Source organism: Xanthobacter sp. 91 (assembly GCF_000702385.1).
GTDB lineage: Bacteria > Pseudomonadota > Alphaproteobacteria > Rhizobiales > Xanthobacteraceae > Xanthobacter > Xanthobacter aminoxidans.
In genome coordinates this window covers 2303774-2418232 of sequence record NZ_JNIB01000001.1, presented here as the reverse complement: position 1 = coordinate 2418232, position 114459 = coordinate 2303774, and the positions used below count along the sequence as shown (strand labels likewise).

Sequence of the window (114459 nt, the reverse complement as noted above, 5' to 3'; positions counted from 1 at the left end):
AATGTGGGCGGCGAGCAGTCCGGCCACATCATCCTGTCCGATTACTCCACCACCGGCGACGGCCTCGTCGCGGCGCTGCAGGTGCTGGCGGTGGTGGCGCGGCAGGAGAAGCCCGTCTCCGAGGTCTGCCATCGCTTCGATCCGCTGCCGCAGATCCTCAAGAACGTGCGCTACAGCGACGGCGCGCCCTTGGAAAACGAGAAGGTGAAGATCGCCATCGCCGATGCCGAGCGCCGCCTCTCCAACCACGGCCGCCTCATCATCCGCCCCTCGGGCACCGAGCCGGTCATCCGCGTGATGGGCGAGGGCGACGACCGCGATCTCGTCGAGACCGTGGTGGACGAGGTGATCGACGCCCTCCAGCGCGCCGCCGCCTGAGCGGGGCGACGACCGGAACGGCGGCGCCGCCGCCGTTCCGAATTCCTTTGCCGCGCCAGGGCTTAACGCTTCATCAGGGTTAATCCGGCCTTAAGCCTCCCCGTGGCACACATCCGTCCAGAGCATTTCTCGGGCGGGTCGTCATGATGGGTGTGTTTGGTCGGGCCGGGCGTCTTCTTCTGGCCTCTCTCGCGATCGCAGCGCTGGCAGGAACCGCGTTTGCCAGCGCGGCGCACGCCGCCGACAAGGCGGATGCGGAGATGGAGGCCATGATGGCCTCTCTCGGCAAGCCGGGCGACTTCTCCCTCGCCGCCCCGACGGTGAGCGAGGATGCGGCGGCCGGCTGGTATGTCCGCGCCGACGTGGGCTACGTCCCCGCGAGCAGCGCCAGCCTCTCCTATCTCGGCCTGCCCACCGGGCTCGATGTCTCCGGCGCCGGCTGGTCGCTGGGCGGCGGCATCGGCTATCGCTTCCTCCCCTTCCTGCGCGCCGAGGTGAGCCTCGACTATCTCTCCCTGGGATCGGCCAGCCTCTCGCCGTTCGGACCGGGCGTCGGCGCCAGCGCCACGGTGGGGCTCGCCAGCGTCTACTGGGACATCATCACGCTGGCCGGCTTCACGCCGTATCTGAGCGCCGGCGCGGGCTTCGCCATCAACACGCTGGACGCCCCGGCGGGGCTTCAGCCGGCGGGCAATTCCTGGGAGTTCGCCTGGTCGGCCGGGGCCGGCGTGTCCTTCGCGGTGTCGAGCAGCTTCAGCCTCGATCTCGGCTACCGCTATCTCGACCTCGGCAGCCCCGCCTATGCCGGCGGTTTGGCCCTGGGCAATTCCACCGCCCAGCAAGTGCGCTTCGGCCTGCGCTACGCGCTGTAGGGGCGAGACGTCTCAGCGAGAGCTTCGTCATTGACGGGCGAGCCCATCAGACCGTTCGCGGACCGAACAGGCGCGCCCACAATGAGGGCTTCCGCAGGATCGGAGCGCTGAGGGCGCAGAAGGCATTGAACAGATCAAAGATGTCGATCGGCACTTCTTCCAGGGAAACGCGTTTCTCGATTGCGTAGAAGGCGCCCAGATTGAAGGACGTTCCCGGACGCCTAACGACCGGAGCTTCACCCATTTCATCGGCCACAAAGGCCCATTCAAGGTTCAGCTCCATGGCGAGCGCGTCGCCGAACAGCACGCCGAGCCCCTGCAGCAAGTCCTGCCGTTCGAGTGTCGCCTCACCGCTGTCCAGAATGTGCTGGATCAGCCCAAGCTTGCCGTCGACCGTCTCGAACCGGTGCTTGTTCGCATCGGCAAAGAAGGTCGAGAACTCCTCCCGCCAATAGTTGAACATTTTCAGCTCGTCTTCATTGAGCTCTCGAAAGTACGGTTTCGCCATCCCCGCCCCGCTGCGATCCTTGAACGCGCGCCCGCTTGCCAGGCATCGACCACCGAGTTGTAACAGGTCCGGCCCAGGTTGCACGGACCTGCTCCACGCTTTTCCCTTGCCGCGCCGGGCGGCGGCTCCTATGTGCAAGGCGTGCTCGACCGCCCCACCTATCCCGGCACATCGCATCGGGAGCCCGTCTTCAACGTGCCCGGCGCGGTGGCGGTGATGGCGCTTGGGCTGGTGGCGATCCATGCCATCCGCGTGCTGCTGCTCTCGCAGGATGCGGACATCGAGGTTCTCACCTATTTCGCCTTCATCCCGGCCCGCTACACCCTGCCGGACACCATGTTCTACCTGCCGGGCGGCATGGGCCCGAAGCTGTGGACCGTGGTGAGCTACGCGCTGCTCCACGCCAACTGGATGCACCTCATCGTCAATCTCGTCTGGCTGCTCGCCTTCGGCACGCCGGTGGCGCGGCGGTTCGGCTCGATGCGCTTCTGGCTGTTCTGCGCGGTGACGGCGGCGGCGGGCGCGGGGGCGCACTATCTCGCCAACAGCGACGCCATCGCGCCGCTCATCGGCGCCTCGGCGGCCATTTCCGGCACCATGGCGGCGGCGGTGCGGTTCACCTTCGCGCCCGGCGGCGCGCTGTCCAGCTACCGCACCATCTTCGCCGATCACCAGCCGGCCGGCTCGCTGAGGGAAAATTTCAGCGACAAAAGGGTGCTGATCTTCGTGGGCGCGTGGTTCGCCTTCAACCTCCTGTTCGCGTTCGGGGTTTCCCTGCCCGGAACGGAGGATGCGGAGGTGGCGTGGCAGGCCCATATCGGCGGCTTCGTCGCCGGCCTGCTGCTGTTCCCCCTGTTCGATCCGGTTCCGCGCCGGCGGGTGGCCTGAGCGGGATTCATACTGCCAAGGTCGTGGTGGGCGGACCGCGCTGCGCGCTTGCGTCGCACTGCGATGCGAGGGATCATCCCTGTCCGGATCGTTTCCAGAGAAGGCCCCGTCGGCGGAGCGGGCCCCTGGATCCTTAAGTTAGGGAGAATGCGCCAATGTCCGTGACCGTCATTCTGAGCCGCAAGGGCAACGACATCGTCACCCTGTCCCCCGACGCCACCCTCGGCGATGCCGTGGCCAGCCTCGCGCGCAACCGCATCGGCGCCATCGTCGTCACCAATGGGGACATGGGGGTGGAGGGCATCATCTCCGAGCGCGACGTGGTGCGCCTCATCGGCGAGCGCGGCGTGGACGTGCTGGCCGAGCCGCTCGCCGGACTGATGACCAAGGCGGTCGTCACCTGCGCCCCCGACGAGACCGTGCCCCAGATCATGGAACGCATGACCCGCGGCCGCTTCCGCCACGTGCCCGTGGTGTCCGGCGGCAAGGTCGTGGGCATCATCTCCATCGGCGACGTGGTGAAGTATCGCGTGGAGGAAATGGAGCGCGAGAGCGCCCAGCTGCGCGACTACATCATGTCGGCCTGAGGGGTTTGCGGCGCGGAGGCCCCTCCGCGCCGTTCCCCGGACGCATGCAGCGCAGCGGAATGCGAGCCGGGGTCCAGCGCAAGGGACCGCCGAAGGCGCTTCGTGCTCCTGCCACTCTCAGGTTTTGCCCGCTGCGCGGGACTTTTGCGCTGGGCCCCGGATCAGCGCTCCGGCTGCGCCGTCGCTTGTCCGGGGCACAGTTAGGCCGACTCACGCGCCGGGCTGGCGCACCACGCGCAGATAGGGCTTCACGGTGGTCCAGCCCTCGGGGAACTTCTCCTTGGCGGCATCGTCCGAGAGCGAGGGGACGATGATGACGTCGTCGCCGTTCTTCCAGTCCACCGGGGTGGCCACCGAGTGCTTGGCGGTGAGCTGAAGGCTGTCCACCACGCGCAGGATTTCCGCGAAGTTGCGGCCGGTGGAGGCCGGGTAGGTGAGCGACAGCTTCAGCTTCTTGTCCGGGCCGATGATGAACACCGAGCGCACGGTGAGCGTGTCGTTCGCATTGGGGTGGATGAGGTCGTAGAGGTCGGAGACCTTGCGGTCGGAATCGGCGATCAGCGGGAAGTTCAGGGTGGCGCCGGTGGCGTCCTTGATGTCGCCCACCCAGGCCGGGTGATTGTCGATGGCATCCACCGACAGGCCGAGCAGCTTCACGCCGCGCGCGTCGAACTCGGGCTTGAGGTGGGACGCCTGGCCCAGCTCGGTGGTGCAGACCGGGGTGAAGTTCTTGGGGTGGGAGAACAGGATGCCCCAGCTGTCGCCGAGCCATTCATGGAACTTGATGGGGCCTTCGGTGGTCACGGCCTCGAAATCCGGCACCACATCGCCCAGTCGCAGCGTCGCCATGGTCATCTCCAATCAACATCTGAAAACTGTATATGTGAATATTATACCGCAATATCGATGGATTTAAAGCAGATTCACGCGCAGGCGCCCCCCGGCGTCGCCCGCTGCGCCAGTGCGGTCCGCTGCGGCGGGCGCCCAGCGCAACGCAAGCTCCGTCATCCAATCAAAGCGGGCACCGTATGGGGCTGATACGATCACGGCGTGTCGCGATCGAGGGCGGCAATCACGATCCAGAACGCAAGCGCCCGTGCGGCGGTCTGCGACACAAACGGAGGACGCTTCCATGAAACGCATCCTGGCGGCCGCACTTGCCGCATTCCTTCCCATCCAGAACGCCGGGCTCGCCGTGGCCTGCACCGCGGTGAACGTGGTCGCGACCGACAAGACCGTGATCGCCGGGCGCACCATGGAATGGGCGTTCGACATGAAATGGACGCTGGTGAGCATGCCCAAGGGCACGGCCCTGACGCTCACGGCGCCCTCGAACCTCGGCCTGCCCGAGAACAAGGTGAAGACGCTCTATCCGGTCGTCGGGATCAGCGCCGAGATCATCCCCGGCGGCGCCGTGCTGGAGGGACAGAACGCGGCCGGCCTCGGCATGAGCGGCAATTTCCTGCCCGGCTTCACCACCTACCAGACCGTCACCAAGGCGGACACATCCTACGTCTCCATCCTCGGCTTCGGCGCCTGGGCGCTGGGGATGCACGGCACGGTGGCCGAGATGCGGGCCGCTCTGGCGAAGACAAAGGTCTGGTCCGATGCCTCGCTGCCGAGCGGGCCGACCCCGCCCACCATCCACATGGTCTTCACCGACCGCTCGGGCGCCAGCATCATCGTGGAATATGTGGGGGGCGAACTGCAGATCCACGACAATGTGGCGAGCGTCCTCACCAATTCGCCGCCCTATGAGTGGCACCTCCTGAACCTGCGCAACTACCTCAATCTCTCCACCATGGGCGTCAACGAGCGCCGGTTCGGCACGGCCAACGTCACGGCCATCGGCCAGGGCGGCGGCGCCACCGGGCTGCCGGGCGACTTCACCCCGCCCTCGCGCTTCGTGCGCGCGGCCTTCATGCGCCATTCCATGGCCCAGCCGAAGGACGCCGCCGACGCCTCCGCCGCCATCGGCCACATCCTCAACACGGTGGATATTCCGCTGGGCGTCGCGCAGAGCAAGGACGGCGACGCGGTGGTCTCGGACTACACCCAGTGGGTGGCCATCAAGGACCTCACCCACAACAAGCTGATGATCACCGACTACGCCCACCGGACGACGTTCCTGACCCTCGATCTCGACACCATCTTCGCCCAGGACAAGCCGAGCGCGCGGCTGATCACGGACCTGCCGTTCCCGGCAGCGGTGGACGGGACGGCGGCGCTGAAGAACTGAGCCGGCGGGACGGCGCGCCGCGCCTCACACGAGGGCGGTGCGCACCGCCCTCTAAACCAGGGCGCTACGCGCCTCTTGCTCGCCCACCTCGAACACCCTTTTGTAGCGCTCGACCTCGCTGGGCGGGCCCATGGCCTTGGTGGGGTTGTCGGAGAGCTTCACCGCCGGGTGGCCGTTGGCGGCGATCACCTTGCAGACGATGGAGATGGGATCGAGCGCACCGTTGGGCGCCAGCCCCCGGAAATCGTTGGTGAGCAGCGTGCCCCAGCCGAAGCCGAGGCGGATGCGGCCGGCGAAGGTGCGGTGGATGCGCGCCACCTCCTCCGCATCGAGGGCGTCGGAGAAGATGGCGAGCTTCTCCCGCGGGTCCTGCCCGCGGGATTTCCACCACGCGATGGCCTCCTCGCCGCCGGCGATGGGGTCCTTGCTGTCGATGCGGATGCCGGTCCAGTGCGTCACCCAGTCGGGCGCGCGTTCGAGGAAGCCTGAGGTGCCGTAGGTGTCGGGCAGGATGACGCGCAAATTGCCGTCGTAATCGTCCTGCCAGTCGGCGAGCACCTGATAGGGCGCCCAGCGCAGTTCATCGTCGTTGCGGGCCAGCGCCGCATAGACCATGGGCAGCTCGTGGGCGTTGGTGCCTGTCGCCTCCACCTCGTGGCGCAGCGCGATGAGGCAGTTGGAGGTGCCGAGGAAGCCCTCGCCCAGCCCCTCCATCAGCGCCTGCACGCACCAGTCCTGCCACAGATAGCCGTGGCGGCGGCGGGTGCCGAAATCGGCGATGTTGATGCGGCCGAGGGACTTCAGGAACTGCACCTTCTCCCACACCCGTGCCATGGCCCGGGCATAGAGGATCTGCAGCTCGAACTTGCCCATGTCCTTCAGCACGGCGCGCGAGCGCAATTCGTTGATGATGGAGAGGGCGGGGATCTCCCACATGGTGGTTTCCACCCACGGCCCCTCGAAGGTCAGCTCGTACTGCCCGTCCACCTTCTCCAGGTGATAGGCGGGGAAGCGGAAGCCCTCCAGCCAGGCCACATAGTCCGGCGAGAACATCTGCCGCTTGCCGTAGAACATGTTGCCGCGCAGCCAGGTGCTCTCGCCCCGCGTGAGCGAGAGGGAGCGGACATGGTCGAGCTGCTCGCGCAGGGCGCCGATGTCGATGATGTCGGCCAGCCGCACCGAGGTGGAGCGGTTGTGGATTCCGAAGGTGACGCGGGTCGACCGGTGCCGGTTGAAGATCGTCTGGCCCATCAGCAGCTTGTAGAAGTCCGTGTCGAGCACGGACCGCACGATGGGGTCGATCTTCCAGGTGTGGTTGTAGACGCGCGTGGCGATGTCGGTCATGGGCGCCGTGGCCATGTCGTTGCGGTGCGGTGTGACGGGGCAGGCGGATGACCGCGCGGGAGCCCCGACAGGGCGGGATGGTATCTATAGCATGCCAAGCGCGATCGTCGCGGGTCTCTGCGATCCATTCGCAGCAGGATGCGGAATCAGCGCCCGCTCAGCGGCAGCCTTTGCGGGCCTCCCAGGCCTGCACCTCGTTCACATAGCGCTGCTGGTCCGGCGTCAATTTGCCGAACGGGGCGTAGCAACGGGCGCCGAAGGTGGCGATGGCGTCCTTGGTCTTGAAGCAATAGCCCTGCTCCGCATAGACCGCGTTGCGCTGGTACCACAGCGCCTTGCAGGACAGTTCGCTCAGCGCCTGCGCCCTCGCGCCCGAGACGAAACCTGCGCCCGAGACGAAAGCCGTCGCCGCGAGTGCCCCAAGGACAAGCGCCCGGAGCGCCCTCCCCCTACCTCTCGCCATCCCCGCCTCCCCCAATTGCCGCACCCTGTCACCGCCCGAGGCGGGCGGGGCATGCCGTTCGCAGCATTATTGCTCAGGCGGCACGAATGTCATTCCGTTTCTTCCCATAGAAGCGAAAACGGTGCGGGCGTATCCAAGACGAAAGTCCAAGGCCGCGAAATTCCCCGCGAAGTTCCCCCGTGGAGATCCCTGAAGGATCGCGGCCGGCGAGGACGAAGCAACAAGACCAAAGGCATCACGCCAAAGGGAGGACTGCCATGGCCCGCATGCGCGCCGTCGACGCCGCCGTCCGTGTTCTCGAGAAGGAAGGCATCTCCTGCGCCTTCGGTGTCCCGGGCGCGGCCATCAACCCGCTCTATTCCGCCATGAAGGCGCGCGGCTCCATCCGCCACGTGCTCGCCCGGCATGTGGAGGGCGCCTCCCACATGGCCGAGGGCTACACCCGCGCGGTGGCCGGAAACATCGGCGTGTGCATCGGCACCTCCGGCCCCGCCGGCACGGACATGATCACCGGCCTCTATTCGGCCTCGGCGGACTCGATCCCGATCCTGTGCATCACCGGCCAGGCGCCCCGCGCCCGCCTGTACAAGGAAGACTTCCAGGCGGTGGATATCGAATCCATCGCCAAGCCCGTCACCAAGTGGGCCGTCACCGTGCGCGAGCCGGCGCTGGTCCCCATGGTGTTCCAGCAGGCGTTCCACGTCATGCGCTCCGGCCGCCCCGGCCCGGTGCTCATCGACCTGCCCATCGACGTGCAGATGGCGGAGATCGAGTTCGACGAGGAGACCTACGCGCCGCTCCCGGTCTACAAGCCCTCCGCCACGCGGGCGCAGATCGACAAGGCGATGGGGATGATCCTCGACGCCAACAAGCCGCTCATCGTCGCCGGCGGCGGCATCATCAACGCGGATGCCTCCGACCTCCTCGTGGCGTTCGCCGAGCTGACCGGCATCCCGGTCATCCCCACCCTCATGGGCTGGGGCACCATTCCCGACGACCATCCGCTGATGGCCGGCATGTGCGGCCTCCAGACCTCGCACCGCTACGGCAATGCGAACATGCTGGCCTCCGACTTCGTGGTCGGCATCGGCAACCGCTGGGCCAACCGCCACACCGGCTCGGTGGAGGTCTACACCCAGGGCCGCAAGTTCATCCACGTGGACATCGAGCCCACCCAGATCGGCCGCGTGTTCGGCCCCGACTTCGGCATCGTCTCCGACGCCAGGGCGGCGCTGGAGCTGTTCGTGACCGCCGCCAAGGAGCTGAAGGCCGCCGGCAAGCTGCCGGACTGGACGGCCTGGGCCGACGAATGCCTCGCCCGCAAGCAGACCATGCTGCGCAAGAGCCATTTCGACGCCGTGCCGCTGAAGCCGCAGCGGGTCTATGAGGAGATGAACGAGGCGCTGGGCAAGGACGTCACCTACGTCTCCACCATCGGCCTCTCGCAGATCGCCGGCGCGCAGTTCCTGCACGTCTACCATCCGCGCCACTGGATCAATTGCGGACAGGCCGGCCCCCTCGGCTGGACCCTGCCGGCGGCCCTCGGCGTGCGTGCCGCGCGGCCGGACGCCAAGATCGTCGCGCTGTCGGGCGACTACGACTTCCAGTTCCTCATCGAGGAGCTGGCGGTGGGCGCCCAGCACAAGCTGCCCTACCTGCACGTGGTGGTGAACAACTCCTACCTCGGCCTGATCCGTCAGGCGCAGCGCGGCTTCAACATGGACTTCGAGGTGAGCCTCTCCTTCGACAACATCAATTCGGAGGAAATCGGGGCCTACGGCGTGGACCATGTGGCGGTGGCCGAGGGCCTCGGCTGCAAGGCCATCCGCGTGCGCACCCCGAACGAGTTCAAGGATGCCTTCGCCAACGCCCAGAAGCTCATGGACGAGCATCAGGTGCCGGTGGTGCTGGAGTTCATCCTGGAGCGCGTGACCAACATCGCCATGGGCGTCGAGATCAACGCCGTGAACGAGTTCGAGGAAGTCCTCGACGTCCCGCTCAGCGACGTGCGCGCCCTGGAGCCGGCCGAGTAGGGCCGGCGCACCGGCGTCGGCACCGCACAGGACGTCATCCCCCGGCTTGTCCGGAAGTCGGCTGTTGCCGACTTCCGTTCGCAAGGACGGAACCCGGCAACAGCCGGGTTCCGGGGGATCCACCCCTCCCCCGGAAGCCCCTCTCAACAAAACCGTGGATGCCCCGGACAAGCCGGGGCATGACGGTGCCGGGAGGTGCCATCCTGCCCACTCCTCAAAGAACCGGGCTCAGCCCGCGGAGAGACGCATGCCCAAGTTCGCCGCCAATCTCACCATGCTGTGGAACGAGATCGATTTCCTCGACCGCTTCGAGAAGGCCGCCAATGCCGGCTTCACGGGCGTCGAATATCTCTTCCCCTATCCCTATGAGAAGGACGCGCTGGCGGAGAAGCTGGCGAAGTACAATCTCACCCAGGCGCTGCACAATCTGCCGGCCGGCAACTGGGCGGCGGGCGAGCGCGGCATCGCCTGCATCCCCGGCCGCGAGGGGGAGTTTCAGGACAGCGTGGGCAAAGGCATCGAGTATGCGAAGGCCCTGAACACCAAGGCCATCAACTGCCTCGCCGGCCTCACCCCCAAGGACGTGCCGGCCGAGACCGTCCACGAGACCCTGGTCAAGAACCTGAAATTCGCCGCGGCGGAGCTGAAGAAGGCGGGCATCCCGTTCGTCGTCGAGGCCATCAATACCCGCGACATCCCCGGCTTCCACCTCACCAACACCAAGCAGACGCTGGCGGTGCTGGATGAAGTCGGCGCGGACGACATCTTCTTCCAGTACGACATCTATCACATGCAGATCATGGAAGGGGATCTCACCCCGACCATCCGCGCCAACATCGCCCGCATCAAGCACATCCAGCTGGCGGACAATCCCGGCCGCGGCGAGCCGGGCACGGGCGAGATCAACTATCCCTTCCTGTTCAAGGCCATCGACGACACCGGCTACGACGGCTGGATCGGCTGCGAATACAAGCCGAAGACCACCACCGACGAAGGCATCGGCTGGTTCGCCCCCTACAAGGGCTGAGCTGTTTTACCCTCTCCCCTTGCGGGAGAGGGTGGACCGCGGCATCGCCGCGGGACGGGTGAGGGGCCGGCGCCGCCCCCCTCACCCCCGGCCCCTCTCCCGCGAGGGGAGAGGGGAGAAGCCCTCGCCAATACGCAAAAGCACTCTTCAGGAGAAACGCACATGAACGTGGGATTCATCGGCCTTGGCATCATGGGCGCCCCCATGGCCGGCCACCTCATCGACGCCGGGCACACGCTGTTCGTCTATGACGTGGTGAAGGTGCCCGAGGCGCTGACCGCCAAGGGCGCGACCGCCTGCGCCTCCTCCGCCGAGGTGGCGAAGCAGGCCGACATCATCATCACCATGGTGCCGGATACCCCGCACGTGGAAGAGGCGCTGTTCGGCAAGGGCGGCGTCGCCGAAGGCCTCTCGGCCGGCAAGATCGTGGTGGACATGAGCTCCATCTCCCCGGTCGCCACCAAGGGCTTCGCCCAGAAGATCAACGCGCTCGGCTGCGACTATCTCGATGCCCCGGTCTCCGGCGGCGAGGTGGGCGCCAAGGCCGCTTCCCTCACCATCATGGTGGGCGGGCCGGATGGCGCCTTCGACAAGGTGAAGCCCCTGTTCGAGAAGATGGGCAAGAACATCACCCTCGTCGGCGGCAATGGCGACGGCCAGACCACCAAGGTGGCCAACCAGATCATCGTCGCGCTGACCATCGAGGCGGTGGGCGAGGCCCTGCTGTTCGCCTCCAAGGCGGGTGCCAACCCGGCCAAGGTGCGCGAGGCGCTGATGGGCGGCTTCGCCTCGTCCAAGATCCTCGAGATCCACGGCGACCGCATGGTGAAGCGCACCTTCGATCCGGGCTTCCGCATCGAGCTGCACCAGAAGGACCTCAACCTCGCGCTCCAGAGCGCCAAGGCGCTGGGCGTGAGCCTGCCCAACACCGCCACCTGCCAGGAGCTGTTCAACGCCTGCGCCGCCCATGGCGGCTCCAAGTGGGACCACTCCGCCATGGTCAAGGCCCTCGAGCTGATGGCCAACCACAAGGTGGCCCCGGACGCCTGAGGGCGCCGGATCGCACGCATCACAACGACGACACCCTTGGCGGCGCGGACGGTTTCCTCCCCCGCGCCGCCGGCATCCCGGACGGGTCCGCGTGGCTCCTTCGGAAGAGGCGCGCCGACAGCGTTCCCGGCGCGCCTCCGCCGCCTCAAATTGCGCCCCCACCTCCGGCGCCGAACGGGGGGCGAAACGGACGCCTGAGATGCCCGCAACGGTCAGCCCTGCTGCCGTTTATGCGACTTTATGCGTACATCAAAGACGCGCATGATATCGACTACATCGATTGCCGTTCGGCGGACGGGAGGCGAGCCAGGCTCTTGAGTTCACGCATTTTCTTCATGAGAGCCAGAGCCCCCCTCGCCTGAAAATGCTCTAGAAGACACTGAACCGAGCGCGAACGCGCCAGCCGGAGGACGACACATGCCCAACAAGCGCCATCACCCCCTCAAGCGCCAGCGCGCCACCAAGATCGTCGCCACGGTCGGGCCCGCCTCCAACAGCGAGGAGAAGCTGAAGGCGCTGTTCCTCGCTGGCGTGGACGTGTTCCGGCTCAACTTCTCCCACGGCACCCAGGCCGATCACGGCGAGGTGCTGGCCCGCATCCGGCGGCTGGAGAAGGAGATGAACCGGCCCATCGGCGTCATCGCCGACATGCAGGGCCCGAAGCTCCGCATCGGCCGCTTCAAGGACGGCTCCATCGCGCTCAAGGCGGGCGACGTGCTCCACTTCGACGCCGACGTGGACCGCCCCGGCGACGAGACCCGCGTGCCCATTCCCCACCCCGACATCCTTGAGGCCCTCACCGTCGGTTCCACCGTGCTGTGCGACGACGGCAAGGTGCGCCTGAAGGTGGTGAAGAAGGGCGCCGGCTTCCTGGAGGCCCAGGTGGTGGCGGGCACCAAGCTCTCCAACAACAAGGGCTTCAACATCCCCGACGTGGTGCTGCCCCTCTCTCCCCTCACGGAGAAGGACCGCCACGACCTCGAATTCGCCTGCGAGGCGGGGGTGGAGTGGATCGCCCTCTCCTTCGTGCAGCGCCCGGAGGACATCCACGAGGCGCGCGGCCTCATCAAGGACCGCGCCGCCATCATGCTGAAGATGGAGAAGCCCGCCGCGGTGGAGCATCTCACCGAGCTGGTGGAACTCTCCGACGCCATCATGGTGGCGCGCGGCGATCTCGGCGTGGAAATGTCGCTGGCCGAGGTGCCGGCGCTGCAGAAGCGCATGATCGCGGAATCCCGCAAGTACGGCCGCCCGGTGATCGTGGCGACGCAGATGCTGGAATCCATGATCACCGCCCCCGTGCCCACCCGCGCCGAGGTGTCGGACGTGGCCACCGCCGTCTATGAGGGCGCGGACTGCGTGATGCTCTCCGCCGAGACCGCCGCCGGCCAGTTCCCGGTGGAGGCCGTGACCTTCATGGACGACATCATCCGCCATGTGGAGTGCGATCCCGGCTACCGGCAGGTGCTCGACGCCACCCAGTCGGAATGGGGCAAGACCATCGGCGACGCCGTGACCAAGGCCACCTATCAGGCGGCCATCGCGGTGGATGCCTCGGCCTTCGTCGCCTTCACCCTGTCGGGCACCACCGGCCTGCGCGCCGCGCGCGAGCGGCCCGCCATTCCGATCCTCGGCCTCACACCCAAGGTCGAGACCGCGCGGCGCCTCGCCTTGTCCTACGCCGTGCACGCCGTGCACATGAAGGAGGACATCCACTCCTTCGGCGAGATGGTGGACACCGCCGTGCGCACCGCGGTGGAGCACGGCCTCGGCAAGCCGGGCGACCGCCTCGCCATCACCGCCGGCGTGCCCTTCGCCAAGCCGGGCACCACCAACATCATGCGCATCACCACCATCGGCGCCACCAACCCGCCCTCGCGGGACGATTTCGACACCGGGGCGGCGAAGAGCAGCAAGTCCAAGGCCCACGCCTGACGCGTGCAGCATGGACGAGAGCGCACGTTCCGCGCGCGCTCCCGTCGCTGCGAAGCATGAGCCTGACCGGAGCCGACGCTTCGTAATGTGCTGCCTGTTGACGCATGCGGCAGTCTGAAATCGTTTTCTTCGGCCACATGGGGGGTTGGACGTCCTCTGCGGGGCTGGACGAGGGGCGCCCCCTTCGGTCTATGCTGGGCCATCCACAGCCCAACCGGCCGAAAGATGCCCGTCGAGATCGAGCGCAAGTTCCTCGTCACCTCCCACGCATGGCGGGCGGGCGCGCGCGCCACGCCCATCCGCCAGGGCTACCTCTCGCAGGATGGGGCGACGGTGCGCATCCGCATCGCCGACGGCGACGCCTTCATCACCGTGAAGGGCAAGACGCAGGGCCTCGCGCGCGCCGAGTTCGAATATCCCATCCCCGTCGAGGATGCGCGGGTGATGCTGGAGACGCTCTGCGCCCGGCCGCTCATCGAGAAGACCCGCTATTCCGTCCAGCATGCCGGCCGCCTGTGGACCGTGGACGTGTTCGAGGGCGAGAATGACGGCCTCGTCATGGCCGAGGTGGAGCTGGACGGCATCGACCAGCAGGTGGACCTGCCCGACTGGGTGGGCGAGGAAGTCACCTCCGACCCCCGCTACCGCAACTCCTCGCTGGTCAGCGCCCCGCTGGGGTATGGGAAGTAGCGGGCGCGCCTGAGCGCTGCCATCGCACACCACCGCCATCGCCTCCCACGCGCCGTCATGCCCGGGCTTGTCCCGGGCATCCACGTGGTTCGACTGGGAACGCCTTTTGACGCGTGATCCGTCGGCCCGACGTGGATGGCCGGGACAAGCCCGGCCATGACGCTGGCTCAAAGCGCCAAGGCTGGCGCGGCGACATAGAGGAAATCCCCCGCCGCCTCCCCCTCAGCCCCCGCCCTTCCCCGCCAGCAGCGCCTCCACCGCCAGCATGTCGCGCCAGGCGAAGCGCTTGCCGAGTGGCGTGCGCAGCAGGTAGGCCGGGTGGAAGGTGGCGATGGCGCGGATGGTGCGCGTGCCGGTGTCGTAATCCATGAAGCGGCCGCGCAGCCTGGTGATGCCCTCGGTGGTGCCGAGCAGCGCCTGCGCCGAGGGGCCGCCCAGACACACGAGAATATCCGGGTCCGCCAGCTCGATCTGCCGGGCGATGAAGGGCAGGCACACCGCCGTTTCCTGCGGCGTCGGCGTGCGGTTGCCCGGCGGGCGCCAGGGAATGACGTTGGCGATGTAGGCGCTGGTGCGGTCGAGGCCGATGGAGGCCAGCATCAGGTCCAGCAGCTTGCCGGAGCGGCCGACGAAGGGCAGGCCCTGCTGGTCCTCGTCGCGGCCCGGCGCCTCGCCCACGAACATGACCTTCGCGGCCGGATTGCCATCGGCGAACACCAGCCGGCTCGCGGTGCGCTTCAGCGCGCAGCCTTCGAAGCCGTCGAGGATCGCCTTCAGTTCCTCGAGGCTCGCGGCGGCCCGGGCGGCCTCCCGCGCGCCCATCACCGCCTCGTCCGGCGGCTGGGTCACAAGGGTGGGTGTCGCCGGAGCAGCCGGCCGCGCCGGCTGGTTGCGGGAGGGGGCCGGGCGGCTCGGGGCAAAGCCCGCCGGGCCGCCGGACGCCGCGCCGGTGGAGCCGGTCTCGCGCACCGGCGCGGCCGGCGGCCGGGACCGGCTCGGCTCGGCTGCGCTCTCGGCGAAGCGGTCCACCGGCACCTCGCCGATGGCCACGTCCACGCCCGCCTCCCAGTGGAAGGCGAGAATGTCAGCCCAGTCGGCGAAGTCCCTGTCGGCGGTCGCGCTCATGAATTCCTTTTAGCCATTGAAGCGCCCAGCGCGAAGCCCGGCATGCCGCGCCGCACCACACTTTCCAGTGCGGCGGCATTATATTCCCACATACGGAAAGATGTTGCCCTAAACGGCAGTGCGCGGTTGTCTTTGCCGGCGTGTCGTGGAAAAAGTCCAATCAACGGGATTGACGGACGGGAGCAGGCGTATGAGCGCGGCGGAGCTGCCTGAGCGCGAAGGCATGGATTATGATGTGGTGGTGGTCGGCGCCGGCCCTGCGGGCCTTGCCACCGCCATCCGCCTGAAGCAGCAGGCCGCCGAGCGCGGCACCGACATCTCCGTCGTGGTGGTGGAGAAGGGCTCGGAAGTCGGCGCCCACATCCTCTCCGGCGCAGTCATCGACCCCGTGGGCCTCGACGCCCTCGTTCCCGGCTGGCGCGAGGAGGCGGATGCGCCCCTCACCGTGCAGGTCACGGACGACGCCTTCTACCTGCTTGGCCCGGCCGGCGGTGTCCGCCTGCCCAATTTCGCCATGCCGCCGCTGATGAACAATCACGGAAATTTCGTCGGCTCGCTGGGCAATGTCTGCCGCTTCCTCGCCCAGAAGGCCGAGGCGCTGGGGGTGGAGATCTATCCCGGCTTCGCCGCCGACGAGATCCTCTATGACGACAAGGGCGCCGTCACCGGCATCGCCACCGGCGACATGGGTGTGGACAAGAACGGCGTCCCCAAGGGCGAATTCACCCGCGGCATGGAATTGCGCGGCCGCTACACCGTGTTCGCCGAGGGCGCGCGCGGGCACCTGACGAAGCAGATCATCGCCAAATATGACCTGGGCGCGGGCCGCGACGTGCAGAAGTTCGGCATCGGCCTGAAGGAACTCTGGAAGGTGAAGCCGGAGAAGCACAAGCCCGGCCTCGTGCAGCACGCCTTCGGCTGGCCGCTCGACGGCAAGACCGGCGGCGGTGCCTTCCTCTATCACATCGATGACGAGCAGGTGGTGGTGGGCTTCGTGGTCCACCTCAACTACCAGAACCCCTGGCTCTCGCCCTTCGACGAGTTCCAGCGCTTCAAGACCCATCCCACGTTCCGCGACACCTTCGAGGGCGGCAAGCGCATCGCCTACGGCGCCCGCGCCATCACCGAGGGCGGATACCAGAGCGTGCCCAAGCTCTCCTTCCCCGGCGGCGTGCTGGTGGGCTGCGCGGCGGGCTTCGTGAACGTGCCGCGCATCAAGGGCAGCCACAATGCGGTGCTCTCCGGCATGCTCGCCGCCGACCACCTGCTGGACGCCCTCGCCGCCGAGCGCAGCCACGACGAGCTTTCCAGCTACGAGGCGGCGTGGCGCTCCTCGGCCATCGGCGCGGACCTGAAGAAGGTGCGCAACGTGAAGCCGCTGTGGTCCAAGCTCGGCACCTTCGTCGGCATTTCGCTCGGCGCGCTGGACATGTGGACCAATACGTTCGGCTTCTCGCTGTTCGGCACGCTGAAGCACGGCAAGACCGACGCGGCCTCGCTGAAGCCGGCCAAGGACTGCAAGAAGATCCAGTATCCCCGCCCCGACGGCGTGCTGACCTTCGACAAGCTCTCCTCGGTGTTCCTCTCGAACACCAACCACGAGGAGAACCAGCAGGTGCATCTGGTGGTGAAGGACATGGCCCTGCAGAAGGCCTCCGAGCACGACGTCTATGCCGGCCCCTCCAACCGCTACTGCCCCGCCGGCGTCTATGAGTGGATCGAGGAAGGGTCGGACGCCCCGCGCTTCCAGATCAACGCGCAGAACTGCGTCCACTGCAAGACGTGCGACATCAAGGACCCCAACCAGAACATCACCTGGACGGCGCCCGAAGGCGGCGGCGGGCCGAACTATCCGAACATGTGAGGATGGGCGCCGTCATGCCCCGGCTCGTCCGGGGCATGACGCCCCTATCCGCGCCCTGCCCTACCCCCGCGCGGCCTCGGCCGCCTGCGGCAGGTCCTGCGCCGCGACTTCCGACAGCGCAAAACCATAGAGCACGAGGCAGGGGCCATCCGCCCCTTCGTCCACGGCGCGGGCCACGGCCTCCACGAGGCTCGCGACGGTGGCGACGACCACCTTCTCCTCCGGCCGGGTGACCGAGAAGATGGCGACGGCCGGCGTCGCCGGCTCGATGCCGACGGACATGAGGTTGCGCACGAGGTCCGGCAGGGTCCGGCGCGGCATGTAGACGACGGTGGTCGCCGCCTTGTCGGAGAGCGCCTTGAAGTCGAGATCGGCGGGCAGCTTGCCGTCGCGCGCATGGGCGGTGACGAATTGCAGCCGCCGCGCATGGTCGCGATGGGTGAGCGATGTGACGAGCCGGCTCGCCGCGCCCTGAGGGGAGGAGATGCCGGGCACCACCTCCACCGGCACGCCGGCGGCGCGGCAATAAGCGATCTCCTCGCCCGCCCGGCCGAAGATCATGGGTTCGCCGCCCTTGAGGCGCACCACGCGGCGGCCCTCGCGGGCAAGGTCCACCATCAGCGCGTTGATGTCGTCCTGCTTGCAGGAGGGGCCGTAGCCGGTCTTGCCCACGAGCATCTTCTTCGCCTCGCGCCGGGCGAAATCGAGGATCGCACCGGAGACGAGATCGTCATAGAGCACCACGTCGGCCGATTGCAGCGCGCGCACGGCCTTGAGCGTGAGCAATTCGGGATCGCCCGGCCCTGCGCCCACCAGTACAACCGAGCCGCCCACGCCCGAGCGACCTTGCGGGGATGAGCCCTGCGTCTCGAGCGCGGCGAACAGCGCGGCGCGGTCGGCTTCTTCCGGGGCGCGGTGGGGCTCGGCGAGGGCTTTCGCCGCGAACCGCTCCCAGAAGGCGCGGCGGGCGTGGAAGGAGAGGCCGCGCTCGGTCACCGCCGCGCGCCACGTCTTCGCCGCCTGCGCCCAGGCGCGGAAGCCCGAGGGCAAGAGCGCCTCGATCTTCGCCCGCACCGCCTGCCCGAACACCGGGGCGGCGCCGTCCGTGGAAATGCCAACCACGAGGGGCGAGCGGTTGACGATCGCGCCGAAGGTGAAGTCGCACAGGGCCGGCCGGTCGATCACGTTCACCGGCACGCCGGTGTCGCGCGCAGCGGCCGCGAAGCGCCCGGCCGCGTCCGCATCCTCGAAATCGCCGATGGCGAGGGCAGCGCCCGCGATGTCGTCCTTGTGCCAGTCGCGCACATGCACGGCGATGGCGCCGTGAGATTGGGCACCGGCCAGCCGCCAGATGTCCTCGCAGACGGAAGGCGCGATCACCTCCACCCGCGCGCCGGCGGCGGAGAGCAGCTCCACCTTCCAGGCCGCCGGCTCGCCGCCGCCCGCCACCAGCACGCGCCGGCCGTCCAGCCCGAAGAACACCGGCAGGCGCGCAAGCGCCTCCATGCGCGCCTGCCGCGTCTCGCGGGGGGCACGGGGGGCGTTGGGCTCGGCGCCGGGGGCGGCCATGGGTCGAGACTCCGGAACTGGATATGCCCGAAAGGTAAGTCCCCGCGCGCCGGGGATCAACGCGCGGGAACCAAAGATCAGCCGCGGGCGGCGACGACGATGATCTCGACCAGGAACTGCGGCGCGGCGAGCTTGCCTTCGCTGGTGGCGCGGGCGGGGGGATTGGCCTTGTCCACCCAGGTGTCCCACACGCTGTTCATGCCGGCGAAATTCTTGATGTCCGACAGCCAGATGGTCGCGGTGAGGATGCGCGACTTGTCGGTGCCGGCGCGGGCCAGCAGGCTGTCGATGGAGGCGAGCACGGCCTTCGTCTGGCTCTCCACGTCCGGCCCCTCGGCCACCTGGCCGGCGAGATAGACGGTGTTGCCGTGGATCACCGCCTCGCTCATGCGGGCGCCCTTGTCGAGCCGTTCGATGCTCATGATGTGTCCTCTTGTTGGGGATGGCGGGTGTTTAGCAGCATCCGGGGCACAGGCGTCAACCATCTGCGGCGACCTCGCGCCCCGGACGCATGGAGCGCCAGCGCAATGCGAGCCGGGGCCCAGCGCAAAAGACCGCCGAAGGCGCTGCCATATCCCGGGCTCTCACGCATGGCCCGCTGCGCGGAATCGTTGCGCTGGGTCCCGGCTCTCCTTCCACTCCGCTGCGCTGCAGTCGGCCGGGACGCGAGAGGGGTGCAGCCCCTCAGTGCGCCTCTTCCCAGTTCTTCGCCGCCCGCGCGTCCACCTTCAGCGGCACGGCCAGCTGCACGGCGGGCGCGGCCGCGCTCTCCATGGCGTGGCGCACCACGGGAATGGTGGCCTCGGCCTCGGCCTCCGGCACCTCGAACACCAGTTCGTCATGCACCTGCAACAGCATGCGGGCGGAAAGGCCAGCCTTTTCCAGCGCCGGCTCCATGCGGATCATGGCGCGGCGGATGATGTCGGCGGCGGTGCCCTGGAGGCGGGCGTTGATGGCGGCGCGCTCATTGAAGGCGCGAATGGAGGGGTTCTTCGCCGCAATGTCCGGATAGTGGCAGCGCCGGCCGAACAGCGTCTCCACATAGCCGTGCTCGCGGCAGAAGGTCTTGGTCTCCTCCATGTAGTCGCGGATGCCGGGGAAGCGCTCGAAATAGCGCTTGATGTACTGCCCCGCCTCCTCGCGCGGGATGGAGAGCTGGTTGGCGAGGCCGAAGGCGGAGATGCCGTAGATGATGCCGAAATTGATGGCCTTCGCCCGCCGCCGGATCTCCCCCGGCATGTCCTTCACCGGCACGCCGAACATCTCGGAGGCCGTCATGGCGTGGATGTCGAGCCCGTCCGTGAAGGCCTGCCGCAGCGCCGGGATGTCCGCGATCTCGGCGAGGAGCCGCAGTTCGATCTGCGAATAGTCGGCCGAGACGAGGAGGTTGCCCTCCTCCGCCACGAAGGCGCGGCGGATGCGCCGGCCTTCCTCGGTGCGCACGGGGATGTTCTGCAGGTTGGGATCGGAGGAGGAGAGCCGCCCGGTGGTGGTGGCGGCCAAGGCATAGGAGGTGTGGACGCGCTTCGTCTGCGGATGCACGAAGTTCGGCAGCGCGTCCGTATAGGTGGAACGGAGCTTCGAGAGCTGGCGCCATTCCAGAATCTTCTGCGGCAGCTTGTGGCCCTGCTCGGCCAGCTCCTCCAGCGCGGTGGCCTTGGTGGACCACATGCCGGTGGCGGTCTTGGTGCCGCCGGGCAGGCCCATGCGGCCGAACAGGATGTCGCCCATCTGCTTGGGTGAGCCCACGTTCAGCCGCTCGCCGGCCAGTTCCGCGATCTCGTCCTCCACCCGCGCCGCGCCCTGCGCGAATTCGGAGGAGAGGCGCGCCAGCATGGCCTTGTCGATGGCGATGCCGCGCGATTCCATGCGCGCCAGCACGGGAATGAGCGGGCGCTCCAGCGTCTCGTAGACGGTGGTGCGGCCCTCGGCGGCGAGGCGGGGCTTGAGCACCTGCCACAGGCGCAGCGTCACGTCCGCATCCTCGGCGGCGTAGGCGGTGGCGGGCTCCAGCGCCACCTTGTCGAAGGTGATCTGCGCCTTGCCCTTCCCCGTCACCTCCGAATAGCCGATGGGCTGATGGCCGAGATGGAGGACGGAAAGCTCGTCCATGCCGTGGCCGTTCTTGCCGGCATCGAGCGCGTAGGACATGCACATGGTGCAGTCGATGGGCGCAACGGTGATGCCGTGGCGGGCGAGCACCGCCTCGTCATACTTCACATTGTGCCCGACCTTGAGCGTGCCCTTGTCCTCAAGCATGGGCTTCAGCGCGGCGACCGCATCGGTGAGCGAAATCTGCCCCGGCAGCAGGCCTTCGCTGAACAGGCCATCGCCGGCCCCCTGATGCAGCAGCGGGATGTAGCAGGCCTCGTTGGGCGAGAGCGCCAGCGAGACGCCCACGAGGTCCGCCTGCATGGGGTCCAGCGAATTGGTCTCGGTGTCGAAGGCGACGACGCCGAGGTCCATGGCCTTCGCGCACCACGCCTTCAGCTCCGCGAGATCTAGGATGGTGCGATAGGCCTTGCGGTCCACCGGCGTCGCCCGCGCGGCCTGCGCGCGCTGGTGGGCGAGATCGGAAGGGGTTGGGGTGCCGCCGGGGGCGGCGGGAGCAGCGCCGGGTTGAGCAGGCGCTTCGCCTTCAGCGGTGGGCGCGGCGGCGGGGGCGAAGAGATCGCCGCCGCTGGGCGCGAGCTTCGGGTCCGGCTCCACCTCGCCGGCCTCCACGCCATAGGCCTCGGCCACGCGGCGGGTGATGGTGGTGAATTCCATGGCCTTGAGGAAGGAGATGAGGCGCTTGGCGTCCGGGTCTTCCAGCACCAAATCTTCCAGCGGCACTTCCACCGCCACGTCGCGCACCAAGGTCACGAGCTGCTTGGAGATGCGCGCGGCCTCCTGATTGTTCAGCAGCGACTCGCGGCGCTTGGGCTGCTTGATCTCGCCGGCGCGGGCGAGCAGCGTTTCGAGATCGCCATATTCGGCGATGAGCTGCGCGGCGGTCTTGATGCCGATGCCGGGCACGCCGGGCACGTTGTCGGTGCTGTCACCGGCCAGCGCCTGCACGTCCGTGACCTTCTCCGGCGGCACGCCGAAATATTCCACCACCTCGCCGAGGCCGATGCGCCGCTCCGGCCGCGCCCCACGCCCGCCGCTCTCGCCAGAGGCGGGATCGTACATGGCGACCTTGGGGCCGATGAGCTGCATCAAATCCTTGTCGGCGGAGACGATGAGCACGTCCGCCCCGGCCTTCACCGCCTGCTCGGCATAGGTGGCGATGATGTCGTCCGCCTCGTAGCGCGCCTGCTCCACCGGGATGAGGCCAAAGGCGCGCACCGCCTCGCGCATGAGCGGGAACTGGGGAATCAGCTCGTCCGGCGGCTCGGAGCGGTTGGCCTTGTAGTCGGGATAAAGCTCCTTGCGGAAACTGTCCTCCGACTTGTCGAACACGATGGCGAGGTGGGTGGGGCGGATGCCCACGGCCCCGTCGCGCACGAACTGGAACAGCTTGGTGCAGAACAGCCGCACCGCGCCCGTGGGCAGCCGGTCCGAGCGGAAATTGTACTTCCGGTCCTGGTTGATGGACTGGAAATAGGCGCGGAACACGAAGGAGGAGCCATCCACCAGGAACACATGGTCGCCGGGCTTGAGGGGGCGGGGAGAGGGGGACATGGGGCGTCCTTCAAAGGTCCGGCGGCAGCGGCGATCAGAGGCGTGGGATCGGGGTCGATCGAAGGCGCGCACGATGCCCGAGGGGGCGGCCAGGAACAAGTGCCGTGGCACCCGCCGAACACGCGCGCCGCCGGCGTGAGAAAGCCCCCCGGCCCAATGGCCAAGCCGTGCCGCAGCGCACACTTCGCAGGCATCTGCATCCTCAGATGAACAACGGAAGTGCAGTCTCCCAGCGCGCCCAATTTTTCATCAGTCTAATTTTATTCGTGGAATCAGAGACCTAAGCATCCGGGCGCACTTGGCCCATCACTTGCTTTTATCACTGCGGCGCAGTCGATGATGACCGCGCCCCATATTCGTCCCAACGATGGGACCCGCAGCAGAGCCGCTGACAGCCATGACCGGAAGGTCGTGAGCATGTCCGCGGCTTTTTTCGTTTCGGGTCTCCGCGTCCGCCTTTGCCGATCCAGGGGAAAAGAACATGAGCGACGCTTTCAAGTCCGGGCCCAACGAAACCGTCTCGACCGCAGCCGACGCCTCCACCCCCGCCGGCGTCTCGCGCCGCTCGCTGCTGAAGGGCACAGCCGCCGCGCTGGGCACCGCCGCTCTGTTCGAGAGCATCCGCATGGCCTTCCCCGGCGGCGTGCCCGCGGCCTATGCCGCCGAGGCGCCGGAGACCAACAAGGCGACGCTCGGCTTCATCGCCCTCACCGACGCGGCGCCCCTGTTCGTGGCCAAGGAAAAGGGCCTGTTCGACAAATACGGCATGACCGACGTGACGGTGGCCAAGCAGGCCTCCTGGGGCACCACGCGCGACAATCTGGTGCTCGGCTCCGAGGGCAACGGCATCGACGGCGCCCACATCCTCACGCCCATGCCCTACCTGATCTCCGCCGGCAAGGTGACGCAGAACAACGTCCCGACCCCCATGTACATCCTCTCCCGGCTGAACCTGAACAGCCAGTGCATCTCGGTGGGCCAGGAATATATCGACCTCAAGATCGGCCTCGATACCAAGCCCTTCAAGGAAGCGCTGGACAAGAAAAAGGCCTCCGGCAAGTCGGTGAAGGCCGCCATGACCTTCCCGGGTGGCACCCATGACCTGTGGATCCGCTACTGGCTCGCCGCCGGCGGCATCGATCCCGACAAGGACATCGAGACCATCGTCGTCCCGCCGGCCCAGATGGTGGCCAACATGAAGGTGGGCACCATGGACTGCTTCTGCGTCTGCGAGCCGTGGAACGAGCAGCTCATCCACCAGAAGATCGGCTACACCGCCGTCACCACCGGCGAGCTCTGGAAGGACCATCCGGAGAAGGCGCTCGGCATGCGCGCCGCCTATGTGGACAAGAACCCCAAGGCCGCCATGGCGATCCTGAAGGCGGTGATGGAAGCCCAGATGTGGTGCGACAAGATGGAAAACCGCGAGGAAGTCGCGGCCATCTGCGCCAAGCGCCAGTGGATCAACGTGCCGGTCGCCGACGTGGTGGACCGCATGAAGGGCAAGTTCGACTACGGCACCGGCCGCGTGGTCGAGAAGAGCCCGGTCATGATGAAGTATTGGCAGGACAATGCGTCCTACCCTTACCAGAGCCACGACCTGTGGTTCATCACCGAGGACCAGCGCTGGGGCAAGTTCGAGCCCGATTACGACGCCAAGGCCCTCATCGCCAAGGTGAACCGCGAGGACATGTGGCGCGAGGCGGCCAAAGCCCTCTCCGTGCCGGCGGCCGAGATCCCCACCTCCACCTCGCGCGGCAAGGAGACCTTCTTCGACGGCAAGGTCTTCGATCCGGAAAACCCGTCCGCCTATTTGTCGAGCCTCGGCATCAAGCGGATTTCGTGATCGCGCGGCGCCGCCCCTGATCCCAGACCACGGGGGCGGCGCCCCCTGCCCCGAACCCGGAGACGCATTCATGTCCATGCCCGCCCTCAAGCTGGAAAAACCCTCGTCTGCCAAGATGGCGCAAGTCCCCGCCGCGCAGGTGGTGAAGATGCCGGCGCGCAAGCGCCCGGCGCTGGCGGAGAAGATCGTGCCCTTGCTGAAGACGGCCGCGGCCAACATCGTCCCGCCCATCGTCGTCATCGCCCTGCTCCTGGGCCTGTGGCAGATCCTGTGCAGCGCGCCGGGCTCGGCCCTGCCGCCGCCCTCCTCCATCATCCAGAATTCGTGGGAGCTGATCGCCCACCCCTTCTATGACCGGGGCGGCCTCGACAAGGGCCTGTTCTGGCACATCCTCGCCTCGCTCCAGCGGGTGGCGGTGGGCTACAGCCTCGCGGCGGTGGCGGGCGTCGGTCTCGGGGTGCTCATCGGCCAGTCCACCTGGGCCATGCGCGGGCTCGACCCGCTGTTCCAGGTGCTGCGCACCGTGCCGCCCCTCGCCTGGCTGCCGCTCTCCCTCGCCGCCTTCCGCGACGGCCAGCCGGCGGCGGTGTTCGTCATCTTCATCACTGCCATCTGGCCGATCATCATCAATACGGCGGTGGGCATCCGCAACATTCCGCAGGACTACCGGAACGTTGCTGCGGTGCTGCGGCTGAACCCCATCGAATTCTTCCTGAAGATCATGATCCCGGCGGCCGCGCCCTACATCTTCACGGGCCTTCGCATCGGCATCGGCCTCAGCTGGCTCGCCATCATCGCGGCGGAAATGCTCATCGGCGGCGTCGGCATCGGCTTCTTCATCTGGGATGCGTGGAACTCGTCGCTCATCGGCGACATTATCGTGGCGCTCTTCTATGTCGGCATCACCGGTTTCATTCTGGACCGCATGATCGCCGCCGTCGGCGCCTTCGTCACCCGCGGCACCGCCGCTGCCTGAGGAGGCTTCCATGGGCGCCTATCTGAAGCTCGATCACATCGACAAGACCTTCACCCGCGGCTCCGCCTCCACCAATGTGCTGAAGGAGGTGACGCTCGACATCGACAAGGGCGAATACGTCTCCATCATCGGCCATTCCGGCTGCGGCAAGTCCACTTTGTTGAACATCGTCGCCGGCCTCACCTCCGCCACCACCGGCGGGGTGATCCTCGACGGGCGGGAGGTGAATTCCCCCGGCCCGGACCGCGCCGTCGTGTTCCAGAACCACTCCCTGCTGCCCTGGCTCACCGTCTATGACAACGTGCGCCTCGCGGTGGACAAGGTGTTCTCCGGCACCCGCTCGCGCGCCGAGCGGCACGACTGGACCCTGCACAATCTCGACCTCGTGCAGATGGGCCATGCCAAGGACAAGCGCCCCTCCGAAATCTCCGGCGGCATGAAGCAGCGCGTCGGCATCGCCCGGGCGCTGGCCATGGAGCCGAAGGTGCTGCTGCTGGATGAGCCGTTCGGCGCGCTGGATGCGCTCACCCGCGCACATCTTCAGGACAGCGTGATGCAGATCCACGCGACCCTCGGCAACACCATCCTCATGATCACCCACGACGTGGACGAGGCGGTGCTGCTCTCCGACCGCATCGTGATGATGACCAACGGCCCTTCCGCCTATGTGGGCGAGGTGCTGGAGGTGAATCTGCCCCGCCCGCGCAAGCGCCTCGAGCTGGTGACCAACCCCACCTACCTCAAGGCCCGCGAGGCGGTGCTGAAATTCCTCCACGAGCGCCACCGCTTCGTCGAGGCCGCCTGACGCAAAGGCGCGGCCTGTCCGCGCCATCGACGCGCAATAGAGGCGCGGGCCTGCCCGCGCCGTCCTCCTAGACCGCCGAGACCACGCGCCCAACCGGCGCGCACGGGTTCGTGCGCCCTTCATCAGGAGTTTTGCCATGAGCCTGACCCCGCACCAGATCGAGCTGATCCAGGACTCGTTCGCCAAGGTGGTGCCCATCGCCGACACCGCCGCCGCCGTCTTCTACGGCCGCCTGTTCGAGATCGCGCCGCAGGTGAAGCCCCTGTTCAAGGGCGACATGAGCCTTCAGGGCGCCAAGCTCATGGCGACGCTGGGCCTCGTCGTCGCCGGCCTCAATGACCTTTCGAAGATCGTCCCCGCCGCCGAGAGCCTCGCCCGCAAGCATGTGGCCTATGGCGTGAAGGACGAGCACTACGCCCCCGTCGGCGCCGCGCTGATCTGGACGCTGGAACGCGGCCTCGGCCCGGACTTCACGCCCGAGACCAGGGACGCCTGGGGGGAAGCCTACGGCATCCTCTCCTCCGTCATGATCGCCGCCGCCGCCAAGGCGCCGGTCGCGGCCGAGTGAGGAGACGCACGTGAGCGAGCCCCTTCTCGTCATCGGCAACGGCATGGCCACCGCGAAGCTCTGCGAGGAGCTGACCCGGCGCGCGCTCGGCCGCCACGCCGTGGCGGTGATCGGGGCGGAGCCGCACCTTGCCTATAACCGCGTGCTGCTCTCCGAAGTGCTCGCCGGCCACATGAGCGCCGCCGAGGCGGAGATGAAGCCCGCCTCCTGGTGGCGCGCGCGGGGCGTGACCCTGCAATACGGCACCCCCGCCGCCGCCATCGACCGCGCCGCCCGCGAAGTGGTGCTGACGGACGGCCGCCGCCTGCCCTTCGGCAAGCTGGTGCTGGCCACCGGCTCCCACCCCATCCGCCTGCCGCTGCCGGGCATGGCGCTGCCCGGCGTCCACACCTTCCGCGATCTCAAGGACGTGGAAGCCCTGCTCGCCGCCGCTGCCGTTCCCGGCACGCGCGCCGTGGTCATCGGCGGCGGGCTGCTGGGCATCGAGGCGGCAGCCGGGCTCGCCGGCGCGGGCGTCGAGACCCGCCTCGTCCACCTCATGGACCGGCTGATGGAACGCCAGCTGGACGTCGCCGCCGGCGGCTTTCTCCGCCGCGCGGTGGAGGCCAAGGGCATCGAAGTGCTGCTCGGCGCCGCGAGCGAAGCCATCGAAGGCGAGAGCCGTGTCACCGGCCTGCGCCTGAAGGACGGCCGCGTGATCCCCGCCGACATCCTCGTGGTGGCCTGCGGCGTGACCCCCAATGCGGACCTCGCCCGTGGGGCGGGGCTGGAGGTGAAGCGCGGCATCGTGGTGGACGATACCCTCGCCTCGTCCGATCCCGACATCTTCGCCATCGGCGAATGCGCCGAGCATCGCGGCATGACCTACGGCCTCGTCGCCCCGGCCTATGAGCAGGCCGGCGTGCTCGCCCGCCGCCTCGCCGGGGAGGATGCGCGCTACGAGGGCTCGGTGGTTTCCACCAATCTCAAGGTGTCGGGCGTGCCCGTCTTCTCCGCCGGCGACGTCACCGGCGGCGCGGGCACGGAAGACATCGTGCTCACTGATCGCGGCCTCGGCGTCTACCGCCGGCTCATCGTGAAGGACGGCGTGCTCGCCGGCGCCGTGCTGTTCGGCGACACGGCGGACGGCCTCTTCTACCTCGACCTCATCACCCGCCGCACCCCCATCGCCGCCATGCGCACCGAGCTTGCGTTCGGCCGCGATGCGGTGGCCGCCGCAGCCTGACAAGAAGAAGAAAGGAAACCCCATGGGCGCCGATTTCACCACCGACCAGAAGCGCTATCTGGAAGGCTTCGTCTCCGGCGCCAAGGCGGTGCAGATCGCCCGCGGCGCGCCCGCTGCCGCGCCAGTCGCCGAGATGACCGGCCCCGATGCCGCGAGCCATCGCGCCATGGCCCGCACCGAGGCCGAGGGAAAAAAGCTCACCCCCGAGGAGAAGGCGAAGCGCGAGGAGCTGGGGCTCGACGCCTATGACCGCATGCGCGCTGCGGCCCGCGACGGCGTCTTCCCCAAGGGCCCGGACGTGCTGCGCTGGAAGTATCACGGCTTGTTCTATGTCGCCCCGGCGCAGGACAGCTTCATGTGCCGGATGCGCATTCCCGGCGGCATCCTCACCCACTGGCAGTTCCGGGGCGTCGCCGACATCGCCGCGCGCCACGGTGGCGGCTACACCGACATCACCACCCGCGCCAACCTCCAGATCCGCGAGATCCCGCCCACCGACGGCATCGCCGTGCTGGAGGGGCTCGTCTCCCTCGGCCTCACGGCCAAGGGCTCGGGCGCCGACAACATCCGCAATGTCACCGGCACCCCCACCGCCGGCATCGACCCGCAGGAACTCCTCGACACCCGGCCGCTGGCGAACGCGTGGCACCACTACATCCTCAATAGCCGCGACATGTACGGCATGCCGCGCAAGTTCAACGTGGCGTTCGACGGCGCCGGCACCATCGGCGCGCTGGAGGACACCAACGACATCGGCTTCCAGGCGGTGGAGGTGATGGACGGCTTCGGCATCGCCCCCGGCGTCTGGCTGCGCCTCGTGCTGGGTGGCATCACCGGCCACAAGGATTTCGCCCGCGACACCGGCATCGTGGTGCGCCCGGAGGAGGCGGTGGACGTGGCGGCGGCCATCGTGCGCGCCTTCATCGACACCGGCGACCGCACCGACCGCAAGAAGGCGCGGCTGAAATACGTGCTCGATTCCATGGGCTTCGACGGCTTCCTGAAGCGGGTGGAGGAAAAGCTCGGCCGCCCCTTCACCCGCCTTGCCGCCGAGGCGGTGAAGCCGCGCGCGGAGCCGGACCGCCTCGCCCATCTCGGCGTCCATCCGCAGAAGCAGGCGGGGCTGAACTATGTGGGCGTGGCGACGCCCGTGGGCCGCATGAGCGCCGCCCAGATGCGCGGCCTCGCCGACATTTCCGCCCGCTTCGGCGACGGCGACATCCGCCTCACCGTCTGGCAGAATCTGCTCATCTCCGGCGTCACCGATGCCGATATCGCCGCCGTTACGGACGCGGTGGAAGCGCTCGGCCTCACCACCAAGGCAACACCGCTCCAGGCGGGCATCGTCGCCTGCACCGGGGCGAAGGGCTGCCGCTTCGCGGCGGCCGACACCAAGGGCACCGCGCGGGCGATCCTCGCCCATTGCGAAGAGCGCGTCGCCCTCGACGGGCCGGTGAACATCCATGTCACCGGCTGCCACAATTCCTGCGCCCAGCATTATATCGGCGATATCGGGCTGATCGGGGCGCGGGTGCCCGTCAATGACGACGGGGACACGGTGGACGGCTATCACATCCTCGTCGGCGGAGGCTTCGGCAGCGCGGCCGCCATCGCCCGCGAGCTTTACCAGAACGTGCCGGCGGACGACGCCCCGGCCGTGGTGGAACGCCTGCTGAAAAGCTGGGTCGCCCATCGCACGGCCGGCGAAAGCTTCGCCGATTTCACCCGCCGCTTTGAGCCCGACGCGCTGAAGGCGCTGGCGGAGGCGGCATGAGGGAGCAACGCAGAAGGATTTTGCCGCTGCGCGACGTTGTGCGCTGGGTCCCGGCTCTCCTTCCACTGCGCTCCGCTTCGTTTCAGTCGGCCGGGACACGAAACCGGCCTCGCGCCCCGGACGCATGGAGCGTCAGCGCAATGCGAGCCGGGGCCCAGCGCAAGACACGAGCGCCGCAGGCGCTCTCCTGATCCAGAGACACGCCCATGAGCCTCCAGTCCCGTCCCCCCATCGTCCCCGTTTTGCCCGACAGCGCGCCCTTCTCCGCGGAGCAGCGGGCGTGGCTGAACGGCTTCTTCGCCGCCATCCTCTCCACCGAGACGGCGCCCGCCCCCATGGCCCTCTCGGCCGGCGATGCGGCGGCGCTGATGCCGGATATCTCCGCGCCGGCCTCGGCGGAGGAGGACGATGGCGCACCCTGGCACGACCCCTCCATGCCCCTTCCCGAGCGCATGGCGCTGGCCGAGGGCAAGGCCCTGCCCCGGCGCATGATGGCGGCCATGGCGCAGCAGGATTGCGGCCAGTGCGGCTATGTCTGCGAGACCTACGCCAAGGCCCTGGCGAGCGGCGCGGAAGCGAAGCTCAATCTCTGCGCCCCCGGCGGCAAGGAGACGCTGCGGATGCTGAAGCAGCTCGCGGCGGAAACCTCCGCGCCGGCTGAGGCTGCACCTGCTGCCGAGCCCCCCGCGCCGGTTGTCGCCCACGCCGCACCCGCCGCCACCGGCACCCGCGAGAATCCCGGCGAAGTCACCTTCCTCTCCCGCACCCGCCTCAACAAGGCGGGCTCGGAGAAGGAGACGTGGCATGTGGAGTTCGACCTCGCCGGCTCCGGCATCGACTATGCCGCCGGCGACAGTTTCGGCGTGTTCCCGGTGAACGATCCCGGCCTTGTCGCCGCCGTGCTGGAGGCGCTGCACGCCCCCGCCGACTTTCCCATCGCCGGCCATACGCTCGCCGAGGTGCTGGCCCGCGAGGTGTGCCTGAAATCGGCGCCGGACGCGCTCTTCACCCTCATCTCCTATCTGGTCGGCGGCGAGCGCAAGGCGAAGGCCCGCGCGCTCGCCAATGGCGAGGATCCGGACGGCGATGCCGCCACCCTCGACGTGCTGGCGGCCCTTCAGAAATTCCCCGGCATCCGCCCCGATCCCGAAGCCCTCATCGAGTGCCTGGAGCCGCTGCAGCCGCGCCTCTATTCCATTTCCTCCAGCCCCGTCGCCACCCCCGGCCGCCTCACCCTCACGGTGGATGCGGTGCGCTATGATCTCGATGGCCGCACGCGGCTCGGCGTCGCCTCCACCTTCCTCGGTGATCGCCTCGCGCCGGGCACGCGCATGAAGGCCTATATCCAGAAGGCGCACGGCTTCGCTCTGCCACAGGATCTGGCGAAGGACGTCATCATGGTCGGCCCAGGCACCGGCATCGCGCCGTTCCGCTCCTTCCTCCACGAACGGCTGGCGACGAAGGCTCCTGGCCGCAACTGGCTGTTCTTCGGCCACCAGCGGCGCGAGACGGATTTCTTCTATGAGGACGAGCTTTCGGGCCTTCAGGCCGCCGGCTGCCTCACCCGCCTCGACACCGCATGGTCCCGCGACGGCGACCGGAAGGTCTACGTGCAGGACCGCATCCGCGAGGCCGGGGCGGAGCTGTGGGGCTGGCTGAAGGACGGCGCGCATTTCTACGTCTGCGGCGATGCCCGGCGCATGGCGAAGGACGTGGAGCAGGCCGTCGCGGATGTGGCGGCCACCCATGGCGGGCTGTCTGCGGAAGCGGCGGCGAAATTCGTCGCCGATCTCAAGACCGCCGGGCGCTATCAGGCCGACGTGTACTGAGCTAGAAATGATGGCCAAGCCTCAGGCAGGACCGGCATGAACGCCCCCCTCACGCCCCCCTCGGTGAAGACCACCTGCCCCTATTGCGGCGTCGGCTGCGGCGTGAAGGCGACGCCGGACGGGCGCGGCGGCGCGCTCGTCGAAGGCGATCACGACCACCCGGCCAATCTCGGCCGCCTGTGCTCCAAGGGCGCGGCGCTGGGCGAGACGCTGGGGCTCGGCACCCGCCTGCTCCACCCGCTGGTGCGCGGGGCGGACGGCGTGCTGGCGCGGGCGAGCTGGGATGACGCGCTGGATCGCATCGCCGGAGACCTCTCCGCCATCATCGACCGGCACGGGCCGGGGGCGGTGGCCTTCTATCTCTCCGGGCAACTGCTGACCGAGGATTATTACGCCGCCAACAAGCTCGCCAAGGGCTTCCTCGGCACCGCGAACGTGGACACCAATTCCCGCCTGTGCATGTCCTCCTCCGTGGCCGGCCACAAGCGCGGCTTCGGCTCGGACACGGTGCCGGGGAGCTATGAAGACCTGGACGGGGCGGACCTCATCGTCCTCACCGGCTCCAACACGGCGTGGTGCCATCCCGTCCTGTTCCGCCGCATGGAAGCGGCGCGCAAGGCGCGGGGCACGAAGCTGGTGGTGATCGACCCCCGCCGCACCGATACGGGGGCCGAGGCGGACCTGTTCCTGCCGCTGGCCCACGGCACCGACGCGCTGCTTTTCTCGGGCCTGCTCGTGCATCTGGCGCAGAGCCCGGCCTTCGATGCGGCCTATGTGGAGGCGCACACAACGGGCTTCGCGGAGGCCCTCGCCGCCGCCCGCGCCGTCGCCCCCGATGCCGAAACCACCGCGCGCGCCTGCGGGCTGGCGGTGAAGGACGTGGAGCGCTTCTTCGCGCTCTTCACCGAAACGGCGCGCACCGTCACCTGCTATTCGCAGGGGGTGAACCAGTCGGCGGTGGGCACCGACAAGGTGAATGCCATCCTCAACTGCCATCTCGCCACCGGCCGCATCGGGCGCGAAGGCATGGGGCCGTTCTCCCTCACCGGCCAGCCCAATGCCATGGGCGGACGCGAGGTGGGAGGGCTCGCCAACCAACTCGCCGCCCACATGGGCTTTTCCCCCGCCGAGGTGGACCGCGTGCGCCGCTTCTGGGGCGCGTCGCAGATGGCCGAGCATGAGGGGCTGAAGGCGGTGGACATGTTCGCCGCCATCGGCCGGGGCGAGATCAAGGCCCTGTGGGTGATGGGCACCAACCCCGCCGTAAGCCTGCCCGAGGCCGATGCCGTGCGCATGGCGCTGGAAGGGCTGGAGCTGTTCGTGCTCTCCGAGAACGTGGTCGCCAACGACACCGCCGGCTGCCGCCCGCATGTCATGCTGCCCGCCGCCGCCTGGGGCGAGAAGGACGGCACCGTCACCAATTCCGAGCGCCGCATCTCCCGCCAGCGCCCCTTCCTGCCCCGTCCCGGCGAGGTGCAGCCCGACTGGTGGGCGCTCAAGGGCGTGGCCGAGCGCCTCGGTTTCGACGATTCCTTCGCGTGGCGCGGTCCGGCGGACATCTTCCGCGAGCATGCCGCCCTCTCCGGCTTCGAGAATGACGGCGCGCGGGATTTCGACATCTCCGCTTTCGCCGGCCTCACCGAAGCGGCCTACGAGGACATCGCGCCGGTGCAATGGCCCGTCCCCGCCGGCCGGGCGGAGGGCACCGCGCGCCTGTTCGCGGACGGCGGCTATTTCACGCCCGATCGGCGCGCCCGCTTCGTCGCCCCGCGCCCCGTGGTGGCGGTTTCGGCCGAGAACGATTTCCCCTTCCTGCTCAACACCGGCCGCATCCGCGACCAGTGGCACACCATGACCCGCACCGGCCTCGCCCCTCGCCTCGGCGCGCACATCCCGGCGCCGTTCGTGGCGGTGCACCCGGATGATGCCGCGCCGCTCGGGCTCGCGACGGGCATGCTGGCGGAGGTGACGAGCGCCCACGGCCGCGCGGTGCTGGAGGTGGTGGTCGATCCCGGCCAAAGGCCCGGCACGCTGTTCGCGCCCATCCACTGGAGCCACGCCAATTCGTCCGATGGCCGCGTCGGTGCGCTGGTGCACGCCGTCACCGATCCGGTCTCCGGCCAGCCGGACTCCAAGGCGACGCCGGCCGCGCTTTCCCCTCATGCCGCACCGTTCGAGGGCTTCGTGCTGGCGCGCCGGCCCATGGCGCTGCCGGAGGGCGTGTGGTGGGCGCGCGCGGCGCTGGACGGCGGCTATGGCTGGCGCCTTGCCGGCCGAATGGGGCCGCAGGACTGGGCGCAATGGGTGAAGGCGGAAGGCCCGGCCGATGTCGCCGAGCTGAGCGACACGCCCTCCGGCCTCTACCGCGCCGCCGCCTTCGATGCGGACGGGCGGCTCGACTTTGCGGTGTTCATCGGTGCCGCCGGCCAGCGCGTGGCGTGGGATGCGCTGAAGGGGCTGCTGGCGTCCGAGGTCTCGGCCGCCGCCCGGCGCCTCGTGCTCTCCGGCCGCCGGGCGGGCGCGAATGCCGCCTGCGGGCCGCTGGTGTGCGCCTGCTTCGGGGTGCCGAAGGACAGCATCCTCGCCGCCATCCGGGACGGTGCCGCCGATGCGGCGGCGGTGGGCGCGCGGCTCAAGGCCGGCACCAATTGCGGCTCCTGCCTGCCGGAAATCCGCAAGCTGATTCTGGAGGCGACGGCGCCGGCGTGAGGCGAGGGCCGGAGGCGTTGCGAGATCGGTTGCGTCCGGGCTGTCGCAAGCCCCATCGATCCTACACCACCGTCATGGCCGGGCTTGACCCGGCCATCCACGTGGCGAGGCTGGGAATGAAATTCACCAGCCGTCTCAGGCGGATCGACGTGGATGCCCGGGACAAGCCCGGGCATGACGCCGAATGACGGATTTAGACGCGCATTCCCGCACCGCGCGCATCGATACGCTTGTCCGGGGGACGGCCCCCCGGTCAAGCCGGAGGGCGACAGGTAAACGGCCTAAAGGGAGCCGGAAGGCCTCAGCCTTCCTTGCCTTCGGCCTTGGCGCGCTCGATGCCTTCGAGGATCAGCTTGTGCGCCTCGGCGGCGTCGCGCCAGCCGACGATCTTCACCCACTTGTTGGGCTCCAGATCCTTGTAGTGCTCGAAGAAGTGCTCGATCTGCTTGAGGGTGATCTCGGGCAGGTCGTTGTAGTTCTGCACCTTGTCGTAGCGCTTGGTGAGCTTGGAGGAGGGCACGGCGATGATCTTCTCATCCATGCCGGCCTCGTCCTCCATCAGCAGCACGCCGACGGGGCGCACCGAGATGATCGCGCCAGCCACGATGGCGCGGGTGTTGGCCACCAGCACGTCGCAGGGGTCGCCATCGCCGGAGAGGGTGTGCGGGATGAAGCCGTAGTTTCCGGGATACCGCATGGCGGTATAGAGGAAGCGATCCACGAAGAGGGTGCCCGCGGCCTTGTCCATCTCGTACTTGATCGGCTCCCCGCCGATCGGGACTTCGATCAGCACGTTCACGTCGTGGGGCGGGTTCTTGCCGATCGGGATCGCGTCGATGCGCATGGGATGCTCGCTCTTGACACTGGCTGCGGGACTTCGGGTCCGCTCCGACCAAAGTCGAATCCGCGCCACGCAAGGCTGCGCAGGCGCTTCGGACCCGACGGGCGGGTGCCCGTCCGGGCGCTACCGCTGCCAAGCGAAGGCGGTCTTGTCCAGCGTTTTCGAACCGAACTGCTCGGTCGAGGATGCGACCGGTTGCCCCCCCAACGCCTGATAGAAGCCCACGGCGCTTTCGTTTTCCGCGAGCGCCCACACCACGAGACCACCAAGCCGGGCGATGGCGAGATCGCGCCGGGCGGCCGCGAACAGGCGCTGGCCGAAGCCGAGGCCCTGATATTGCGGGTGGAGGTAGATTTCGTAAATCTCGCCGCCATAGGGCAGCGCCTTGGCGCGGTTGCCGCCGTAATTCACATAGCCGGCGATATCCTCGCCCACGAGCAGGACGGACAGGCGGCTGCCCCTGCGGATGGCGGCATCCCACCAGCGCGGGCCGCGCCGCTCCACCATGCGCTCCAGCTCGATGCCGGGGATGATGCCGCGATAGGCTGTCCGCCACGCGTCGTCATGGACCGCCGCGATCGCCTTGGCGTCGGCGGGCTTGGCCCTGCGGATCTCGATCAGGCCGGTCGTCATACCCGTGATGGAAGCAAACCCGGCGCCTTCCATCAAGGGGCATGACGCAGGACAGCCGCAACCGGCGGGGGACGACGCCTTGAGCCTTGCCGCACGCGCGCCGAAACCGCGCGGCGGCATAGGCACTTAGGAGGTATCAGGCCGCGACCTCGGGGATGAGGCGCACGGTCATCACAAAGCGGCGTTCCTCGCCCGCGGGGATGTGGAGAAGGCCCGGCTTCTCCACGAACGGGCGGGTATCGTCCTCCGGCGTCGCATAGCCGGACCATGGCTCGATGCAGAGGTAGGGCGCGCCGGGCTTGGTCCAGATGCCGAGGTCCGGCATGCCGGGAAAGGTGATGTCCAGCCCTGGCCGGCCCGGCACCCCATACTGGAGCCTGTGCGAATTGAGGCCGAGGAAGATCAGCGCATCGCGCTCGAACATGGCGTCATCCGGCTTGAGCACGCCCTCGGCAGCGGGGCTCGGCTCGCTGGCGCGGGAGAGCAGGCCGTTGACGGGGCGGTGGATGGGCGCGGGCTCCGGCTGCTCGAAAATCACCCGGTGCTCGGCGCGCGTGCCGCCATAGGGCAGCGGCCAGAGGAAGGCGGGGTGGTAGCCGAAGCTCGCCGGCAGCACGCCGGGGCCGGGATTCGTCACCACCGCCTCCATGGCGAGCCTCGCGCCTTCGAGCGCAAAAGTGACCTCCAGCGCGAAATCGAACGGGTATTCCGCCCGCGTCGCCGCGCTGGGGAGAAGGCGGAAGGTGGCCCGGTCCGGCGCCTCTTCCACCACCTCGAACTCGGAGAAGCGCGCGAAGCCATGCCGGCGCATGGGGTGGCCCTTGCCCTCATGCACGAGGGTGAGGTCCGGCAGCTCGCCGACGATGGGGAAGAGCAGCGGCGCCCGGCCGGTCCAGTAGGCCGGATCGCCGTGCCACAGCAAGGCGCGGCCCTCGGCGTCGGCCAGCGCCCGCAGTTCGGCGCCCAGCGTGGAAATCTCCGCCGACAGCGCGTCCGAGCGCAGCGATACGGTCCTGCCCATGGTGTCCCCCCGGTTTCTTCCCTGCGCCAGCTGTAGCACCCGAGCGAAGCGGGGGCACGGGCTGGCGCGGCCCTCCCCAACGTCAGACCTACAACCAAAGGCGCAGGCGCGGTATCCCTCACCCGAAAGTATTAGACAGCAAGGCTTCTGCAACAAGTGGGTTTCCAAGTCGGAAAAACGCCCGCCGCGCCACGTAATAAAGCGTCAAAAAGCCACTCCAAACATTTACAGATCATCGATTCCCGCGCACTCCACAGAAGCGGGCAGCGCACTGCACAATACATTCGGCGTATGGCCGAAAGTACGGGGTTTCCTCAACTAGCGCGCGGCGTCGCCTCTGGTACAGAGTGCAGGGTGACGAGGCCGGTCGAGGCCAAGGTCGATCACGAAGATAACAACCGGGGCCCACGGGTACCGCGGGCTTTCAGGGAGGGCGACCCATGGACAATTCCGTGGCCGCACGCATTGCGGCCGATCCCAATTACCAGGCGCTGAAATCGCGCCGTTCGCGCTTCGGGTGGAGTCTCACCCTGGCGATGCTGGTCGTGTATTACGGCTTCATCCTGCTCATCGCCTTCCGCAAGGACCTTTTGGCCGCACGCATGGGTGACGGCGTGATGACCTGGGGCATTCCGATCGGCTTCGGCGTGATCGTGTTCACCATCCTCATCACCGCCATCTACGTCCGCCGCGCCAACGGCGAGTTCGACGCGCTCTCCGAGAAGATCAAGCAGGAGGCGCTCAAGTGAACGCGACGCTCCCGACCTCGTTCGCCCGCCGCGCGTTCGCCATCGGCGCCGCGGCCGCGCTCGTCCTCGCCCCGACCCTGGCGCTCGCCGCCGGCGGCGATCTCGGGCAGGCCGACAAGCAGGCCACCAACTGGACCGCGATCACCATGTTCGTGGTGTTCGTGCTGGGCACGCTCTACATCACCAAGTGGGCGGCCGCGAAGACCAAGTCGGCCGCCGACTTCTACACCGCGGGCGGCGGCATCACCGGCTTCCAGAACGGCCTCGCCATCGCCGGCGACTACATGTCGGCCGCCTCCTTCCTCGGCATCTCCGCCGCGGTGATGAGCTCCGGCTATGACGGCCTCATCTACTCCATCGGCTTCCTCGTCGGCTGGCCGATCCTGACCTTCCTGATGGCCGAGCGCCTCCGGAACCTCGGCAAGTTCACCTTCGCCGACGTCGCCGCCTTCCGCTTCGCCCAGACCCCGGTGCGCGTGTTCGCCGCCTCCGGCACCCTGGTCGTGGTGGCGTTCTACCTCATCGCCCAGATGGTGGGCGCCGGCCAGCTCATCAAGCTGCTGTTCGGCCTCGACTACTGGATCGCCGTGCTGATCGTCGGCGCGCTGATGATGGTCTACGTGCTGTTCGGCGGCATGACGGCCACCACCTGGGTGCAGATCATCAAGGCCTGCCTGCTGCTCGGCGGCGCCACCTTCATGGCGGTCATGGTCATGTGGCGCTACGGCTTCTCGCCCGAGAAGCTGTTCGCCGCCGCGGTCGAGGTGAAGACCAACATCGCCGCCGCCAAGCCCGGCACCACGCCCCAGGCGGCGGCCGCGGCCGGCCAGTCCATCATGGGACCGGGCAACTTCATCAAGGACCCGATCTCGGCCATCTCCTTCGGCATGGCGCTCATGTTCGGCACCGCCGGCCTGCCGCACATCCTGATGCGCTTCTTCACGGTTCCGAGCGCGAAGGAAGCCCGCAAGTCGGTGATGTGGGCCACCGCCTGGATCGGCTACTTCTACCTCCTGACCTTCATCATCGGCTTCGGCGCCATCACCTTCGTGCTCACCAATCCGGAGTTCCTCACCGGTCCCGGCGGCGGGCTCATCGGCGGCGCCAACATGGCGGCGGTGCACCTCGCCCATGCGGTCGGCGGCAACGTGTTCCTCGGCTTCATCTCGGCGGTGGCGTTCGCGACCATCCTCGCGGTGGTGGCCGGCCTCACGCTCTCGGGCGCCTCGGCGGTGTCGCACGACCTGTATTCGACGGTCATCAAGAAGGGCAAGGCCGACAGCGCCTCGGAGCTGAAGGTCTCGCGCATCACCACGGTCTGCCTCGGCATCCTCGCGGTGCTGCTCGGCATCGCCTTCGAGAAGCAGAACATCGCCTTCATGGTGTCGCTGGCCTTCGCGGTTGCCGCCTCGGCCAACTTCCCGGTGCTGTTCATGTCAGTGCTGTGGAAGGACTGCACCACCAAGGGCGCCGTCATCGGCGGCTTCCTGGGGCTTCTGTCCTCGGTGGTGCTGACCGTGCTCTCGCCCTCGGTCTGGGAGGCGACGCTCGGCTACCCCGCCGGCTCGGCGCCGTTCCCCTACACCTCGCCGGCGCTGTTCTCCATGACGCTCGGCTTCGTCGGCATCTGGCTGTTCTCGATCCTCGACAACAGCCAGCGGGCGAAGATCGACCGCGCCGGCTTCCCGGCGCAGGAAGTGCGCTCCGAGACGGGCATCGGTGCCGCGGAGGCGTCGGGGCACTGACCCTTCGTCAGTCGCTCCATGCTAGGCTGACGCCATGCCACGGCCGGACCACATGACCGGCCCCCCGAACGGGGACCGCCGGGAGGATGAACCCCGGGCCGCCACGGCCCGGGGCACAGCCCCCCACGGTCCCGAGGACGCCCCCGCAGCGTCCGGCCCGCCCGCCCCCGGGCGGGCCTCGCCGTCAGAACGGGACCGGCGCGAGCTGGTCTCGCTCATGACCTCGCGGGTGCGCGACGTCTATCTGCGCAAGCCCTTCTTCGTGGACGGGGCGACCGACCTCGTTTCCCTCTGCCGCGACCTCTCCGCCCGCCGCCTCAGCGAGGCCGTGGTGCGCGACGCCGGCCGCATCGGCATCTTCACCACCACCGACCTGCGCGACGCGCTCACCCGCGACACGCCCCCCGCAGCCCTCATGGTGCGCGAGGTCGCGACCTTCGAGCCCTGGTGCATCTCCCCCGATGCCGAGCTGTTCGAGGCGCTGATCCTCATGCTGCGCCACCGCATCCACCGCCTGCTCGTGCGCGAGGGCGGCGGACGGGCGACGGGCGAAAGCGACGTCCTCGGCGTGCTCGGCCAGCTCGACCTGATGGCCTTCGTCGCCAACCATTCCCATCTGATCGCCCTGGAGGCCGCCCACGCCGGCAGCCTCCACGAGCTGAAGGCCGCCGCGCGGCAGATCGACAGCATGGTGGCGGTGCTCAGCGCCGACGGGGTGCGGGTGGAGGTGATCGCGGCGCTGGTGGGCGAACTCAACCGGCAGGTGTTCCGCCGCCTGTGGGAGCTGCTGGCGCCGGAAGAGCTGCGCGCCAAATCCTGCCTCGTCATCATGGGCAGCGAGGGGCGCGGCGAGCAGATCATCAAGACCGACCAGGACAACGGCCTGCTCCTCGCCGACGGCTTCGCCTTCGCGGGGCTCGACGAGATCACCGCGCGCTTCACCGCCGCGCTGATCGATTTCGGCTATCCCCCCTGCCCCGGCGGCGTCATGCTCAGCCGGCCCACCTGGTGCCAGCCGCTCTCCGCTTTCAAGGAGACGCTGAAGGACTGGATCCACGGCGGGGCCATTGACGGCCCCAAAAAGGACGGGCCGATGAACCTCGCCATCTTCCTCGATGCCGTGGCGGTGGCGGGCGATGCGTCCCTGCTGGCGGCGGCGCGGGGGCATGTGGATCTCCTGATGATGGGCGACCAGGGCTATTTCGCCCGCTTCGCCCAGGCGGTGGAACGCTTCGGCGAGAGCGGAAGCTGGTGGAGCCGCCTGCCCGGCCTCACCGGGCGCGGCGCGGCCGAGGTGGACCTGAAGAAACTCGGCATCTTCCCCCTCGTCCACGGCGTGCGGGCGCTGGCGCTGGAACACCGCATCACCGCGCTGGGCACCGCCGACCGGCTCGCCGCGCTGGTGACGGCCGGGCACATGGACGAGGGCTTCGCCCGCGATCTCACCGATGCGCTGCGCCTGTTCATGGGCATGAAGCTCGCCAGCAACCTCCGGCAGATCGCCGAGGGCCGCGCCCCCGGCAATGCGCTGCGCCTCGGCGATCTCGGCACGTTGGACAGGCAGGCGCTGAAGGAGGCCCTCGCCATCGTGCGCGGCTTCAAGCAATGGCTCTCCCGCCACTACCGGTTCGACGCCCTATGAGCCCCGGCCGAGGTTCCGAAGAATCCCCCGAGCCGCCGGGAGGGCGCGGGCCGGATCGCCAAGGACCGGACCGGCAGGGGCTCATCGCGCTGGCGGCGCTGGGCGTGCTCGCCTTCAATTTCCCGCTGCTGGCCGTGTGGGACACGGAGGCGACCGCCTTCGGCCTGCCGCTGCTGCCGGTGGCGCTGTTCGCCATCTGGGGCGCGCTGATCGCGGCTTTGGCGTTTGCGAGCGAACGGCGCGGGCATGGGGCGGCCTCCCCCCTTCTCCCGGCCGAGCCGGACGAGCACTGAGGCGGCGCCATGTCACCCTTGCTCTCACCCGCCCTCTCCCCGGCCCTCGTCATCGGCGTCGCCGCGCTCTATCTCGCGGCGCTGTTCGCCATCGCCGCCTTCGCGGATCGGCGCGCGCGGGAGGGCCGCTCGCTCATCGGCAATGCGTGGGTCTACGGCCTGTCGCTGGCGGTCTATTGCACCGCCTGGACCTATTTCGGCAGCGTCGGCCGCGCCGCGACGACGGGCGTGTGGTTCCTGCCCATCTATCTCGGCCCGACGCTGGTGATGCTGGTGGCGTGGGTGGTGGTGCGCAAGATGATCCGCATCGCCCACACCTACCGCATCACCTCCATCGCCGATTTCATCGCCTCCCGCTATGGCAAGAGCCCGCTGGTGGCGGCGGTGGTGACGCTGATTACCGTGGTCGGCATCGTCCCCTACATCGCCCTGCAACTGAAGGCCGTCTCCGCCGGCTACACGGTGCTCACCGCCACCGGCGCGCAGACGGCGGCGCCGAGCTGGTGGCAGGACGGGACGCTGCTCGTGGCGCTCGCCCTCGCGCTCTTCACCATATTGTTCGGCACCCGCCACCTCGACAGCGCCGAGCGGCACGAGGGCATGGTGGCGGCGGTGGCGGCGGAATCGCTGGTGAAGCTCGTGGCCTTCCTCGCGGTGGGCGCCTTCGTCACCTACGGCCTGTTCGGCGGCTTCGCCGATGTGTGGGCGCGCGCCTCGGCGCTGCCGGGGGTGAAGGGGCTGCTCACACTCTCCGGCGCGGGCAATTTCGCCTGGGCGCAATGGTTCAGCCTCACCCTGCTTTCCGGCCTCTCCGTGCTGCTGCTGCCGCGCCAGTTCCAGATGATGGTGGTGGAATGCGTGGACGAGCGGCACCTGAAGCGCGCCGCATGGGTGTTTCCCGCCTATCTCCTCGCCATCAACATCTTCGTGCTGCCCCTCGCGCTGGGCGGGCTCGTGCTGCTGGGCAAGGGCGCGGACCCGGAAACCTTCGTCCTCACTTTGCCGCTGGCGCACGGGGCGGGGGCGCTGGCGCTCATCGCCTATGTGGGCGGGCTCTCGGCGGCGACGGGGATGCTCATCGTCGAGACCATCGCCGTCTCCACCATGGTCTGCAACGATCTGGTGATGCCGGCGCTGCTGCGCCTGAAGCTCATCCGCGCGGACGGGGGCGACCTCACCCGCCTCCTCCTCAACATCCGCCGCGCCGCCATCCTCGGCGTGCTGCTGCTCGGCTATCTCTATTTCGTGGTGGCGGGGGAGGCCTATGCGCTGGTCTCCATCGGCCTCATCAGCTTTGCGGCGGTGGCGCAGTTCGCCCCCGCGCTGCTCGGCGGCATGTACTGGCGCGGCGGCACGCGCCTCGGCGCATTGGGCGGGCTGCTCGGCGGCTTCGCTGTGTGGGCCTATACGCTCATGCTGCCCTCGGTGGCGAAATCCGGCTGGATGGACGGCGCCTTCCTCACCCACGGCCCGTTCGGCATCGCCGCTCTGGCGCCGGAGCGGCTGTTCGGCCTCACCGGCCTCGACAACCTCTCCCACGCTTTGTTCTGGAGCCTCTTCGTCAACGGCGTGCTCTATGTGGGGCTCTCGCTCTGGCGCGCGCCGTCCGGGCGGGAGGCCAGCCAGGCGCTGCTGTTCGTGGATGTGTTCGCCCGTGGCCGCAGCGCCGCCGATCCTGTCTTCTGGCGCGGACGGGCGCACCGGGCCGACCTCGAAGCCCTCGCCCGGCGCCTGCTGGGCGCGGACACCGCCCGCCAGATCTTCGAGGACCACGCCCGCGAGCGCGGCACCGGCGACGTGGCGGACCTCACCGCCGATGCCCGCCTCGTGGACCTCGTGGAACGCCGCATCGCCGGCGTGGTGGGCTCGGCCTCCGCCCGCGTGCTGGTGGCGGCGGTGGCGGACGAGGAGCCGCTGGGCGCCGGCGACGTGATGGACATCCTTAACGAGGCATCGCAACTGCGCGTCTATGCCCGCGCGCTGGAGGAGAAATCCCGCTCGCTGGAGATCGCCTCCGCCGAACTGTCCGCCGCCAATGCCCAGTTGCGCACGCTGGACGAGCTGAAGGACGACTTCATGTCGTCCGTGACCCACGAATTGCGCACCCCGCTCACCGCCATCCGCGCCTTGTCCGAACTCATGCTCGACACGCCGGACATGGAAAGCGAGCAGCGGCAGGACTTCCTGCGCATCATCGTGGGCGAGAGCGAGCGGCTGGGGCGGCTCGTCAACCAGGTGCTGGACATGGCCAAGATCGAATCGGGCCATGCCGAGTGGCACAGCACGGATGTGGACCTCAGAACCCTCGTCGCCGACGCGGTGAAGGCCACGGCGGAACTTGCCCGCACCAGGGGCACCGAGATCGTGCTCACCGCCCCCGCCTCGGTGCCGACCGTGAAGGCCGACCCCGACCGCCTCACCCAGGTGATGCTGAACCTCATCTCCAACGCCGCGAAATTCGTGCCGGCGCAAGGCGGGCGCATCGATGTGCGGCTTTCCGCCGATGCCGAAGGGCTGGAGGTTCAGGTTCAGGACAACGGCCCCGGCGTACCGCCCGCCGATCGCGACACCATCTTCGAGAAGTTCCGCCAAGGCGGCGACGCCCTGAACCGCCCGCCCGGCACCGGGCTCGGGCTTCCGATCAGCCGCCGGATCGTGGATCATTTCGGCGGAAAGATCTGGCTGGATCAACGGGAGGGGAAAGGCGCATGCTTCGCCTTCCGGCTGCCGCTCCGGTCCCAAGGGGCGAACGCCCCGACACAAACAATTTCGGCAGAAGCCGAAGAGACCACATGAGGAGGAAACGCCATGGACAGGGAGATCGCCATGGAGCCGGGCGCCCATCCCGCGCCCTGCCCGCAAGGGGCCAAGGTGCTCATCGCCGATGACGAGCCCAACATCGTCATCTCGCTAGAGTTTATGATGAAGCGCGAGGGCTTCGCCGTGCTGGTGGCGCGCGACGGCCGCGAGGCGCTGGAGACCATCCGCCGCGAGCATCCGCGCCTCGTGCTGCTGGACGCCACCATGCCCGGCATGAGCGGCTTCGACGTGTGCGAGGCGGTGCGGGCGGACGCCGAGGTGCGCGCGACCCGCATCGTCATGCTCACCGCCAAGGGCCGCGAGACCGACATGGCCCGCGGCGTGGGCGCGGGGGCGGACGCCTATGTCACCAAGCCCTTCTCCACCCGCGAACTGATGCAGAAGGTGAAGGACATGCTGGCCGAGCCGCCCGCCGGGAGCCTGCCTGCATGAAAGTGCCGCGGGGGACGGGTGCCGTTCTGGCCACGCTGCTGCCGGGGCTCGCCCTCGCTCTGTGGCTGGTGCTGGGCGCTGGCTTCCTGCTGATGGCGCTGGACGGGTCCGCGCGCACCGCGCTTCTGGGCACCCTCGCCCCGGTGGCCGAAAGCCATGGCATGGTTCTGGTGCTGTGGTGGGTGCTGTTCTCCGCCGCCGCAGGCCTCCTCGCGCGGCGGTTCTACGTGGCCCATGCCGAGGCACCGGCCCGGCTCGCCGATGCGGCGCGGGTGCTGGCGGGCGATCCCGCCGCGCCGCCGGTTCCCGCCACCGGCCCGGCCGGGCTGAAGGCCTTGGGCGAGGTGGTGAACGACCTCGCCGGCCAGCGCCGCGCGCTTCAGGACGATATGGCCCGGCTGGTCGCCGAGGCGAGCCGCGACGTCGCCTTCCAGCGCGACCAGCTCGCCGCCCTGATGGCGGAGCTGGAGCAGTCGGTGGTGGTGCTGAACCTCGAAGGCCGCATCCTCCTTTACAACGCCCGCGCCCGCACGCTTTTCCGCCGCCTGTTCCGCGCGCCGGGCAGCGCCGCGGGTGGAACTGGGGAAGGCGTCGGCGCCGATCCCATCGGCCTCGGCCGCTCCATCCACACCGTCATCGACCGCGCGCTGATGGACCATGCGCGCGAGACCGTGGAGCGGCTGATGGGGCGGGGAGAGGCGCGGCCCTCCGCCCGCTTCGTCACCACCACGCCGCTCGGCCATCTGGTGCGCGTGCTGCTCGCCCCCGTGCGCGCCGAAGCTGGGGGCGCGGTGACGGGGTTCGTGCTGCTGCTCGACGACATCACCGACGAATACGAGGCCCGCGCCCGGCAGGACCGCACCCTCGTCGACCTCAACGAATCTGCCCGCGCCTCGCTCGCCGCCATGCAGGCGGCCCTCGACATGCTGGACTATCCCGACCTCGACGCGCCCGACCGCGAGCGCTTCCAGGCCGTGGTGCGCGACGAGGTGACGGGGCTCGGCACCCGCCTGTCGCTCGCCGCCGAGGCCACGAGCGACACCGGCGCCCGCTGGCCCCTGCAGGACATGCTGGGCGCCGACCTTGCCGCCGCCGCCGCCCGCCGCATCGCCGCCGACACCGGGCATGCCGTTGCGACCGATGCGGTGGATGCCGACATCTGGCTGAGCGTGGACAGCTTCGCCCTCATCGGTGCCCTCGCCTTCCTCGCCGCCCGCGTGGCGGAGGCCGAGGGCGGGGCCGATCCCGCCTTCGCGCTGCGCCTCGCCCCGGCCGGCGGGCGGGTCCATCTCGATCTCGCCTTCGCCGATGCCCATGCGGCGGCCGGCGGCGCCGGCTGGCCGGGCGCGCCCATGGGGGCCTCGCAACTGTGCGTCCGCGACGTGGTGGAGCGCCACGGCGGGGAACTCTGGCTGGAGCGAGCGCGCTCCGGCTCCGGCGCCTGCTTCCGCTTCCTGCTGCCGGCCGCCTCGGAAGGCCATGCCGAGGCGGCGGCCCCGGCGGAGAGCCGGCCGGCCTATTTCGATTTCGACCTGTTCGCCGCCAGCGCCGGCAGCCACGCCAGCGACGACCGCCTTCTGAGCGACCTCGCCTATACGGTGTTCGACACCGAGACCACCGGCCTCGACCCGGCCGGCGGCGACGAGATCCTCCAGATCGGCGCCACCCGCATCGTCAACGGACGCATCCTCTCCAGCGAATGCTTCGACCAGTTGGTGGACCCCGGCCGCTCCATCCCCGAGGCGGGGATCGCGGTGCATGGCATCCGCCCCGAGATGGTGCGGGGCAAGCCGTCCATCGCGCGGGTGCTGCCCGCCTTCCACGCCTTCGCGGCGGAGACGGTGCTGGTGGGGCACAACGTGGCCTTCGACATGCGCTTCTTGACGCTGAAGGAGCAAGCGAGCGGCGTCGCCTTCGACCAGCCGGTGCTGGACACGCTGCTCCTCGCCGGCCTCGCCCATCCCGGCGAGGAGAGCCATAGCATGGAGGCCATCGCCGGCCGCCTCGGCGTCACCGTCTCCGGCCGCCACACGGCCTTGGGCGATGCGCTGGTGACGGCGGACATCTTCCTGAAACTGCTGCCCCTGCTCCGCGCGCGCGGCATCCACACATTGGGCGAGGCACGGGCGGCGGCGGCGACGTCCTATTACGCGAAGCTCAAGTACTGAGGCCTCACCCCACCCCGTCCAGCAGCCCCGCCAGCGCCTCCGGCTCCAACACCATGGCATCGTGGCCGGTGGGCATCTCGATGAAGGTCCATCCCGCCTGCCGCGCATAGGCCCGCGCCGGCTCCATGGGCAGATAGAGCGGATCGGTGCAGGAAATGTAGGTCGAGGGCCGCCCGTTGCCGACCGGGTTGGCCAGCGCGAGCGGGCTCTCGTAGGAGCCCACCGGATGGGGCGTGAGGCGGCGGCGCACCCAGTCTGCGCGGGGATGATCGGCAGGGATGCCGAAGGCCGTCACATCAGGCACCGGCATGGCGATGCCGCCCGCTTCCGCCACCTTGCGACGCCGCTCCGCCACCACCTCCGCCGGCAGCACGCCGAAGGCGCTCTCGCCATTCTGCAAGATGGTGGCGTCGAGATAGACGAGCCCGCGGATGCGCTCCAGCATGGCGTCCGCCACGCCGCTGATGACCGCCCCGCCATGGCTGTGGCCGACGAGGATGATGTCTTCAAGCTCCTCCGCCTCGATCACGCCGGCCACATCGGCGACGAAGGTGGCGAGGCTGATGTCGGGGCTCATGAGATGGCGCCGCTCGCCGAGACCGGTGAGGGTCGGCACGAACACGCGATGGCCGCGCCCGCGCAGGAGGTCCGCCACCTCCCGCCAGCACCAGCCGCCGTGCCATGCGCCGTGAACGAGCACAAAGGTCTTCGGTGAAATCTCGTCTCCGGGCATGGGCGCGCCTCCGTTTCGACGGAGTGAAGCAGCCTTCCGTGGGCGCGGCAATGCGGATGAATTGCGTCCCGCGTGCCCGTCCCTTAAGCCTTCGCCGGAGACGAGAAAGGGCGCGACGATGGCGGACGAGACCCCCACCCTGAAGGACTTCGCCCTCGCCCTCTATGGCCGCGAAGGCGTGCCGCCCGCCTGCCTAATCCTGCAGGAAGCGACCGGGCTCGACGTCAATATCCTCCTCTTCGCCGCCTGGCGCGGGGCGGCGCTGCGGCAGGAGGTGGGCGCGGCCGACATCACCGCCGCGCGGGCGCTCGTGGCGGACTGGCACAATGAGGTGGTGAAGGCCCTGCGCACCGTGCGCCGCCGCCTGAAGACCGGCCCCAGCCCCGCGCCGGACGCGCGCACGACGAAGCTGCGCGCGCAGGTGCAGGCCATCGAGATCGCCGCCGAGATCATCGAGCTGGAAGAGCTGGGCACGCTCCCCGCCGGCCCGCCTGCGCCGCCCGAGGTCGATGCGGCAGCCCGCGCCCGCGCCGCCATGGCGCAGGTGGTGGCGTCCTTCGCCGGCCGGCCGATCACGGAAGAGGAAGAGGCCGCCGTGCGCGCCATCGCAGCCGCGATCTGAGCCTCAGCGCGCGCAGCCCTGACCGGGTTTCAAGAGGCCGCAACCACCTCCCGTCACGGCCGGAACGCGAAGGCACGCTCGTGCCGCCGCTCCACGTCCTTGAGGGAGGCGAGATCCCGCACACCGAGCTGGCCCATGGCCACCTGCACTTCCTCGGTGAGCAGATCCGCCACATAGTCCGCACCGCCGTCGCCGATGCCGGCGAGGCCGATGAGGAAGGCGCGGCCGCAGAAGGTGCTGGCGGCCCCCAGCGCCAGCGCGCGGGCCACATCGAGGCCGGAACGGATGCCGCTGTCGAACAGCACGGTGGCGCGCGTCCCCACTGTAGACGCGATGGCCGGCAGAACGTCGATGGCGGCCGGCGCGGCATCGAGCTGGCGGCCGCCATGGTTGGAGACGAGGATGCCATCCACGCCGATGGAAATGGCCATCTCCGCATCGGCGGGATGCAGGATGCCCTTCACCACCAGCGCACGCGGCCAGGCATCGCGCAGGCGCTTCACCGCTTCCCAGGAAAAGGTGCCCTTGATCTCGCTCTGCACGAAGCCGGCGGTCTTGGGCAGCGTCGCGGGCGCTTCCACATAGGGCGCCATATTGGCGAATTGCGGCGTACCGGCCTTCGCCAGCGCCAGCGCCCACGGCAGGGCCAGGGCCACGTCGCGCACGGTGCGGGCCGTGGTGCGGAAGGGCACCACGAGCCCATTGTTGAGGTCCCGCGGGCGCTTGGAGCGCACCGGCGCGTCCAGCGTGGCCACGAGGGCGCGGGCGCCCGCCGCGTCGGCCCGGCGCACCAGATCGAGGGTGACGAGATGGTCCCGTCCCGGCAGGCCATAGAGCTGGAACCAGGTGCAGTCGCCGGCAAACGCCGCCACCTCCTCGATGGAGGCGCTGGCCAGCGTGCCCACCACATAGGGAATGCGCGCCTTCGCCGCCGCTGTGGCGAGGAGCTGCGTGGCGCCGGGCCACACCAGCCCGTCCACGCCCACCGGCGAGATGCCGATGGGCGCGCTGTAGCGGGTGCCAAAGAGATCGACGCCGGTGTCCACCGGGCCGGGCGCGCCATAGCGCGGCACCAGCTTCACGGCGTCCAGCGCCGCGCGGTTCTCGGCGATGCCCACATCGGCGCCGGTGCCGCCTTCGAGGAAATCCCAGGCGAAGCGCGGGATGCGGCGGCGGGCGGCGCGCTCCAGATAGTCGAGCGTCGGCATCCGCTGCTTCAGCCGCGCGGCGGCGCTGGTGCCGGAGCCGGCGCCCCAGGCTGCGGCGGGCGCGGCGGCGGGTGGAACGGCGGCGGGTTGAGAGGCGCGCCCGCTGATGGCGCGGTCCGTCATCGCACGGCTCCCATGGCGTTTCCTCGTCTTGTCTTGTTCCCGCTGTGGTAGAGCGACGGCCGCCATCACCGCAAATAATTACGGATTATCGGGGAAATCAGCGCGACTGATCTTGCCCCGCCCCCGCCGCCGCGTGGAGGGAGCCGGCGCCGCGGCGCGCACGAAGGTGGCGGCGGAGGTGGCGGCATCCACCAGATCCTGCCGGATCACCTCCACCACCGCATGGGCCGCCGCCGAGATGGCCCGGCGCGGGTGGTGCACCATGGCGATGGAGCGCGTGAGCGGAGTGGCGAAGCGATGCCCGCGCACCCGTCCGGCCGCCAGCACCTGATGCAAAGCGATGGTGGGCAGCACGGTGGCAAGATCGGTGGTCGCCACAACCTCGCAGATGGCGGAGAGCGTGTCGATCTCGATGCGCGGTTTCAGCTCGATGCCCGCCTCCGCCGCCTGCGCTTCGAGGATGGCGCGCAGGCCGTGGCGCTTGGAGGGCAGCACCAGATCGAGCCCGCCGAGATCGGCAAAACCGAGGCCCTCCGGAACTTTGAGGGGCGCATCCGTGCGCACGGCGAACACCATTTCCTCATCGAGGATGTGCTGGGAGGCGAGCCCCCGTTTCTGCCGCGGCACGTTGATGATGGCGAGGTCCAGCTGGCCCGTCGTCACCCAGTCCATCATGGTCTCGGTGTAGCCCTCGCAGGCGGAGAATTCCACGTCGGGATAGCGCGCGGCGACGGTGGCGGAGGAGTTCGCCAGCGTGCTCTGCGCCACCGAGGTGATGAGCCCCACCACCACCCGGCCGGACACCCGCCCATCGAGCCGCGCCATCTCCTGCATGGCGTGCTCCACGTCGCGCACGATGGGGGAGATGAGCCGCGCCAGCGCCTCCCCCGCCGGGGTGGTGGCGACGCCGTGGGCGCTGCGATCGAACAGCTTCTTGCCGAACTCGGCTTCCAGCTTGGCGATCTGCATGCTCAGCGCCGGCTGCACGATGTTGAGCTGGCGGGCCGCGCGGGTCACGTTGCCGGTCTCCGCGAGGCACAGGAAATACTGCATCTGCCTGAGGTCCATCGCGACTGTCCTTCGCGGCCCTGCTTGAAATCAGCATGAATGATAACGTCGATAACCATTCATTATTTGCAGTGATTACTACCTTTGTCTATGACCTGATAACCGGCTCACGGAGCCGTCGCCCAGAAGGCCGGAACGGCCCGTGGCGGGGAGGGATCGTCGGCAAGGACGGGCGTATGGCGCCCGAACGATGGGTCTTGCCTTTTCCACATCTCCCGTCCGGCCTCAGCCACATGTGCGGCAGCGCGCGGAGGAGATGCCATGCAGGATCACAAGCGTCTCGTCGTCGGCATCTCCGGCGCCTCCGGCGTGATCTACGGCGTGCGGATGCTGGAGCTGCTGCGCGCGGCCGGCATCGAGACCCATCTCGTCATGTCGCGCACCGCCGAGATCACGCTGGCCCACGAAACCGACCGCAAGGTGGCGGAGGTGAAGGCCCTCGCCAGCGTGTGCCATTCCAACGACGACATGGCCGCCGCCATCTCCTCTGGCTCGTTCCGCACGCTGGGCATGGTGGTGGCGCCGTGCTCCATGCGGTCCATGTCCGAGATCGCGTCCGGCGTCACCTCAAGCCTGCTGAGCCGCGCCGCGGACGTGGTGCTGAAGGAGCGCCGCCGCCTGGTGCTGATGGCGCGCGAGACGCCGCTGCACACCGGCCACCTGCGCACCATGACCCAGGTGTCCGAGATGGGCGCCATCATCTCCCCGCCCATGCCGGCCTTCTATTCCCGCCCCGCCAGCCTCGAAGAGATGATCGACCACACGGTCGGGCGGGTGCTCGACCTGTTCGACATTGAGGTGGGCGCCGTGCGCCGCTGGGGCGAGGAGAGCGGCCCGCGCCGCCGCAAGGCCCCGCTGCGCCAGCTCGCCCCCGCCAGCTGAACGCCCCCATTCCCGACCAGCGGAACCTGAGACCATGTTGGAACCCCGCCCCCGTCCCGCCACGCAGACCCCGCCGGACCTGCGTTCTTGGCTCGCCGACCTCGCCGCCCACGGACGGCTGGCGGTCGCGCGGGAGAATTTGCCGCTGGCCGACAACCTTGCTGCCGTGGCCAAGCGCACCGAGCGAAACAAAGCGGTGCTGTTCCCCCATCCCGTGGGCGCGGACGGCAAGACGCACGACATGCCTGTCGTGGTGAACCTCTTCACCCAGCGCGCATGGGTGGCCGATGCCCTCGGTGTCGACGAGGACCAGCTGCTGCCGCACTTCCTCGCAGCCGCCGCGAAGCCGACGCCCTGTGTGGAAGTCACTTCCGCCCCGGTGCAGGAGGTGGTGCATACGCAAGTGGACCTCCTCGCCCAGCTGCCCATCCCCTCGCACAACGAGCTGGACAGCGGCCCCTACATCACCGCCGGCCTCCTCATCGCGCGCAATCCCGTCACCGGGGTGCAGAACGTCTCCATCCACCGCTGCCAGATCAGCGGGCCGAACCGCATCGGCGTGCTGCTGCTGCCGCGCCACACGCTGGCCTACTACCGCATGGCGGAAGAGGCGGGCGCGGCGCTGGAGATCGCCATCGTCATCGGCGCCCACCCGGCGCTGCTCCTCGCCTCGCAGGCCATCTGCGCGCTGGATGAGGACGAGATGGAGATCGCCGGCTCCCTCCTCGGCCGGCCGGTCGAGGTGGTGAAGTGCAGGACCAATGCGGTGCGCGTGCCGGCCGCCGCCGAGATCGTGGTGGAAGGGCGCATCCTGCCCAAGGTGCGCGAGCCGGAAGGCCCGTTCGGCGAGTTCCCGCAATATTACGGCCCGCGCGCCGCCCGCGAGGTGATCGAGGTGGATGCGGTGACCCATCGCCGCCACCCCATCTACCACACCATCGTCGGCGGCTCGTTCGAGCATCTGGTGCTCGGCGGCGTGCCGCGCGAGGCGACGCTGCTGCAGCACCTCAAGCGGTCCTTCCCCAACGTGCTGGACGTGCGCCTCACCCGCGGCGGCACCTGCCGCTATCACCTCGTCGTCAAGATCGACAAGGAGCGCGAGGGCGAGGCCAAGAACATCATCCTGTGCGCCTTCGGCGGCCATTACGACCTGAAGCAGGTGGTGGTGGTGGACAAGGACGTGGACATCTCCAGCGCCGACGAGATCGAGTGGGCGGTGGCGACCCGCTTCCAGGCCGACCGCGACATGGTGGTGGTCTCCGGCGCGCTCGGCTCGAAGCTCGACCCCTCCACCGACGAAGGCGGCATCGGCGCCAAGCTCGGCCTCGATGCCACCGCCCCGCTCTCCGACGATCCCCTCGCCTTCCGCCGCATCCGCGTGAAGGGCGAGGAGAGCGTGGACCTCTCCGACGCGCTGGTGAAGGACCCCAACGCCGCCTTCGCCCGCATCGTCGCTCAGGTCTCCTGAACGGGCTGACCTGATCCAAAGCCGGCGCGGCCGAGCCGCGACCGCGCACAACAGAAGCCGGGCGCTCCGCGCACCGGCCACCCGACCGGGAGGATTTCCATGTTCAGGACGACGATTCGCCGCCTCTTCTGCGCCGGAGCCTTTGCCATCGCCTTCGCCGCCGCCGGCACCGCGCAGGCCGCCGACAAGGTGAAGGTCGGCATCAACAATGTGGTGTCGGACGTGGTGTTCCACCTCGGGCTCGAGCGCGGCATCTTCGCCGCCGAGGGGCTGGACGTGGAGCTGATCGCCTTCGATTCCGGGCCGAAGATGGTCGCCCCGCTGGGCGCGGGCCAGATCGACGTGGGCGCGGGCGCCTCCTCCGCCGGGCTTTACAATGCCGCCGCCCGCGGCATCAACATCAAGGTCGTCGCCGACAAGGGATCCACCCCGGTCCATTACGATTACATGCCGCTCATGGTCCGCAAGGAGCTGGTGGACAGCGGCAAGGTGAAGACCATCGCCGACCTCAAGGGCATGCGCGTCGGCTCCGTGGGACCGGGTGCGGCCACCAACGCCAAGATGGCGCATCTCCTCGCCAAGGCCGGCCTCGGCTACAAGGACGTGAACCACACTTACATCGGCTACCCCCAGCAGATCGCCGCCTTCACCACCGGCGCCATCGACGCCGCCATCAGTACCGAGCCGTCCGTGACGCAGGCGGTGAACAACGGCGTCGCCGTGCGCTTCGTGGTGGACGGCTATCCCAACCAGCAGGTGGCCGTGCTGCTCTATGGCGGCGACTTCATCGCCAAGCGCCGCGACGTGGCCCAGCGCTTCATGAACGCCTATGTGAAATCGGCCCGCATCTTCAACGACGCCACCGCGGGCGGGAAGTTCGACGGCAAGGGCGCGGATGAGGTCATCAAGACCATCATGCGCACCACTGGCCTGAAGGACGCCGAGCTGTTCAAGACCATGATCCCGAACGGCATCGATCCCGACGGCAAGGTCGATACGCAGAGCATGGCGGAAGACCTCAAGTTCTTCACCGAAAACGGCTATCTGGAGCGACCGGCCAAGGTCTCCGACGTGGTGGACACCTCGTTCGCCGAGAACACCCTGAAGGCGCTCGGCCCCTACAAGGCCGCCCAGCACTGACGCGCGACCAGCGCGCGCGGGGCGCCCCGCAGCGCTCGCCCCATCGGCATCCGGAGGACAGATTGATGGCCGTCGTGAGCATGTTGAACGTGAAGCCGAGCCCGGCGGCATCCGCGCCGTCGGTGCAGATTTCCATGCGCGGCGTGCGCAAGTATTTCGGCTCGTCCGGCTTCGTGGCGGTGGACGGCATCGACCTCGACATTCCTCAGGGCCAGTTCTTCGTCATCGTCGGCCCCTCCGGCTGCGGCAAGACCACCCTTCTGCGCATGCTCGCGGGGCTGGAAAGCATCAGCGAAGGCACCATGAAGCTGAACCGGACGGACCCGAGCCGGCCGGAGAATTCCATGATCTTCCAGGGCGATAGCCTGTTCCCCTGGATGACCGTCTACGACAATGCCGCCTATGGCCTGAGGATGCGCAGGGTCGCCGAGAAGGACGTGGCGGAGAGCGTGAAGCTCTGGCTGGAGCGCATCGGCCTCTACCGCTTCCGCGACCGCTATCCCAACCAGCTCTCCGGCGGCATGCGCCAGCGCGTCTCTATCGTGCGCGCCTTCGCCAACGATCCGGAAATCCTGCTCATGGACGAGCCGTTCTCGGCTCTCGACGAGCAGAACAAGATGCTGCTGCATGAAGAATTGCTGCGCATCTGGGAGGCCACCAAGAAGACCGTGGTGTTCATCACCCATTCGGTGGACGAGGCGGTGACGCTGGGCGATCGCATCATGATCATGACCGCCAATCCGGGGCGCGAGAAGGCCATCATCGACGTGCCCTTCGCCCGCCCCCGCAACGTGCTGGAGCTGCGCCACGATCCCGCCTACGGCGACCTGGTGTTCCACATCTGGGAGCAGTTGCGCGACGAGGTGCAGCGCGCCCGCATGACTGCCGAGGGAGGCAAGTGATGGCGAAAAGGTCCGGCCTCCTCGGCGAGCGCTTCATCGGGCTTCTCACGCCCCTCGCGCTGCTCGGCCTGTGGGAGGCGGCGGCGCGCATGGGGCTCATCGATGCCCGCTTCTTCCCGCCGCCCTCCAGCATCGTCCACACCTTCGGCGCGCTCGTCGCCTCCGGCGAATTGTGGACCAATCTCCTCGCCAGCCTGCGCCGCCTCTTCCTCGGCATGCTGCTCGGCGGCGTGCCGGCGCTGTTCCTCGGCCTCGCCATGGGCATCTCGAAGCCGCTGCGCGCGGCCATCGACCCGCTGATCTCAGCCACCTACCCCATTCCGAAGAGCGCGATCCTGCCCCTCGTGCTGCTCATCTTCGGCCTTGGGGAGATGTCCAAGGTGGTGATGGTGGCGCTCGGCGCCTTCTATCCCATCCTCATCAATACGGTGATGGGCGTCGCCAATATCGACAAGATCTATCTGGACGTGGGCCACAACTACCGCGCCAGCCGCTGGCAGGTGTTCCGCACCATCGCCCTGCCGGGGGCGCTGCCCTCCATCATGGCCGGGGTGAAGCTCGCCATGGGCATGGGCCTCATCCTCATCGCCATCTCGGAGATGGTCGCCGCCTCCGACGGCATCGGCTACATGATCTGGAACGCCTGGCAGGTGCTGACGGTTGACACCATGTATGTGGGGCTGTTGGTTATTGCGCTGCTCGGCTTCGTCTTCTCCGTCATCCTCGACGAGATCGAGCGGATGCTCATCCCCTGGAAGGCGAAAGCTTAAGCTTAGAAAGAGGCCGGATGTCGAACGCGCTCCGGATCGCGCACGGGGCCTTCGGGCGGGTCGCCCTTCTGGACATGGACCGCCCACTGGTGCGCCATGCGCATCCGCATTGCCACGTCCTCCTCAAGGTCGAGGGCGCGGACACGCAATTCGCGGTCGGCGAGGGGCTCGTCCCCCTCACCGACCGTTCGTGCGTTCTGGTGAACGGCTGGGAGCCCCATGCCTATGTGCATGACCCCAACCGGCCGAAGACCATCATCCTCGCCCTCTACATCGAGCCTGAGTGGCTGAAGACCTTCCGCCCCGGCTGGGTCGCCTCGGGCGGCGCCGGCTTCTTCGCGCAGCCGGGCGGCGAGGTGTCGCCGCGCATCCACCGCCTCACCCACGACCTTGCTGCCGCCATGATGGCCGAGCCCGATGCCAAGGCGGTGCACGAGGCGCTGCTGGCGGATCTGATGATCGCCGTGGTGGAGCGCTTCACTCCCTGGCGCAGCTTCTCCATCCGCGCATTGGACGGCCAGCGCCGCATGGACTGGCGCATCCGCCGCGTGGTGGACGGCATGCGCGCCAACCTCGCCGAGGAGGTGGACACGTCGACCCTCGCGAAGGAGGCCGGCCTGTCGCGGGCGCACTTTTTCCGCCTCTTCGAGGCCTCCACCAACGTCCCGCCGCGCATCTATCTCAACGTCATGCGGGTGGAGGCGGCGGTGGCCGCCGTGACCGCCGAGGATGGCAGCTTCACCCATATCGGCGAACGCCTCGGCTTTGCCGCGCCCTCCCATTTCACCCGCTTCTTCCGCGACCACACCGGCGTGACGCCGAGTGAATTCCGCGCCATCTCCCGCATCGCAATGTGAGGCCGGGGCGTCGCGGAAAGCCCGCGCCGACGCTCGATTTCGAAGCGCGACGCCCGGCAAGTCTCTCACCGCATCGCACAACGGCAAATGAGACTCCTCGGTAAAAGCTGAGACGGCTCGGCATGGTCCGCGCCGCCCTGTCCCGGCACCTTCCCGCCAACCAAAGCCGCCGCACCTGCGGGGCAAAAAGGGAAGCGCCGGGATGCTGGAGACGCCGCACGACAGAGCGGGGGGATGGGTCGGCCGCGCCATCGAGCGCGTGGAGGATGCCGCCCTTCTCACCGGCGGCGGCCGCTATCTGGACGATCTCGGGGTGAAGCCCGGCACGCTCCACATGGCGATCCTGCGGGCGCCCCACGCCCATGCCGACATCGTTTCCATCGACACTTCCGCTGCGAAGGCGCTGCCCGGCGTCACCGCCGTGCTCACCGGCGCGGACGTGGCGGGGCTCACCACCTCCCTCGTGGTGGGCGTCAAGGCGCCGGTGGAATGCTGGCCCATGGCGGTGGACCGCGTGCGCTTCGTGGGCGAGCCGGTGGCACTGGTGGTCGCGCAGGACCGCTATGTGGCCGAGGACGCCCTCGATCTCATCGAGGTCGCCTACGAGATGCGCCCGGCCGTGGTGGACCCGCTCGCCGCTATGGACGAGGGCGCGCCGCTGCTGCACGACGGCTTCCCCCGGAACATCGCCTCCGACCGCAGCTTCCGCTATGGCGACCCGGAAGCAGCGTTCGCCGAGGCCGCGCACCGCATCGCCATCTCGGTGCGCTACCCCCGCAATTCCTGCACACCCATCGAGACTTATGGCCTCGTCGCCGAATACGACCCGCACGAGGACGCCTATGATGTCCTCGCCAATTTCCAAGGTCCCTTCTCCATCCATGCGGTGATCTCGCGGGCGTTGAGGGTGCCGGGCAATCGCCTGCGGCTGCGCACGCCGCGCGACAGCGGCGGTTCGTTCGGCGTCAAGCAGGGCATCTTCCCCTACATCGTGCTGGGCGCGGTGGCGGCGCGGGTGTCCGGGCGGCCGGTGAAGTGGATCGAGGACCGCCTCGAACACCTCATGGCCTCCGTCTCCGCCACCAACCGCGCCACGACGCTGACCGCCGCCGTGACGGCGGAGGGGCGCATCACCGCCCTCGACTGGGACCAGGTGGAGGATTGCGGCGCCCATCTGCGCGCGCCCGAGCCCGCGACGCTCTACCGGATGCACGGCAACCTCACCGGCGCCTATGACATCCGCAATCTCACGGTCCGCAACCGCGTGGTGGTGACCAACAAATGCCCCACCGGCCTCAACCGCGGCTTCGGTGGCCCGCAGGTCTATCTCGCCCTCGAAAGGCTGGTGCAGCGCATCGCGGTGGAGCTGGGGCTCGATCCTCTGGAGGTGATCCGCCGCAACCTCGTGCCCGCGGACGCCTTACCCTATCGCACCGCCTCCGGCGCGCTGCTCGATTCCGGCGACTACCAGAAGACGTTGGAGGCGGGCCTTGCGGCCGGCGATCTCGCCGAGCTTCTGGCCCGGCGCGACGAGGCGCGCGCCGAGGGGCGCATCTACGGCATCGGCTATGCCGCCGTGGTGGAGCCCTCGGTCTCCAACATGGGCTATATCGCCACCGTCCTCACCCCGGCCGAGCGGCACAAGGCGGGGCCGAAGAACGGCGCGCAGGCCACCGCCACCATCGCCATTGATCCCGTGGGCTCGGTCACGGTCCACGTCGCCTCCGTGCCGCAGGGCCAGGGCCATCGCACCGTGCTCTCGCAGGTGGTGGCGGACGTGCTGGGGCTGAAACCCTCCGACATCCGCGTGAATGCGGAGATGGACACCGCCAAGGACGCCTGGTCCATCGCCTCCGGCAATTACGCCAGCCGCTTCGCCGCCGCCGTGGCGGGGGCCGCGAAACTGGCGGCAGACCGCATCGCTGAACGCCTCGCCCGTGTCGCCGCCGCGCAGCTCAACGTGCCGGCGGAGGACGTGATGTTCGCCGGCGGCAAGATCGCCGCGCGCTCCAATCCGGCCAATGCGGTGCCCTTCTCCCGCGTCGCCGCGCTCTCCCACTGGTCGCCGGCGCAACTGCCGGAGGGGGTGGCGCCCACCATCCGCGAAACGGTGTTCTGGACGCCGCCGGAACTCACCTCGGCGGACGCGGGCGACCACATCAATTCCTCCCTCTGCCACGGCTTCATCTTTGATTTCTGCGGCATCGAGATCGACCGCGACACGGGCGCCATCCGCATCGACCGCTACGTGACCGCGCACGACTGCGGCACCATCCTGCACCCCGGCATGGTGGACGGACAGATCCGCGGCGGCTTCGCCCATGCCCTCGGCGCCGCACTGCTGGAAGAATACGCCTACGGGGACGACGGCAGCTTCCTGACCGGCACCTTCGCCGATTATCTCGTGCCCACGGCCATGGAGGTGCCCGAGCCGGTCATCGTCCACACGCAGACCCCCTCCCCCTTCACGCCGCTGGGCGCCAAGGGCGTGGGCGAAGGCAATTGCATGTCCACCCCCGCCTGCATCGCCAATGCGGTGGCGGATGCGCTGGGCATCAGCGACGTGCGCCTGCCGCTGGCGCCCTCCGCCGTCGCGGCCCTGATTCACGGCGCGGAGCCGCCGGCTCCGGCGGGCGCCCGTGCTGCGGCCGCGGCGGCTCCCTCCGGCAAGGGCGAGCGGCTCCTGCGCGGGGCGGGCAAGGCCCATGTCGCAGCCGCCCCCGAGGCGGTGTGGGCCATGCTGCTGGACCCGGACACGCTGGCCGCCATCATCCCCGGCGCCCACGACGTGCGCAAAGTCTCCGACACGAAATTCACCGCCGACGTGACGCTGGGCATCGGCCCGGTGAAGGGCCGCTACAAGGCGCAGGTTGCCCTCTCGGACCTCGACCCGCCCAGGGCCGTGACCCTCTCCGGCAAGGTGGACGGAAACCTCGGCTTCGGCGGCGGCTCCGGCCGCATCACGCTCACCCCGGATGGGGCAGGCGGGACGGAGCTGTCCTACACCTACGAGGCCTTTGTCGGCGGCAAGGTGGCGAGCGTCGGCGGGCGGCTGCTGGATGGCGCGGCCAAGGTCATCATCGGCCAGTTCTTCGCGGCCCTCGCCCGCAAGGCGGGCGGCGGCGCGGGGACGGACGGCGGCCTCGTCTCGCGGCTCCTCGCCCGGCTCTCCGCGCTTCTGGGGAGGGACGCGCGATGAAGCCCGCGGCCTTCGATTATGTCCGTGCCGAGAGCATGGACGAGGCGCTTGCCGTGCTGAAGCAGGAGGGCTCCGACGCCCGCATCCTGGCCGGCGGCATGTCCTTCATGGCCATGCTCAACATGCGCCTCGCCCGGCCCAGGGTGCTGGTGGACATCATGCGCGTCGCCCCCCTCGCGCGGATGGACGAGGAGAAAGGCGCGCTGAAGATCGGCGCCGGCGTGCGGCAGGCGCGGCTGCTCGCCTCCGACGGGCTGGCGCATGCCGCCCCGCTCATCGCCAAGGGCCTGCCCTTCACCGGCCACGCCCAGACCCGCAGCCGCGGCACGGTGTGCGGCTCCATCGCCCATGCCGACCCGAGTGCCGAGCTGCCGCTCTGCCTCGTGACGCTGAAGGGCCATGTCCACCTCAGAAGCGCCAAGGCCGCCCGCACGGTGGCGGCGGCCGACTTCTTCACCGGCATGATGGCCACCACCAAGGCCGATGACGAGATGATCGAGGCGGTTTCCTTCCCCACGCCGCGCGGAGACGGCACGGCCTTCCGCGAGATCGCCCGCCGCCATGGGGATTTCGCCATCGTCGCCTGCGCGGCGGTGGTCTCGAACACAGGCATCCGGCTCGGCGTGGGCGGTGTCGCCGACATGCCGGTGGCCCGGGACTTCCCGCTGCTCGACGGCTCCGCCCTCGACGATGCGCTGAACGCCCTCGCGTGGGAGCTGGATGCCCGCGACGACGTGCATGCGAGCGCCCGCTATCGCCGCGAGCTGGTGCGCCGCATCGGCCGCGCCACCATCGAGGAGGCCCAAAGATGCCGCGCCTGAGCGCCAAGGCGCGCCACACCGTGCGCTTCACCCTCAACGGCCGCCCGGTGACGGGGCAGGCCGCCCCGCGCACCCTGCTTTCCGATTTCCTGCGCCACGAGATCGGCGCCACCGGCACCCATGTGGGCTGCGAGCACGGCGTCTGCGGGGCCTGCACCGTGGATGTGGACGGGATGCTGACCCGCGCCTGCATGACGCTCGCCGTGCAGGTGGAGGGATGCGCCATCAGCACAGTGGAGGGCCTCGCCCCGGCGCCGGATCGCCTGTCCGTTCTGCAGGCTGCCTTCCGCCGCCACCACGCGCTGCAATGCGGCTTCTGCACCGCCGGCATCCTCATGTCGCTCGACGTGTTCCTGAAGGCGGAGCCGGACCCGAGCGAAGAGGCCGTGCGCGATCTCCTCTCCGGCCATCTGTGCCGCTGCACCGGCTACACGCCCATCGTCCGCGCCGCGCTGGAAGCGGCGGCGGAGCTTCGCGACGTCCAAGGGAAAACCGCCCATGCTTGACCTCGGCACCAGCTTCCTCGCCAGCGTGGCGCGCGATCCCGGAGCCATCGCCATCGTGGACGGCGACCTGCGCCTCACCTACCGCGACTGGCTCGGTAGGATCGGCGCCGTGGTCGCCGCCCTCGACCGGCTGGGGCTGAAGCCCGGCGACCATCTGGTGAGCGTGCTGCAGAACCGGTTCGAGGCGGCGACCCTGCACTGGGCCTGCCAGTTCGCCGGCATCGTCATCACCCCCATCAACTGGCGCAGCAAGGCCGACGAGATCGACTTCGCACTGGAGAATGCCGAGGCGAAGGCTCTGGTGTTCGAGGCGGTTTCCGCCGAGGCCGTCCGAGGCGCGACGCAAGCCGCCGGGCTGCTGACCATTGCTGTGGGCATCGAGGCGGAAGGCGCCGTGCCCTTCGCCGAGCTTCTGGCTGAGGCGGCGCCGGAACCGCTGCCGCGGGCGGGGGCGGATGCATGGTCCATCATGCTCTACACCTCCGGCACCACCTCCCGCCCCAAGGGCGTGCCGCGCCGCCACCGGGCGGAGCGGGCGGCGGGCATCGCCCATGTGGCGCAGAACCTCTATCGCCGGGGCGAGGTGACGCTGGGCGTCATGCCGCTCTACCACACCATGGGGGTGCGCTCGCTCCTCGCCATGTCGGTCATCGGCGGCACCTTCGTGTGCCTGCCGCGCTACGACACGAAAAGCGCGCTGGCGCTGATCGAGCGCGAGCGCGTCACCAATCTCTATCTGGTGCCGACCCTCTACCACGACCTCGTGCACGATCCCGCCTTCGCCACCACCGACGTGTCGAGCGTGCGCAAGCTGGGCTTCGCCGGCGCCTCCATGACCGACGGGCTCCTGAAGAAACTCGACGCGGAATTCTCGCCCGAGCTGTTCGTGAACCATTACGGCTCCTCGGAAATCTACACCTTCACCATCGACCAGAAGGCCATCCTGAAGCCCGGCTCGGCCGGCCGCGCGGGCATCAACCAGATGGTGCGCGTGGTGCGCCTGGGCGCGACCTCCGCCGACGAGATCGCGGCGCAGGGTGAGGAAGGCGAGATCATCGCCCTGCTGGCCGGGGATGAATCCTTCGAGGGCTACTGGCGCCGCCCCGAGGCCGACGCGAAGTCCCTGCGCGACGGCTGGTACTTCACCGGCGACACCGGTTTTTTGGACGCGGACGGCGACCTCTTCGTCACCGGCCGGGTGGACGACATGATCATCACCGGCGGCGAGAACGTCTCGCCCGTGGAGATCGAGAGCTGCCTGTCCCTTCACCCCGCGGTGTCCGAGGTGGCGGTGGTGGGCCTGCCCGACGAGAAGTGGGGCAAGATCGTCGTCGCCTTCGTCAAGCGCGCCGCGCCGGTGGATGCGGGCGAACTGGACGCCTGGTGCCGCACCTCGGGCCTCGCCAATTTCAAGCGCCCGCGCCGCTTCGTGTTCGTGGCCGACATCCCGAAATCCCCGGTGGGCAAGCTGCTGCGCCGCCAGCTCGTCGCCGGTGAATACGTGGCCGAGGCGGACGCCGCCCACTCCGCCGCCTGATCTCTTCTTGCCAATTCACGTTCATCCAGAAGGAAATCCAAGATGGCCGTAGCCTACACCTTCGCCGATCCCCGCCTCGCCAAGCTGGACGGGTTCGGCGTCGAGATCGACGAAGCCAAACAGCGCGCCGACATCGTCCTGAACCGCCCGCCCTTCAACATCGTCTCCATGCCCCAGCGCGACCAGCTGCGCCTTGTGTTCGAGACGCTGGACGAGGACGAGCGCGTGCGCGTCATCGTGGTACGCGCGGTGGGTGAGCACTTCTCCTCCGGCGGCAACATCAAGGGCTTCATGGAGGCCTCGCCGGAGACCGTCTCCAAGCTCGCCTGGAACATCGCCGCGCCCTTCCGCGCCTCGAAGCCGGTCATCGCCGCCAACCGGGGCTTCTGCTTCGGCGTCGGCTTCGAGCTGTCGCTGGCCTGCGATTTCCGCATCGTCACCGACACCACCCAATATGCCCTGCCCGAGCAGAAGCTCGGCCAGATCCCCGGCTCCGGCGGCTCGGCGCGCCTGCAGATGATGGTGGGCATCACCCGCACCAAGGACATCGTGATGCGCTCCAAGCGCATCAGCGCGCAGCAGGCCCTCGACTGGGGCATCGCCACCGAGAAGGTGGCCGACGCGGACCTGGAGAAGGCCACCGACGCCCTCGTGGACGAACTCGTCGCCTTCTCGCCCATGGCCCAGCGCACGGCGAAGAAGCTGCTCAACGACACCGAGGATTCCCCGCTCTCCATCGCCATCGAGCTGGAAGGCCATTGCTACAGCCGCCTCAGGCAGTCCCACGACTTCAAGGAGGGCGTCGAGGCCTTCCACGAGAAGCGCAAGCCCGAGTTCAAGGGCTGCTGAACACACAAAACATGCCCCTCAGGGGCCGGGAGGAAACAACAATGTCCGCTCAAGATATACCCGTCGCCCCTGCCGCCATGGCGGTGGGGAGCCGCCAGCGCAACAGCGCGATCATCGCATCCGTGCTCGGCTGGTCGCTCGATTTGTTCGACCTGTTCATCCTGCTCTATGTGGCGCCGGTGGTGGGGCAGTTGTTCTTCCCCTCCACCCATCCCACATGGTCGCTGGCGGCGGTCTATGCCTCGTTCGCGGTGACGCTGCTGATGCGGCCCATCGGCTCGGCCCTGTTCGGCCATTATGCCGACGTGCACGGCCGCAAGGGCGCCATGCTGGTGGCCATCACCGGCGTCGGCCTGTCCACCGCCGCCTTCGGCCTGCTGCCCACCATCCATCAGGTGGGTGCCATCGCTCCCGTCATCTTCCTGCTGCTGCGCCTCGTGCAGGGCGTGTTCGTGGGCGGCGTGGTGGCCTCCACCCACACCATCGGCACGGAATCGGTGCCGCCCAACTGGCGCGGCCTGATGTCCGGCCTCGTGGGCGGCGGCGGCGCGGGCATCGGCGCGCTGCTGGCCTCCATCGTCTTCCTCATCACCTCCACTTTGTTCCCGGGCGATGCCTTCGCCGAGACCGGCTGGCGGGTGATGTTCTTCTCCGGCCTGCTCTCCTCCTTCCTCGGCTGGTTCATCTTCCGGAACCTTGAGGAATCTCCCTACTGGAAGGAAATGCAGAAGCAGAAGGCGGCGAAGAAGGCCGCGGGCGCCGCAAGCCAGACGCCGCTCAAGGCCCTGTTCGCGAGCGGCTACCGCAACGTGCTGCTGGTGAACCTGCTCATCACCATCGGCGGCGGCGCGGGCTATTACCTCACCTCCGGCTACATGCCGACCTTCCTGAAGCTCATCAACAAGCTGCCGAACCAGACCTCCTCCTACATCCTGATGGCGTGCTCGGTCTCCGCCCTCATCTCGGCGGTGCTGGTGGGCGCGCTCAGCGACGTGATCGGCCGCAAGAAGACCTTCCTGCTGGTGGGCATCGCCGCCATCATCCTCCTGCCGACCTTCTACCTCGGCATGGCGAAGGCGACGGACATGTCCACCATCGTGCTCTATGCGCTGGGCATCGCCTTCATGGGCAATGCGGGCTACGCGCCGGTGCTGATCTTCCTCAACGAGCGCTTCCCCACCGCCATGCGCGCCTCGGGAACGGGCCTGTCGTGGAACATCGGCTTCGCCATCGGCGGCATGATGCCCACCTTCGTCTCGCTGGCGAGCCCCACGCCCGCGGACCTGCCCCTGTCGCTCTCCTTGTTCGCCGGCGGCGTGTTCGTGCTCTACCTCATCGGCACGCTCATCATCCCGGAAACGAAGGGCAATTTCCGGTAGGCTGGGCGCCCCACGAACCGGAGAGTCGCGCCGCAAGGCGTGGCTCTCGCGCCCCGGCAGGACCGGGCAAGACCACACACGGGCAGAACCATGGCGAATACGAAGACCTTGCGCTCCGGCGGCGAAATCCTGGTGGAGGCGCTGAAGATCCACGGCGTCGAACGCGTCTTCTGCGTGCCCGGCGAGAGCTTCCTCGCCGCCATCGACGCCCTCGCTGGAGCGGACCGGGCCATCGAGACCATCGTCACCCGCCACGAGGCCGGCGCCGCCAACATGGCGGAGGCCTATGGCAAGCTCACCGCGAAGCCCGGCATCTGCTTCGTCACCCGGGGGCCGGGCGCGAGCCATGCGGCCATCGGCATCCATACCGCCGCGCAGGATTCCACCCCGATGATCCTGTTCATCGGCCAGGTCGGCTCGCACATGCGCCAGCGCGAGGCATGGCAGGAGGTGGACTACCCCGCCATGTTCGGCGGCATGGCCAAATGGGTGGTCGAGATCGACCGCCCCGAACGCATCCCCGAACTCGTCTCCCGCGCCTTCCACGTCGCGACATCCGGCCGCCCCGGCCCGGTGGTGGTGGCCCTGCCCGAGGACGTGCTTTCCGATGAATGCGAGACGGGGGATGCGCAGGCCTATCGCCGCGTCGCCGCCCATCCGGGGGCGCAGGACATGGCGCGGCTCGCCGCCATGATCGGCGAGAGCGCGCGGCCCCTCGTGCTGGTGGGGGGCGGCGGCTGGACCAAGGCGGCCTGCCGCGATTTCGCGCATTTCGTCGAGGCGTTCGATTTGCCGGTGGCGGCGGGCTTCCGGCGGCAGGATATCCTCGACAACAACCACCCCAACTATATCGGCCACGCCGGCCTCGGCCCGAGCCCGAAGCTCGTGGCCCGCATCCGCAACGCGGACCTCATCATCGCGGTCGGCGGCCGCCTCGGCGAGACGACAACCAGCGGCTACACCCTGTTCGACGTGCCGCGCCCGGCGCAGCGCTTCGTGCATGTCCATGCGGACCCGAACGAGCTGGGCCGGGTCTATCAGGCCGACCTGCCCATCAATGCCGGAATGCCGGAGTTCGCCGCCGCCGCTGCGGCGCTGAAGCCCAAGGGTCCCACCGGCTGGCGCGCCCGCACGCCGTGGAGCGACGAGGTGAAGGCCGCGCGCGCCGCCTATGAGGCCGATCAGGTCCCCGGCCCCATGCCCGGCCGGCTCGATCTCGGCGCGGTGATGATGCATCTGCGCGAGGTGCTGCCGAAGGACGCCATCCTCGCCAACGGCGCGGGCAACTATGCCATCTGGGTACACAAATTCCACCGCTACGGCGGCTTCCGCACCCAGCTCGCTCCCACCTCCGGCGCCATGGGCTACGGCCTGCCGGCGGCCATCTCGGCCAAGCTCCACCACCCCGACCGCGAGGTGATCTGCTTCGCCGGCGACGGCTGCTTCCTCATGAGCGGGCAGGAACTCGCCACCGCCTGCCAGTACAAGGCGGGCGTGGTGGTCCTCCTCGTCAACAACAACATGTACGGCTCCATCCGCGCCCATCAGGAGCGCGAATATCCCGGCCGTGTCTACGCGACGACGCTGGAGAATCCGGACTTCCCGGCGCTGGCCCGCGCCTATGGCGCGTTTGGCGAGAAGGTGGAGGAGACGGCGGCTTTCGCCGACGCCTTCGCCCGCGCCCGCGCCTTCTCAGTCGAGCATAGGAAGCCCGCGCTCCTCGAACTCGTCATCGACCCCGAGGCCATAACCCCCTCGACCACGCTGACCGCGCTGCGCGCGGCGGCGCTGAAAGCGGGACACGGCTGACGTGAAAGGGCCGTCGCGGACGGCCGGGAGGACACATGAACGCCATCGCCCCGCTCGCGGCGCAGAACCTCATCGACGACATCTGGCAAGGTGCGCTCTCCGGTGAGACCGCGCCGAGCCTCGATCCCGCCACCGGCGCCGTGCTCGGCCATTTCCCGGCGAGCGGGGCGGCGGACGCCGAAGCGGCCATTGCCGCCGCACGGCGGGCCTTCGAGCGGCCGGAGTGGGCGCAGGCCCCGCGCCTGCGGCAGATGGTGATGCTGCGCTGGGCCGATGCGATGGAAAAGAAGGCGGACGCCCTCGCCCGCCTCCTCACCGCAGAGAACGGCAAGCCGCTGGCCCAGTCGCGCGGGGAGATCGCCGGCTCCATCTCGGAGATCCGCTATTATGCGGGCATCACGCGCTACATCCCCGGCCATGTGTTCGAGGTGGAGCCGGGCGCCTTCTCGACGCTTCTGAAGGAGCCGGCGGGCGTCGCCGGCCTCATCATCCCGTGGAACGCGCCGGCGGTGCTGCTCATCCGCGCGCTGACGCCCGCGCTCGCCGCGGGCTGCACGGCGGTGGTGAAGCCCGCCGCGCAGACCGCCCTCGTCACCGCCGAGATCCTGCGCACACTGGCCGAGGTGGAGGGCCTGCCGCGCGGCGTCCTCAACCTCGTCACCGAGACGGGGCACGACGTGGCGCGCACGCTGGTGGCCTCGCCGGAGGTGGATGTCATCTCCTTCACCGGCTCAAACGCCACCGGCGCGCGCATCATGGCCGATGCCGCGCCCACCATGAAGAAGCTGTCGCTGGAGCTGGGCGGCAAGTCCTGCTGCCTCGTGTTCGAGGATGCGGACGTAGAGGCCGTGGCGCCGAAGCTTGCGGCGGCGGCCACCATCATCACCGGCCAGCAATGCACGGCGGCCCGACGCATCCTTGTCCACGAGAGCCGCTATGAGGCCATGAAGGCGGCGCTGAAGGGTGCCCTCGCCAGCCTGAAGATCGCCCCCGGCGCGGCCGAGGGTAGCCAGATGGGTCCGCTCATCGACGAAGCCTCCCGCGCGCAGGTGGAGCGCAAGACGGAGGAGGCCATGGCGCTCGCCGACGAGGTGGTGCTCGCCGGCAGCCGCCCCGGCGGCGCGCTGGAGCAAGGCTGCTTCCTCTCCCCCACTCTGCTGGCCCACGCCGACACCGGCGCCTTCTTCGTGCAGGAAGAGATTTTCGGGCCGCTGGTGGTGATCGAGCGCTTCGCCGACGAGAAGGACGCCGTGAGGCGCGCCAACCACACGGACTACGGCCTCTCCGCCAGCGTATGGACCCGCGACGGCGCGCGGGCCATGCGGGTGGCGCGGGCGCTGCGCAACGGCACGGTGTGGATCAACGACCACAACAAGCTGTTCGCGGAAGCCGAGACCGGCGGCTATCGCCGGAGCGGCCTCGGCCGGCTGCATGGCTATGATGCGCTGATCGACTTCATGGAGATCAAGCACATCTATCAGGAGGCCGGGGTGGTCTGATGCCTGCCCGTACGCCTGTTTCCGACATGCCTTTCTTCGACACGGTGATCGTGGGCGGCGGCTCCGCCGGCTGCGTCATGGCGAACCGGCTCTCGGCCGACCCCGCCCACAGCGTCCTGCTGATCGAGGCGGGGGAGGATACGCCCCCCGGCGCCGTGCCCGACGCCATCGCCGACAGCTACCCCATGGGCCTGTTCCACGGCGACCGCTTCGTCTGGCCCGGCCTCTCCGCTCTCACCGCCCACCGACCGGATGGCACGCGCGGGTCGCGCGCCTATGAGCAGGGGCGCGTCATGGGCGGCGGCTCCAGCATCAATGTTCAGTCCGCCAATCGCGGCCTGCCGCGCGACTATGACGAATGGGCTGCCCTCGGCGCCGCCGGCTGGGGCTGGGACGACGTGCTGCCCTTCTTCATCAAGCTGGAGCGCGATCTCGACTGCGGCGGGCCGCTGCACGGCAGGGATGGCCCCATCCCCATCCGCCGCATCCTGCCGCCCGGCTGGCCGCCCTTTGCCGAGGCCGCGACCGCGGCCTTCGCGGCGAGTGGCCTGCCGCGCCGGCTGGACCAGAACGGGGAGTTCGAGGACGGCGTCTTCCCGCCCGCCTTCAACAACGAGCACGACCGCCGCGTCTCGGCCGCCATCGGCTATCTCGACGCCGCCACACGCGCCCGGCCGAACCTTGCGATCTGGCCGCGCACGCAGGTGCTGCGCCTCAGGATGGACGGCACCCGCGCCGTGGGCGTTGAGGTGGAGCGGGGCGGCGCGGTGACGGAAGTCGCCGCCGGCCGCGTGGTTGTGACGGCGGGGGCGTTGCAGACGCCGGCCATCCTCATGCGCGCCGGCATCGGCGACGGGGTGGCGCTGGCGGCGCTGGGGCTTCCGGTCGTCATCCACCGGCCCGCTGTGGGGCGGAACCTGCGCGACCATCCCACCCTCACCTTCTGCCAGTATCTGCCGGAGCGGCTGCGCCTGCCCATGACCTATCGCCGGGCCTCCTTCGCCGCCCTGCGGTTCTCCTCCGGCGTGGACGGGGGCGAGGCCTCTGACCTTTACGCCACCGCCTCCGCGCGGGCGGGCTGGCACGGGCTCGGCCGGCGGCTGGGGCTCTATTTCCTGTGGTGCAACCGGCCGAAGTCCAGCGGCTCCGTGCGCCTCGTCTCGGGCGATCCGCGCGCCTATCCGCAGGCCGACCTCAACCTGCTCGACGACCCGAGCGACCTCGCGCGGATGAAGGCGGGCGTGCGCACCCTCTTCTCCCTCCTCGTCTGCGAGGCGCTGAACCCGGATGCGGGGGACGTCTTCCCCGCCGCCTTCTCGCCCTTCGTGAAGCGCCTCAGCCGCGTCTCCCGCACCAACGCGCTTCTCGCCGAGGCGCTGGGCACGCTGCTCGACGTGCCGGCGGCGCTGCGCCAGTTGGCTCTGAAGCGCTTCATGTCCGGCGGCATCTCGCTGGCGGAGATCGTCGCGGACGAGGCGCGGCTGGAGGCCTTCGTGCGATCGAGCACCTTCGGCGTCTGGCACGCCAGCGGCACCTGCCGCCTCGGCGCGCCGGACGACCCGCAGGCCGTGCTCGATCCTTCCGGCCGGGTCATCGGCAGCGAGAACCTCTATGTGGCAGACGCCTCCGCCATGCCGCGCCTGCCCACCGCCAACACCAACATCCCGGTGCTGATGATCGCCGAGAAAATCGCCGCCGGCCTCGCCCGCGCCTGATGCGGCGCGGGCGGCGGCACCTCAGCCCTTGGACTTGAGGTAGTCGACCATGCCGATCACGTCCTCGGCCACCAGCCGGCCGATGGGCCCGCTGGAATAGACGGCGTTCACCACCCTGCCCTCCGGGTCCAGCAGGAAGCCGGTGGTCTGCAGATAATGGGGCTCCGCATTGGTGTAGGCCCCGAGCGCTTCGGCGACCGCATCCGCATCGGCGCTGTGGCCGACGGGGAAGGACAGCTTGTGCCGGGCGATGGTGCCGGCGCTGGTCGCCTCGTCGTCCACCGAGAAGGCCACCACCTTGATGCCCGTCGCGGCGAGCTTTTCGGCGGCGCGCTGGAAGCCGGCGAGCTGGGCCTGGCAATAGGGGCACCAAGCCCCGCGATAGACCAGCACCACGCCATAGGAGCCGGCGAGGGCTCCCGGCAACGCAATGGTGCCGCCACCGACGGCGGGGACGGTGAGGGACGGAAACGTCTCGCCATTCTGCAAACGCGACATGGACAGCTCCTTGAACTGGACTTGTCGGTCCACGGCGCCAGAGCGAAATTGGACTGTCAAGTCCAGTTCCGTTAGGCTTGTCCTATGTCGAAGACGCCGACGCCCCCACGCCCGACACCCTCACCTGCCCTCACCCGCCGTGGTGCCGCCACCCGCGCCCGCATCATCGAGACGGCGGCGGACCTCATCCACGCCCACGGCGCCGAGCGCACCAGCCTCGACGACGTGATGGAGGCGGGCGGCTTCAGCAAATCGCAGCTCTACCATTACTTCTCCGACAAGAATGCGCTGGTGCTGGAGGTGATCCGCTTCCAGACGGAGCGCGTGCTTGCCGCCCAGGATCCGCACCTCGGCACGCTCGATTCCCTCTACGCCCTGAAGCGCTGGCGCGACGCGCTGCTGGCGATCAATGCGGCGGGCGGCACTGCCGGCTGTCCGCTGGGGTCGCTGGCGAGCGAGGTGTCCAACGATTTCGAGACCGCGCGGCTCGATTGCGCCGCCGGCTTCGCGAAATGGAGCGGCCTTCTGGAACTGGGCTTCGCCCGGATGCAGGCGCGCGGCGAGATCGGCCCGTCCGCCGATCCCCACACCCTCGGCATCGCCGTGCTGAGCGCCGTGCAGGGCGGGCTGCTGCTCGCCAAGACCGCACGCTCGGGCGAGCCGCTGCGCGTCGCTTTGGACATGGCCATCGCCGAGGTCGCCCGGCACACCACGACGGGCGCGGCCTAGGGTGCGGACGGCGCCGCGCCGGCGACTTCGGCGATGAGGGCGCGCAGCCAGCGCTGGCCGGCATGGCCGTGGGTGCGTTCGTGCCAGATGAGGCTCACGTCGAACCCCTCGGCAAGCCACGGCACATCGATCATCACCAGCCGTGTGGGCGGATCGCGCAGCAGGCGGCGGGGCACCAGCGCCACCAGGTCGCTCGCGGCGACGATCTCCGGAATGAACAGGAACGAGGCGGCCGACATCAAGACTTTGCGCCGGTGGCCCAAAGCGGCGAGGCCCTCGTCCACGGGAGTGCGGAAATGGCCGCCGCTGGGCGACACGATCACGTGCTCCAGCTCGGCATAGGCTTCGATAGACAGTCCAGGCCGCAGGCGCGGATGGCCGCGCCGGCCGATCAGCACATAGGTCTCCGCGAACAGGTGCTGCGCGCGCAGATGCGCCTGGGCCGGCTGGGGCGTGGTGAGCACGAGATCGGTCTCGCCGGAGGCGAGCTGCTGCTCGATCAGATCGGGCATCAGGTGACGCACCGCCACCCGCACGCCCGGCGCCTGCGCCCGCAGCGCCACCACCAGCGGCATGACGACTGCGGCCTGGATATAGTCCGAGCAGGCGATGGTGACGGTCAGATCCGCCCTCGCCGGATCGAAGTCGCGGGCCTCCAGCGTCGTGCGCAACTGGTCCAACGCGGCACGCAGCGGGCCGGCGAGTTCCACCGCCTTGGCGGTGGGCGTCATGCCGCGCCGGGCCGGCACCAGCAGCGGATCGTCGAACAGGTCGCGCAGGCGGGCGAGCTGCGCGCTCACCGCCGGCTGGCTGAGATGCAGCCGCGCCGCCGCCCGCGTCACGTTCCGCTCGGCGAGCAGCGCTTCCAGCGTGACCAGAAGATTGAGGTCGAGGCGGCTGGTATCCATCTTGATTATGCCAACTCAGAAGAGATGCGATTTCATAGATAGCATGACGCGGCCTAGCTTCGAAGCGTCGCCGCCCGCGCGGAACCGGCCCACTCCGGCCGCAGCGGGCGCCAGGGAGCTTTGGTCATGTCCAAGACAGTCCTCGTGGTCTTCGCCCACCCCGAGCCCGCCTCCGTCACCCGCCAGCTGGTGGACGTGACGGTGGAGACGCTCGCCGCCGAAGGCCACCGCATTCTCACGTCCGATCTCTACGGCATGCGCTGGAAGGCGGTGTACGACGCGGACGACTTCCCGAGCCGCGCCAACCCGGAACGGCTCTCCTTCGTAACCGAATCGGGCCACGCCTATGCCACCGGCCGGCAGACGCCCGATGTGGTGGCGGAGCAGGAAAAGCTCCTCGCCGCCGATGCCGTGATCCTGCAGTTTCCGCTGTGGTGGTATGGCGTCCCCGCCATCCTCAAGGGCTGGATCGAGCGGGTCTATGCCTTCGGCTTCGCCTATGGCTACAGCAACGGCACCAACGAGCACCGCTACGGCGAGGGCATCCTGAAGGGCAAGAGGGCGCTGGTGAACGTGCTGACGGGCGGCCCCGCCGCCGATTACGGGCCGCGCGGCATCAATGGGCCCATCGACCAGCTGCTGTTTCCCCTCACCCACGGTGCCCTGTTCTATCCGGGCATGGAGGTGCTGCCCGTCCACGCCGTCTACGGCGCGGGGCGCTTCACCAGCGCCGAGCAGGTGGAGGCGGCAAAGGCCGGCTGGCGGCAGCGGCTCGGCGGGCTGTTCACGGACACGCCCATCCCCTTCCGCGCCCAGAACGGCGGCGATTTCCCGGGCCGGCACACCATGGCCGACCATGTGGCGCCGGGCCGGACGGGGATCGTCGCCCATGTGGCGGAGACTGACGCCGGCTGACGCGGAGCGGGGCCGGTTTTTCCCGCCCCGCCAGTCGTTCACGCGCTCAGACGGCGCAGAAGAATCGAACGGGACAAGCGTTGTCGGCCCGGCCTATAGTCGTTGAAGATGGGACGAACGGGCCGGGCCGGCCTGCATTGCCAAATGTTCCCGGTTTTTCTTTGCCGAATCTTCCCGTTTTCCCTGGCAGCGTTCCCTAGAAGACACACCTTGAAATCCTAAGAGGATTCTCAGCCGCCCGGCCGATTGACGGCACTTCGGGCGCGCTTATGGTTTCATCGTGGAAGAATTCTGGTGTGACGACCCACACGGTTCCCGGCGCCCGGCGCGGGTCATCGCGGCGACGTCACACCGCCAAAAAAACGGCCCCGGTCGGACGAGGGCTGAAAGGGGCGGGCGATGCACGGGGAGCGCGAGAGCGGGGCCTCACGGAGCGCACATTCGCAGCGGGTGGCTTCCCGCAGCGGGGCGCCCGGACACTCGACAGCCGGCAGGACGGCCTCGGCAGGCGCCTCGCGGCGCGCCATGGCCATCGCGCTCGGTCTTTCCGCAGCAGCCGTGCCGGTTGCGCTGCTGGCCGCCTTCCCGGCGCTCGCGCAGGAGCAGAGCGATTCGTCCGGCACCCTCCAGCTCGGTACCGTGGAGGTGGTCGCCACCACCCCGCTCTCCGGCACCGGCATCGATGCCGACAAGGTACCCGGCGCCGTCACCATCATCGGCGCCGACCAGTTCGACCGGCTGAACTCCTTCGCCGTCACCGACGGCCTGTTCCAGTACACGCCCAGCGCCAACACGTCCGACGTGCAGGGCAACGCCTTCTTCCAGGATTTCCGCTACCGCGGCTTCGCGGCCTCCCCGCTCCAGGGCACGCCGCAGGGCATCGCCGTCTACCAGAACGGCATCCGCCTCAACGAGGCCTTCGGCGACACGGTGAACTGGGACCTCATCCCCGAGGTCGCCATCAGCCGCGCCGAAGTGTTCTCCAACAATCCCGCCTTCGGCCTCAACGCGCTGGGCGGCGCCGTCTCCATCCAGATGAAGAACGGCTTCAACTATCACGGCTTCGAAGGCAGCATTCAGGGCGGGTCCTACGGCCAGATCGGCGGCAACATCCAGTATGGCGGCGAGAAGGACGGCTTCGGCGTCTACGTCGCGGCGGATGCCGTGCATTCCGATGGCTGGCGCCTGCAATCGCCGTCCGACCTCGCCCGCTTCTACGGCGACCTCGGCTGGAAGAACGACAAGACCGAGGTCCACCTCGTCGCCAGCGCCGCCACCACCAATCTCGGCGTGGTCGGCCCGACCCCGGTGGAGATGCTGAACCAGAACTGGAACTCCATCTACACCTGGCCGCAGACCACCGAGAACAACGTCGGCATGCTGGCCCTGAATGGCAAGTATGACCTCACCGATACCTGGCAATTGCAAGGCAACCTCTATGCCCGCAAGTTCAGCCAGGCGCACGTCGACGGCAACGACGCCGATCTGGAGGCCTGCTCCAACAAGTGGAATCCGGGTGTCGGCAACACCAAGATGTGCCTGGAAGAGGACCAGTTCACCGGTCCGCCCGGCGGCGGCAACCCGGCCACCAACCCGGCCTATGCCGCCTTCCGCAGCCAGATGGTCCTCTACGACCAGAACGGCAACACCATCCCGTTCACCACGCTCGGACCCAACCAGCTCTACGGCGTCATCAACCGCACCTGGACCGACACCACCACCTATGGCGGCTCGGTGCAGGCGACCAGCACCGACAAGCTGCTGGGCCACGACAATTACTTCGTGGTCGGCGGCAGCATCGATTCCAGCGACATCAATTTCCGCTCCAATACGGAGCTGGGCATCACCAACACCAACACCCTGCAGGTGGTGGGCACCGGCACCTACCTGAAGAACATCCCCAATTATTCGCTGCCGGACCAGTATCAGGTCTTCTACCTGCCGGTGGATCTCAACGCGAGCACCCGTTACTACGGCCTCTACGCTACCAATGCCTTCGACATGACCGACCGGGCCACCCTGACCATGGGCGCGCGCCTCAATATCGCGCAGATCTCCATGCAGGACGGCACCGGAACGAGCCCGCAGCTCAACGGCGACTACACCTTCGCCCGCATCAACCCGCTCATCGGCCTCACCTACAAGCTCACGCCGGAAGCCACCCTCTATGGCGGCTATTCGGAATCCAACCGCGCGCCCACCCCACTGGAGCTGAACTGCGCCGATCCCAACCGGCCGTGCCTGCTCGAGAACTCGCTGGTGGCGGACCCGCCGCTCAACCAGGTGGTCTCCCACACCTACGAGGTGGGCCTGCGCGGCAACGGCATGCTGTTCGGCGGCAAGGTGAACTGGAAGCTCGGCGTCTATCGCGTGGACAGCGACGACGACATCGTGTCCCTCGCCAGCCAACAGACCGGCTACGGCTATTACACCAACGTGCCCGCCACCCGCCGCGAGGGCTTCGAGGCGGAGATGCAGTATGTGAACGGGCCGTGGAAGTTCTACGCCAACTACGCCTATCTCAACGCCACCTACCAGTTCACCGGCTATCTCGCCTCCCCCAACAATCCCTACGCCAATGACGGGCAGGTTCTGGTGACGCCGGGCGACACCATCCCCGGCATCCCCACCCAGACCCTCAAGCTCGGCGTCGACTACATGGTGACGCCGAAGTGGAAGCTCGGCGGCGATGTGATTGCCGTCTCCAGCCAGTATTATGTGGGTGACGACGCCAATCAGGCGCCCATGCTGCCCGGATACTGGGTCGCCAACATCCACACCTCCTATCAGGTGACGGACAACATCCAGGTGTTCGGCTACATCAACAACCTGTTCAATGCCCGTTACGCCACCTACGGCACCTTCTTCGACACGGAATATCTCGGCCTCAACAATCCGCAGATGCAGTCGCCGGGCCAGCCCTTCTCCGCTTATGCGGGCCTGAAGGCGACCTTCTAACCGGCGGCGCGCCTGCTGGCGGCGGGCGCGCGCTTCATCTGCGTGATCGGGCGATCGGACGGGCGCAGGGGCTCTTCGATCGCCGCTCTCAGGGCGGACCCGGGGCGCATACCGGGTCCGCCCCCTGTCTCTCTCCTCGGGCGTTCTCCCCTTCAATGACCTCCGTCCACGCGCTACCTTCCGCGCCGCCCATCCGGGCCTGTTCATTGCCGGTGATCTCTGCCCGATGACCCCTCCCACCGATTCCGCCCTGCCTCTCTCGATCGAGGAGGCGATCCGCTCGCGCCGCTCCATCCGTGCCTTCCTGCCGACGCCGATCGAAGACGAGATCGTCGCGCGCATCCTGGAGCTTGCTGCCCGCGCGCCCTCGGGCTCCAACATTCAGCCCTGGCGCGTGCGGGTGCTGCGCGGTGCGCCCCTCGTCACGCTGACGGCCGAGCTGCACGCGCTCTCCCTTTCCGGGGATCGCGGCGCCGAGGAATATGCTTACTACCCCCGCAAATGGCGCGAGCCCTATCTCGCCCGCCGCCGCAAGGTGGGCTGGGACCTCTACGGCGCGCTGGGCATCGGCAAGACCGACACAGGCCGCATGCGGGAGCAGCATGCCCGCAATTTCCTGTTCTTCGATGCGCCGGTGGGCCTCATCTTCACCATCGACCGCGACATGGAAGCGGGCTCCTGGCTCGATTACGGCATGTTCCTGCAGAACATCATGATTGCCGCGCGCGGTCTCGGCCTCCACACCTGCCCGCAGGCTGCCTTCATGCTCTACAGCACCTTGATCGCGCAGCGCCTCGCCATCCCCGACACCGAAATGGTGATCTGCGGCATGGCGCTCGGCTATGCCGACCCCGCGGCGCCGGAAAACAATTTCGAGACGGTGCGCGAGCCGCTGGAGAATTTCGCGCACTTCGTCGACACCCTCGCCTGAATGGGCCGCGCCGGCCGCACCCGGCCGCCGGCTCAGGCCAGCCCTGCCTCGGCCGCCGTGACGAGCGTCGTCTTGGAGCCGATGGCGTTGAGGGCGATGCGGTGCACCACCTCGATGGGGGCGGTGCACAGGTCGCCGATCACCTTCACCGAAAAGCCGTCCGCATCCCGCGACAAGGCAGTGAAGACCACGCAGTTCTGCGTCATCATTCCGCACACGAGAAGCTCGTCCGTGTCCGCGAGCTGCGCGGCAAGGTCCGTCTCCTGGAAGGCATCGGCGAAGCTTTTGGTGACGAGGGGCGCATCGCCCGCCGCCGCAAGGATCGCCGGACGGATGGCGATGCCCGGCCCGTCCGCCGCGAACAGGCCCTTCGGCGCGGTGGAGACATGGCGCACCAGCACGATGCGGTCGCCGGCCGCCCGCGCCTTGCCGATGGCGGCGACGATGCGCGCCTCGGTCTCCTCCGCCTGCCAGAGCGGCAGCACGCCGCCGGGGAAATAGTCCTGCTGGATGTCGATGACGAGAAGGGTGCGGCTCATGGCTGGCTCCTGTGAATGCCCTCCTTCTAGGGCCGCGCGGTGCGGGCGATCAGTGGCCTGATGGACAAGAATAATGTAAATCGGGCCAATGCGCCTCGCCATCCTCGCCTATGACGGCATCAGCCCCTTCATGCTGTCGACACCGCTCGCGGTGTTCGGCGAGCCCTTCCTCGCTGGCGGCCACAGCGTCGATGTCTGCGCCGAAGCGCCCCGCCTCTCGGCGACCGGTGGTCTCGTGATCGAGGCGCCGCATCCCCTGTCAGCCGCCCGCGCGGCGGATGTCGTCATCCTGCCCGGGTGGCGGGACGCGGACGAGCCGGTGCCGGAGGCGCTGGTGGCGGAGCTCAAGGCGGCGGAAGCGCGGGGCGCGCTGGTGGTGGGCCTGTGCCTTGGCGCCTTCGGGCTCGCGCAGGCCGGCCTGCTCGACGGACGGCGCGCCACCACGCACTGGGCGCGGGCGCAGGCCTTCGCGGAACGCTATCCCGAGGTTCGGGTGGATGCCGGGGCGCTGTTCGTGGACGAAGGCCAGATCCTGACCTCGGCCGGAATCGCGGCGGGTCTCGATTGCTGCCTGCACCTCATGGCGCGGCTCTCCGGCGTGGGAGAGGCGAACCGGGTGGCGCGCCACCTCGTGGTCGCGCCGCAGCGGGCCGGCGCGCAGCCGCAGATCATCGCGCGGCCGACCATCGCCACAGCCGCCGACAAGAAGGTGACCGATCTGCTGGAAAGCCTGCGGGCCGATCCCGCGCAGACGCCCGCGCTCGACGATCTCGCCCTCCGCATGGGCATGAGCCGCCGCAGCCTCACCCGCCACATCCGCGCACGCACCGGCGGCAGCCTCGGCGACTGGCTGAAGCGGGCGCGGCTGGCGCAGGCGCAGGATCTTCTGGCCTCGGGCGTCCGCGGCCTCGACGCCATCGCCCAACGCTGCGGATTTGCGGACGCGCAGGCCCTGCGGAACGCCTTCCGCGCGGAACTCGGCACCACCCCGCGCCAGTGGCTGGCGCGGCAGCGGCTGGATTAGGCGGGCGCCGCCCGTTCGGACGGCGCCCCTTTACGTGGGCTCAGGCGCCCTTGAGCGCGGCCTGGAGCTTTTCTTCCTGCTCCTTGGAGAGGCTGGTCTGCAGCACGGTACCGCCGAACTGCGCCATGTCGGCCACCACCTTGTCGGCGGTCACCTTGCCCACCAGCACGCACAGCGCCGCCTGGTTCGGGCCGAGGGCCGAGCTCGCCTGCTTGATGAAGTCGTCATTGATGCCGACATCGGTGAACTTGCCGGCGAGCGCGCCCGCACCGGCGCCGATGGCCATGCCGAGCAGCGGGTTGAGGAACAGCAGGCCGACGAGCCCGCCCCACAGGCCGCCCGAAGCGGCGCCCGCGACGGTGGTGTTGATCATCTGGTGCAGCTTGATCGAACCGTCTTCCTGACGGACCGCCACCACCGCGTCGCCGAGCTCGATCAGATATTCCTTCTGAAGCTTGAGCAGCTCCTGCCGCGCGGCCTCCGCCTTGGCCTCGGAATCATAGGCAATGATGATGAGGTCGGCCATCTTGATCTCCAGCTCCCGTCGACAGGCATCGCTTCGCGCCCGCCGCCCTCTCTACAGGCCAAGTCGCGCCGATGCGCAACCCCCTTGGACAGCCAAACCCGCCACGAAAACCGGCACCCCCGTCGCAAGGGCGTCACAGACCGGAGCGGTGGGGGGCAGCTTCGATGCGGCGACAGGGCACTGCTGTGGGCGTTTTGTCCAATAGCTGCCGCACCGCAACACGGCGACAAGGTCCGGGTGCGAATGGACGCCGAGGCCATGTCAGGAAGATCGAGGCAGCACCGCGCGGGACGGCTCGTCGTCGCCGCAGCCGCAGGGCTCCTGATCGCGCTCGCCTCGCCCCGTCCCGGCGTGGCCGCGTCCGATGCCGAACGCAGCGCGCTGGGCGCGATGCTGTTCTCCGATCCCGACCTCTCCGCTGGACGCAACCAGTCCTGCGCCACCTGCCATGATCCGGCGCACGGCTTCGCCGACCCGCGGAAGGACGCTGCCGGCCGCGCCGTCTCCCTCGGCTCGGACGGGCACTCGCGCGGCGTGCGCAATGCGCCCACGGCGAGCTATGCGGCCTCCGCGCCGCGCTTCCACAGGGACGAGCAGGGCCGCTATGTCGGCGGCCAGTTTCTGGACGGCCGCGCCGATACGCTGGAGGCGCAGGCCGGGGGGCCGCTGCTCAACCCCGTCGAGATGGCGATGCCGAGCAAGGCGAGCGTGGTGGCGCGGCTGAAGGAGAAGCCGGCCTATGTGGAGGCCTTCGGCCGGCTGTTCGGTGCTGATGTCCTCGCCAGCGACACTCGCGCCTTCGCCGCGCTGACCGAGGCGCTGGCCGCCTATGAGCGCAGCGCGGAGGTTTCGCCGTTCGATTCGAGATATGACCGCTCCCTGCGCGGCGAATACAAGATGACGGATCAGGAAGAACTGGGACGTGTCCTGTTCTTCTCCACCCAGTTCACCAATTGCCACCTCTGCCACCAGATCGAGCCGCAGGGCGGCAGCCGCGAGACCTTCTCCAACTATCAGTTCCACAATATCGGCGTGCCGGCGAACCCGGATCTGCGCGCGCCCACCGATCACGGCCTGCGTGCCGGCCGGCACCTGAAGGACCGCCGGCAGGATGGCCGGTTCAAGGTGCCGACCCTGCGCAATGTCGCCGTCACCGGCCCCTACATGCACAACGGTGTGTTCAAGGACCTGCGCACCGTCATCCTCTTCTACAACAGCTATGTCACCAAATCGGACGCGCGCCGCATCGACCCCGAGACCGGCCGCCCCTTCGCGCCCCCGGAGGTCGGCAGCACGATCTCCCGCAAGGAGCTTCTGGACGCGCCCGCCCTCGACGACAAGCGCATCGATGCGCTCGTCGCCTTCCTGAAGACGCTCACGGACGCGCGCTACGAGCCGCTGCTCGCGCCATGAGCGCAAACGAGATCTGCCCCATGTCGACCCATCCGAAATCAATCCGGTCGCGCCGCAGGGCGCAGCCAGAGACAAGGAGACCGGACCGTCCCGGCAGATCCCATGATCCTCGATACCGTCGACCTCTCGCGGTTGCAGTTCGCTGTGACCGCGCTCTACCATTTTCTCTTCGTGCCGCTGACGCTCGGCCTCTCGGTCCTGCTCGCCATCATGGAGACGGTCTATGTGATGACCGGCCGGCCCATCTGGCGCCAGATGACCAAGTTCTGGGGCACGCTGTTCGGCATCAATTTCGTGCTGGGGGTGGCCACCGGCATCGTCATGGAATTCCAGTTCGGCATGAACTGGAGCTATTACAGCCACTATGTGGGCGACATCTTCGGCGCACCGCTCGCCATTGAAGGCCTGATGGCCTTCTTCCTGGAGGCGACCTTCGTCGGCCTGTTCTTCTTCGGCTGGGACAGGCTGTCGAAGGTGGGGCACCTCGTCACCACCTATGCGGTGGCGCTGGGCTCGAACCTCTCCGCGCTCTGGATCCTCATCGCCAACGGCTGGATGCAGAACCCCACCGGGTCGGCCTTCAACCCGCAGACCATGCGCATGGAAGTCACCGACTTCTACGCCGTGCTGTTCAATCCGGTGGCGCAGGCGAAGTTCGTGCACACCGTCTCGGCGGGCTATGTCACGGCCTCCTTCTTCGTGCTGGGCGTCTCCGCCTGGTACCTGCTGAAGGGGCGGCACACCGACCTTGCGAAACGGTCCATGACGGTGGCGGCCTCCTTCGGCCTTGCCGCGTCCCTGTCCGTGGTCGTGCTGGGCGACGAGAGCGGCTATCTCGACGGCGAGCACCAGAAGATGAAGCTCGCCGCCATCGAGGCCATGTGGGAGACCGAGCCCGCGCCGGCCGGCTTCACCATCGTCGGCCTGCCGGACCAGCAGGCGCGCGAGACGCGCTTTGCGGTGCGCGTGCCGTGGGTGCTGGGCCTCATCGCCACACGCACGCTGACGACTGAGATCCCCGGCATCGAGGAACTGGTCGGCCACGCCGAGACCCGGATCAAAAGCGGCATCCTCGCCTTCGACGCCCTGCAGCAGATCCGCGCCGCCGGCAACAGCGCGGCCATCGCGCCCGCGGTGAAGCAGGCGTTCGAGGACAATGGCGGCAACCTCGGCTACGCCCTCCTGCTGAAGCGCTATGTGGACGACCCGCGCAAGGCGACCGCCGCCCAGCTGAACCAGGCCGCCTGGGACACGGTGCCGAACGTGCCGACCCTGTTCTGGTCGTTCCGGGTGATGGTGGGGCTCGGCTTCTTCTTCATCGCCTTCACCGCGCTCCTCTTCTACCTGTCGGCGCGGCGCCGGCTGGACCGCAGCCGCACGCTGCTCTGGGTCGCCGTCCTCGCCATCCCGCTGCCGTGGATCGCGGCGGAACTGGGATGGGTGGTGGCCGAGGTGGGTCGCCAGCCCTGGATCATCGAAGGCGTGCTGCCCACCGCCGCCGCGGTCTCCAGCCTCGGCGCAGGGACGGTTCTGGCGACACTCGCCGGATTTGCCGCCATCTACACGGTGCTGATCGTCATCGAGATGACGCTGATGCTCCGCGCCATCCGCAAGGGACCGGAGCCGGACGACGCCCCCGAGGCCCGGCTCATTCCCCCCGCATTCGCCGCCGCGGAGTGACTGCCATGATCCTTCACACCCTCATCGACTACGACGCGCTGCGCGTCATCTGGTGGCTGCTGCTCGGCGTGCTGCTCATCGGCTTCGCCATCATGGACGGGTTCGATCTCGGCACCGGCATGCTGCTGCCCTTCGTCGCCCGTACCGATCTGGAACGGCGCGTCGTCATCAACACGGTCGGTCCCGTCTGGGAGGGCAACCAGGTGTGGCTCATCCTCGGCGGCGGAGCCATCTTCGCCGCCTGGCCGCCGCTCTATGCGGTGTCCTTCTCGGGCTTCTACCTCGCCATGTTCGCCATCCTCTTCGCGCTGATCCTGCGGCCGGTGGGCTTCAAGTATCGCTCGAAGCGCGAGGGCATGGCCTGGCGCTCGGCGTGGGACTGGGCGCTGTTCGTGGGCGGGCTGGTGCCGGCGCTGGTCATGGGCGTCGCCGTGGGCAACGTGCTGCAGGGCGTGCCCTTCCACCTCAACGACGAGCTGCGCATCTTCTACGACGGCACCACCCTCATCGAGCTCTTGAACCCCTACGGCCTGCTGTGCGGGCTGCTGAGCGTCGCCATGCTGGGGATGCACGGGGCCAACTGGCTGGTGCTGAAGACGGAGGGCGAGGTGGAGGCACGGGCCCGCGCCATCGGCAGCGGGGCGGCGCTCGCAACCGTCCTGCTCTTCGTTCTCGGCGGGGTCTGGCTCTATTTCGGCGTCAGCGGCTACCGGATCGTCGGCGAGATCGCCAAGGACGGCCCCTCCAATCCGCTGGCCAAGGCGGCGGAGCTTTCGCCCCACGCCTGGTTCGCCAATTATGCGACGCGGCCATGGATCATCGCCGGACCGCTCCTCGGCATCGTCGGCGCGCTGGCGTCGTTCGCGGCGCTGCGTGCGCGGCGGGAGATCGGTGCCATCCTGGCGAGTTCCCTCGCCATCTTCGGCATCATCTCGACGGTGGGGCTCTCCATGTTCCCGTTCATCCTGCCATCCTCCATCGACCCGCGGTCGAGCCTCACGGTGTGGGATGCCTCTTCCAGCCATCTCACCTTGTTCATCATGCTGGTCTGCGCCGTGATCTTCGTGCCCGTCATCATCGCCTACACCACGTGGGTCTACCGCGTGCTGTGGGGCAAGGTGGACGCGAAGGCCATCGCCGATGGCTCCGGCCACGCCTACTGAGGGAGCTCAAAGATGTGGTACTTCGCCTGGCTCCTCGGCCTGCCCCTGGCCGCCGCCTTCGCCGTGCTCAACGCCATGTGGTTTGAGCTGATGGACGACCGCGCCCGCACGCTCGCGAGCAAATCCGGTCAGAAATAAACCTCGACCAAGGCCGGTGCCGCACGCAAGTTCGGCACCGGCAGCTGCTTTTTCTGCCGTTCCACTTGCCCGGAGCATATCGAAGCTTCGTCGGCTTGGACCGTTTGTCCAATCGTGCCCTGCCGCGGCCTCACCATAGTGGGGCCATCCGCGAACACAGCACGACGGACCCATGATGATCGCCCATGCTCTTTCCAGGCTGGGGGCCTGGCTTGCCGCCCGGCCCGACCGGCTCACGGTGGTGAATGCCCTGCTTCTCACCGCCATCCTGATCCTGCTCGGCTCAGCCGACCTGTTCCGCTTCGTCGGCGGCGCCGCCGTCCTCCTGTGCGCGGCCGCGATCCTGGTCCGGACCCTGCGGCGCATGGACGGCAACCCGCTGCCCCTGCACCCCTACGATCTCGCCGTGATGCTCGCGCCGCCGGCCATCGCCGCTGCGCTCGCCGTGCTCGCCATCATCCTCGTGGTCGGCCATGCCCCCGGCAGCTTCGCCCACACCATGGGCCTCGTGCTGTTCACCATCGAATTCGCGCTGCTGGCACTGGGAGCGAGCGATGGCGCGCCCGAAGCTGCGAGGGCATGATGGACTTTCCCGTCTTCCACCTCGACATCCTCGGCAATCGCGGCCTCATCGCCACCATCGCCATCCTGCATGTGCTCATCAACCACGGCCTCGCGGTGGGCCTCATGCCCCTCGTGGCGGCCATGGAATGGTATGGGCACAAGCGCGGCGATGCGCGCTGGGACAAGCTCGCCTACCGCATCCTGTTCTTCGCCTTCCTCATCACCACCACGGTCGGTGCACTGACCGGCGTCGGCATCTGGCTGTCGGTGTCGCTGGTGAACCCCTATTCCATCGCCAGCCTCATCCGCGTCTTCTTCTGGGCGTGGTTCGTGGAATGGCTGGTGTTCATCACCGAGGTCTGCCTGATCCTCGCCTATACGCTCACCTGGAAGAAGTGGGCGACGGGTGCCGCCAAGGTGCGCCACATCCGCCTGGGCTTCGCGCTGGCCTTCTTCTCATGGGTGACGATGGCCATCATCGTCTCCATCCTCGGCTTCATGATGGACCCGGGGAACTGGCTCTCCCAGCACACCCTGTGGAGCGGCTTCACCAACCCCGTCTACCTGCCGCAGCTCGCCTTCCGCACGCCGCTCGCGGCTGCCATGGCGGGTGTCATCGCCATGTTCCTCGTGCCCTTCTTCCTGAAGCGGGACGATCCCTTCCGGGCGACGGCGCTCCGGGCCATCGCGGTCTGGACGCTGGTGGCGGCGCCGCTCGTTCTGGCCGGCGGGCTCTGGTACTACGCGGTCGTGCCGGAGGCCATGCGCGAGAATTTCGGCGTGGCGCTGGCCAGCCTGCAATTCGCCGAGTGGCAGCAGAAGTTTCTGGAGATCGCGGTGGTCACCGTGGTCGCCATCCTCGCGGTGGTCCAATGGGCGATCACCAGGCCGCAGCTCCTGCCGCGCGTCGTCCTGATCGTGCCGTTCGTCGCCATCCTGTGGATGACCGGACACTTCGAGCGGGTGCGCGAATTCGTCCGCAAGCCCTATGTCATCGGCAGCTACATGTATGCCAACGGCTTCAGGGTGGACGACTACGCCCTGCTCCAGCGCGACGGCGTGCTCGCCTATGCCACCTATTCCAACCCGCTGACGGACGCCGAGAAAGCCGGCCTGCCCGAGGGGCTTGCCGCGCCTGAGCGCGCGGCGCTGCTGACGCGCATCCAGGCGGGCAAGGACGTGTTCATGAACACCTGCTCGCGCTGCCACACCGGGCACGGCGTGAATTCCATCACCGGCCATCTCCAGCGCATGTTCGGCGACCAGCCGTGGAAGAGCGAACTCACCGCCGGCTACATCGAGAACATGCACGAGGCCCAGCCCTTCATGCCGCCCTTCCCCGGCAATGCACGGGAGCTGGAACTGATGGGCGCCTATCTCGAGCACCTCCAGCACAATGCTGCGCCCATCCCGGGCGCCCAGCAGGCCGGCGTCGTCGTCATCACGCCGACGCTGCGCGCCGCCCTCACCGGCACTCCACCCCTCACCCAGGCCTCCGCAACGCCCCTCACGCGGGAGACCAGCACGCAATGAACCCCAACGTTCCCGTTCCCCACGACATCCCGGTCCCCCACGACATTCCCTTGCCCATGCCGGCACCGGAGCCGGTGCTGGTGGCGGTGCTGATCGTCTTCTTCCTCATGCACATCGCCTTCGTGAACTTCATGGTGGGCGGGGCATTGCTGTCCTTCATCTATGAAGCGCGCGGGCTGAAGCAGAAGCGCTACGACCGCCTCGCCTATGAGATCGCCTCCACCATCACCGCCAACAAGAGCATCGCGGTGGTGCTGGGGGTGGGGCCGCTGCTGGCGATCAACACGCTCTATACGGTCTATTTCTACACCGCGAATGCGCTCACCGGCGCGCTGTGGGTGTCCATCATCCCCTTGGTGGTCATCGCCTTCGTGCTCACCTACATCCACAAATATCTCTGGCACCGCATGGAGGGGATGAAGGCCCTGCACCTCGCCATTTCCGGTGTGGCGTGCCTGCTCTTCCTATTCATCCCGCTGATCTTCCTCACCAACATCAACCTGATGCTGTTTCCCGAGAAATGGGGAACGGTGCACGGCTTCCTCTCCGCCCTCGCCTTGCCCAACGTGCTGCCGCGCTACGCCCATTTCGTGCTCGCCTGCCCGGCCATGGTGGGGCTTTTCCTCGTCTGGCTGTTCCGCCGACGCAGTGATGCGGAGATCGCCGATACCGGCTTCAGCCGGGCCGAGCTGATCCGCCTCGGCTATCGCTGGGCGTTCTGGCCGACCATGGCGCAGTTCCTCGTCGGCCCCGTGGCGCTCTTCACCCTGCCGCACACCAGCGGCTCGCAGGCCGGCGCCTTCGGCCTGTTCGGCCTCTCCATCCTCGTGTCGCTGGCGCTGTGCGTGGTGATGATCCGCGAGATCCGCGGGCCGGACGGCGCCATCGGCCGCATGTTCGGCCTCGCCGCCTCGCTGATGCTGGTGGTGGTGGTGCTGATGGGCGCCGGGCGGCACCTCTATCGCGAGGCGGCGGTGAGCGAGCATCGCGAGATGGTCCGCGCCAAGACGCTGGAGTACGCGCGCAAGGCCGAGGAGGCCCGCCGGCAGGCCGCGTCCGCCACGGCGGCGGCGGTGAAATGAGCCCGGCGCGCGGGGTACGGACTTCCCCGGAGGCGGAAAGGTCGCGTTGCCTCGCGTGCCGACGGGGCGATAGTGGTCGCGGTCCAGCTGCCGCAACCGGGGAGTGACGTCGGCATGAGCGTGACTGCCATCGAAAGCGACGCCACGCGCGACAATCTGCGGCTGCTCATATCGCTGCGCTGGCTCGCCGTGGCGGGGCAGATCGCGGCCATCGCCTTCGTGCATCTGTGGCTGGGCATCTCCCTGCCGCTGGCGGAGATGGGGCTGGTGGTCCTCTTCCTCGTCGGCCTCAATCTCGTCAGCCTTCACCGGGCGCTCAGCGCGGTGGAGGTGACGCAGACGGAACTCTGCATCGAGCTGCTGCTCGACGTGGCGGCGCTGACCCTGCAGCTCTATCTGAGCGGCGGCGCCACCAATCCCTTCATCTCGCTGTTCCTGCTGCAGGTGATCCTCGGCGCGGTGCTGCTCGCGCCGGCCATGGCCTGGGTCATCGTGCTCGTCACCAGCCTGTCCTTCATCTGGCTCACCCACTTCTATCGGCCCATCGACTTCGGCAACCATGTGGGCGGGCACCACCACGCCGAGCGCACGTTCTTCGACCTTCATGTGCAGGGCATGTTCCTGTGCTTCATCCTCGCCTCGGTGCTCGCGGTGGTGTTCGTGACCCGCATCACCTCCAATCTGCGCCGGCGCGACGCCCACCTCGCCGAGGCCCGGCGGCGCGCGGCCGAGGAGGAGCACATCGTGCGCATCGGCCTCCTCGCCTCGGGCGCCGCCCATGAGCTTGGCACGCCGCTGGCGACGCTCTCGGTCATCCTCAACGACTGGCAGCACATGCCGCGCTTTCGCGACGATCCGGCCTTCGCCGAGGAACTGGCGGAGATGCAGACCGAGATCGGCCGCTGCAAGTCCATCGTCTCACATATTCTCATGGTCGCCGGCGAGGCGCGGGCCGAGGAGGCCCAGCGCAGCCCGCTGTCGGACTTCCTGGACGAGATGGTGGAAAGCTGGGTGCAGAGCCGCCGCCCCAGCGCCCTCGACTACGCCAATGCAACCTCGAAGGGGGCCGCGATCACCGGCGACGGCGTGATCCAGCAGGCCCTGTTCAACGTGCTCGACAATGCGCTGGAGGCTTCGCCCGCCGGCATCAGCGTGCGGGCGGCGGAAGAGGGCGAAGACCTCGTGATCCGCGTCACCGACCAGGGGCCCGGCTTCGCCCCCGATGCCCTCAACCAGCTCGGCCGGCCGTTCCAGTCCAGCAAGGGCGAGGCGGGGCGCGGGCTCGGCCTGTTCCTCACCATCAACGTGCTGCGCAAGCTGGGCGGGGATATCGAGGCCGGCAACCTTGCGGGCGGTGGCGCCTTCGTCGAGCTGCGCCTGCCGCTGGAGGCGCTCGCCGTGGACTATGCCGATGTCGCGTGAACGGGACCTCCTTCTCGTCGAGGACGACGCCACCTTCGCCCGGGCCCTCCAGCGTTCGTTCGAGCGCCGGGGCTACAGCGTGCGGCAGTGCGGGCGCATCGGCGACCTTCCCGAGGTGCTCGCCGGCTTCCACCCCGGCCGCGCCGTGGTGGACCTGAAGCTGTTCGACGCCTCCGGCCTCGAATGCATCCAGCAGCTGCGCACCTTCGATCCCGACATGAAGATCGTGGTGCTGACGGGCTTTGCCAGCATCGCGACCGCGGTCGAGGCGATCAAGCTCGGCGCCTGCCACTACCTGGCGAAACCATCCAACGCCGACGACATCGAGGCCGCGTTCGCGCGGCAGGACGGCAACCCGGACGTGCCCCTCGGCGTGCGGCCAAGCTCCATCAAGACGCTGGAATGGGAGCGCATCCACGAGACCCTGGCGGAAACCGACTTCAACGTCTCCGAAACCGCCCGCCGCCTCGGCATGCACCGCCGCACCCTGGCCCGCAAACTCGCCAAGCGCCGAGTGACATAGACTGCACGCGCCATCATCGCGCGGCCGGAGGCCGGATTCCGGCGCCTCATGGCCAAGACCAAGTTGCCTCGTCCGGGAGCCGCGCCTAGCGTGCGCGTCGAACCGGCGGTTGGGGGCCGGAAAACCGGCCTGCACCGTCGGCCTCCCCCTGTCCGCATCTGCCGGCGGAGAGGGAGCATGGCCCGTTGTGACCTGGCCGACTCCCGCGCGTCATCCGCCTTGCAGATGCCCAGCTCGCGGAGCGCGGCCGAAACAAAAGACCTGATGCGGCAAGGAGGGATGAAATGCGTAAGACGACATTGGCGATCGCAATGACTATGGCATTGACCCCCTGCATTGCGGCCCGTGCTGCCGAGCCGGATGACAGCGAGGTCATGACGGTCGTGAATCAATATCTCGCAGACATGAACCAGGGCGCGGCGGAGAAGTTCGTCAAGCTGTGCGCGCCGCAGACCATCATCATCGATGATTTCCCGCCCCATGTGTGGCAAGGCCCCACGGCGTGCATGGACTGGCTGACCGCCTTTGCGGCCTTCGATGCGAAGGCGGGCATCACCCCGCGGGCGGTGACCATCGGCAAGCCATGGCGCGTCAATGTCACCGGCGACGTCGCCTATGTCGTGATGCCGGCAACGTACAAGTATACGGAAGGCAAGGAGAAGATCACCGAGGCCAATTCGGTGTGGACCCTGGCGCTCCGGAAAGGTCCGGCTGGCTGGCGCATCTCGGGATGGGCCTGGGGACAGCGATAGCCAGCCCGCCCTCCCTTCCAGCTCGGCCGTGCCCTCCCGCTCAGCCGGCGCGCCCTGCCCGGCGATCGGAAGATGGGTGAGACTTGCTTGAGCGACAGCGCGAGGATGTCGCCCTTGTGGGCGCCCGGCTAGGCGAGTGCAGCCCGGACTTCGGCCTCGTCCAGCACGTCGTCCAGGGTGCGCCTGAGGCGCGACAGAAGCAGGTCCATCTCTTCGCCAGTGCAGGTCAGCGCGGGCGCGAGGCCGATGGTGCCGTCGGCGAAGGCGCGGAAGATCAGGCCATTGCGGTAGCCGGCCTCGAACAGGCGGCGCGGCAGCTCCACTGCGGGATCGAAGCGCGTCTTCGCCGCCTTGTCGCGCACGAGTTCCAGCGCGCCGAGCAGCCCGCGCGCGCGTGCGTCGCCCACCAGCGGATGATCGACGAGACCGGCGAGCCCTGCTGCGAAGGCCGGCCCGCGCGCCTCTCCATTGGCGAGGATTCCCCCCTCCGTATAGAGGCGCAGCACCTCCAGCCCCACCGCCGCGCTCACCGGGTGGCCGGAATAGGTGAAGCCGTGCCCGATGGGCGCCTCGGGGGACAGGCCGTCGGCGATGGCCTGATAGATCCGGTCCGACATGAGAACCGCGCCCATGGGCACGTAGCCGGCCGTCAGGCCCTTGGCGACGGTCATCAGGTCCGGCGACACCGCCTCCGCGTGGCAGGCGAAGATCGGTCCTGTGCGGCCGAAGCCGGTGATGACCTCGTCGGCCACGAACAGGATGTCGAGGCGCGTGCAGGCCTCCCGCATGGCCTTCAGCCAGCCTGGCGGCGGCACGATCACGCCGCCCGAGCCCTGCACCGGCTCGCAGAAGAAGGCGGCCACGTTGTCGGCCCCGAGTTCGGCGACCTTCGCCTCCAATGCGGCGACGGAGGCGGCGATCACCGCCGCGGGGTCGCCACCCACCGGGTTGCGGTAGGGATAGGGCGAGGCGATGGTGTGCTGGCGCGGCGTCGGCACATCGAAATGGGCATGGAACGCCGGCAGCGCGGTGAGACCCGCCCCGGTGGAGGAGGAGCCGTGATAGCCGCGCTCCAGCGAGATGAAGTGCTTCTTCGCCGGCCGTCCAGTGGAGTTGAAGTAGTGCGTGATGTAGCGGACCGCGCTGTCCACGGCGTCCGATCCGCCGAGGGTGAAATAGACATGGTCCAGTCCCTCCGGCGCCAGCTCCGCGAGGCGCGCCGCAAGGCGGATGGAAGGTTCCGAGCCGAAGCCGAAATAGCCGGTGGCATAGGGCAGGCGGCGCATCTGCTCCGCCGCGACCTCCACGATGCTCTCCTGCCCGTAGCCGACATTCACGCACCACAGGCCGGCGAAGGCATCCAGCAGCTCATGCCCCGAGGCATCCCGCAGGAACATGCCGGAGGCGGACTGCAGCACGGTGACACCGTGCTTCTCATGGCCGCGGAACGACATGACCGGATGGATGAGGTGATCGCGGTCGAGAACCTGAAGGGAGTTCGCGGGCATCGCGGGGCGCAGCCGCGCGTCAGTCGAGGGCATCGGCGATTGCCTTTCCGCAGCTCAGCGTGTTGGCGGTCCCACCGATATCGGCGGTGCGGCCCGCAGGTTCGGCCAGCACCCGCTCGATGGCGCGTTCGATGGCATTAGCGGCATCCGCCTCCCCGAGATGCTCCAGCATCATGGCCGCCGACCAGATCTGGCCCACCGGATTGGCGATGCCCTTGCCGGCGATGTCCGGCGCCGACCCGTGCACCGGCTCGAACAGCGAGGGGAAGGTGCGGTCGGGGTTGATGTTGCCGGACGGCGCGATGCCGATGGTGCCGGTGCAGGCGGGGCCCAGATCGGAGAGAATATCGCCGAACAGGTTGGAGGCGACCACCACGTCGAACCGGTCCGGATGCAGCACGAACTGCGCGGTGAGGATGTCGATATGGTACTTGTCGGTGCGCACGTCGGGGTAGGTCGCCGCCATCGCCTCCACCCGCTCGTCCCAATAGGGCATGGTGATCGCGATGCCGTTGGACTTGGTGGCCGAGGTCAGGTGCCGGTTCGGCCGCCGCATGGCCAGCTCGAACGCGAATTTCAGGACCCGGTCGACGCCGTGGCGCGACATGACGGTTTCCTGAATCACCAGCTCGCGGGGCGTGCCGGGATACATGCGCCCGCCGATGGAGGTATATTCGCCCTCCGTGTTCTCGCGCACCACCCAGAAGTCGATGTCGCCCGGCTTGCGACCCACGAGGGGGCAGGGAACGCCCGGCATCAGCCGCACGGGGCGCAGGTTCACATACTGGTCGAACTCCCGCCGGAACTGGAGCAGGGAGCCCCAGAGCGAGACATGGTCCGGCACCGTATCCGGCCAGCCCACCGCGCCGAACAGGATGGCGTCGGATGTGCCGACCCGCGCCTTCCAGTCCGCCGGCATCATCTCGCCATGGCGGGCGTAGTAGTCGCAGCAGGCGAAGTCGTGCCAGGCGAGATCGAGACTGAAGCCATAGAGCGCCGCCGCCTTTTCCAGCACGCGCACGCCCTCGGGCATCACTTCCTTGCCGATGCCGTCTCCGGGGATGACGGCGATGCGATAGTGTCTTGCGGCCATGGTCACGTTTCCTGCGATGCGTGGGAGATTGGGGTCAGACCGGCGCCGTGAGGCGCAGCCCACCCATGTGAAAGGCCTTGGGCTCCAAATATTCGGCGATGCCGAGATAGCCGCCCTCGCGGCCGAGCCCGGATTGCTTCACGCCGCCGAAGGGCGCCACCTCCATGGAGATGGCACCGGTGTTGAGCCCCACCATGCCGAATTCCAGCGCCTCGCCGACCCGCCAGGCGCGGTGCATGTCCTCGGTGAAGAAATAGGCGGCGAGTCCGTAGGGAGTCCCGTTGGCGATGGCGATCGCCTCCGCCTCGGTCTCGAACCGGAACACCGGGGCGACGGGGCCGAAGGTTTCCTCATTGGCGAGCCGCATGTCGGTGGTGGCGCCGGTGAGGAGCAGCGGGGCGACGAAATTTCCGTCCGCGCAGGAGGTCTCCGCCTGCTGCGCCACGCGCGCGCCCTTGGCCACCGCGTCGGCCACGTGCGCGTGCACCTTTTCGGCGGCAGCCCGATTGATGAGCGGGCCGATGCCGACACCGGGCTGCGTGCCCGGCCCGACCTTCTGCGCGGCGATCCGCGCGCCGAGGCGGGCGACGAAGGCGTCGTGGATGCCGGCCTGCACCAGGATGCGGTTGGCGCACACGCAGGTCTGTCCGGCATTGCGGAATTTCGAGACCATGGCCCCCTCCACCGCAAGGTCGAGGTCGGCATCGTCGAAGACGATGAAGGGCGCGTTGCCGCCCAGTTCCAGGCTCAGCTTCTTCAGCGTCCCCGCCGACGCGCGCATGAGATGGGCGCCGACCCTGGTCGAGCCGGTGAACGAGATCTTGCGGACCGCGGGGTTGGACGTGAGCTCCTCGCCGATGGCGGCCGGCAGGCCCGTCACCACCGAGATGACACCGGCGGGAATGCCGGCCCGCTCCGCGAGCTTCACCACCGCCAGAGCGGAAAACGGCGTCAGTTCCGACGGCTTGATGACCATGGTGCAGCCCGCGGCGAGGGCCGGCGCGCATTTCCGCGTGATCATCGCGATGGGAAAATTCCAGGGCGTAATGGCGGCGGTGACGCCGATGGGCTGCTCCAGCATCAGGATGCGCCGGTCGGCGCCGGGTGCCGGGATGGTGCGGCCGTAGATGCGCCGTGCCTCCTCCGCGAACCACTTCACGAAGGAGGCGCCATAGCGCACTTCCCCCTCCGCCTCGGCGAGCGGCTTGCCCTGCTCGGCCGTCATGATCCGCGCGAGGTCGGCAGCGTTGGCGAGGATGAGGTCGTTCCAGCGCTCCAGCAGGCGCGCGCGCTCCGCCGCCGTCACGGAGCGCCACGAGCGGAACGCCGTCTCCGCCGCCTCGATGGCGCGCCGCGTCTCGGCCGCGCCGCAGGCCGGAACGGTGCCCACGACCTTGCCCGTGGCGGGGTCCTCCACGGCGAGCGTCGCGCCGTCGTCGGCAGCGCACCACTGCCCGCCGATGAAGGCCGCCTGGACGAGGAGGCTCGGGTCGGCGAGGGCGAGCAAGTTTTCAGCGGCGAGGGACATGGGCGACGTCTTTCAATAGCCGCGGCTGCGTTCGACGAGGCCGATCATCGGCTCGCCCGCGGCGTGGCGGCGGAGGTTTTCGAGCAGGCTGACCACGGCGGTCTCCGGCCGGGTGAGACTTGCGACGTGCGGGGTCAGCAGGATGCGCGGATGGCTCCAGAACGGATGCTCCGGCGGCAGGGGCTCCGGCTCCGTGACATCGAGCACGGCGCCCGAGAGGGTGCCGGCATCGAGGGCTGCAATCAGGTCCTCGGCCACCACATGGCCGCCGCGCCCCACATTGACGATGCGGGCGCCTGCGGGCAACCGGGCGAACAGGCTTGCACCGAGGATGCCCCGCGTCTCGGCGGTGAGCGGCAGCAGGCAGACGAGGATGTCGGTGCGCGCCAGGAACGGGGCCAGCCCGGCCTCGCCGGCGAAGGTCTCCACGTTCGGGATTTCCCGCGGCGAGCGGCTCCAGCCGGCGAGGGGGAAGCCGAACGGCGCGAGGCCCGTGAGCGCCGCCTGCCCCAGTGAGCCGAGCCCCATGACGCCGACGCGCCGTTGCGCCGCCGGCGTTTCATAGTGCTGCGCCCAGAGATGCCGCTTCTGCTGGTCGATATAGGTCGGCAGGTCGCGGTGGAGCGCCAGGACGGCCATGGTTACGTACTCGACCATGCCCTCGACGATGCCGGGCTCCACCATGCGCACCACGGGAATGCCGGGCGGGATGCGGGTGAGGTCGAGGTGATCCACACCGGCCCCGGTGGAGAAGACCACTTCGAGATTCGGAAACGTCGCCGCCAGATCCACCCGCACGTCCCAGACGGCAACCCAGCGGATATCGGCCGGGTCTCCCATGTCGGGCCAGATGCGCACGTCGATTTCAGGCGCCATTTCGCCGATCAGCCGGCGCCAGACTTCGCCGCGGGCGGGATCGGCCATGTAGAGGAGTGCCATGGGCAGGACCTGACAGAATGAGGGGGCGGGATCAGGAAACGGCAACCCACAGCTTGCGCACGGTCTCCAGCGTTTCCCAGGTTCCCACGAAGCCCGGCCGCAACACGAAGGTGTCGCCCGCGCTGAAGCGGCGTGGCGTGCCGCCATCCTCGGTCAACACGATCACGCCGGAGAGGATCGTGCAATATTCCCACGTCTCGCCCTTGATGGAGCGCGTGACGCCCGGCGTCGCCTCCCAGATGCCGGTGCGGATGTCCTTGTGGCCGGCCGCCGCGATTTCCCAGGTCTTGTAGCTCGGATCGCCAGCGATCAGCCGGTCGGGCACGGGCTTGCTCTCGCGCGCGGGTCCGGGGGCGGCAAGGTCGAAGGCGATGAGGTTGCTCATGGGCGCGGTTCCAGACGGCAAAGGGAGGCGGGCGCGGCCGGGATGGGCCGCCGCCGCGCGGGTGCGAGGCGGGCGCGGTCTCAGGCGTCTGCGTTCTTCCGCGGCGCGGTGCGTGCGCTGAGGGAAACGAGGATCACCATCAAGAAGGAGATCGCGGTCAAAAGGGTGCTAATGGCGGCGATGGTCGGATCGATCTCGTCGCGCAGCGCCGTGAACATGCGCTTGGTGAGCGTCTGGTATTCGCCGCCCGAGATGAAGATGGCGACCACCGTCTCGTCCAGCGCCGAGATGAAGGCGAACAGCAGGCCCGAGATGACGCTGGGGCGGATCTGCGGCAGCGTGACGATGAAGAAGGTGCGCAGCCGGTTCATGCCGAGACTGCGCGACACCATCTCCTGCGCCGGATCGAACTTCCTGAGGCCCGTCAGCACCGAGATGATGACGAACGGCAGGCCGAGCATGACGTTGGCGAGGATCAGGCCGCTCATGGTCGCGAGCAGTCCGACGTTGGCGTAGACGAGGAAGACGCCGACGGCCGTGATCACGATCGGCACGACGAGGGGCAGAAGCAGCACCACCTGCAGGCTGCGCACCAGGCGCGACGTGGAGAGATTCAGCGCGTAGGCCGCCGCCGTTCCAAGCACGGTCGCGATGATCGCGCTCGACACGGCGAGGATCAGGCTGACCCGCGTCGCCTGCATCCAGGCTGCGCTTTCAAGATAGGCCTCGTACCAGCGCAGCGACCAGGAGGGCGGCGGGAAGGCGAGGAACCGCGCGCCCGAGAAGGACATGGGCACGATGATGAGGACCGGGACCATCAGCCAGACCAGGATGAGGCCCACCGCCACGTAGAGGATGATGCGGGAGAGGGACATGATCAGCGCGCCCCCATGATGCGTTCGAACGGGATGATGAGGCTCGCCAGCCGGAAGACGAGGAACACGCAGGCGAGCAGCACGATGCTGATGGAGGAGGCGGCGCCCCACTCGTTGTAGACCTCGATGTTCCGCGACACGAGCATGGAGACCATGTAGGTCCGCCCGCCGCCGAGCAGTTCCGGGGTGATGTAGAAGCCGAGCGTCAGCACGAAGACGAGGACCATGCCGGCCACGACGCCGGGCAGCGACAAAGGCAGGAACACCCGCGTGAAGACATAGAACGGCGTGCCGCCGAGGCTCGCGCCGGCCATGGTGAGTTCAGCCGGAATCTTCTGCATGGTGGCGTAGAGCGGCAGCACCATGAAGGGCAGGAGGATGTGCACCGTCGCGATCACGGTACCCAGCTCGTTGTTGACGAGCGCGAGGGGGTTCTGGATCAGCCCGAAATCGGTCAGCACCGAGTTCACGAGGCCGCGCCGTTGCAGCAGGATCAGCCAAGCGTAGGCCCGCACCAGCACGCTGGTCCAGAACGGCAGGATGACCATCGCGAGGATGAAGATGCTCCATCGCCGCGATGCGCCGGCCGCCACATAGGCGATGGGATAGCCGAGCAGCACGGTCGCCGCGGTGACGATGAAGGCGATGCGGAAGGTCTGCAGGAAGGTCGTCCAGTAGACGGCATCACTGAAGAACCGCGCATAGTGCGCCAGGGTGAAGGCCCCATCCTGCCGCACCGACTGCCAGACGAGCCAGCACAGCGGCACGATCAGCAGGCATCCCACCACGGCAAGCGAGGGTGCGAGCAGCAGCAGGACGAGGCGCTGTTCCCCCCTCTTGTGGGCAAGCGACGGATCGGTTGACGAGGCCGACATGGCGGGCTCCTGGAGCAGGCTTGCGGGTCTGGCCGGCCCGCGACACGGCGGGCTCGGCAGCGCGGGAGGGATCGCTTCACCCCATCTCGGGCAGGGGAAGCGATCCGGCGGCCCGCGGGCTTATTTCTGGACGAAGCCCGCCCAGCGCTTGATGGCGTCTTCGCCGGCGGGCGAGGCCCACCAGGCCTGCGACACCAGCACCTGCTTGGCCGCATTCTCCGGCGCGCTCGGCATCTGGGCCGTGCGCTCGGGCGAGATCTTGCCGGTGGCATAGGCGGCCGGGTTGCCCGGGCCGTAGTCGATGTAGGCGGGGAAGTTCGCCTGGATATCCGGCGTCATGGCGGCATTCACGAACTTGTAGGCGGTTTCGAGGTTCGGCGCGCCCTTCACGATGCACAAAGAGGTTTCCTGAAGCAGGCCCTGGTTGAAGGTGAAGCTCACCGGAGCGCCCTCCTTCATCACCGCCGCGACGCGGCCGTTCCAGGCCATCTCCATGTCGATCTCGCCGTCCGCCAGAAGCTGCGCCGACTGGGCGCCGGAGGTCCACCACACCGTGATGTTCGGCTTGATCTGCTCCAGCTTCTTGAAGGCCCGGTCCACATCGAGCGGATAGAGCTTGTCGGCCGGCACGCCATCCGCGAGCAAGGCGGCTTCCATGGTCGCCTGCGGATGGTTGCGCAGGGCACGGGTGCCGGGGAAGGCCTTCACGTCCCAGAAGTCGGCCCAGGTCTGCGGCGCCTTGCCGGCGAACTTCTTCTTGTTGTAGGCGAGAACCGAAGAATAGAATTCGTAGGCCACCGAATAGGGCGTCTTGTACTGCGCGGGCATGGACGCCGCGTTGGGAAGCTTGGAGAAGTCGAGTTTCTCCACCATGCCCTGGTCGCCGCCTCGCACGCAGATGGTGGTCGGCGCGTCGATGACGTCCCAAATGGGCTTGCCGGTGGCGGCCTGCGTCTTCAGGACCGGCCATGCATCGGGCGCGCTGTCCTGGTTGATGGTGATGCCGAGCAGCTTGGCGGCGGGGTTGAGGATGGCCTTGGTCTGGGCCTCCTGATACGCGCCGCCCTGCGAGACGAAGGTGATCTGCTCTGCGGAGGCGGTGGCCACCGACAGGGCCAGCGCCGCGGTCATCACCGGGATCGAGACTGAAAAGCGCATGCCTTTTCTCCTCTTGGCCGCTTCGGGCCCTTGCCTTCTGGAAGCCGTCTGCTCGTCCGCCGTCATCTCCCGATGGCGTCGAGGAATTGATAGGCCCCTGCGACCAGCCGCACCGCCGGCTCGCGCAGGGCATAGAATGGAATGGGGTGGAGCGGCTGCCGGGTGATGAGGCCGAGATCCGGCTGGCGCCCCGTCACCAGATCCGCCACATGCCGTCCGATGCCGGAGGCCAGCGCGACGCCGGTGCCGTTGTAGCCCACGCTATAGACCACCCGGTCGTCGAGGCGTCCGAGATGGGGGAGGCTGTCCAGCGTCATGGCGACGAGGCCGGACCAACGATGCGTCACCTTCACCTGCTCAAGTTCCGGAAACTGCCGCACCATCGCCTGTTCCAGCGCGGTGAACGCGCTCTCCCGGTCGGTCTTGCCGAAGGCACCGCGACCGCCATAGAGCAGGCGATCGCCGGCCTTGCGAAACCAGCGCATCATGCGCCGCGTCTCGGTATAGCTCCGCCCGGTGCGCAGCAGATGGGCACCGGGCGTGCCGGTGAGCGGCTCGGTGGCGATCATGGCGGAACGGAACGGGATGATGGAGGTGCGCACGGGCGCCGTGGCGGGCGTCAGGTCCGAATAGGAATTGGTGGCAATCACCACCTGCCGCGCGGTGATGCGCGCCGCCGGCGTCTCGATCACCACGCCCGCCCCCTCGCGGCGCAGGCTCATGACCGGCGAGCGCTCATAGACGCAAATCCCCGCCGCCTTGAGCCCGGCGGCGAGGCCGAGCACGTAGTTCAGCGGGTGGATGATCCCGCCATGGGTGTTCAGCATGCCGCCGGTGAAGCCGCGGGAGCCCGTCTCCGCCGCGACCTCTTCTGCGCTCAGGATGGAGATCGCCGTGTCGCCGAGCGCGCTGCGCAGCCACTCGGCTTCGGTCCTGAGCTGTTCGAGCGTATGCGCATTGTGGGCGCAGCGCAGCGAGCCGGTGGGCTGGTAGTCCGCCCCCGCGATGCCAAGCTCCGCGATGATCTCGCCCACATGCGCGATGGCCTCGAGCCCGAGATCGTGCATCCGGCGGGCCGTGTCGATGCCATGCCGGCTGGCGATGTCGCGGAAGCCCAGCCGGAACTTGCCCGAGACCACGCCGCCGTTGCGCCCGCTCGCGCCCCAGCCGATGCTGTTGGCCTCCAGAACCACCGGCGACAGGCCGGCCTTGGCCAGATAGTGAGCGGTGGTGAGGCCGGTATAGCCGCCACCGATCACAGCCACGTCGAAGCTCTGGTCCCCGCCCGCGCTCGCAAATGTGGGACGCGCGACCGAAGTCGCCTGCCACAGCGAGGGGATATCGGTCGGGAGCGCGGGGGTGACCATGAGGTTCTGCCTTCTCGCTCAGGCGGCCACGCGGGACGTGTCGAGCTCCGCATCCACGGCATCGGCGAGCTGCTTCAGCGTGGAGAAGTGGAAGTCCGGCTTGGTCAGCACCTTCGGGTCCGGCGTGCCGCCGAAGCCCTTCTGGCCCTGGCGCCGCTCGATCCAGCAGGTGGTATAGCCCTCGGCCTTGGCGACGCCGATGTCGTGATACTGGCTCTGCGCCACGTGCAGGATTTCCGACTGGCGGAAGCCGTGCGCGGACTGGCGCCCCTTGTTGAAGGCGAAGAAGCGCGGATCCGGCTTGGCGCAGCCCGTCTCGTCGCAGGTCACGCTGTCGTGGAAGGGGTTCTCGAGCGTCGCCGAGTAGGCCGAGAAGGCGGTCCGGTCGGCATTGGTCATGGCGACCAGGCGGAAGTTCTTGCGCAGGCGGCGCAGCGCCTCCACCGAATCCGCGAAGGCCGGCCAGCGCAGCACGGCGAGCTGGAACGCCTCGGCGGTGGCCTCGTCGTTCTGGAAGCCCCGTTCGGCGGCGAGGGACAGGTAGACGTCCTTCATGGCGAAGGAGGAGCGGCCATAGAACTTGTCGCGACCGCGCTTGTAGGGCTCGAAGATGTCGTCGTCGCTGGCGGCCGCGGCCTTCGGGCCGCCCAGCGCGCGCACGGCGTTCAGGACACCCGTCTCGAAGTCGATGAGCGTGCCGACCACGTCGAACGTCAGGACCTTGAACTGAGAGAGCTTCATCTTACGCTTTCCTTGTGGATGTCGAATTCGGGAGCGGGTGTCAGGGCGCCTGAGGCACCACGATGGTGTCGTCGGGATGCAGCCGGACGGCGATGCGTTCGCCCGGTGCCTTCATGCGGGAGCGGTTTTCGTGATTGCTCGGCACCCGCAGGCTCAGGCGGACGCCGTGGTCCAGATCCACGAAGATGCGCACGCTCTCACCCTGGTAGAGCGTTTCCGACACCGTGCCGGAGAGGATGTTCGCGGTGGTGTCTCCGCCGTCCTGCACCACCGTGAGCTTCTCGGAGTGCACGGCCAGGAACAGCTTCAAATTGTGCGGGATCGGCCGCGCCGAGACGATGCGGGTACCGCCGAGGTCCACCGAATTGTCGTCGAGGCGCGACACCGGCAAAAGCGTCGCCTCGCCGATGAAGCCGGCCACGAAGGAATCCACCGGATGGTCGTGCAGCCGCTCCGGCGCATCCACCTGGACCACACGACCCTTGTTCATGATGGCGATGCGGTCGCTCATGGTGAGCGCTTCGCGCTGGTCGTGCGTCACGTAGATGATGGTGGCGGCAAGCTTGCGGTGCAGATGCTTGAGCTCGATCTGCATCGTCTCGCGCAACTGCTTGTCGAGGGCCGAAAGCGGCTCGTCCATCAGGATCAGCCGCGGCTCGAAGATCATCGCCCGGGCGAGCGCGACGCGCTGGCGCTGGCCGCCGGACAGTTCGTGGATCTTGCGGTCGCCGAACCCGCCGAGCTCCGTCATCTCCAGCGCCGCCTTCAGCTTCGCCGGCCATTCGGACTTCGGCATGCGGCGGGCGCGGAGCGGAAAGGTCACGTTCTCGGCGACGCTCATGTGCGGGAAGAGCGCGTAGTTCTGGAACACGATGCCGATGTCGCGCTTGTGCGGCGGGGCGAACGTGATGTCCCGCTCACCCAGGAAGACCGACCCGGAGGACGGCTGGACGAAGCCGCCGAGAATGCCCAGCAACGTCGTCTTGCCAGACCCTGAAGGTCCAAGCACGGAGACGAACTCGCCGGGCGCCACCTCAAGACTCACGTCGTTGAGGGCGCAGAACCCGGCGTAGTGTTTGGTGGCGTTCCGGATGGATACGCCAACGGTTCCGGAAGATGCAGGCCTGTTCATCTCGCCCCGCTCTGGAAAGCAACGCGGCAACGTTACATCGCATGTGCCACCGGACGAAAAAGCCCGTGCGCTGGCGCGGGCCGATCCGCGATCGCGATGCCGTTCCCCTGTGTCTCTGGCTTTTATCGGCCCTTGTTGGGCCTTCGTTGCGGCTAAGAAGACCAATCTTGCGCACCGGGTTCAATTGAAAAAAAATCCCGGCTAAGTTACATAATGTAAATGCGCAAAATCCGCCTCGCCCTGCCGTCCATGAATGGCTTCTTCACGTTCGAGGCGGCGGCCCGCTGCGGGAGCTTCGCCCGCGCTGCCGGCGAGCTGAACGTCACGCCGGCCGCCGTCAGCCGCATGATCGGCCGGCTCGAGGACCACATCGGGACCACGCTGTTCAACCGCCTGCCCGGCGGCGTGACGCTCACCGAGCCCGGGCTCATTCTCTACGAAGCCATCTCGCGGGGATTTTCCGGCATCGAGCACGCGCTGCGCGAAATCGAGGACCGCAATGCCGGCGTGGATACCGTGACGCTCTCGGTCTCGACCGGATTCACCACCCACTGGATCATGCCGCGGATGGCGGAACTGAAGCGGACCTTCCCGACGGTGGAGCTTCGGTTCGAACTCATCATGTCCGCCTTGACCGGGCCGGTCACCGACGTCGACCTCGGCATGCGCTTCGTGAACGGGCCGGACGAGCGGCACGAGGCGGCCTACATCATGCCCGAGATTCTCCTGCCCATCTGCAGTCCCGGCTACAGCGACGCGCATCGGGGCCCGACGAAGTCCACGGAGGAAACCCTCATCTTCCTGAGCGAGGCGCAGCCGAACTGGTCGCACCTCTTCTTTCCGGAGGACCCGAGCTCGCCCGTCAATTCAATGATCTTCTCGGACTACGCCATCGTCGTGCAGGCTGCCCTGCTGGGTCAGGGCGTGGCGCTGGGCTGGCTGAACGTGATCTGCCACTGGCTGCGCAACAAGATGCTCATCCCCGCGAGCCCGCGCCTCATGACCACCGGGCGGCACTGCCAGTTCGTACGGTCGCGCGACAAGGCCACACGCGCGATCGTCACCGAGGTGCGGGACTGGATCATCGCGCGCATCCAGGAAGACATCGCGGTGGTCACGGAACTCCATCCGGAACTCGGCCTCGACGCGGTGCTGGAGCAAGGCGCGCGTCAGGGCGCGTCCAGGAGCTGACCCGATCTGGACAGCCCCGGATTTTTAGGTGGGGCGCTCATAAGCGCCTTGCCCCAGAAACGCGCTGCGTCGAGCTTGAAAGCGGCAAGGACGGCGCCGCTATCGCCTCCTCCCATGACGGCCTCTTGCGGGCCGAAGGGACGCCGCCATCGATGATCGCCGTCCAGACGTCATCGCGCCGCTCCCGCGCCTTGGCGAGCGTCACATCGGGATAGGGGCCTATGGCGAGGAGCTTCTCCTTGCCCTCGATGCGGCACTTCAACCGCCAGAGGCGGGAGCCCGTCGGGTTCACCAGGAGATAGAGACCGCCACCGCCCGCCAGCTTATAGGGCTTGTCGCCGGCCTTGGCCGCGCGGATGGCCGTGTCGGTCAGGGGCATTGGGGGTCGCCCTCAATGGGGGGACGTTTCCGATACCCCCAAATTTGCCGGCTGCCAACGGATACCCCCAGACACCCCCGGAACCTGCTGGACCGGAGAACTCAGTGTTTGTAAGGGTTTTCGGAGCTTTTTGGACTTACCCGGAAGGGTAAATGGTGCCCAGGAGAGGACTCGAACCTCCACGGCTTTCACCACTGGTACCTGAAACCAGCGCGTCTACCAATTCCGCCACCTGGGCCCCGTCCGGTTGGGGCCGGATCGGAGCGCGACACATAGAGGGGGTGCGGCTTGCTTGTCAACACGCTCCTTGCGCTCTGTCGCGGAAAGATGGGGAAGGCGGGTGCGGCCGGTGGGGCGGCACCCGCGTCTGCGTCAGCCCTTGAAGTTCGGCGGGCGCTTTTCGATGAAGGCGCTCATGCCTTCCTGCTGGTGGGCGAGGCCGAACTGGGACTGGAACACCCGGCGCTCGAAGCGGATGCCCTCGGCAAGCGAGGTCTCGTAGGAGCGGTTCACCGCCTCCTTGGTCTGCATGGCGATGGGCAGCGACATGCCGGCGATGACCTTGGCGACCTTCAGCGCCTCGGTCATCAGCTCGGCGGCGGGGATGATGCGCGAGACGAGGCCGGAGCGCTCGGCCTCCACCGCATCCATCAGCCGGCCGGTGAGGCACATCTCCATGGCCTTGGACTTGCCGACGAAACGCGTCAGGCGCTGGGTGCCGCCCGAGCCGGGCATGACGCCGAGCTTGATCTCCGGCTGGCCGAACTTCGCGGTGTCGGCGGCGAGGATGAAGTCGCACATCATGGCCAGCTCGCAGCCGCCGCCCAGCGCGAAGCCGGCCACCGCCGCGATCACCGGCTTGCGGGTGCGCGAGAGGCGCTCCCAGGAGGTGATGTAGTCGTCGAGATACGTGTCCGGATAGGTGAAGCTCTGCATCGCCTTGATGTCGGCGCCGGCGGCGAAGGCCTTCTCCGAGCCGGTGAGGATGATGCAGCCGATGGCACGGTCGTTCTCGAGCACGTCGAGGGCGGCGTTCAGCTCGTTGATGAGCTGGGCGTTGAGCGCGTTGAGCGCCTGCGGGCGGTTCAGCCGGATGATGCCAACCCGCTCGTCCACCTCCAACAGGATCGTCTCGTAAGCCATCCTCGTCTCCTCCTGAGCCGGCGTGACGCCGGTCGATGTCCTGCGCCGCGCGCGCGGAACCGTGCTCTAGCGCTTCCGCGCCGGCATGCGAAGTGGCAGCCTCGCACAGCGGCCGTGCGGGGCTGCGCTATCTCTGGCAGACCGGGCAGTAGAAGGTGGAGCGCCCGCCTTGCACGATGCGCTGGACGATGCCCTTGCAGTGCCGGGTGCGGCAGGGTTCGCCCTCGCGGTCGTAGACGCGGAAGGTGTGCTGGAAATAGCCGAGCTCGCCGCTCACCTGCTTATGGTCCCGCAGCGAGGAGCCGCCGGCCTGGATGGCCTCGCGCAGCACGTCGCGAATGGCCGTCACGAGGCGCTCCACCCGCGGCGTCGGCTTGCCGTCCTTCGTGACGATGGTGTGGGCGAGGCGGCGCGGCGAGAGGCCGGCGCGGAACAGGGCCTCGCAGACATAGATGTTGCCGAGGCCCGCCACCAGCTTCTGGTCCAGCAGCGCGGCCTTCAGCGACGTCTTGCGGCGCGCGAACGCGCCCGCGAGATAGTCGGCATGGAAGGCGTTGCCCAGCGGCTCCGGGCCGAGGCCCGCCAGAAGCGGATGGCTCTCCAGCCGGTCGTAGGGGACGATCAGGATGGCGCCGAAGCGGCGCGGATCGTTGAAGGTCACGGTGGTGCCGCCGGCGAGGTGCAGCACCACATGGTCGTGCGGCCCGGCGGCGGCGCGGGGATAATGGAAGGCCCCGGGGCGGAGCGCCTTTTCGCCCTCCACCCGGATGGAGCCGGACATGCCGAGGTGCAGGATCATCACCTCGCCGCCGTCGAGGTCGGCGAGCAGGTATTTGGCGCGGCGGCCGATGGCCTCCACGCGGCGGCCGGCGAGGCGTTCGGCGAAGTTCTCCGGCAGCGGCCAGCGCAGGTCCGGGCGGCGCGCCTCGGCGCTTTCGATCACGGCGCCCTGCAAGACGGGCATCAGGCCGCGGCGGACGGTTTCCACCTCGGGCAGTTCGGGCATTTCGTCCTTAAAGGTCACGGGCGCGCCCCAACCGGCGCGCGATTCATCTCAGGCGTCAGCATCCCGCCTCGCAGGCCGCCGCGCAAGATGCCGCAACCCCCGACCGGGGCCGCATCAACAGGCCTCAGCCCTTGCGCAGGATCTTCTCCAGCGGCCGCCCGCGCGCCAGTTCGTCGATCAACTTATCGAGATACCGCATCTCCCGCATGGTCGGCTCGGCGACCTCCTCCACCCGCACGCCGCAGACCACGCCCGTGATGAGCGCGCGGGCGGGATTGGGGGCGGGGACCTGCGCGAAGAAGGTCTCGAAATCGGTCTTTCCGGCCAGCACGGCGCGCAGCTGGGCGTCGGAATAGCCGGTCAGCCAGCAGATCACCGCGTCCACCTCCTCGGACGTGCGCCCCTTCCGCTCGGTCTTGGCGACATAGAGGGGATAGACGCTGGCGAAGCTGGTGGTGGTGATGCGGTGCTTCGGCATGGCGCCGGCCCTCACTTGGGCGGCGGGGAGGGCGGCTGGGAGGACGCCGGACCGGGAGTGTCGAAGTCGAGCTGCTCCAGCCTCAGCCCGCGCCGGGCGATCTTGTCGGCGGAGATGATGACGCGCTGAACGTCGTCACCCACCTGGGCGAAGTGCTTGGCGAGGTCGCCCACCCGCTCGCGCAGGCGGCTCACGTCCTCCACCAGGGCGCCGACCTCGGCGCGCACGCGGTCCGCCTCCTCGCGCATGCGGGCGTCCTTGGCGATGGCCTGCACCACCTGCACGGCCAGCATCAGGAGCGATGGCGACACCAGCACCACGCGCTGGCGATAGGCCTCCTGCACCACGCCGTCGAAATGCTCGCTGATCTCGGCATAGACGGATTCGGACGGCACGAAGATGAGCGCCACGTCCTGCGTCTCGCCGGGGATGAAGTAGCGCTCGGCCACGTCATAGACGTGCTTCAAGAGATCGTTGCGCAGGCGCTGGCCTGCGGCCTTGCGATGCTCGGCGGATGGCGCCTCGCGGAAGGCGGTGACGGCCTCCAGCGGGAATTTGGAATCGATGAGCAGCGGGCGCGCATCCCCCGGCAGGAAGATGGCGCAGTCCGGCCGCTTGCCGTTGGAGAGGGTGTACTGGAAGGCAAAGCTGCCGCGCGGCAAGCCATCGGAGACGATGGCCTCCATCCGCGCCTGCCCGAAGGCGCCGCGCGCCTGCTTGTTGGCCAGCGTCTCGCGCAGCGAAACCACCTGCGCGGACAGATCGCCGAGCGTGCGCTCGGCCGTCTCCACCATCACGAGACGCTCGGCGATGCGCGTCAGGCTCTCGTGGGTGGCGCGGGCGGCGGTGGAGAGGGTTTCCCCCAGCCGGTGGGAGGTCTGGTCGAGCCGGTCGGAGACGGCGCGGGCCAGCTCGCTCTGCCTCTGGGCGAGGATCTCCGTCATGCTCTGCACGCGGCCGGCGGTCTCGGACTGGACGCGGACCAGCTCGCGCAGGCGGCGGTCCATCTCGTCGCGCCGGAGTGCTTCCTCGGCGACCGCGGCGGCGCGCGCCCGCGACTGGCGCACGAGGCTCACCAGCACCAGAAACAGCAGCAGCGCCAGCACCGCCGCGGCGACCGCAGCCGCCTCGGCCACGGTGAAGGGCCGTCCGCCGAAGGTGAACAGCACAACCGGCATGCCTTGCTCTTGCGTGAACCTTCACTTCTTACGTGATTCTCTCGCTTGAACAAACGGCGAACATGTTGACCTATGCGGCAGCTTCGCTTATCTCGCTCGAATGACGATCCGGCCCATCCTCATCATCCCCGAGCCCAAGCTGCGCACGCTTTCCACCCCGGTCGAGAAGATCGACAGCGAGGTGCGCAAGCTGGTGGAGGACATGTTCGAGACCATGTACGACGCCCCCGGCATCGGGCTGGCGGCCATACAGGTGGGCGTGCAGCGCCGCGTCATCACCATCGATGTCGCGCGCGACGGCGAGAACAAGAAGCCCATCGCCCTCATCAATCCGGAAATCATCGCCGCCTCGGAAGAGACCTCCGTCTACAGCGAGGGCTGCCTCTCCATCCCCGAATATTACGAGGAGGTGGAGCGCCCGGCGAAGGTGGCGGTGCGCTTTATGGACGTGGAGGGCAAGACGCGGGAGGTGGAGGCCGAGGGCCTGTTCGCCACCTGCGTGCAGCACGAGATCGACCATCTCAACGGCGTGCTCTTCATCGATCACATCTCCAAGCTGAAGCGCGACCGGGTCATCAAGAAATTCACCAAGCAGGCGAAGCACAAGGCCGAGGCCTGATCCCGCTGCGGCGGGAGATCACGGGACACGAGGGTCCATGCGCATCGTCTTCATGGGTACGCCGGATTTCGCCGTGCCCACCCTCTCGGAGATCGTCGGGCGCGGCCACGAGGTGGTGGCGGTCTATACCCGCGCCCCGGCCCCGGCCGGCCGGCGCGGGCTCGACCTCACCCCCTCCCCCGTCCATGCGGTGGCCGAGCGCTTCGGCCTGCCGGTGTTCACGCCCAGGAGCCTGAAGGGCGAGGAGGCGGCGGACGCCTTCCGTGCCCATGAGGCGGACGTGGCGGTGGTGGTGGCCTATGGCCTCATCCTGCCGCAGGCCATCCTCGATGCGCCGCGCCTCGGCTGCCTGAACCTGCACGGCTCGCTGCTGCCGCGCTGGCGCGGCGCCGCGCCGATCCAGCGGGCCATCATGGCCGGCGACACGGAGACCGGCGTCGCGGTGATGCAGATGGAAGCGGGGCTGGACACCGGCCCCGTGGGCCTCGTGGAGCGCATCCCCATCGGCCCGGACATGACCGCCGGCGAATTGCACGACCGCATGATGGTGATCGGCGCCGACCTCATGGGCCGGGCGCTGGCCGCGCTGGAGCGCGGCGGGCTCGGCTTCACGCCCCAGCCGGCGACCGGCGTGGAATATGCCGCCAAGATCGAGAAGGCGGAGACCCGCATCGACTGGTCAAAGCCCGCCCAGGAGGTGCACGACCGCATCCGCGGCCTCTCCCCCTTCCCCGGCGCCTGGTTCCCCCTCGGGCCGGACGAGGCGCGGGTGAAGGTGCTGCGCTCGACGCTGGCGGAGGGCTCCGCAGCGCCCGGCACGGTACTTGACGACCACCTCACCATCGCCTGCGGCGCGGGCGCGGTGCGGCTCGTGGAGCTGCAGAAGGCCGGCAAGCAGCCCATGGGGGCGGACACATTCCTGAGGGGCAATGCCGTCCCGCCCGGAAGCCGGCTCGCCTGAGGGCGGCCAGACCCGCCATGCCCCGCTACAAGCTCACCATCGAATATGATGGCACCCCCTTCGCCGGCTGGCAGATGCAGGCGGAGCTGCCGACCGTGCAGGGTGTGCTGGCCGAAGCCTTTCAGCGTTTCTGCGGGGAAAAGGTGACGGTAGCGGGCGCCGGGCGCACCGATGCCGGCGTCCATGCCACCGGGCAGGTGGCCCATGTGGATCTGTCGAAGGACTGGCGCACGGATACGGTGCGCGACGCCATGACGGCCCAGCTTCGGCCCCATCCGGTGGCGGTGCTCTCCGCCGAGCTTGTCCCGGACAGCTTCGACGCCCGCTTCTCCGCCACCAGGCGGCACTACCTCTACCGCATCGTCAACCGCCGCCCCGATCTCGCCCTCGACCGCGACCGGGCGTGGCGCATCCCCCAGAAGCTCGACGCCGAGGCGATGCACGACGCCGCCCAGCGTCTGCTGGGCAAGCACGATTTCTCCACCTTCCGCGCCGCCGAGTGCCAGGCCGCCTCGCCGGTGAAGACGCTGGACCAGCTGGATGTGTCCCGCCACGGCGACGAAATCCGCGTCGTCACCTCCGCCCGGTCCTTCCTGCACCATCAGGTGCGCTCCATGGTGGGCTCGCTGATGCGGGTGGGGGAAGGCCGCTGGAGCGCGGACGATCTCGCCACCGCCCTCGCCGCCGCCGATCGCACCCGCTGCGGCCCCATGGCCCCGGCAGCGGGGCTCTATCTCGCCGCCGTCAGCTATTGAGCCGCTCCGTTCCGCCGGCTTGAGCCTTGCTGTGGGTAACATCCTGGTGACGTTCACGACGTCGCAGGTTGGAACGGTCGGGCACCCTTGAGCATTTCCACTGGGAAGACACCTCAGGGGCGATAGAGGACAACGGGTCCGATGTTCAGTTTCCGTATGCCGCGCTGGCAGCCCGCGCGCCGCCGCGTCCCCCTCTCCCTCGCCCATCTGGTCGCCCGCGCCGTGCCGGGTGCGCCGTGCGGCTGGGTCTTCTTCGACGGCAGTGAAACCCGGATCGATACGCAGGAGGGTGAGACCGTCATCGTTCCAGGCGGCGCTTTCTTCCCCCGCGAGGCGCATCGCTTCGCCAATGAGGGCGAGGCGCAGGCCGAGGCGGCCCGGCTCAACGATGCCAGCCTCTGCCTCGACCGCCCATGGCGGGTACGCCCTGCCTCCGCGTTCACGGTGGAGCGCGTCTCTCCCTCAGGGAAAATGCTGGCAAGGCACGGCTGAGGCCTGTTCAAGCCCCCCAACAAAAACAAAAAAGCCCCCGAATCGGGGGCTTTTTCATATTCGGCGGAGTCGAAGCTCAGATCGAGCCGTTGATCCACTGCACCAGCTTGGCCTTGGGGGCGGCGCCCACCTGACGGGAGGCGATCTTGCCGTCCTTGAACAGGAGCAGGGTGGGAATGGACATGATGCCGTACTTGGATGCCGTCTGCGGATTCTCGTCCACGTTCAGCTTCACGATGCGGACCTTCTCGCCCAGCTCGCCGGAGACTTCCTCCAGGATGGGGGCAACCATGCGGCAGGGGCCGCACCACTCCGCCCAGAAGTCGACGATGACCGGCGCGCTGGACTTCAGCACGTCCTGATCGAAATTCTGATCGGAAACCTTCTCGACGGCCATGACATACCTCGTAGGGCAGAACGGGGAGAACCACTGGATGTTGGGGGAGAACGTAGGTAGCCCCTCCCCTCCCCGTCAAGGCGGCTTCACGCGCCCTTGACGCCGTGGGAGGCGAAAGGCGGGGACGGAACACCAAGCTTCGTCAGCGCCGCGGCGAGCCGGGAGGGAATGAGCGGCACCACAAGCGGCCCCGCCGTATAGATCAGGCGCGCTTCCACCGGCCGCCCGCCGAACGCCTGCGACAGAATAGCGCCATAGACCGCCAGCTGGGAAACATAGCTTTCGCCGGCCTCAGCGGGGTCCGAAGGCGGTACCCGGTCCGTCTTGAAGTCGGCCACGAGGATGCGGTCGGGCAACACCACCAGCCGGTCGATGCGGCCGTTGACGGCGAACACCTCCCCGCCTCCGCCCGTGATGCGCCCGATCACCGGCACCTCCGCCCGGCTCCCGGCGCCGAACAGCTCCGCGAGGGGCGCATGGCCGAGCACGCCGAGCGCCTCGGCGAGAATCGCCCGGTGCGCCGCCTCGTCCACCCCGTCCGCCGCGTGGCGCAGCAGGCGCAGGCCCGCCGCCTCCCGCTCAGCCGCCGCCACCTCCGGCAGGCCGGCCAGAAGCCGGTGAACGAGATCGCCGCGCAGGAGGGGAGACAGCGCACTCTCGGGCAGCGGCGCGGGCACCGCCGGCCGCTCGGGCCGGGGGTCCGTTCCGTCGAGGCCGGAGGGACGCAGACGGCGCAAGGCGGGTTCGGGCGGCGGGGGATTGGGGAACGAAAGCGCCTCCCCCTCTTCGACCATTGCCGCCACCGCAGCACCACCGCCCGCCACCTTCAACCCCGGCCCCCTGCGCCAGCGCAGCACCTCACCCTCGAAGCCCAGCGCCGGGCCCGCGTCGGCGTCCGGCTCCAGCGCCGCGCGGGCGAGGTCGTACCAGCAGCCCTCGGGCCGGGCGTGGGGCTTGTCCTTGGCCGGCGCGCGGGTCTCGGCGCCGCAGATGACGAGCGCGTCCTCGGCGCGGGTCAGCGCCACGTAGAACAGCCGGCGATATTCCTCCAGCTCGCGGGCGGCGGCGGCGGCGCGGGCGGTGGCGAGCACCTCCGGGTCTTCCGCCTTGCGCGGCGCCAGCACCGGCACCCCCGCACCGGGCAAGGTGAGCAGGCCACCGGCGATGCGCGGGCGCGGCATGTCCACCGTGTCGGCGAGGATGACGAGGGGGGCCTCCAGCCCTTTCGCGCCATGGGCGGTCATCACCCGCACCTCGTCGCGCCCGCTCTCCATATCGCGCTTGGTCTCGGCCCCGCCGCGCCGGAGAAACGCGAGGAAGCCGGCGAGGCTGGCGGGCTCCGCGCCCTCATAGGTGCGGGCCAACGCCATGAACTCGTCCAGCACGTCCGCCGCCTCGGGGCCGAGCCGCGCCAGCATGGCCCGCCGTCCGCCGTCGCGGCCGAGCACGCGGCCGTAGAAATCGAACGGCCGCAGCCCCTCCGCCTCGCCCTTCCAGCCGGCAAGTCGCGCGGCGGCGGCGCGGTGGCGCGGATCGTCTGACGTGGAGAGGACGGAGGCCAGCGTGCCCTTGCGCTGGGGGCACAGGGCCATGAGATCGTCGTCGGTGAAGCCGAACAGCGGGCTTTTCAGCACGGCCGCGAACGAGAGATCGTCGTGCGGCGAGAGCAACGCGTCGCCCAGCGCCATCAAATCGAGGGCGGCGATGTGCTCCGGCACCACGAGCCGGTCGGCGCCGGCCACCTGCACGCGCGGATCCTTCAGTTCCTTCAGCGCGCGGATGACGGCCTCGAACACCCGCCCGCGCCGGCGCACCAGCACCAGCACGTCGCCGGCCCGCATGGGCCGCCCGTCGCGGGAGGGGATGGCAAGGCCCTGCGCGATGCCCGCCTGGATGAAGCTCGCGATGCGCGCGGCGAGCCGGCTGACGGGATCGTCGGTGGGCACCTCGTCCAGCGGCCGGCGCCAGTTGTCCGGCTCGGGATGGGGCTCGGGAACGGTGGTGGGCCAGATCTCCACCAAGGCCGGCGCATCGGCGCGGATGGCGGCGTGGACGGGGCCCACCCCATCGAGCGTCAGCCCCGCATGGGCGACCTCGCTCTTGAAGATGGCATCCACCGCCTCCAGCACGCCCGGCGCGGAGCGGAAGGAATGGGGCAGTTCCACCCGGCGGAAGCCCTTCGCCCCCACCTTGCGCTCGAAGGTGGCGCGCATGGCGCCGAACGCGCGCGGATCCGCGCCCTGGAAGGAGAAGATGGACTGCTTCTCGTCGCCCACCACGAAAATGGTGCGGGTCACGCCCGCCCGCGCGCCCTCGCCGGAAAAGAAGTCGGAGGCGAGGCCCTCCACCACCTTCCACTGCTCGGGGCTCGTATCCTGCGCCTCGTCCACAAGGATGTGGTCGATGCCCTGATCGAGCTTGAACTGCACGAAGGTCGGCTGCTCGGCGAGCAGGGCCGCGGCCTTGGTGATGAGGTCGTCGAAATCGAGCAGGCCCCGCGCCGCCTTCGCGGTCTCGTAGGCCTGGCAGGCCGCCGCGCCGAGGGTGAGGGCCGCGCCGGTGCGCTCCAGCGTCCAGGCCGCCTTGAGGCGATCGTCGAGGCCGGCGAGGCGATCGCGCTCGGCGGTGAAACGGGCGAGCAGGTCCGGCTCGCCCGTGCCCATGCCCTTGGTGAGCAGGTTCTTGTCGGAGCGCGGGCCGTCCGAGCCGAAGAACACGCCGCGATAGGCCACGAGCGCGGAGGCGTCGTCTTCTGCCGCAGCGGCGGCCGCAAGGTCGTCGGCGCGCTTGCGGTCGGTGGCCTTGTCGGAGGTGGCGAGCGTCGCCGCGACGCTCGCCCATTCGGAGCGGGGCAGATGCGGGCTCGCCAGCATCTCGCCTTCCACGTCTGCCACGGTCAGCCCCGCCGGCAGCCCCAGCGCCCGCGCCACGGCGGCGCGGCGGGCGGCGGGCGTGTCGCCCAGAGGCAGGATGCGGGCGCGCAGGGCCACCGCGGCCTCGATGAGGCCGGTGAGGCCGCTGTCTGACATCTCCTCCGTGAGCCGGGCCAGCGCCTCGCCGGCCGGGGATGCGGGAGCAAGGCTCGCGGCGACTACGAGGTCAGCGCGGATGCGCGCCATCAGCTCGCGGCGGGCCACCTCGTCCAGCTCGCGGAAGCCGGCCGCCACGTCCGCCTCGAACGGGAAGCGATGCAGAAGGCCGCCGCAGAAGGCGTGGATGGTCTGGATCTTCAGCCCGCCCGGCGTCTCCAGCGCCGCCGCGAACAGCCGGCGGGCGCGGGCGCGCAGAGCTTCATCCGGTGCCTCGCCCACCGTCTCGGCGATGGCGGCATCGAGCGCGGCGTCGTCCATACGCGCCCAGCGGCTGAGAATGGCGAGCACGCGGTTGGCCATGTTGGCCGCCGCCGCCTTGGTATAGGTGAGGCACAGGATGCGCCCCGGCGGCGTGCCGGCGAGCAGCAGCCGGATGACGCGGCGGGCGAGCACATGGGTCTTGCCCGAGCCGGCGTTGGCCGAGACCCAGGCGGAAACGGCGGGGTGCGAAGCCTCCGACTGGCGGCGGGTGGCCTCGGACTTGGCGCTGCTCTCGAGGCTCGCGCTCATTCGCTTTCCTCCCCGGCCAGCGCCCATTCGCGCACGCGGGCGAGGTGGTCATAGTCGCCATAGCGGCCGGACCATTGCGGCGCGGCGAGCGAGCGATAGCCCTGCGCCACATTCTCGAACGCCTTGAGCAGGCTTTCGAGGCCGGCGAGGGCATCCTCGGCGAGATCGTGGGTGGAGCGGTCCTTCACCTTCACCGGCTTTTCCGCGCCGCCGTCGGCCCCGCCCTTCAGCTCCACATAGGTGAGTTCCTCCACCGGCGCCCCGGGCACCCCCTCGAAGCCGCCCCGCCGGGCCATGGCCGCTTCCAGCGGCAATTGCGGGGAGAGGGAGGCGGCCTGCTTGGCGCTCGGCGCGGTGCCGGTCTTGTAGTCGATGATGGCGAGCGTCCCGTCGCGCTTGATCTCGATGCGGTCGGCGCGGCCGGTGAGGCGGAAGGTGGAGGCCGCGAGCGGGATTTCGAGGCTCCCCTTCGTCTCGGCGACGATGCGGTCGAGATGCGCCCGCCGCTCGCGCTCGAAGGCGACGAGGAAGGCCGCCGCCCGCTCGAACCGCGCCCACCACAAAGCATGTTCGGCCGGGAAGGCCTTCAGCGGCGCGAAGGCGCGGGCGCCCTCCGCGATCAGCCGCGCCAGCGCGTCGGGCGGCAGGTCGTCGGGGAAGGCGGTGGTGAAACGGCCCACGGCCTCGTGCAGCGCCATCCCCCGCTCCGCGCCGCCCGGAGGGGCGTCGAGGTCATCCAGCGGGGAGAGGCCGAGCACGTGCCGGGCATAGATGGAATAGGGATCGCGCAGGAAGGTCTCGATCTCCGTCACCGAGAGCCGGCGCGGGCGCAGCTCCAGCGGCGGGGCGGGCGCGGGCCGGGTCGCACGGGGCACGGCGGGCGCCTCGTCCAGCCTTCTGGCGGCGCGGACGAAGCGGGCGCCGCGCGCGCGGGCGGCGTTCCACTCGGCCTCGCCGGCCACGGTCTTCAGCCGCTGCACGAAGCGCGAGGGCACGCTCTGGGTGCCGCCGACCTTGGCGGCGAAGCTCAGCACCAGCTCGCGCGCGCCGAAGCCTTGCGCGAAATCGTGGGCGGAAAGGCCGATGCGCCGCTCCGGCAGGTCCAGCCCCAATTGCGCCCGCATGGGGCGGCTGAGCCAGGGGTCGGTCTCGGGAATGGTGGGCCAGGAGCCCTCCACCAGACCGCCCAGCACCATCCGGTCCACATGGACGAGGCGCGCCTCCAACGGGCCGAGGATGCGGATGCGGGCATGGGGCTCGGCGCGGGGGCGGACCATGGTGTCGGAGAAGAGCGCGCCCGCCGCATCGGCATAGGAGGCGAGGTCGAGGGCCGGGCCGTCGCCGGCCGCGCTCTTCAGCGTGTCGAAGGTGCGGGCGAGGGCCGCCTCCGCCGCATCCTCGGCCTCGGGATCGAGCCGGCCGGCGGCGGCCTCCACCGCGGCGCGATGGGCGGCGACGAGTTCATCGAGGGGAACGGCGCCGTGCCGGTCGCCCAGCGCCAGCAGCGGGCCGAGCGCGCCCTCCAGCCGCCGCACCAGATCGCGCGCGGCGGCGATGGCCGCGCCGTCGATGCGGCTGCGCGGATCGGAGCGGCGGTAGCCTTCCGGATCATGCGCATCCAGCGCGGCGAAGAGACCCGTGATGCCGGCGGCGGGACGCGGGCCACGCAGGGCGGCCAGCTCCAGTGCCGCGACTGCGTGAGCCTTCGCCTCCGCATCGAGGCCGAAGCCCGCCAAGGGATGGGTGAGGAGGGCGAACAACGGCACCGGCGCCAGCCCTTCCGCCGCCGCCGTCACCAACAATCCGGCGAGGCGGCCGGCGGGGGCGTCGGCCAGCGGCGTTCCGGCGGAATCGTCCAGCGCCACGCCGAAGCGCGCCATCTCCGCCGCGACGCGCCGGGCGAGATCGCGATCCGGGGTGACAAGGGCCGCCGTCTCGCCCGGCCGCTCCAGGCTGTC

Annotated in this window: 99 protein-coding genes and 1 tRNA gene (2 of these 100 only partly in view); 62 read left to right on the top strand and 38 right to left on the bottom strand. The window is 68.8% G+C overall.

Annotation, left to right across the window (positions count from 1 at the left end; translation table 11 throughout):
- Positions 1-378: the final stretch of a phosphoglucosamine mutase gene (glmM, locus tag A37E_RS0111385; RefSeq protein ID WP_029556701.1), read on the top strand. Its footprint begins 966 nt before the window's first position; 378 of the gene's 1344 nt are visible here — the last part of the coding sequence; its start codon lies off the left edge, out of view; its stop codon occupies positions 376-378.
- Positions 379-521: 143 nt separating this feature from the next.
- Positions 522-1250: an outer membrane beta-barrel protein gene (locus tag A37E_RS0111380; RefSeq protein ID WP_029556700.1), complete on the top strand. Its 729-nt coding sequence runs from the start codon at positions 522-524 to the stop codon at positions 1248-1250.
- A gap of 46 nt (positions 1251-1296) precedes the next feature.
- Here A37E_RS0111380 and A37E_RS25930 read toward each other — a convergent pair whose 3' ends face one another.
- The gene (locus tag A37E_RS25930; RefSeq protein WP_197022964.1) at positions 1297-1758 is read right to left on the bottom strand and encodes a DUF3806 domain-containing protein; all 462 of its coding nucleotides are present in this window, start codon (positions 1756-1758) and stop codon (positions 1297-1299) included.
- A gap of 78 nt (positions 1759-1836) precedes the next feature.
- On the opposite strand from A37E_RS25930, the gene A37E_RS0111370 reads away from it, so the two are divergent.
- Together A37E_RS0111370 and A37E_RS0111365 are read left to right on the top strand one after the other, a co-directional pair.
- Positions 1837-2646: a rhomboid family intramembrane serine protease gene (locus A37E_RS0111370; RefSeq protein ID WP_029556698.1), complete on the top strand. Its 810-nt coding sequence runs from the start codon at positions 1837-1839 to the stop codon at positions 2644-2646.
- Between the two features lie 155 nt (positions 2647-2801).
- Positions 2802-3233, top strand: a complete 432-nt coding sequence (locus A37E_RS0111365) for a CBS domain-containing protein (protein ID WP_024277069.1) — start codon at positions 2802-2804, stop codon at positions 3231-3233.
- 210 nt (positions 3234-3443) lie between these two features.
- On the opposite strand, the gene A37E_RS0111360 is transcribed toward A37E_RS0111365, so the two are convergent.
- Entirely contained in the window at positions 3444-4082 is a 639-nt protein-coding gene (locus A37E_RS0111360) for a peroxiredoxin (protein WP_029556697.1), read from the bottom strand.
- Between the two features lie 283 nt (positions 4083-4365).
- Here A37E_RS0111360 and A37E_RS0111355 point away from each other — a divergent pair, with 283 nt between their 5' ends.
- A complete protein-coding gene (locus tag A37E_RS0111355; protein ID WP_029556696.1) occupies positions 4366-5472 on the top strand; it encodes a choloylglycine hydrolase family protein in 1107 nt (368 codons plus the stop codon).
- Between the two features lie 51 nt (positions 5473-5523).
- On the opposite strand, the gene pncB is transcribed toward A37E_RS0111355, so the two are convergent.
- Both pncB and A37E_RS0111345 read right to left on the bottom strand, forming a co-directional pair.
- On the bottom strand, positions 5524-6816 hold the full coding sequence (gene pncB, locus A37E_RS0111350) for a nicotinate phosphoribosyltransferase (protein ID WP_029556695.1): 1293 nt from the start codon (positions 6814-6816) through the stop codon (positions 5524-5526).
- Positions 6817-6973: 157 nt separating this feature from the next.
- Positions 6974-7279 carry a YARHG domain-containing protein gene (locus A37E_RS0111345; RefSeq protein WP_051678951.1) on the bottom strand — a complete coding sequence of 102 codons (306 nt, stop codon included), beginning with the start codon at positions 7277-7279 and terminating at the stop codon, positions 6974-6976.
- 257 nt (positions 7280-7536) lie between these two features.
- Between A37E_RS0111345 and gcl the strand changes: the two genes are divergently transcribed.
- The 5 genes from gcl (at position 7537) to A37E_RS0111320 (ending at position 14014) form a co-directional block, all read left to right on the top strand.
- On the top strand, positions 7537-9312 hold the full coding sequence (gcl, locus tag A37E_RS0111340; RefSeq protein WP_029556693.1) for a glyoxylate carboligase: 1776 nt from the start codon (positions 7537-7539) through the stop codon (positions 9310-9312).
- A 247-nt stretch (positions 9313-9559) separates the two neighbouring features.
- Positions 9560-10339: a hydroxypyruvate isomerase gene (gene hyi / locus A37E_RS0111335; protein WP_029556692.1), complete on the top strand. Its 780-nt coding sequence runs from the start codon at positions 9560-9562 to the stop codon at positions 10337-10339.
- Positions 10340-10501: 162 nt separating this feature from the next.
- Complete coding sequence (glxR, locus tag A37E_RS0111330; protein WP_029556691.1) at positions 10502-11389, top strand: 2-hydroxy-3-oxopropionate reductase; 888 nt, start codon at positions 10502-10504, stop codon at positions 11387-11389.
- 417 nt (positions 11390-11806) lie between these two features.
- Positions 11807-13324, top strand: coding sequence for a pyruvate kinase (gene pyk / locus A37E_RS0111325; protein WP_051678950.1), 1518 nt, complete (start codon positions 11807-11809; stop codon positions 13322-13324).
- Between the two features lie 225 nt (positions 13325-13549).
- The gene (locus tag A37E_RS0111320) at positions 13550-14014 is read left to right on the top strand and encodes a CYTH domain-containing protein (RefSeq protein ID WP_029556689.1); all 465 of its coding nucleotides are present in this window, start codon (positions 13550-13552) and stop codon (positions 14012-14014) included.
- 222 nt (positions 14015-14236) lie between these two features.
- Here A37E_RS0111320 and A37E_RS0111315 read toward each other — a convergent pair whose 3' ends face one another.
- Positions 14237-15139: a uracil-DNA glycosylase gene (locus A37E_RS0111315; RefSeq protein ID WP_029556688.1), complete on the bottom strand. Its 903-nt coding sequence runs from the start codon at positions 15137-15139 to the stop codon at positions 14237-14239.
- Positions 15140-15329: 190 nt separating this feature from the next.
- Between A37E_RS0111315 and A37E_RS0111310 the strand changes: the two genes are divergently transcribed.
- Positions 15330-17003 carry an electron transfer flavoprotein-ubiquinone oxidoreductase gene (locus A37E_RS0111310; protein WP_029556687.1) on the top strand — a complete coding sequence of 558 codons (1674 nt, stop codon included), beginning with the start codon at positions 15330-15332 and terminating at the stop codon, positions 17001-17003.
- Positions 17004-17063: 60 nt separating this feature from the next.
- Here the strand turns inward: A37E_RS0111310 and cysG are convergent, their stop codons facing one another.
- The 3 genes from cysG to polA form a co-directional block, all read right to left on the bottom strand.
- On the bottom strand, positions 17064-18572 hold the full coding sequence (cysG, locus tag A37E_RS0111305) for a siroheme synthase CysG (RefSeq protein WP_029556686.1): 1509 nt from the start codon (positions 18570-18572) through the stop codon (positions 17064-17066).
- Between the two features lie 77 nt (positions 18573-18649).
- Positions 18650-18994 (bottom strand): RidA family protein, encoded by a 345-nt coding sequence (locus A37E_RS0111300; RefSeq protein WP_029556685.1) that lies wholly within the window; start codon positions 18992-18994, stop codon positions 18650-18652.
- A gap of 262 nt (positions 18995-19256) precedes the next feature.
- A complete protein-coding gene (polA, locus tag A37E_RS0111295) occupies positions 19257-22238 on the bottom strand; it encodes a DNA polymerase I (protein ID WP_029556684.1) in 2982 nt (993 codons plus the stop codon).
- Between the two features lie 481 nt (positions 22239-22719).
- On the opposite strand from polA, the gene A37E_RS0111290 reads away from it, so the two are divergent.
- The 8 genes from A37E_RS0111290 to A37E_RS0111255 all read left to right on the top strand — a co-directional run bounded on the left by A37E_RS0111290 (position 22720) and on the right by A37E_RS0111255 (position 33970).
- Positions 22720-24084 carry a CmpA/NrtA family ABC transporter substrate-binding protein gene (locus tag A37E_RS0111290; RefSeq protein ID WP_081837551.1) on the top strand — a complete coding sequence of 455 codons (1365 nt, stop codon included), beginning with the start codon at positions 22720-22722 and terminating at the stop codon, positions 24082-24084.
- 70 nt (positions 24085-24154) lie between these two features.
- Complete coding sequence (gene ntrB / locus A37E_RS0111285) at positions 24155-25060, top strand: nitrate ABC transporter permease (RefSeq protein ID WP_029556682.1); 906 nt, start codon at positions 24155-24157, stop codon at positions 25058-25060.
- A 10-nt stretch (positions 25061-25070) separates the two neighbouring features.
- Entirely contained in the window at positions 25071-25865 is a 795-nt protein-coding gene (locus tag A37E_RS0111280; protein ID WP_029556681.1) for an ABC transporter ATP-binding protein, read from the top strand.
- 142 nt (positions 25866-26007) lie between these two features.
- The gene (locus tag A37E_RS0111275; RefSeq protein ID WP_029556680.1) at positions 26008-26433 is read left to right on the top strand and encodes a globin family protein; all 426 of its coding nucleotides are present in this window, start codon (positions 26008-26010) and stop codon (positions 26431-26433) included.
- Positions 26434-26443: 10 nt separating this feature from the next.
- Positions 26444-27658, top strand: coding sequence for an FAD-dependent oxidoreductase (locus A37E_RS0111270; protein ID WP_051678949.1), 1215 nt, complete (start codon positions 26444-26446; stop codon positions 27656-27658).
- Between the two features lie 22 nt (positions 27659-27680).
- The gene (locus A37E_RS0111265; protein ID WP_029556678.1) at positions 27681-29432 is read left to right on the top strand and encodes a NirA family protein; all 1752 of its coding nucleotides are present in this window, start codon (positions 27681-27683) and stop codon (positions 29430-29432) included.
- Between the two features lie 206 nt (positions 29433-29638).
- The gene (locus tag A37E_RS0111260; protein ID WP_029556677.1) at positions 29639-31261 is read left to right on the top strand and encodes a sulfite reductase subunit alpha; all 1623 of its coding nucleotides are present in this window, start codon (positions 29639-29641) and stop codon (positions 31259-31261) included.
- A 36-nt stretch (positions 31262-31297) separates the two neighbouring features.
- Positions 31298-33970 carry a nitrate reductase gene (locus A37E_RS0111255; protein ID WP_029556676.1) on the top strand — a complete coding sequence of 891 codons (2673 nt, stop codon included), beginning with the start codon at positions 31298-31300 and terminating at the stop codon, positions 33968-33970.
- A gap of 301 nt (positions 33971-34271) precedes the next feature.
- On the opposite strand, the gene ppa is transcribed toward A37E_RS0111255, so the two are convergent.
- From ppa to A37E_RS0111235, 3 genes are all read right to left on the bottom strand, one after another.
- On the bottom strand, positions 34272-34814 hold the full coding sequence (ppa, locus tag A37E_RS0111245) for an inorganic diphosphatase (protein WP_029556675.1): 543 nt from the start codon (positions 34812-34814) through the stop codon (positions 34272-34274).
- Positions 34815-34934: 120 nt separating this feature from the next.
- Positions 34935-35444, bottom strand: coding sequence for a GNAT family N-acetyltransferase (locus tag A37E_RS0111240; RefSeq protein ID WP_029556674.1), 510 nt, complete (start codon positions 35442-35444; stop codon positions 34935-34937).
- 136 nt (positions 35445-35580) lie between these two features.
- Positions 35581-36465 carry an aldose 1-epimerase family protein gene (locus A37E_RS0111235; RefSeq protein WP_029556673.1) on the bottom strand — a complete coding sequence of 295 codons (885 nt, stop codon included), beginning with the start codon at positions 36463-36465 and terminating at the stop codon, positions 35581-35583.
- A gap of 440 nt (positions 36466-36905) precedes the next feature.
- Between A37E_RS0111235 and A37E_RS0111230 the strand changes: the two genes are divergently transcribed.
- The 7 genes from A37E_RS0111230 to A37E_RS0111200 all read left to right on the top strand — a co-directional run bounded on the left by A37E_RS0111230 (position 36906) and on the right by A37E_RS0111200 (position 46314).
- The gene (locus tag A37E_RS0111230; protein WP_024277041.1) at positions 36906-37214 is read left to right on the top strand and encodes a DUF485 domain-containing protein; all 309 of its coding nucleotides are present in this window, start codon (positions 36906-36908) and stop codon (positions 37212-37214) included.
- Between the two features lie 41 nt (positions 37215-37255).
- Positions 37256-38959 carry a cation acetate symporter gene (locus A37E_RS0111225; RefSeq protein WP_029556672.1) on the top strand — a complete coding sequence of 568 codons (1704 nt, stop codon included), beginning with the start codon at positions 37256-37258 and terminating at the stop codon, positions 38957-38959.
- A gap of 217 nt (positions 38960-39176) precedes the next feature.
- Positions 39177-40601, top strand: a complete 1425-nt coding sequence (locus tag A37E_RS0111220; protein WP_245279317.1) for a putative nucleotidyltransferase substrate binding domain-containing protein — start codon at positions 39177-39179, stop codon at positions 40599-40601.
- Positions 40598-40894 carry a hypothetical protein gene (locus A37E_RS25295; RefSeq protein WP_038192909.1) on the top strand — a complete coding sequence of 99 codons (297 nt, stop codon included), beginning with the start codon at positions 40598-40600 and terminating at the stop codon, positions 40892-40894. The genes A37E_RS0111220 and A37E_RS25295 overlap by 4 nt, the downstream gene beginning before the upstream one ends.
- 9 nt (positions 40895-40903) lie before the next feature.
- Positions 40904-43690, top strand: coding sequence for an ATP-binding protein (locus A37E_RS0111210; RefSeq protein ID WP_029556670.1), 2787 nt, complete (start codon positions 40904-40906; stop codon positions 43688-43690).
- 12 nt (positions 43691-43702) lie between these two features.
- Positions 43703-44146, top strand: coding sequence for a response regulator (locus A37E_RS0111205; protein WP_245279316.1), 444 nt, complete (start codon positions 43703-43705; stop codon positions 44144-44146).
- Positions 44143-46314 carry an exonuclease domain-containing protein gene (locus tag A37E_RS0111200; protein ID WP_038192908.1) on the top strand — a complete coding sequence of 724 codons (2172 nt, stop codon included), beginning with the start codon at positions 44143-44145 and terminating at the stop codon, positions 46312-46314. Before A37E_RS0111205 ends, A37E_RS0111200 begins: the two co-directional genes overlap by 4 nt.
- 4 nt (positions 46315-46318) lie before the next feature.
- On the opposite strand, the gene A37E_RS0111195 is transcribed toward A37E_RS0111200, so the two are convergent.
- Positions 46319-47047, bottom strand: a complete 729-nt coding sequence (locus tag A37E_RS0111195; protein WP_029556667.1) for an alpha/beta fold hydrolase — start codon at positions 47045-47047, stop codon at positions 46319-46321.
- A 118-nt stretch (positions 47048-47165) separates the two neighbouring features.
- Here A37E_RS0111195 and A37E_RS0111190 point away from each other — a divergent pair, with 118 nt between their 5' ends.
- Positions 47166-47669, top strand: coding sequence for a TIGR02444 family protein (locus tag A37E_RS0111190; protein ID WP_029556666.1), 504 nt, complete (start codon positions 47166-47168; stop codon positions 47667-47669).
- A 53-nt stretch (positions 47670-47722) separates the two neighbouring features.
- Here the strand turns inward: A37E_RS0111190 and A37E_RS0111185 are convergent, their stop codons facing one another.
- Both A37E_RS0111185 and A37E_RS0111180 read right to left on the bottom strand, forming a co-directional pair.
- On the bottom strand, positions 47723-49000 hold the full coding sequence (locus tag A37E_RS0111185) for an alpha-hydroxy acid oxidase (RefSeq protein WP_081837549.1): 1278 nt from the start codon (positions 48998-49000) through the stop codon (positions 47723-47725).
- Positions 49001-49078: 78 nt separating this feature from the next.
- Positions 49079-50068, bottom strand: a complete 990-nt coding sequence (locus A37E_RS0111180; RefSeq protein WP_051678948.1) for a LysR family transcriptional regulator — start codon at positions 50066-50068, stop codon at positions 49079-49081.
- A gap of 261 nt (positions 50069-50329) precedes the next feature.
- On the opposite strand from A37E_RS0111180, the gene A37E_RS0111175 reads away from it, so the two are divergent.
- The 15 genes from A37E_RS0111175 (at position 50330) to A37E_RS0111105 (ending at position 69401) form a co-directional block, all read left to right on the top strand.
- Complete coding sequence (locus A37E_RS0111175; protein ID WP_029556663.1) at positions 50330-50950, top strand: UbiX family flavin prenyltransferase; 621 nt, start codon at positions 50330-50332, stop codon at positions 50948-50950.
- Positions 50951-50984: 34 nt separating this feature from the next.
- The gene (locus tag A37E_RS0111170) at positions 50985-52418 is read left to right on the top strand and encodes a UbiD family decarboxylase (protein ID WP_051678947.1); all 1434 of its coding nucleotides are present in this window, start codon (positions 50985-50987) and stop codon (positions 52416-52418) included.
- A gap of 99 nt (positions 52419-52517) precedes the next feature.
- On the top strand, positions 52518-53558 hold the full coding sequence (locus A37E_RS0111165) for an ABC transporter substrate-binding protein (protein WP_029556661.1): 1041 nt from the start codon (positions 52518-52520) through the stop codon (positions 53556-53558).
- A gap of 65 nt (positions 53559-53623) precedes the next feature.
- Entirely contained in the window at positions 53624-54460 is an 837-nt protein-coding gene (locus A37E_RS0111160; RefSeq protein WP_029556660.1) for an ABC transporter ATP-binding protein, read from the top strand.
- Positions 54460-55230 carry an ABC transporter permease gene (locus A37E_RS0111155; protein WP_029556659.1) on the top strand — a complete coding sequence of 257 codons (771 nt, stop codon included), beginning with the start codon at positions 54460-54462 and terminating at the stop codon, positions 55228-55230. The genes A37E_RS0111160 and A37E_RS0111155 overlap by 1 nt, the downstream gene beginning before the upstream one ends.
- Positions 55231-55247: 17 nt before the next feature.
- Positions 55248-56087, top strand: a complete 840-nt coding sequence (locus A37E_RS0111150) for an AraC family transcriptional regulator (RefSeq protein WP_029556658.1) — start codon at positions 55248-55250, stop codon at positions 56085-56087.
- 202 nt (positions 56088-56289) lie between these two features.
- Complete coding sequence (locus A37E_RS0111145) at positions 56290-59286, top strand: molybdopterin cofactor-binding domain-containing protein (protein WP_029556657.1); 2997 nt, start codon at positions 56290-56292, stop codon at positions 59284-59286.
- Positions 59283-60107 carry an FAD binding domain-containing protein gene (locus A37E_RS0111140; RefSeq protein WP_029556656.1) on the top strand — a complete coding sequence of 275 codons (825 nt, stop codon included), beginning with the start codon at positions 59283-59285 and terminating at the stop codon, positions 60105-60107. Before A37E_RS0111145 ends, A37E_RS0111140 begins: the two co-directional genes overlap by 4 nt.
- On the top strand, positions 60095-60613 hold the full coding sequence (locus A37E_RS0111135; RefSeq protein ID WP_029556655.1) for a (2Fe-2S)-binding protein: 519 nt from the start codon (positions 60095-60097) through the stop codon (positions 60611-60613). Before A37E_RS0111140 ends, A37E_RS0111135 begins: the two co-directional genes overlap by 13 nt.
- Entirely contained in the window at positions 60606-62150 is a 1545-nt protein-coding gene (locus tag A37E_RS0111130) for an AMP-binding protein (protein ID WP_029556654.1), read from the top strand. Before A37E_RS0111135 ends, A37E_RS0111130 begins: the two co-directional genes overlap by 8 nt.
- Before the next feature lie 42 nt (positions 62151-62192).
- The gene (locus tag A37E_RS0111125) at positions 62193-62999 is read left to right on the top strand and encodes an enoyl-CoA hydratase-related protein (RefSeq protein WP_029556653.1); all 807 of its coding nucleotides are present in this window, start codon (positions 62193-62195) and stop codon (positions 62997-62999) included.
- A gap of 41 nt (positions 63000-63040) precedes the next feature.
- The gene (locus tag A37E_RS0111120) at positions 63041-64378 is read left to right on the top strand and encodes an MFS transporter (RefSeq protein WP_029556652.1); all 1338 of its coding nucleotides are present in this window, start codon (positions 63041-63043) and stop codon (positions 64376-64378) included.
- Between the two features lie 90 nt (positions 64379-64468).
- Positions 64469-66187 (top strand): thiamine pyrophosphate-binding protein, encoded by a 1719-nt coding sequence (locus A37E_RS0111115; RefSeq protein WP_029556651.1) that lies wholly within the window; start codon positions 64469-64471, stop codon positions 66185-66187.
- A gap of 35 nt (positions 66188-66222) precedes the next feature.
- Complete coding sequence (locus A37E_RS0111110) at positions 66223-67686, top strand: aldehyde dehydrogenase family protein (protein ID WP_029556650.1); 1464 nt, start codon at positions 66223-66225, stop codon at positions 67684-67686.
- On the top strand, positions 67686-69401 hold the full coding sequence (locus A37E_RS0111105; RefSeq protein WP_197022963.1) for a GMC oxidoreductase: 1716 nt from the start codon (positions 67686-67688) through the stop codon (positions 69399-69401). Before A37E_RS0111110 ends, A37E_RS0111105 begins: the two co-directional genes overlap by 1 nt.
- 21 nt (positions 69402-69422) lie before the next feature.
- Here A37E_RS0111105 and A37E_RS0111100 read toward each other — a convergent pair whose 3' ends face one another.
- Positions 69423-69899 carry a peroxiredoxin family protein gene (locus A37E_RS0111100; RefSeq protein WP_029556648.1) on the bottom strand — a complete coding sequence of 159 codons (477 nt, stop codon included), beginning with the start codon at positions 69897-69899 and terminating at the stop codon, positions 69423-69425.
- 84 nt (positions 69900-69983) lie between these two features.
- Here A37E_RS0111100 and A37E_RS0111095 point away from each other — a divergent pair, with 84 nt between their 5' ends.
- Positions 69984-70628, top strand: a complete 645-nt coding sequence (locus A37E_RS0111095; RefSeq protein WP_038192901.1) for a TetR/AcrR family transcriptional regulator — start codon at positions 69984-69986, stop codon at positions 70626-70628.
- Here A37E_RS0111095 and A37E_RS0111090 read toward each other — a convergent pair.
- Positions 70625-71536 carry a LysR family transcriptional regulator gene (locus A37E_RS0111090; protein ID WP_029556646.1) on the bottom strand — a complete coding sequence of 304 codons (912 nt, stop codon included), beginning with the start codon at positions 71534-71536 and terminating at the stop codon, positions 70625-70627. The genes A37E_RS0111095 and A37E_RS0111090 overlap by 4 nt on opposite strands.
- A gap of 126 nt (positions 71537-71662) precedes the next feature.
- Here A37E_RS0111090 and A37E_RS0111085 point away from each other — a divergent pair, with 126 nt between their 5' ends.
- The 3 genes from A37E_RS0111085 to A37E_RS0111070 all read left to right on the top strand — a co-directional run bounded on the left by A37E_RS0111085 (position 71663) and on the right by A37E_RS0111070 (position 76340).
- Positions 71663-72451 carry an NAD(P)H-dependent oxidoreductase gene (locus A37E_RS0111085; RefSeq protein ID WP_029556645.1) on the top strand — a complete coding sequence of 263 codons (789 nt, stop codon included), beginning with the start codon at positions 71663-71665 and terminating at the stop codon, positions 72449-72451.
- A 525-nt stretch (positions 72452-72976) separates the two neighbouring features.
- On the top strand, positions 72977-75409 hold the full coding sequence (locus A37E_RS0111080) for a TonB-dependent receptor (RefSeq protein WP_029556644.1): 2433 nt from the start codon (positions 72977-72979) through the stop codon (positions 75407-75409).
- Between the two features lie 226 nt (positions 75410-75635).
- A complete protein-coding gene (locus tag A37E_RS0111070; protein ID WP_029556643.1) occupies positions 75636-76340 on the top strand; it encodes a nitroreductase in 705 nt (234 codons plus the stop codon).
- A gap of 32 nt (positions 76341-76372) precedes the next feature.
- On the opposite strand, the gene A37E_RS0111065 is transcribed toward A37E_RS0111070, so the two are convergent.
- On the bottom strand, positions 76373-76879 hold the full coding sequence (locus tag A37E_RS0111065) for an isochorismatase family protein (RefSeq protein WP_029556642.1): 507 nt from the start codon (positions 76877-76879) through the stop codon (positions 76373-76375).
- Between the two features lie 88 nt (positions 76880-76967).
- Here A37E_RS0111065 and A37E_RS0111060 point away from each other — a divergent pair, with 88 nt between their 5' ends.
- Positions 76968-77903: a helix-turn-helix domain-containing protein gene (locus A37E_RS0111060; RefSeq protein WP_029556641.1), complete on the top strand. Its 936-nt coding sequence runs from the start codon at positions 76968-76970 to the stop codon at positions 77901-77903.
- A gap of 40 nt (positions 77904-77943) precedes the next feature.
- Here the strand turns inward: A37E_RS0111060 and A37E_RS0111055 are convergent, their stop codons facing one another.
- Positions 77944-78429 (bottom strand): DUF1269 domain-containing protein, encoded by a 486-nt coding sequence (locus tag A37E_RS0111055; protein ID WP_029556640.1) that lies wholly within the window; start codon positions 78427-78429, stop codon positions 77944-77946.
- A gap of 258 nt (positions 78430-78687) precedes the next feature.
- Here A37E_RS0111055 and A37E_RS0111050 point away from each other — a divergent pair, with 258 nt between their 5' ends.
- The 10 genes from A37E_RS0111050 (at position 78688) to A37E_RS0111005 (ending at position 88699) form a co-directional block, all read left to right on the top strand.
- The gene (locus A37E_RS0111050; RefSeq protein ID WP_038194248.1) at positions 78688-79842 is read left to right on the top strand and encodes a cytochrome c peroxidase; all 1155 of its coding nucleotides are present in this window, start codon (positions 78688-78690) and stop codon (positions 79840-79842) included.
- Positions 79843-79944: 102 nt separating this feature from the next.
- Positions 79945-81522, top strand: a complete 1578-nt coding sequence (locus tag A37E_RS0111045) for a cytochrome ubiquinol oxidase subunit I (RefSeq protein WP_029556638.1) — start codon at positions 79945-79947, stop codon at positions 81520-81522.
- A 5-nt stretch (positions 81523-81527) separates the two neighbouring features.
- On the top strand, positions 81528-82685 hold the full coding sequence (gene cydB, locus A37E_RS0111040) for a cytochrome d ubiquinol oxidase subunit II (protein WP_029556637.1): 1158 nt from the start codon (positions 81528-81530) through the stop codon (positions 82683-82685).
- A gap of 12 nt (positions 82686-82697) precedes the next feature.
- Positions 82698-82823 carry a cytochrome bd-I oxidase subunit CydX gene (cydX, locus tag A37E_RS26430; RefSeq protein ID WP_024277007.1) on the top strand — a complete coding sequence of 42 codons (126 nt, stop codon included), beginning with the start codon at positions 82698-82700 and terminating at the stop codon, positions 82821-82823.
- Positions 82824-82995: 172 nt separating this feature from the next.
- Positions 82996-83406, top strand: a complete 411-nt coding sequence (locus A37E_RS0111030) for a hypothetical protein (protein WP_029556636.1) — start codon at positions 82996-82998, stop codon at positions 83404-83406.
- Entirely contained in the window at positions 83403-84920 is a 1518-nt protein-coding gene (locus A37E_RS0111025) for a cytochrome c (RefSeq protein ID WP_197022962.1), read from the top strand. Before A37E_RS0111030 ends, A37E_RS0111025 begins: the two co-directional genes overlap by 4 nt.
- Entirely contained in the window at positions 84917-86002 is a 1086-nt protein-coding gene (locus A37E_RS0111020) for a hypothetical protein (RefSeq protein ID WP_051678946.1), read from the top strand. The genes A37E_RS0111025 and A37E_RS0111020 overlap by 4 nt, the downstream gene beginning before the upstream one ends.
- 114 nt (positions 86003-86116) lie before the next feature.
- A complete protein-coding gene (locus tag A37E_RS0111015; protein WP_029556633.1) occupies positions 86117-87424 on the top strand; it encodes an ATP-binding protein in 1308 nt (435 codons plus the stop codon).
- On the top strand, positions 87414-87947 hold the full coding sequence (locus A37E_RS0111010) for a response regulator transcription factor (protein ID WP_029556632.1): 534 nt from the start codon (positions 87414-87416) through the stop codon (positions 87945-87947). The genes A37E_RS0111015 and A37E_RS0111010 overlap by 11 nt, the downstream gene beginning before the upstream one ends.
- 284 nt (positions 87948-88231) lie before the next feature.
- Positions 88232-88699, top strand: a complete 468-nt coding sequence (locus tag A37E_RS0111005; RefSeq protein WP_081837548.1) for a nuclear transport factor 2 family protein — start codon at positions 88232-88234, stop codon at positions 88697-88699.
- Positions 88700-88827: 128 nt separating this feature from the next.
- Here the strand turns inward: A37E_RS0111005 and A37E_RS0111000 are convergent, their stop codons facing one another.
- The 11 genes from A37E_RS0111000 to A37E_RS0110950 all read right to left on the bottom strand — a co-directional run bounded on the left by A37E_RS0111000 (position 88828) and on the right by A37E_RS0110950 (position 100300).
- A complete protein-coding gene (locus A37E_RS0111000; protein ID WP_029556630.1) occupies positions 88828-90207 on the bottom strand; it encodes an aminotransferase class III-fold pyridoxal phosphate-dependent enzyme in 1380 nt (459 codons plus the stop codon).
- 19 nt (positions 90208-90226) lie between these two features.
- Complete coding sequence (locus tag A37E_RS0110995) at positions 90227-91300, bottom strand: tartrate dehydrogenase (protein WP_029556629.1); 1074 nt, start codon at positions 91298-91300, stop codon at positions 90227-90229.
- 34 nt (positions 91301-91334) lie between these two features.
- Positions 91335-92807, bottom strand: coding sequence for an NAD-dependent succinate-semialdehyde dehydrogenase (locus A37E_RS0110990; RefSeq protein ID WP_197023058.1), 1473 nt, complete (start codon positions 92805-92807; stop codon positions 91335-91337).
- A 33-nt stretch (positions 92808-92840) separates the two neighbouring features.
- Positions 92841-93767: a glyoxylate/hydroxypyruvate reductase A gene (locus tag A37E_RS0110985; protein ID WP_029556627.1), complete on the bottom strand. Its 927-nt coding sequence runs from the start codon at positions 93765-93767 to the stop codon at positions 92841-92843.
- Between the two features lie 31 nt (positions 93768-93798).
- Positions 93799-94152: a cupin domain-containing protein gene (locus A37E_RS0110980; protein WP_029556626.1), complete on the bottom strand. Its 354-nt coding sequence runs from the start codon at positions 94150-94152 to the stop codon at positions 93799-93801.
- Between the two features lie 80 nt (positions 94153-94232).
- Complete coding sequence (locus tag A37E_RS0110975; protein ID WP_024276995.1) at positions 94233-95027, bottom strand: ABC transporter permease; 795 nt, start codon at positions 95025-95027, stop codon at positions 94233-94235.
- 2 nt (positions 95028-95029) lie between these two features.
- Positions 95030-95902: an ABC transporter permease gene (locus A37E_RS0110970; protein WP_024276994.1), complete on the bottom strand. Its 873-nt coding sequence runs from the start codon at positions 95900-95902 to the stop codon at positions 95030-95032.
- Between the two features lie 120 nt (positions 95903-96022).
- Positions 96023-97060 carry an ABC transporter substrate-binding protein gene (locus A37E_RS0110965; protein WP_029556625.1) on the bottom strand — a complete coding sequence of 346 codons (1038 nt, stop codon included), beginning with the start codon at positions 97058-97060 and terminating at the stop codon, positions 96023-96025.
- Positions 97061-97122: 62 nt separating this feature from the next.
- Positions 97123-98427 carry an FAD-binding oxidoreductase gene (locus A37E_RS0110960; RefSeq protein ID WP_029556624.1) on the bottom strand — a complete coding sequence of 435 codons (1305 nt, stop codon included), beginning with the start codon at positions 98425-98427 and terminating at the stop codon, positions 97123-97125.
- 18 nt (positions 98428-98445) lie between these two features.
- Positions 98446-99168: an HAD-IA family hydrolase gene (locus tag A37E_RS0110955; RefSeq protein WP_024276991.1), complete on the bottom strand. Its 723-nt coding sequence runs from the start codon at positions 99166-99168 to the stop codon at positions 98446-98448.
- Between the two features lie 40 nt (positions 99169-99208).
- Complete coding sequence (locus A37E_RS0110950) at positions 99209-100300, bottom strand: ABC transporter ATP-binding protein (protein ID WP_029556623.1); 1092 nt, start codon at positions 100298-100300, stop codon at positions 99209-99211.
- A 219-nt stretch (positions 100301-100519) separates the two neighbouring features.
- On the opposite strand from A37E_RS0110950, the gene A37E_RS0110945 reads away from it, so the two are divergent.
- The gene (locus A37E_RS0110945; protein ID WP_029556622.1) at positions 100520-101491 is read left to right on the top strand and encodes a LysR family transcriptional regulator; all 972 of its coding nucleotides are present in this window, start codon (positions 100520-100522) and stop codon (positions 101489-101491) included.
- Between the two features lie 37 nt (positions 101492-101528).
- On the opposite strand, the gene A37E_RS25925 is transcribed toward A37E_RS0110945, so the two are convergent.
- From A37E_RS25925 to rmuC, 6 genes are all read right to left on the bottom strand, one after another.
- On the bottom strand, positions 101529-101870 hold the full coding sequence (locus tag A37E_RS25925) for an Arm DNA-binding domain-containing protein (protein WP_051678944.1): 342 nt from the start codon (positions 101868-101870) through the stop codon (positions 101529-101531).
- A 153-nt stretch (positions 101871-102023) separates the two neighbouring features.
- A tRNA-Leu gene (locus A37E_RS0110935) sits at positions 102024-102108 on the bottom strand.
- Between the two features lie 134 nt (positions 102109-102242).
- Complete coding sequence (locus tag A37E_RS0110930; RefSeq protein ID WP_024276973.1) at positions 102243-103013, bottom strand: enoyl-CoA hydratase; 771 nt, start codon at positions 103011-103013, stop codon at positions 102243-102245.
- Positions 103014-103140: 127 nt separating this feature from the next.
- The gene (gene mutM / locus A37E_RS0110925; RefSeq protein ID WP_029556620.1) at positions 103141-104019 is read right to left on the bottom strand and encodes a bifunctional DNA-formamidopyrimidine glycosylase/DNA-(apurinic or apyrimidinic site) lyase; all 879 of its coding nucleotides are present in this window, start codon (positions 104017-104019) and stop codon (positions 103141-103143) included.
- Positions 104020-104143: 124 nt separating this feature from the next.
- Positions 104144-104497, bottom strand: coding sequence for a DUF2200 domain-containing protein (locus A37E_RS0110920; protein ID WP_029556619.1), 354 nt, complete (start codon positions 104495-104497; stop codon positions 104144-104146).
- An 11-nt stretch (positions 104498-104508) separates the two neighbouring features.
- Positions 104509-105675 (bottom strand): DNA recombination protein RmuC, encoded by a 1167-nt coding sequence (rmuC, locus tag A37E_RS0110915; RefSeq protein WP_038192885.1) that lies wholly within the window; start codon positions 105673-105675, stop codon positions 104509-104511.
- Between the two features lie 100 nt (positions 105676-105775).
- On the opposite strand from rmuC, the gene def reads away from it, so the two are divergent.
- The 4 genes from def to A37E_RS0110895 all read left to right on the top strand — a co-directional run bounded on the left by def (position 105776) and on the right by A37E_RS0110895 (position 108502).
- Positions 105776-106294, top strand: coding sequence for a peptide deformylase (gene def, locus A37E_RS0110910; protein WP_029556617.1), 519 nt, complete (start codon positions 105776-105778; stop codon positions 106292-106294).
- A gap of 37 nt (positions 106295-106331) precedes the next feature.
- Entirely contained in the window at positions 106332-107255 is a 924-nt protein-coding gene (fmt, locus tag A37E_RS0110905; RefSeq protein ID WP_029556616.1) for a methionyl-tRNA formyltransferase, read from the top strand.
- 17 nt (positions 107256-107272) lie between these two features.
- Positions 107273-108010, top strand: a complete 738-nt coding sequence (gene truA, locus A37E_RS0110900; RefSeq protein ID WP_029556615.1) for a tRNA pseudouridine(38-40) synthase TruA — start codon at positions 107273-107275, stop codon at positions 108008-108010.
- A 141-nt stretch (positions 108011-108151) separates the two neighbouring features.
- Positions 108152-108502 carry a hypothetical protein gene (locus A37E_RS0110895; protein ID WP_029556614.1) on the top strand — a complete coding sequence of 117 codons (351 nt, stop codon included), beginning with the start codon at positions 108152-108154 and terminating at the stop codon, positions 108500-108502.
- A gap of 76 nt (positions 108503-108578) precedes the next feature.
- Here the strand turns inward: A37E_RS0110895 and trxA are convergent, their stop codons facing one another.
- From trxA to addB, 3 genes are all read right to left on the bottom strand, one after another.
- Positions 108579-108899, bottom strand: coding sequence for a thioredoxin (trxA, locus tag A37E_RS0110890; RefSeq protein ID WP_024276966.1), 321 nt, complete (start codon positions 108897-108899; stop codon positions 108579-108581).
- A gap of 86 nt (positions 108900-108985) precedes the next feature.
- Positions 108986-112501 carry a double-strand break repair helicase AddA gene (addA, locus tag A37E_RS0110885; RefSeq protein WP_029556613.1) on the bottom strand — a complete coding sequence of 1172 codons (3516 nt, stop codon included), beginning with the start codon at positions 112499-112501 and terminating at the stop codon, positions 108986-108988.
- Positions 112498-114459: the 3' portion of a double-strand break repair protein AddB gene (gene addB / locus A37E_RS0110880; RefSeq protein ID WP_029556612.1), read on the bottom strand. The gene runs 1086 nt beyond the window's last position; only the last 1962 of its 3048 coding nucleotides appear in the window; its start codon lies beyond the right edge, outside the window — the gene reads right to left on this strand; the stop codon is at positions 112498-112500. Before addB ends, addA begins: the two co-directional genes overlap by 4 nt.

Excerpts from the sequence above, each read along its gene's own strand:
- A37E_RS0111130 (WP_029556654.1), top strand. The coding sequence starts at position 60,606 with ATGCTTGACCTCGGCACCAGCTTCCTCGCCAGCGTGGCGCGCGATCCC.
- A37E_RS0111030 (WP_029556636.1), top strand. The coding sequence starts at position 82,996 with ATGATGATCGCCCATGCTCTTTCCAGGCTGGGGGCCTGGCTTGCCGCC.
- A37E_RS0110955 (WP_024276991.1), bottom strand. The coding sequence starts at position 99,168 with ATGAAGCTCTCTCAGTTCAAGGTCCTGACGTTCGACGTGGTCGGCACG.
- A37E_RS0111265 (WP_029556678.1), top strand. The coding sequence starts at position 27,681 with ATGGGCGCCGATTTCACCACCGACCAGAAGCGCTATCTGGAAGGCTTC.
- A37E_RS0111175 (WP_029556663.1), top strand. The coding sequence starts at position 50,330 with ATGCAGGATCACAAGCGTCTCGTCGTCGGCATCTCCGGCGCCTCCGGC.
- A37E_RS0110970 (WP_024276994.1), bottom strand. The coding sequence starts at position 95,902 with ATGTCGGCCTCGTCAACCGATCCGTCGCTTGCCCACAAGAGGGGGGAA.
- A37E_RS0111060 (WP_029556641.1), top strand. The coding sequence starts at position 76,968 with ATGCGCCTCGCCATCCTCGCCTATGACGGCATCAGCCCCTTCATGCTG.
- A37E_RS0111120 (WP_029556652.1), top strand. The coding sequence starts at position 63,041 with ATGTCCGCTCAAGATATACCCGTCGCCCCTGCCGCCATGGCGGTGGGG.
- A37E_RS0111095 (WP_038192901.1), top strand. The coding sequence starts at position 69,984 with ATGTCGAAGACGCCGACGCCCCCACGCCCGACACCCTCACCTGCCCTC.
- A37E_RS0111045 (WP_029556638.1), top strand. The coding sequence starts at position 79,945 with ATGATCCTCGATACCGTCGACCTCTCGCGGTTGCAGTTCGCTGTGACC.
- A37E_RS0111355 (WP_029556696.1), top strand. The coding sequence starts at position 4,366 with ATGAAACGCATCCTGGCGGCCGCACTTGCCGCATTCCTTCCCATCCAG.
- A37E_RS25925 (WP_051678944.1), bottom strand. The coding sequence starts at position 101,870 with ATGCCCCTGACCGACACGGCCATCCGCGCGGCCAAGGCCGGCGACAAG.
- truA (WP_029556615.1), top strand. The coding sequence starts at position 107,273 with ATGCCCCGCTACAAGCTCACCATCGAATATGATGGCACCCCCTTCGCC.
- A37E_RS25930 (WP_197022964.1), bottom strand. The coding sequence starts at position 1,758 with ATGGCGAAACCGTACTTTCGAGAGCTCAATGAAGACGAGCTGAAAATG.
- A37E_RS0111070 (WP_029556643.1), top strand. The coding sequence starts at position 75,636 with ATGACCCCTCCCACCGATTCCGCCCTGCCTCTCTCGATCGAGGAGGCG.
- mutM (WP_029556620.1), bottom strand. The coding sequence starts at position 104,019 with ATGCCCGAACTGCCCGAGGTGGAAACCGTCCGCCGCGGCCTGATGCCC.
- glxR (WP_029556691.1), top strand. The coding sequence starts at position 10,502 with ATGAACGTGGGATTCATCGGCCTTGGCATCATGGGCGCCCCCATGGCC.
- A37E_RS0111190 (WP_029556666.1), top strand. The coding sequence starts at position 47,166 with ATGGCGGACGAGACCCCCACCCTGAAGGACTTCGCCCTCGCCCTCTAT.
- A37E_RS25295 (WP_038192909.1), top strand. The coding sequence starts at position 40,598 with ATGAGCCCCGGCCGAGGTTCCGAAGAATCCCCCGAGCCGCCGGGAGGG.
- A37E_RS0111100 (WP_029556648.1), bottom strand. The coding sequence starts at position 69,899 with ATGTCGCGTTTGCAGAATGGCGAGACGTTTCCGTCCCTCACCGTCCCC.
- fmt (WP_029556616.1), top strand. The coding sequence starts at position 106,332 with ATGCGCATCGTCTTCATGGGTACGCCGGATTTCGCCGTGCCCACCCTC.
- trxA (WP_024276966.1), bottom strand. The coding sequence starts at position 108,899 with ATGGCCGTCGAGAAGGTTTCCGATCAGAATTTCGATCAGGACGTGCTG.
- A37E_RS0110895 (WP_029556614.1), top strand. The coding sequence starts at position 108,152 with ATGTTCAGTTTCCGTATGCCGCGCTGGCAGCCCGCGCGCCGCCGCGTC.
- A37E_RS0111150 (WP_029556658.1), top strand. The coding sequence starts at position 55,248 with ATGTCGAACGCGCTCCGGATCGCGCACGGGGCCTTCGGGCGGGTCGCC.
- A37E_RS0111230 (WP_024277041.1), top strand. The coding sequence starts at position 36,906 with ATGGACAATTCCGTGGCCGCACGCATTGCGGCCGATCCCAATTACCAG.
- A37E_RS0111155 (WP_029556659.1), top strand. The coding sequence starts at position 54,460 with ATGGCGAAAAGGTCCGGCCTCCTCGGCGAGCGCTTCATCGGGCTTCTC.
- A37E_RS0111135 (WP_029556655.1), top strand. The coding sequence starts at position 60,095 with ATGCCGCGCCTGAGCGCCAAGGCGCGCCACACCGTGCGCTTCACCCTC.
- ntrB (WP_029556682.1), top strand. The coding sequence starts at position 24,155 with ATGTCCATGCCCGCCCTCAAGCTGGAAAAACCCTCGTCTGCCAAGATG.
- A37E_RS0111125 (WP_029556653.1), top strand. The coding sequence starts at position 62,193 with ATGGCCGTAGCCTACACCTTCGCCGATCCCCGCCTCGCCAAGCTGGAC.
- A37E_RS0111380 (WP_029556700.1), top strand. The coding sequence starts at position 522 with ATGATGGGTGTGTTTGGTCGGGCCGGGCGTCTTCTTCTGGCCTCTCTC.
- A37E_RS0111050 (WP_038194248.1), top strand. The coding sequence starts at position 78,688 with ATGTCAGGAAGATCGAGGCAGCACCGCGCGGGACGGCTCGTCGTCGCC.
- addA (WP_029556613.1), bottom strand. The coding sequence starts at position 112,501 with ATGAGCGCGAGCCTCGAGAGCAGCGCCAAGTCCGAGGCCACCCGCCGC.
- A37E_RS0111170 (WP_051678947.1), top strand. The coding sequence starts at position 50,985 with ATGTTGGAACCCCGCCCCCGTCCCGCCACGCAGACCCCGCCGGACCTG.
- A37E_RS0111300 (WP_029556685.1), bottom strand. The coding sequence starts at position 18,994 with ATGAGCATCGAACGGCTCGACAAGGGCGCCCGCATGAGCGAGGCGGTG.
- hyi (WP_029556692.1), top strand. The coding sequence starts at position 9,560 with ATGCCCAAGTTCGCCGCCAATCTCACCATGCTGTGGAACGAGATCGAT.
- A37E_RS0111015 (WP_029556633.1), top strand. The coding sequence starts at position 86,117 with ATGAGCGTGACTGCCATCGAAAGCGACGCCACGCGCGACAATCTGCGG.
- cydB (WP_029556637.1), top strand. The coding sequence starts at position 81,528 with ATGATCCTTCACACCCTCATCGACTACGACGCGCTGCGCGTCATCTGG.
- A37E_RS0111345 (WP_051678951.1), bottom strand. The coding sequence starts at position 7,279 with ATGGCGAGAGGTAGGGGGAGGGCGCTCCGGGCGCTTGTCCTTGGGGCA.
- A37E_RS0110985 (WP_029556627.1), bottom strand. The coding sequence starts at position 93,767 with ATGGCACTCCTCTACATGGCCGATCCCGCCCGCGGCGAAGTCTGGCGC.
- A37E_RS0111180 (WP_051678948.1), bottom strand. The coding sequence starts at position 50,068 with ATGGACCTCAGGCAGATGCAGTATTTCCTGTGCCTCGCGGAGACCGGC.
- A37E_RS0110945 (WP_029556622.1), top strand. The coding sequence starts at position 100,520 with ATGCGCAAAATCCGCCTCGCCCTGCCGTCCATGAATGGCTTCTTCACG.
- cydX (WP_024277007.1), top strand. The coding sequence starts at position 82,698 with ATGTGGTACTTCGCCTGGCTCCTCGGCCTGCCCCTGGCCGCCGCCTTC.
- ppa (WP_029556675.1), bottom strand. The coding sequence starts at position 34,814 with ATGCGCATCGACGCGATCCCGATCGGCAAGAACCCGCCCCACGACGTG.
- A37E_RS0110960 (WP_029556624.1), bottom strand. The coding sequence starts at position 98,427 with ATGGTCACCCCCGCGCTCCCGACCGATATCCCCTCGCTGTGGCAGGCG.
- A37E_RS0111145 (WP_029556657.1), top strand. The coding sequence starts at position 56,290 with ATGCTGGAGACGCCGCACGACAGAGCGGGGGGATGGGTCGGCCGCGCC.
- A37E_RS0111080 (WP_029556644.1), top strand. The coding sequence starts at position 72,977 with ATGGCCATCGCGCTCGGTCTTTCCGCAGCAGCCGTGCCGGTTGCGCTG.
- A37E_RS0111020 (WP_051678946.1), top strand. The coding sequence starts at position 84,917 with ATGAACCCCAACGTTCCCGTTCCCCACGACATCCCGGTCCCCCACGAC.
- def (WP_029556617.1), top strand. The coding sequence starts at position 105,776 with ATGACGATCCGGCCCATCCTCATCATCCCCGAGCCCAAGCTGCGCACG.
- A37E_RS0111165 (WP_029556661.1), top strand. The coding sequence starts at position 52,518 with ATGTTCAGGACGACGATTCGCCGCCTCTTCTGCGCCGGAGCCTTTGCC.
- A37E_RS0111235 (WP_029556673.1), bottom strand. The coding sequence starts at position 36,465 with ATGGGCAGGACCGTATCGCTGCGCTCGGACGCGCTGTCGGCGGAGATT.
- A37E_RS0111110 (WP_029556650.1), top strand. The coding sequence starts at position 66,223 with ATGAACGCCATCGCCCCGCTCGCGGCGCAGAACCTCATCGACGACATC.
- A37E_RS0111085 (WP_029556645.1), top strand. The coding sequence starts at position 71,663 with ATGTCCAAGACAGTCCTCGTGGTCTTCGCCCACCCCGAGCCCGCCTCC.
- A37E_RS0111025 (WP_197022962.1), top strand. The coding sequence starts at position 83,403 with ATGATGGACTTTCCCGTCTTCCACCTCGACATCCTCGGCAATCGCGGC.
- A37E_RS0111220 (WP_245279317.1), top strand. The coding sequence starts at position 39,177 with ATGACCTCGCGGGTGCGCGACGTCTATCTGCGCAAGCCCTTCTTCGTG.
- A37E_RS0110950 (WP_029556623.1), bottom strand. The coding sequence starts at position 100,300 with ATGAACAGGCCTGCATCTTCCGGAACCGTTGGCGTATCCATCCGGAAC.
- A37E_RS0111320 (WP_029556689.1), top strand. The coding sequence starts at position 13,550 with ATGCCCGTCGAGATCGAGCGCAAGTTCCTCGTCACCTCCCACGCATGG.
- A37E_RS0111255 (WP_029556676.1), top strand. The coding sequence starts at position 31,298 with ATGAACGCCCCCCTCACGCCCCCCTCGGTGAAGACCACCTGCCCCTAT.
- A37E_RS0111010 (WP_029556632.1), top strand. The coding sequence starts at position 87,414 with ATGTCGCGTGAACGGGACCTCCTTCTCGTCGAGGACGACGCCACCTTC.
- rmuC (WP_038192885.1), bottom strand. The coding sequence starts at position 105,675 with ATGCCGGTTGTGCTGTTCACCTTCGGCGGACGGCCCTTCACCGTGGCC.
- A37E_RS0111200 (WP_038192908.1), top strand. The coding sequence starts at position 44,143 with ATGAAAGTGCCGCGGGGGACGGGTGCCGTTCTGGCCACGCTGCTGCCG.
- A37E_RS0111185 (WP_081837549.1), bottom strand. The coding sequence starts at position 49,000 with ATGACGGACCGCGCCATCAGCGGGCGCGCCTCTCAACCCGCCGCCGTT.
- A37E_RS0111210 (WP_029556670.1), top strand. The coding sequence starts at position 40,904 with ATGTCACCCTTGCTCTCACCCGCCCTCTCCCCGGCCCTCGTCATCGGC.
- pyk (WP_051678950.1), top strand. The coding sequence starts at position 11,807 with ATGCCCAACAAGCGCCATCACCCCCTCAAGCGCCAGCGCGCCACCAAG.
- A37E_RS0111260 (WP_029556677.1), top strand. The coding sequence starts at position 29,639 with ATGAGCCTCCAGTCCCGTCCCCCCATCGTCCCCGTTTTGCCCGACAGC.
- A37E_RS0111365 (WP_024277069.1), top strand. The coding sequence starts at position 2,802 with ATGTCCGTGACCGTCATTCTGAGCCGCAAGGGCAACGACATCGTCACC.
- A37E_RS0110930 (WP_024276973.1), bottom strand. The coding sequence starts at position 103,013 with ATGGCTTACGAGACGATCCTGTTGGAGGTGGACGAGCGGGTTGGCATC.
- A37E_RS0111360 (WP_029556697.1), bottom strand. The coding sequence starts at position 4,082 with ATGGCGACGCTGCGACTGGGCGATGTGGTGCCGGATTTCGAGGCCGTG.
- cysG (WP_029556686.1), bottom strand. The coding sequence starts at position 18,572 with ATGGCCGCCCCCGGCGCCGAGCCCAACGCCCCCCGTGCCCCCCGCGAG.
- A37E_RS0111195 (WP_029556667.1), bottom strand. The coding sequence starts at position 47,047 with ATGCCCGGAGACGAGATTTCACCGAAGACCTTTGTGCTCGTTCACGGC.
- A37E_RS0111005 (WP_081837548.1), top strand. The coding sequence starts at position 88,232 with ATGCGTAAGACGACATTGGCGATCGCAATGACTATGGCATTGACCCCC.
- A37E_RS0111240 (WP_029556674.1), bottom strand. The coding sequence starts at position 35,444 with ATGACGACCGGCCTGATCGAGATCCGCAGGGCCAAGCCCGCCGACGCC.
- A37E_RS0111315 (WP_029556688.1), bottom strand. The coding sequence starts at position 15,139 with ATGAGCGCGACCGCCGACAGGGACTTCGCCGACTGGGCTGACATTCTC.
- A37E_RS0111140 (WP_029556656.1), top strand. The coding sequence starts at position 59,283 with ATGAAGCCCGCGGCCTTCGATTATGTCCGTGCCGAGAGCATGGACGAG.
- gcl (WP_029556693.1), top strand. The coding sequence starts at position 7,537 with ATGGCCCGCATGCGCGCCGTCGACGCCGCCGTCCGTGTTCTCGAGAAG.
- A37E_RS0111000 (WP_029556630.1), bottom strand. The coding sequence starts at position 90,207 with ATGCCCGCGAACTCCCTTCAGGTTCTCGACCGCGATCACCTCATCCAT.
- A37E_RS0111205 (WP_245279316.1), top strand. The coding sequence starts at position 43,703 with ATGGACAGGGAGATCGCCATGGAGCCGGGCGCCCATCCCGCGCCCTGC.
- A37E_RS0111280 (WP_029556681.1), top strand. The coding sequence starts at position 25,071 with ATGGGCGCCTATCTGAAGCTCGATCACATCGACAAGACCTTCACCCGC.
- A37E_RS0111160 (WP_029556660.1), top strand. The coding sequence starts at position 53,624 with ATGGCCGTCGTGAGCATGTTGAACGTGAAGCCGAGCCCGGCGGCATCC.
- pncB (WP_029556695.1), bottom strand. The coding sequence starts at position 6,816 with ATGACCGACATCGCCACGCGCGTCTACAACCACACCTGGAAGATCGAC.
- A37E_RS0111310 (WP_029556687.1), top strand. The coding sequence starts at position 15,330 with ATGAGCGCGGCGGAGCTGCCTGAGCGCGAAGGCATGGATTATGATGTG.
- A37E_RS0110975 (WP_024276995.1), bottom strand. The coding sequence starts at position 95,027 with ATGTCCCTCTCCCGCATCATCCTCTACGTGGCGGTGGGCCTCATCCTG.
- A37E_RS0111065 (WP_029556642.1), bottom strand. The coding sequence starts at position 76,879 with ATGAGCCGCACCCTTCTCGTCATCGACATCCAGCAGGACTATTTCCCC.
- A37E_RS0110920 (WP_029556619.1), bottom strand. The coding sequence starts at position 104,497 with ATGCCGAAGCACCGCATCACCACCACCAGCTTCGCCAGCGTCTATCCC.
- A37E_RS0111105 (WP_197022963.1), top strand. The coding sequence starts at position 67,686 with ATGCCTGCCCGTACGCCTGTTTCCGACATGCCTTTCTTCGACACGGTG.
- A37E_RS0111090 (WP_029556646.1), bottom strand. The coding sequence starts at position 71,536 with ATGGATACCAGCCGCCTCGACCTCAATCTTCTGGTCACGCTGGAAGCG.
- A37E_RS0111115 (WP_029556651.1), top strand. The coding sequence starts at position 64,469 with ATGGCGAATACGAAGACCTTGCGCTCCGGCGGCGAAATCCTGGTGGAG.
- A37E_RS0111290 (WP_081837551.1), top strand. The coding sequence starts at position 22,720 with ATGAGCGACGCTTTCAAGTCCGGGCCCAACGAAACCGTCTCGACCGCA.
- A37E_RS0110965 (WP_029556625.1), bottom strand. The coding sequence starts at position 97,060 with ATGCGCTTTTCAGTCTCGATCCCGGTGATGACCGCGGCGCTGGCCCTG.
- A37E_RS0110980 (WP_029556626.1), bottom strand. The coding sequence starts at position 94,152 with ATGAGCAACCTCATCGCCTTCGACCTTGCCGCCCCCGGACCCGCGCGC.
- A37E_RS0111055 (WP_029556640.1), bottom strand. The coding sequence starts at position 78,429 with ATGGCCGACCTCATCATCATTGCCTATGATTCCGAGGCCAAGGCGGAG.
- A37E_RS0110995 (WP_029556629.1), bottom strand. The coding sequence starts at position 91,300 with ATGGCCGCAAGACACTATCGCATCGCCGTCATCCCCGGAGACGGCATC.
- polA (WP_029556684.1), bottom strand. The coding sequence starts at position 22,238 with ATGTCCCCCTCTCCCCGCCCCCTCAAGCCCGGCGACCATGTGTTCCTG.